Annotated in this window: 92 protein-coding genes (1 of these 92 cut by a window edge); 47 read left to right on the top strand and 45 right to left on the bottom strand. The window is 70.3% G+C overall.

What is annotated here, in order from left to right; translation table 11 throughout:
* The 4 genes from ACW5DW_RS00740 to ACW5DW_RS00725 all read left to right on the top strand — a co-directional run.
* Positions 1 to 792: the 3' portion of a c-type cytochrome gene (locus ACW5DW_RS00740; protein WP_457016644.1), read on the top strand. 114 nt of this gene lie to the left of the window's left edge; the window shows 792 of its 906 coding nt (coding positions 115-906); the start codon falls outside the window, past its left edge; its stop codon occupies positions 790 to 792.
* Positions 792 to 1,469 carry a thiol:disulfide interchange protein DsbA/DsbL gene (locus tag ACW5DW_RS00735; RefSeq protein WP_457016643.1) on the top strand — a complete coding sequence of 226 codons (678 nt, stop codon included), beginning with the start codon at positions 792 to 794 and terminating at the stop codon, positions 1,467 to 1,469. The genes ACW5DW_RS00740 and ACW5DW_RS00735 overlap by 1 nt, the downstream gene beginning before the upstream one ends.
* Before the next feature lie 61 nt (positions 1,470 to 1,530).
* Complete coding sequence (locus ACW5DW_RS00730) at positions 1,531 to 2,373, top strand: thiol:disulfide interchange protein DsbA/DsbL (protein ID WP_457016641.1); 843 nt, start codon at positions 1,531 to 1,533, stop codon at positions 2,371 to 2,373.
* Positions 2,374 to 2,407: 34 nt separating this feature from the next.
* On the top strand, positions 2,408 to 3,145 hold the full coding sequence (locus ACW5DW_RS00725; RefSeq protein ID WP_457018366.1) for an endonuclease/exonuclease/phosphatase family protein: 738 nt from the start codon (positions 2,408 to 2,410) through the stop codon (positions 3,143 to 3,145).
* A gap of 49 nt (positions 3,146 to 3,194) precedes the next feature.
* On the opposite strand, the gene ACW5DW_RS00720 is transcribed toward ACW5DW_RS00725, so the two are convergent.
* A complete protein-coding gene (locus ACW5DW_RS00720) occupies positions 3,195 to 6,113 on the bottom strand; it encodes a TonB-dependent receptor plug domain-containing protein (protein ID WP_457016639.1) in 2,919 nt (972 codons plus the stop codon).
* Between the two features lie 220 nt (positions 6,114 to 6,333).
* Here ACW5DW_RS00720 and plsB point away from each other — a divergent pair, with 220 nt between their 5' ends.
* The 6 genes from plsB (at position 6,334) to ACW5DW_RS00690 (ending at position 20,590) form a co-directional block, all read left to right on the top strand.
* Positions 6,334 to 8,973, top strand: coding sequence for a glycerol-3-phosphate 1-O-acyltransferase PlsB (plsB, locus tag ACW5DW_RS00715; protein ID WP_457016638.1), 2,640 nt, complete (start codon positions 6,334 to 6,336; stop codon positions 8,971 to 8,973).
* 608 nt (positions 8,974 to 9,581) lie between these two features.
* Positions 9,582 to 15,320: an Ig-like domain-containing protein gene (locus ACW5DW_RS00710; RefSeq protein ID WP_457016637.1), complete on the top strand. Its 5,739-nt coding sequence runs from the start codon at positions 9,582 to 9,584 to the stop codon at positions 15,318 to 15,320.
* A gap of 67 nt (positions 15,321 to 15,387) precedes the next feature.
* Complete coding sequence (locus ACW5DW_RS00705) at positions 15,388 to 16,761, top strand: TolC family outer membrane protein (RefSeq protein WP_457016635.1); 1,374 nt, start codon at positions 15,388 to 15,390, stop codon at positions 16,759 to 16,761.
* Positions 16,758 to 18,941: a type I secretion system permease/ATPase gene (locus ACW5DW_RS00700; protein WP_457016633.1), complete on the top strand. Its 2,184-nt coding sequence runs from the start codon at positions 16,758 to 16,760 to the stop codon at positions 18,939 to 18,941. Before ACW5DW_RS00705 ends, ACW5DW_RS00700 begins: the two co-directional genes overlap by 4 nt.
* On the top strand, positions 18,938 to 20,119 hold the full coding sequence (locus tag ACW5DW_RS00695) for an HlyD family efflux transporter periplasmic adaptor subunit (protein WP_457016631.1): 1,182 nt from the start codon (positions 18,938 to 18,940) through the stop codon (positions 20,117 to 20,119). Before ACW5DW_RS00700 ends, ACW5DW_RS00695 begins: the two co-directional genes overlap by 4 nt.
* Before the next feature lie 42 nt (positions 20,120 to 20,161).
* Complete coding sequence (locus ACW5DW_RS00690; protein WP_457016630.1) at positions 20,162 to 20,590, top strand: hypothetical protein; 429 nt, start codon at positions 20,162 to 20,164, stop codon at positions 20,588 to 20,590.
* A 78-nt stretch (positions 20,591 to 20,668) separates the two neighbouring features.
* On the opposite strand, the gene ACW5DW_RS00685 is transcribed toward ACW5DW_RS00690, so the two are convergent.
* Positions 20,669 to 20,875 (bottom strand): YdcH family protein, encoded by a 207-nt coding sequence (locus ACW5DW_RS00685; RefSeq protein WP_457016629.1) that lies wholly within the window; start codon positions 20,873 to 20,875, stop codon positions 20,669 to 20,671.
* A 165-nt stretch (positions 20,876 to 21,040) separates the two neighbouring features.
* Here ACW5DW_RS00685 and bamE point away from each other — a divergent pair, with 165 nt between their 5' ends.
* From bamE to ACW5DW_RS00660, 5 genes are all read left to right on the top strand, one after another.
* The gene (bamE, locus tag ACW5DW_RS00680; protein WP_457016628.1) at positions 21,041 to 21,625 is read left to right on the top strand and encodes an outer membrane protein assembly factor BamE domain-containing protein; all 585 of its coding nucleotides are present in this window, start codon (positions 21,041 to 21,043) and stop codon (positions 21,623 to 21,625) included.
* 438 nt (positions 21,626 to 22,063) lie between these two features.
* Positions 22,064 to 22,969: a tRNA 2-thiocytidine(32) synthetase TtcA gene (gene ttcA / locus ACW5DW_RS00675; RefSeq protein ID WP_457016626.1), complete on the top strand. Its 906-nt coding sequence runs from the start codon at positions 22,064 to 22,066 to the stop codon at positions 22,967 to 22,969.
* A 70-nt stretch (positions 22,970 to 23,039) separates the two neighbouring features.
* Positions 23,040 to 23,945: a recombination-associated protein RdgC gene (locus ACW5DW_RS00670; RefSeq protein WP_457016624.1), complete on the top strand. Its 906-nt coding sequence runs from the start codon at positions 23,040 to 23,042 to the stop codon at positions 23,943 to 23,945.
* 101 nt (positions 23,946 to 24,046) lie between these two features.
* Complete coding sequence (locus ACW5DW_RS00665; protein ID WP_457016623.1) at positions 24,047 to 24,829, top strand: M48 family metallopeptidase; 783 nt, start codon at positions 24,047 to 24,049, stop codon at positions 24,827 to 24,829.
* 64 nt (positions 24,830 to 24,893) lie between these two features.
* Entirely contained in the window at positions 24,894 to 25,418 is a 525-nt protein-coding gene (locus ACW5DW_RS00660; RefSeq protein WP_457016621.1) for a hypothetical protein, read from the top strand.
* 161 nt (positions 25,419 to 25,579) lie between these two features.
* Here the strand turns inward: ACW5DW_RS00660 and ACW5DW_RS00655 are convergent, their stop codons facing one another.
* Both ACW5DW_RS00655 and hemH read right to left on the bottom strand, forming a co-directional pair.
* Entirely contained in the window at positions 25,580 to 26,452 is an 873-nt protein-coding gene (locus ACW5DW_RS00655; protein WP_457016620.1) for an alpha/beta fold hydrolase, read from the bottom strand.
* The gene (gene hemH / locus ACW5DW_RS00650; RefSeq protein ID WP_457016619.1) at positions 26,452 to 27,450 is read right to left on the bottom strand and encodes a ferrochelatase; all 999 of its coding nucleotides are present in this window, start codon (positions 27,448 to 27,450) and stop codon (positions 26,452 to 26,454) included. The genes ACW5DW_RS00655 and hemH overlap by 1 nt, the downstream gene beginning before the upstream one ends.
* A gap of 150 nt (positions 27,451 to 27,600) precedes the next feature.
* On the opposite strand from hemH, the gene ACW5DW_RS00645 reads away from it, so the two are divergent.
* The 5 genes from ACW5DW_RS00645 to ACW5DW_RS00625 all read left to right on the top strand — a co-directional run bounded on the left by ACW5DW_RS00645 (position 27,601) and on the right by ACW5DW_RS00625 (position 30,836).
* The gene (locus ACW5DW_RS00645; RefSeq protein ID WP_457016617.1) at positions 27,601 to 28,494 is read left to right on the top strand and encodes a lipid-binding SYLF domain-containing protein; all 894 of its coding nucleotides are present in this window, start codon (positions 27,601 to 27,603) and stop codon (positions 28,492 to 28,494) included.
* An 87-nt stretch (positions 28,495 to 28,581) separates the two neighbouring features.
* Entirely contained in the window at positions 28,582 to 28,818 is a 237-nt protein-coding gene (gene tatA, locus ACW5DW_RS00640; RefSeq protein ID WP_457016615.1) for a Sec-independent protein translocase subunit TatA, read from the top strand.
* 23 nt (positions 28,819 to 28,841) lie between these two features.
* Complete coding sequence (gene tatB, locus ACW5DW_RS00635; protein WP_457016614.1) at positions 28,842 to 29,390, top strand: Sec-independent protein translocase protein TatB; 549 nt, start codon at positions 28,842 to 28,844, stop codon at positions 29,388 to 29,390.
* Positions 29,374 to 30,135 carry a twin-arginine translocase subunit TatC gene (tatC, locus tag ACW5DW_RS00630; RefSeq protein ID WP_457016612.1) on the top strand — a complete coding sequence of 254 codons (762 nt, stop codon included), beginning with the start codon at positions 29,374 to 29,376 and terminating at the stop codon, positions 30,133 to 30,135. Before tatB ends, tatC begins: the two co-directional genes overlap by 17 nt.
* Positions 30,132 to 30,836 carry an RDD family protein gene (locus tag ACW5DW_RS00625; RefSeq protein ID WP_457016610.1) on the top strand — a complete coding sequence of 235 codons (705 nt, stop codon included), beginning with the start codon at positions 30,132 to 30,134 and terminating at the stop codon, positions 30,834 to 30,836. The genes tatC and ACW5DW_RS00625 overlap by 4 nt, the downstream gene beginning before the upstream one ends.
* A 196-nt stretch (positions 30,837 to 31,032) precedes the next feature.
* On the opposite strand, the gene ACW5DW_RS00620 is transcribed toward ACW5DW_RS00625, so the two are convergent.
* Both ACW5DW_RS00620 and ACW5DW_RS00615 read right to left on the bottom strand, forming a co-directional pair.
* Positions 31,033 to 31,950 (bottom strand): hypothetical protein, encoded by a 918-nt coding sequence (locus ACW5DW_RS00620; protein WP_457016609.1) that lies wholly within the window; start codon positions 31,948 to 31,950, stop codon positions 31,033 to 31,035.
* Between the two features lie 135 nt (positions 31,951 to 32,085).
* Complete coding sequence (locus ACW5DW_RS00615; protein WP_457016608.1) at positions 32,086 to 33,888, bottom strand: GspE/PulE family protein; 1,803 nt, start codon at positions 33,886 to 33,888, stop codon at positions 32,086 to 32,088.
* Between the two features lie 89 nt (positions 33,889 to 33,977).
* Here ACW5DW_RS00615 and glyQ point away from each other — a divergent pair, with 89 nt between their 5' ends.
* From glyQ to ACW5DW_RS00595, 4 genes are all read left to right on the top strand, one after another.
* A complete protein-coding gene (gene glyQ / locus ACW5DW_RS00610; protein WP_457016606.1) occupies positions 33,978 to 34,877 on the top strand; it encodes a glycine--tRNA ligase subunit alpha in 900 nt (299 codons plus the stop codon).
* Between the two features lie 121 nt (positions 34,878 to 34,998).
* On the top strand, positions 34,999 to 37,239 hold the full coding sequence (glyS, locus tag ACW5DW_RS00605; RefSeq protein WP_457018365.1) for a glycine--tRNA ligase subunit beta: 2,241 nt from the start codon (positions 34,999 to 35,001) through the stop codon (positions 37,237 to 37,239).
* 120 nt (positions 37,240 to 37,359) lie between these two features.
* A complete protein-coding gene (locus ACW5DW_RS00600) occupies positions 37,360 to 39,174 on the top strand; it encodes an autotransporter assembly complex protein TamA (protein WP_457016604.1) in 1,815 nt (604 codons plus the stop codon).
* Between the two features lie 2 nt (positions 39,175 to 39,176).
* Positions 39,177 to 43,106: a translocation/assembly module TamB domain-containing protein gene (locus ACW5DW_RS00595; protein ID WP_457016602.1), complete on the top strand. Its 3,930-nt coding sequence runs from the start codon at positions 39,177 to 39,179 to the stop codon at positions 43,104 to 43,106.
* 219 nt (positions 43,107 to 43,325) lie between these two features.
* Here ACW5DW_RS00595 and ACW5DW_RS00590 read toward each other — a convergent pair whose 3' ends face one another.
* From ACW5DW_RS00590 to oleD, 10 genes are all read right to left on the bottom strand, one after another.
* Positions 43,326 to 43,895, bottom strand: coding sequence for a type 1 glutamine amidotransferase domain-containing protein (locus ACW5DW_RS00590; protein WP_457016600.1), 570 nt, complete (start codon positions 43,893 to 43,895; stop codon positions 43,326 to 43,328).
* 79 nt (positions 43,896 to 43,974) lie between these two features.
* Entirely contained in the window at positions 43,975 to 45,078 is a 1,104-nt protein-coding gene (locus ACW5DW_RS00585) for a toxic anion resistance protein (protein WP_457016599.1), read from the bottom strand.
* A gap of 4 nt (positions 45,079 to 45,082) precedes the next feature.
* A complete protein-coding gene (locus tag ACW5DW_RS00580; protein ID WP_457016598.1) occupies positions 45,083 to 45,835 on the bottom strand; it encodes a hypothetical protein in 753 nt (250 codons plus the stop codon).
* Positions 45,832 to 51,165 (bottom strand): DNA repair ATPase, encoded by a 5,334-nt coding sequence (locus ACW5DW_RS00575; RefSeq protein ID WP_457016597.1) that lies wholly within the window; start codon positions 51,163 to 51,165, stop codon positions 45,832 to 45,834. The genes ACW5DW_RS00580 and ACW5DW_RS00575 overlap by 4 nt, the downstream gene beginning before the upstream one ends.
* A 65-nt stretch (positions 51,166 to 51,230) precedes the next feature.
* On the bottom strand, positions 51,231 to 53,210 hold the full coding sequence (locus ACW5DW_RS00570) for a hypothetical protein (protein WP_457016596.1): 1,980 nt from the start codon (positions 53,208 to 53,210) through the stop codon (positions 51,231 to 51,233).
* Between the two features lie 30 nt (positions 53,211 to 53,240).
* The gene (locus ACW5DW_RS00565; protein WP_457016594.1) at positions 53,241 to 53,849 is read right to left on the bottom strand and encodes a hypothetical protein; all 609 of its coding nucleotides are present in this window, start codon (positions 53,847 to 53,849) and stop codon (positions 53,241 to 53,243) included.
* A 274-nt stretch (positions 53,850 to 54,123) separates the two neighbouring features.
* Complete coding sequence (gene ubiB, locus ACW5DW_RS00560; protein WP_457016593.1) at positions 54,124 to 55,794, bottom strand: ubiquinone biosynthesis regulatory protein kinase UbiB; 1,671 nt, start codon at positions 55,792 to 55,794, stop codon at positions 54,124 to 54,126.
* Entirely contained in the window at positions 55,791 to 56,432 is a 642-nt protein-coding gene (locus ACW5DW_RS00555; RefSeq protein WP_457016591.1) for a ubiquinone biosynthesis accessory factor UbiJ, read from the bottom strand. The genes ubiB and ACW5DW_RS00555 overlap by 4 nt, the downstream gene beginning before the upstream one ends.
* Positions 56,433 to 56,634: 202 nt before the next feature.
* Positions 56,635 to 56,793 (bottom strand): DUF1328 domain-containing protein, encoded by a 159-nt coding sequence (locus ACW5DW_RS00550; protein ID WP_149102795.1) that lies wholly within the window; start codon positions 56,791 to 56,793, stop codon positions 56,635 to 56,637.
* A gap of 119 nt (positions 56,794 to 56,912) precedes the next feature.
* On the bottom strand, positions 56,913 to 57,920 hold the full coding sequence (gene oleD, locus ACW5DW_RS00545; protein WP_457016589.1) for a 2-alkyl-3-oxoalkanoate reductase: 1,008 nt from the start codon (positions 57,918 to 57,920) through the stop codon (positions 56,913 to 56,915).
* Between the two features lie 182 nt (positions 57,921 to 58,102).
* Between oleD and ACW5DW_RS00540 the strand changes: the two genes are divergently transcribed.
* Positions 58,103 to 59,224 (top strand): serine hydrolase domain-containing protein, encoded by a 1,122-nt coding sequence (locus tag ACW5DW_RS00540; RefSeq protein ID WP_457016587.1) that lies wholly within the window; start codon positions 58,103 to 58,105, stop codon positions 59,222 to 59,224.
* On the opposite strand, the gene ACW5DW_RS00535 is transcribed toward ACW5DW_RS00540, so the two are convergent.
* Positions 59,208 to 60,779 carry a winged helix-turn-helix domain-containing protein gene (locus tag ACW5DW_RS00535; RefSeq protein WP_457016585.1) on the bottom strand — a complete coding sequence of 524 codons (1,572 nt, stop codon included), beginning with the start codon at positions 60,777 to 60,779 and terminating at the stop codon, positions 59,208 to 59,210. The two genes, ACW5DW_RS00540 and ACW5DW_RS00535, sit on opposite strands and share 17 nt — an antisense overlap.
* 3 nt (positions 60,780 to 60,782) lie before the next feature.
* Positions 60,783 to 62,555 (bottom strand): fatty acid CoA ligase family protein, encoded by a 1,773-nt coding sequence (locus ACW5DW_RS00530; protein ID WP_457016583.1) that lies wholly within the window; start codon positions 62,553 to 62,555, stop codon positions 60,783 to 60,785.
* A 106-nt stretch (positions 62,556 to 62,661) separates the two neighbouring features.
* Here ACW5DW_RS00530 and ACW5DW_RS00525 point away from each other — a divergent pair, with 106 nt between their 5' ends.
* The 3 genes from ACW5DW_RS00525 (at position 62,662) to ACW5DW_RS00515 (ending at position 64,474) form a co-directional block, all read left to right on the top strand.
* Positions 62,662 to 63,315, top strand: coding sequence for a TenA family protein (locus ACW5DW_RS00525; RefSeq protein ID WP_457016582.1), 654 nt, complete (start codon positions 62,662 to 62,664; stop codon positions 63,313 to 63,315).
* Positions 63,315 to 63,980, top strand: coding sequence for a thiaminase II (gene tenA, locus ACW5DW_RS00520; RefSeq protein ID WP_457016580.1), 666 nt, complete (start codon positions 63,315 to 63,317; stop codon positions 63,978 to 63,980). Before ACW5DW_RS00525 ends, tenA begins: the two co-directional genes overlap by 1 nt.
* A gap of 65 nt (positions 63,981 to 64,045) precedes the next feature.
* Positions 64,046 to 64,474, top strand: a complete 429-nt coding sequence (locus tag ACW5DW_RS00515) for a YkgJ family cysteine cluster protein (RefSeq protein ID WP_457016578.1) — start codon at positions 64,046 to 64,048, stop codon at positions 64,472 to 64,474.
* 19 nt (positions 64,475 to 64,493) lie between these two features.
* Here the strand turns inward: ACW5DW_RS00515 and ACW5DW_RS00510 are convergent, their stop codons facing one another.
* Positions 64,494 to 65,342, bottom strand: a complete 849-nt coding sequence (locus tag ACW5DW_RS00510; RefSeq protein ID WP_457018364.1) for an alpha/beta fold hydrolase — start codon at positions 65,340 to 65,342, stop codon at positions 64,494 to 64,496.
* Between the two features lie 178 nt (positions 65,343 to 65,520).
* On the opposite strand from ACW5DW_RS00510, the gene ACW5DW_RS00505 reads away from it, so the two are divergent.
* On the top strand, positions 65,521 to 66,114 hold the full coding sequence (locus ACW5DW_RS00505; RefSeq protein ID WP_457016576.1) for a biliverdin-producing heme oxygenase: 594 nt from the start codon (positions 65,521 to 65,523) through the stop codon (positions 66,112 to 66,114).
* Positions 66,111 to 67,847, top strand: coding sequence for a GAF domain-containing protein (locus ACW5DW_RS00500; RefSeq protein WP_457016574.1), 1,737 nt, complete (start codon positions 66,111 to 66,113; stop codon positions 67,845 to 67,847). The genes ACW5DW_RS00505 and ACW5DW_RS00500 overlap by 4 nt, the downstream gene beginning before the upstream one ends.
* Before the next feature lie 153 nt (positions 67,848 to 68,000).
* Here the strand turns inward: ACW5DW_RS00500 and ACW5DW_RS00495 are convergent, their stop codons facing one another.
* Positions 68,001 to 68,990 carry an NAD(P)-dependent oxidoreductase gene (locus tag ACW5DW_RS00495; protein WP_457016573.1) on the bottom strand — a complete coding sequence of 330 codons (990 nt, stop codon included), beginning with the start codon at positions 68,988 to 68,990 and terminating at the stop codon, positions 68,001 to 68,003.
* 91 nt (positions 68,991 to 69,081) lie between these two features.
* Between ACW5DW_RS00495 and ACW5DW_RS00490 the strand changes: the two genes are divergently transcribed.
* The 7 genes from ACW5DW_RS00490 to cobA all read left to right on the top strand — a co-directional run bounded on the left by ACW5DW_RS00490 (position 69,082) and on the right by cobA (position 79,081).
* Positions 69,082 to 69,657 carry an ANTAR domain-containing response regulator gene (locus tag ACW5DW_RS00490; protein ID WP_457016571.1) on the top strand — a complete coding sequence of 192 codons (576 nt, stop codon included), beginning with the start codon at positions 69,082 to 69,084 and terminating at the stop codon, positions 69,655 to 69,657.
* Positions 69,654 to 70,727, top strand: a complete 1,074-nt coding sequence (locus ACW5DW_RS00485; RefSeq protein ID WP_457016569.1) for a CmpA/NrtA family ABC transporter substrate-binding protein — start codon at positions 69,654 to 69,656, stop codon at positions 70,725 to 70,727. Before ACW5DW_RS00490 ends, ACW5DW_RS00485 begins: the two co-directional genes overlap by 4 nt.
* 730 nt (positions 70,728 to 71,457) lie before the next feature.
* Positions 71,458 to 72,627: an MFS transporter gene (locus tag ACW5DW_RS00480; protein ID WP_457018363.1), complete on the top strand. Its 1,170-nt coding sequence runs from the start codon at positions 71,458 to 71,460 to the stop codon at positions 72,625 to 72,627.
* Positions 72,628 to 72,644: 17 nt separating this feature from the next.
* The gene (nirB, locus tag ACW5DW_RS00475) at positions 72,645 to 75,116 is read left to right on the top strand and encodes a nitrite reductase large subunit NirB (RefSeq protein ID WP_457016568.1); all 2,472 of its coding nucleotides are present in this window, start codon (positions 72,645 to 72,647) and stop codon (positions 75,114 to 75,116) included.
* A complete protein-coding gene (gene nirD, locus ACW5DW_RS00470) occupies positions 75,113 to 75,490 on the top strand; it encodes a nitrite reductase small subunit NirD (RefSeq protein WP_457016567.1) in 378 nt (125 codons plus the stop codon). The genes nirB and nirD overlap by 4 nt, the downstream gene beginning before the upstream one ends.
* On the top strand, positions 75,490 to 78,258 hold the full coding sequence (locus tag ACW5DW_RS00465; RefSeq protein WP_457016565.1) for a nitrate reductase: 2,769 nt from the start codon (positions 75,490 to 75,492) through the stop codon (positions 78,256 to 78,258). The genes nirD and ACW5DW_RS00465 overlap by 1 nt, the downstream gene beginning before the upstream one ends.
* A 25-nt stretch (positions 78,259 to 78,283) precedes the next feature.
* Complete coding sequence (gene cobA / locus ACW5DW_RS00460; RefSeq protein ID WP_457016563.1) at positions 78,284 to 79,081, top strand: uroporphyrinogen-III C-methyltransferase; 798 nt, start codon at positions 78,284 to 78,286, stop codon at positions 79,079 to 79,081.
* A 51-nt stretch (positions 79,082 to 79,132) separates the two neighbouring features.
* Here cobA and ACW5DW_RS00455 read toward each other — a convergent pair whose 3' ends face one another.
* Positions 79,133 to 79,378 (bottom strand): hypothetical protein, encoded by a 246-nt coding sequence (locus ACW5DW_RS00455; RefSeq protein ID WP_457016561.1) that lies wholly within the window; start codon positions 79,376 to 79,378, stop codon positions 79,133 to 79,135.
* 290 nt (positions 79,379 to 79,668) lie between these two features.
* On the opposite strand from ACW5DW_RS00455, the gene ACW5DW_RS00450 reads away from it, so the two are divergent.
* Positions 79,669 to 80,400 (top strand): UPF0149 family protein, encoded by a 732-nt coding sequence (locus ACW5DW_RS00450; protein ID WP_457016560.1) that lies wholly within the window; start codon positions 79,669 to 79,671, stop codon positions 80,398 to 80,400.
* A 250-nt stretch (positions 80,401 to 80,650) separates the two neighbouring features.
* Here the strand turns inward: ACW5DW_RS00450 and ACW5DW_RS00445 are convergent, their stop codons facing one another.
* From ACW5DW_RS00445 to ACW5DW_RS00425, 5 genes are all read right to left on the bottom strand, one after another.
* Positions 80,651 to 80,878 (bottom strand): type IIL restriction-modification enzyme MmeI, encoded by a 228-nt coding sequence (locus ACW5DW_RS00445; RefSeq protein WP_457016558.1) that lies wholly within the window; start codon positions 80,876 to 80,878, stop codon positions 80,651 to 80,653.
* A 19-nt stretch (positions 80,879 to 80,897) separates the two neighbouring features.
* A complete protein-coding gene (locus tag ACW5DW_RS00440) occupies positions 80,898 to 81,977 on the bottom strand; it encodes a Fic family protein (RefSeq protein WP_457016556.1) in 1,080 nt (359 codons plus the stop codon).
* Between the two features lie 157 nt (positions 81,978 to 82,134).
* Positions 82,135 to 83,151 (bottom strand): 3-oxoacyl-ACP synthase III, encoded by a 1,017-nt coding sequence (locus ACW5DW_RS00435; RefSeq protein WP_457016554.1) that lies wholly within the window; start codon positions 83,149 to 83,151, stop codon positions 82,135 to 82,137.
* A gap of 210 nt (positions 83,152 to 83,361) precedes the next feature.
* Positions 83,362 to 83,670 carry a DUF4156 domain-containing protein gene (locus ACW5DW_RS00430; RefSeq protein WP_457016553.1) on the bottom strand — a complete coding sequence of 103 codons (309 nt, stop codon included), beginning with the start codon at positions 83,668 to 83,670 and terminating at the stop codon, positions 83,362 to 83,364.
* Between the two features lie 132 nt (positions 83,671 to 83,802).
* Positions 83,803 to 86,652 (bottom strand): M16 family metallopeptidase, encoded by a 2,850-nt coding sequence (locus tag ACW5DW_RS00425; protein WP_457016551.1) that lies wholly within the window; start codon positions 86,650 to 86,652, stop codon positions 83,803 to 83,805.
* 115 nt (positions 86,653 to 86,767) lie between these two features.
* Between ACW5DW_RS00425 and ACW5DW_RS00420 the strand changes: the two genes are divergently transcribed.
* From ACW5DW_RS00420 to ACW5DW_RS00410, 3 genes are all read left to right on the top strand, one after another.
* The gene (locus ACW5DW_RS00420) at positions 86,768 to 87,499 is read left to right on the top strand and encodes an SDR family oxidoreductase (protein ID WP_457016549.1); all 732 of its coding nucleotides are present in this window, start codon (positions 86,768 to 86,770) and stop codon (positions 87,497 to 87,499) included.
* 47 nt (positions 87,500 to 87,546) lie between these two features.
* Complete coding sequence (locus ACW5DW_RS00415) at positions 87,547 to 88,011, top strand: tRNA (cytidine(34)-2'-O)-methyltransferase (protein ID WP_457016548.1); 465 nt, start codon at positions 87,547 to 87,549, stop codon at positions 88,009 to 88,011.
* A gap of 193 nt (positions 88,012 to 88,204) precedes the next feature.
* Entirely contained in the window at positions 88,205 to 88,909 is a 705-nt protein-coding gene (locus ACW5DW_RS00410) for a helix-turn-helix domain-containing protein (protein ID WP_457018362.1), read from the top strand.
* A gap of 479 nt (positions 88,910 to 89,388) precedes the next feature.
* On the opposite strand, the gene ACW5DW_RS00405 is transcribed toward ACW5DW_RS00410, so the two are convergent.
* The 5 genes from ACW5DW_RS00405 to ACW5DW_RS00385 form a co-directional block, all read right to left on the bottom strand.
* The gene (locus ACW5DW_RS00405; RefSeq protein ID WP_457016546.1) at positions 89,389 to 90,426 is read right to left on the bottom strand and encodes an NAD(P)H-dependent glycerol-3-phosphate dehydrogenase; all 1,038 of its coding nucleotides are present in this window, start codon (positions 90,424 to 90,426) and stop codon (positions 89,389 to 89,391) included.
* 3 nt (positions 90,427 to 90,429) lie between these two features.
* On the bottom strand, positions 90,430 to 90,954 hold the full coding sequence (secB, locus tag ACW5DW_RS00400; RefSeq protein ID WP_457016544.1) for a protein-export chaperone SecB: 525 nt from the start codon (positions 90,952 to 90,954) through the stop codon (positions 90,430 to 90,432).
* A 59-nt stretch (positions 90,955 to 91,013) separates the two neighbouring features.
* Positions 91,014 to 91,451: a rhodanese-like domain-containing protein gene (locus ACW5DW_RS00395; RefSeq protein WP_457016542.1), complete on the bottom strand. Its 438-nt coding sequence runs from the start codon at positions 91,449 to 91,451 to the stop codon at positions 91,014 to 91,016.
* A 62-nt stretch (positions 91,452 to 91,513) separates the two neighbouring features.
* Positions 91,514 to 91,927 (bottom strand): hypothetical protein, encoded by a 414-nt coding sequence (locus ACW5DW_RS00390; RefSeq protein ID WP_457016541.1) that lies wholly within the window; start codon positions 91,925 to 91,927, stop codon positions 91,514 to 91,516.
* Between the two features lie 61 nt (positions 91,928 to 91,988).
* Entirely contained in the window at positions 91,989 to 92,456 is a 468-nt protein-coding gene (locus ACW5DW_RS00385; protein ID WP_457016540.1) for a YiiD C-terminal domain-containing protein, read from the bottom strand.
* Between the two features lie 67 nt (positions 92,457 to 92,523).
* Between ACW5DW_RS00385 and ACW5DW_RS00380 the strand changes: the two genes are divergently transcribed.
* The 3 genes from ACW5DW_RS00380 to ACW5DW_RS00370 all read left to right on the top strand — a co-directional run bounded on the left by ACW5DW_RS00380 (position 92,524) and on the right by ACW5DW_RS00370 (position 95,660).
* A complete protein-coding gene (locus ACW5DW_RS00380; protein ID WP_457016538.1) occupies positions 92,524 to 93,294 on the top strand; it encodes a uroporphyrinogen-III synthase in 771 nt (256 codons plus the stop codon).
* Positions 93,295 to 93,341: 47 nt separating this feature from the next.
* Entirely contained in the window at positions 93,342 to 94,319 is a 978-nt protein-coding gene (locus tag ACW5DW_RS00375) for a uroporphyrinogen-III C-methyltransferase (RefSeq protein WP_457016537.1), read from the top strand.
* A gap of 87 nt (positions 94,320 to 94,406) precedes the next feature.
* The gene (locus ACW5DW_RS00370; protein ID WP_457016535.1) at positions 94,407 to 95,660 is read left to right on the top strand and encodes a heme biosynthesis HemY N-terminal domain-containing protein; all 1,254 of its coding nucleotides are present in this window, start codon (positions 94,407 to 94,409) and stop codon (positions 95,658 to 95,660) included.
* A 153-nt stretch (positions 95,661 to 95,813) separates the two neighbouring features.
* On the opposite strand, the gene ACW5DW_RS00365 is transcribed toward ACW5DW_RS00370, so the two are convergent.
* Both ACW5DW_RS00365 and ACW5DW_RS00360 read right to left on the bottom strand, forming a co-directional pair.
* On the bottom strand, positions 95,814 to 97,703 hold the full coding sequence (locus ACW5DW_RS00365; RefSeq protein ID WP_457016533.1) for an ATP-binding cassette domain-containing protein: 1,890 nt from the start codon (positions 97,701 to 97,703) through the stop codon (positions 95,814 to 95,816).
* Positions 97,704 to 97,855: 152 nt separating this feature from the next.
* Complete coding sequence (locus ACW5DW_RS00360; protein ID WP_457016531.1) at positions 97,856 to 99,133, bottom strand: acetyl-CoA C-acetyltransferase; 1,278 nt, start codon at positions 99,131 to 99,133, stop codon at positions 97,856 to 97,858.
* Between the two features lie 81 nt (positions 99,134 to 99,214).
* Between ACW5DW_RS00360 and ACW5DW_RS00355 the strand changes: the two genes are divergently transcribed.
* Complete coding sequence (locus tag ACW5DW_RS00355; RefSeq protein WP_457016529.1) at positions 99,215 to 100,105, top strand: hypothetical protein; 891 nt, start codon at positions 99,215 to 99,217, stop codon at positions 100,103 to 100,105.
* Positions 100,106 to 100,258: 153 nt separating this feature from the next.
* Here ACW5DW_RS00355 and ACW5DW_RS00350 read toward each other — a convergent pair whose 3' ends face one another.
* From ACW5DW_RS00350 to ACW5DW_RS00315, 8 genes are all read right to left on the bottom strand, one after another.
* A complete protein-coding gene (locus ACW5DW_RS00350) occupies positions 100,259 to 100,912 on the bottom strand; it encodes a superoxide dismutase family protein (RefSeq protein WP_457016527.1) in 654 nt (217 codons plus the stop codon).
* A 44-nt stretch (positions 100,913 to 100,956) separates the two neighbouring features.
* Entirely contained in the window at positions 100,957 to 101,517 is a 561-nt protein-coding gene (locus ACW5DW_RS00345; RefSeq protein WP_457016525.1) for a superoxide dismutase family protein, read from the bottom strand.
* 61 nt (positions 101,518 to 101,578) lie between these two features.
* Entirely contained in the window at positions 101,579 to 102,988 is a 1,410-nt protein-coding gene (gene ntrC / locus ACW5DW_RS00340; protein WP_457016523.1) for a nitrogen regulation protein NR(I), read from the bottom strand.
* A gap of 9 nt (positions 102,989 to 102,997) precedes the next feature.
* Positions 102,998 to 104,074: a two-component system sensor histidine kinase NtrB gene (locus ACW5DW_RS00335; RefSeq protein ID WP_457016521.1), complete on the bottom strand. Its 1,077-nt coding sequence runs from the start codon at positions 104,072 to 104,074 to the stop codon at positions 102,998 to 103,000.
* 107 nt (positions 104,075 to 104,181) lie between these two features.
* Entirely contained in the window at positions 104,182 to 104,742 is a 561-nt protein-coding gene (locus ACW5DW_RS00330) for a Csu type fimbrial protein (RefSeq protein WP_457016519.1), read from the bottom strand.
* The gene (locus tag ACW5DW_RS00325) at positions 104,739 to 107,102 is read right to left on the bottom strand and encodes a fimbria/pilus outer membrane usher protein (RefSeq protein WP_457016517.1); all 2,364 of its coding nucleotides are present in this window, start codon (positions 107,100 to 107,102) and stop codon (positions 104,739 to 104,741) included. The genes ACW5DW_RS00330 and ACW5DW_RS00325 overlap by 4 nt, the downstream gene beginning before the upstream one ends.
* Complete coding sequence (locus ACW5DW_RS00320; RefSeq protein ID WP_457016515.1) at positions 107,099 to 107,860, bottom strand: fimbrial biogenesis chaperone; 762 nt, start codon at positions 107,858 to 107,860, stop codon at positions 107,099 to 107,101. The genes ACW5DW_RS00325 and ACW5DW_RS00320 overlap by 4 nt, the downstream gene beginning before the upstream one ends.
* 49 nt (positions 107,861 to 107,909) lie before the next feature.
* The gene (locus ACW5DW_RS00315; RefSeq protein WP_457016514.1) at positions 107,910 to 108,437 is read right to left on the bottom strand and encodes a Csu type fimbrial protein; all 528 of its coding nucleotides are present in this window, start codon (positions 108,435 to 108,437) and stop codon (positions 107,910 to 107,912) included.
* 122 nt (positions 108,438 to 108,559) lie between these two features.
* On the opposite strand from ACW5DW_RS00315, the gene ACW5DW_RS00310 reads away from it, so the two are divergent.
* Entirely contained in the window at positions 108,560 to 109,027 is a 468-nt protein-coding gene (locus tag ACW5DW_RS00310; RefSeq protein WP_457016512.1) for a hypothetical protein, read from the top strand.
* A gap of 172 nt (positions 109,028 to 109,199) precedes the next feature.
* Entirely contained in the window at positions 109,200 to 110,939 is a 1,740-nt protein-coding gene (locus tag ACW5DW_RS00305; RefSeq protein WP_457018361.1) for an EAL domain-containing protein, read from the top strand.
* Here the strand turns inward: ACW5DW_RS00305 and ACW5DW_RS00300 are convergent.
* The 4 genes from ACW5DW_RS00300 to flgA all read right to left on the bottom strand — a co-directional run bounded on the left by ACW5DW_RS00300 (position 110,933) and on the right by flgA (position 113,511).
* The gene (locus ACW5DW_RS00300; protein WP_457016510.1) at positions 110,933 to 112,180 is read right to left on the bottom strand and encodes an ATP-binding protein; all 1,248 of its coding nucleotides are present in this window, start codon (positions 112,178 to 112,180) and stop codon (positions 110,933 to 110,935) included. The genes ACW5DW_RS00305 and ACW5DW_RS00300 overlap by 7 nt on opposite strands.
* Positions 112,177 to 112,524, bottom strand: a complete 348-nt coding sequence (locus tag ACW5DW_RS00295) for a flagellar protein FlgN (RefSeq protein ID WP_457016508.1) — start codon at positions 112,522 to 112,524, stop codon at positions 112,177 to 112,179. The genes ACW5DW_RS00300 and ACW5DW_RS00295 overlap by 4 nt, the downstream gene beginning before the upstream one ends.
* A gap of 2 nt (positions 112,525 to 112,526) precedes the next feature.
* Entirely contained in the window at positions 112,527 to 112,829 is a 303-nt protein-coding gene (flgM, locus tag ACW5DW_RS00290) for a flagellar biosynthesis anti-sigma factor FlgM (RefSeq protein ID WP_457016506.1), read from the bottom strand.
* Between the two features lie 88 nt (positions 112,830 to 112,917).
* Positions 112,918 to 113,511: a flagellar basal body P-ring formation chaperone FlgA gene (gene flgA, locus ACW5DW_RS00285; RefSeq protein WP_457016504.1), complete on the bottom strand. Its 594-nt coding sequence runs from the start codon at positions 113,509 to 113,511 to the stop codon at positions 112,918 to 112,920.
* Positions 113,512 to 113,977 lie beyond the last annotated feature (466 nt).

The raw sequence follows: 113,977 nt of genomic DNA, 5'->3' as shown, positions 1-113,977 counted from the left end.
TCCTCGCTGGACGCCAGCGCCCTGGCGGCGCTCAAGCAGACCCACGCCGGCGATGCGGAAAACGGCGCCACGCTGGCCGGCACCTGCGCCGCCTGCCACGGCCTGGACGGCAACCCGCCCGAAGGCCTGCCCTATCCGCGCATCGCCGGCCAGAGCGAGCGCTACATCGCGCAGCAGCTGGCGCTGTTCAAGAGCGGTGAGCGCAACTCCGGCCTGGCCGTGGTGATGATCCCGTTCGCCACTCCGCTGAGCCCGCAGGACATGCGTGACCTGGGCGCGTTCTTCGCCGCCAGGTCGCCCGGCGCCGGCATCGCCGACGACTCCGTGGTCACCGGCGGCGCCTACGAGGGCATGAAGTTCTATGAGATCGGCCAGAAGCTGTACCGGTCCGGCGACGCCGCCCGCGGCATCCCGGCCTGCATGGCTTGCCATGGCCCGGCCGGCCTCGGCAATCCCGGTCCGGCCTATCCGGAGGTGGCTGGGCAGGAAGCAGGCTATGTGGACCGTCGCCTGCAGGAATACCGCGCCGGCGAGACCAGCCTGGGCGATCGCCACCTGTTCGACATCATGGCCGAGGTGGCCGCGCCGCTGACCGACCAGGAAATCCAGGCGCTGGCCAGCTACCTGCAGGGCCTGCACCAGCGTCCCGACGCCGCGACCCTGGCCGCGATCGAGGCCGCCGGCCCGGTTGCGCCGGCACCGGCGCCCGCACCCGCACCGGCGGCCGAGCCTGCCGCCGCGGATCCCACCGAGGCCGTCGAGCCCGCGGCCGACGCCGACGCGCAGGGCTGATGTCCGCCACCGGGACCGGCCACGCGCCGGTCCGCAGCCGCCCGATGCGCGCCCGCCTGCTTGCCCTGTGCCTGCTGTGGCTGCTGCCGCTGGCCGCGTTCGCGCAGGCCCCGCCGGAGGGGATGGGCGTGTACTGGATCCCGATCCAGGACGGACAGCGCTGGCGCGAGGAGCCGGGCACGATCGAAGTGGTCGAGGTGTTCGCCTACAGCTGCGGCCACTGCGACCAGTTCCAGCCGCTGCTGAGCGCCTGGAAACGCACGGCCGGCAAGGATGTGCGCCTGCACTACCTGCCGGCCATCTGGTCGCCGCAGGATGCCTACGCCCGCGGCCATTTCGCGCTGGAGGCACTGGGCCGCGTGGCCGAGCTGCATCCGCGCCTGTTCGACGCCATCCACCGGCAGGGCAGCCTGCCCGCGCGTGATGCCTCGCTGCAGGAAATGGTGTCGTTCCTGGCCGCCGAGGGGCTCGACCCGGCCGCGGTGCGCGCGGCCATGACGTCGCCGGCCGCTGACGCGAAGATGAATGCGGCACGGGAATTCATGGTCCGCGGCGGGATTCGTGCGACGCCGACCCTCATCATCAATGGCAAGTACCGCGTGCAGGGACCGACGCTGCAGGACACCCTGCGCATCACCGATGCCCTGATCGCGATGGAACGCGCAGTTCCGCGCTGACCCCGCCGGCCTCACGGCCGCCGCTGTACGCTTCGCCCCACCACGAGCCAGGAATCCGTCGATGAATTTCCGCGCCTTCACACGCCTTGCCCTGGCGCCTGCCGCCCTTGCGCTGCTGCTGGGCGCCTGCCAGCCGTCCGAGCCCGCCGCGGCCGCTGCGGCGCCGGCCGCGTCTGTCACTGCTGCGCCCGCGGAGATCGTCGGCGATGAACCCGCGCTCGACCCGTCCGCCGCCCCCACCGGCGAAGACGCCGCCGGCCAGGACCAGGCGCCCGTGCCGGTCGAAGGCGACAGCCCCGCACCGCCGCAGCCCGCCGCGACCCCGGCCGCAACCTTTGCCACCCAGGGCGAGCACTACGACCTGATCCCCGGCGGCCAGCCGTTCGAGCCGCTCGAGGGCAAGATCGAAGTGGTCGAGGTGTTCAACTACGTGTGCCCGGCCTGCGCCATGTTCCAGCCGCTGGTGAGCAACTGGAAGGCGCAGCTGCCGGCCGACGTGCGCTTCACCTACCTGCCCGCCCCGTTCGGCGGCAACTGGGATCCCTACGTGCGCGCCTTCTACGCGGCCGAAGCGATGGGCATCGGCGATGCGGCCCACGACGGCATCTTCCAGGCGATCCACGTCGAGCGCACGCTCAAGGGCGAGCGCGGCACCGATTCGGCCGAGGACCTGGCCCGCGCCTACGCGAAGTTCGGTGCCGATCCGGCGCAGTTCGCCAGCACCATGGCCAGCTTCACCGTGAACGCCAAGTTCGGCCGCGCCAAGCAGTACATCGCGCAGCAGGGCGCGAACTCCACGCCGACGATGATCGTCAACGGCCGCTACCGCATCAAGGGCCGCAACTTCGAGGAAATGCTGCAGAACACCGACCGCGTGATCTCGCAGGTGCGTGTCGGCGGCTGATGTCCATACACGCATGTCCACGCAACGGCTGAAGCTGCTCAGCGCCAACATCCAGGCAGGCTCCAGCACCCGGCGCTACAGCGACTACGCCACGCGCAGCTGGTCGCACGTGCTGCCGGTCGGCAAGCGCACCTCGCTGGATGCGATCGCGCGCCTGGCCGGCGAGCACGACATTGTCGGCCTGCAGGAAAGCGATCCGGGCAGCTGGCGCTCGGGCTTCACCAACCAGACCCACTACCTGGCCGAACAGGCCGGGTTCGACTACTGGACCCACCAGCCCAACCGGCGCGTGGGCAATGTCGCCTCCAGCGCCAACGGCCTGCTCAGCCGGCTCGAGCCGGTCGAGGTGGTGCACCATCCCCTGCCCGGCCGCATCGGCGGCCGCGGCGTGCTGCTGGGCCATTTCGGCAACGGCCCCAGCGGGCTCACCGTGGCGGTGGCGCACCTGTCGCTGGGGGCGCAGTCGCGCAGGATGCAGCTCGACTTCATTGCCGAACTGCTGCAGGACTTCCCCAACGCGGTGCTGATGGGCGACTTCAACTGCGTGGTCGACTGCCCTGAAATGGGCAATCTGTTCCGCGTCACCCGCCTGCAGCCGCCCGCGTGCGCGGTGCACACCTTCCCCAGCTGGAAACCGCAGCGCGCGATCGACCACATCCTGGTCACCGACACCCTGCGCTGCGAAGGCATGCGCGCGGTGCCTGCCGCGTTCTCCGACCACCTTGCGCTGTCGGTCAACCTGGAAGTGCCGGAAGAGGCCTTGCTGCGCTGAGGGGTGGATACCGGAGCCGGCCAGCCGGCCCCGGTGTGCGTCCGCTCCCTCAGAACCCGAAGCCCACCCGCGCGTACCAGAACTGCCCCGGCAGGTCGTAGGTCGAGGCGTCGTAGCCGTTGAGCGAGCAGCTCAGGCAGATCGGCGGATCCTTGCCGAACACGTTGTTGACCCCGAGCGTCAAGCGCAGGTCCTTCGCCCACGCATCGGTGCCCCAGGACAGCTGCGCGTCGTGGTAGGTGGTGGCGCCGAGATCGTTGCGGTCGCCCGCACTGTCGTCGCAGATGTCGAAGCCGCGCGCGCCGGCACAGGATTCACGCAGGCGGTCGATGTAGCGCGCCGTCCAGGCCGCCTGCCAGCCGCCGCTACGCCAGACCGCGGACAGGGTCGAGCTGCGGTTGGGGATCGCGCTGTTGTTGATCTGCACGCCCGGCGCACGCGGTTCGGCCTGCCCGGCCTCGTTGACCAGCTCGTAGCGGGTGACCCAGGTGGTCTTCCACGCGAACGCAAGCTGCCCCCAGGCCTGCTCGGGCAGGCGCCAGTCGGCGCTGAAGTCCCAGCCGTCGGTGCGGATCGTGCCGACGTTGCCCAGGATGTTGTCGAAGCGGACGATCTGGCCGCGCGCGTTGCGCTCGTAGAAGCCGCACGAGAGCGGATCGCGCGTGGCGATGCAGCGATTGAGGATGGTCTGCGCGTCCAGCGCCTGGATCGCGCCATCGATGGTGTGGCGATAGAAGGTCACGCCCAGGTCGAGACGGTCCGACCACGGCGCCGCCTCGGCGAACAACGGGCTCCACACCCCGCCCAGCATCAGGCTGCGGCTGGTTTCCGGCTCCAGCTGGTCGTTGCCCGAGGTCACCACCGAGATCTGCGGGTTGGACTGCTCGTAATCCGCAGGCACGCCTTCGGCCACGCATTCGGGCGTGGTTGCGGCCGGGCGGTTGCAAGGATCGACCAGGGTCGCATCGAAGCGGCTGAGCGTGCCGTAGAGCTCGCCGATCGACGGGGCGCGGAAGCCTTCGGCGAACGAACCACGCAACAGGAATTCGTCGGCCACCTGCCAGCGCAGCCCGACCTTGCCGGTGTTGGTACTGCCGAAGTTGGAGTAGTCCGACCAGCGTCCGGCCAGGCTCAGATCCAGGCTCTTGCCGAGCCAGCCGTCCTTCATCAGCGGCACCAGGAACTCGGCGTAGGCCTCGCGCACGTCGTACTCGCCACGGCTCGGGCCCGACGGCACGCCGTTGTACTCACCGGCCACGGTCAGCGGGTCGGGCTGGTATTCGCCTTCGTACTCGCGGTATTCCAGGCCTGCCGCGAACGACACGGGGCCGGCCCAGCCGTCGAACCACTCGCCGGTCACGTTGGCCGACGCCAGGCTGATGGTGTTGCTGCTGCGGTCGCGCACCACCGGCTGGATCCACGCCAGCATGGCCGGCGTGATCGTGCCGGGGCCGCCGAACACGTCGAGGTCAACGCAGCCGGTGATCGCCGCGCACGCGGCCTCGCCGCTGAGCGCCTCGTTGATGCGGCGGATGTTGTAGCTGCCGTAGTTGGACTGTTCCGCGGTACTTTCGCTGCGCATCAGGTTGACGTCCCAGTTCCAGGTGCGCGCGCCGACGTCGAACATGCCGTTGAGTCCGCCCGAGGCGTACCAGGTTTCCACCTCCTGCACAAAGCGGCGCGGCCCGCCCTCGACCGGACGGCGCCCGAGCAGGAACAGGTTGGGGCTGGCGCCCATCGTGGTCAGGTCGAAGCCGAACGGGTTGTAGGGATTGGTGGCCGAGATCACCAGCCGGGTTTCGGCCCAGTCGTTGTAGACGCCGGCATCGGTGCCAAGGAAGAACGGCTCGGGCGCGGCCTGGTTGGCCGACTCGCGCTCGTTGTAGAGCACCCGCACGTAGCCGCCGAAGGTCGGGCTGAAGTCGAACTGCACCTGGCCGAACACCGACTTGCGCTCGGACGGCGTGAGCAGCAGGTTGTAGGGCGCGAAGTTGAAGCGGTCGGCGGTGCCGAAGCAGTGGAAGTCATCGGCGCGCACCACGCCGGTCGGATTGCCGTCGGTGTCGCGGCAGGCCTGCTGGCCGGGCAGGTAGCCCGGCGCACTCGCACCGGTGTTGGGCGTGATGTCGTAGACGATGCCGCTGCCCGGCTCCTCGAACAGGAAGCGCCCGTGCGGCGTGGCCGAACTGCCGTTGGACAGGCCGGTGCCCGGCACCGGCACGCTGGCGGGGGTGTATTCAAGCGAAGAGATTTCCTTCTGCTTGAAGTACGAGGCGCCGACGAACCAGCGCGCGCGCTCGCTGCTGCCGCCCCAGCCCAGGTCAGCGCCCCAGGTGTCGCCGCCGGACAGGTCGAAGTAGTCGCCGTAGTGCAGCTGCACGCTGGCGCCCTCGACGTCCTTGCGGGTGATGATGTTGACCACGCCGGCGATGGCGTCCGATCCGTAGATCGACGAGGCACCGTCCTCGAGCACCTCGATGCGTTCGATGATCGACAGCGGGATGGTGTTGAGATCGACCGACGAGCCCACGCCCGAGGCCGAGGATTCGTTGACCCAGCGCATGCCGTCGACCAACACCAGCACGCGCTTGGCGCCGAGGTGGCGCAGGTCGACCGTGGCCGCGCCCGCACCCACGCCGCCGCCATCGGGCGGGAAGCCGAAATTGCCCGAGGAATTGAACTTGGTATTGAGCGCGGCGCCGCTGGCGGTGAGGTTCTGCACCACTTCGGCCACCGAGCTGAAACCGCTGCGGTCGATGTCCTCGCGGCTCAGCACCTGCACCGGCACCTGCGTTTCAAGCTCGGCGCGACGGATGCGCGAGCCGGTGACCTGGACGGTATCGAGGGTGCGCGCCCCCGCGTCGGGCTCGGGGGCCGGCGCCTGCTGTGCGAAGGCGGCCGGGGACAGGACGGACAGCAACAGACCACGGCGCACGGCAGCGCCCAGGCGATGGCGAAGGGGCAACATCGGTCTCTCCTTGGAGTGGTGATGCGGCGGAAATCCACACCCCGCGCGCCCCCTCGCGCGTTGACCCGTTTGTAAACAATCCGTAAAGACGCGCAAGCCTGTCGTGTCGCGTTGCCGCATCCGGTCACAGTTCGGGGCGGTCGGCGCGCGATCCGTTCAGCCTCCCTTGACATCGCTGACCGGTACGGTCGACCCGGGCACGCCGGCGGGCTTGGGCATAATGCGCAGGATGCCGACCCAACCGAACCTCTTCGAGCCCGGCCAGCCCTCCGGCGCGGGCGGCACGCCGCGCAGCGATGGACCGTCCCCGGATCCGGACCGCGGCCCGCTGCCGCCGCGCGTGGCCGCGATGCGCAACAGCCGGCCGTGGTGGGCGAAGCTGGCCGGCTGGGTGCTGCAGCCGTGGATCGGCCTGAAGATCGAACCGCAGGCGCCGTCGGACCTGCTCGACCCGCGCCTGGTCTGTTACGTGCTCGAAGACTATGGCCTGTCCAACGCGCTGATCCTGGACCGCGCCTGCCGCGAGACGGGCATGCCGGGGCCGCTGCGACCGCTGCCGGGCGATCCGCTCGGGCGCAAGCGCGCCTACGTGGCGCTGTCGCGGCGCAACGCCAGTTCCGCGCTGGCCCTGGCCACCGGCCAGGCGCCGCCCACCAAGACCCATTCCGAATCGCTGGCGCGGCTGCTCGAGGCGCACCGCGAGGATCCCGCGCTGGACGTGCAGCTGGTGCCGGTGTCGATCTTCGTCGGCCGCTCGCCGGACAAGGCCTCGGGCTGGTTCTCGGTGCTGTTTTCCGAGAACTGGGCGATCGTCGGCCGCTTCCGCCGGCTGCTGGCGATCCTGCTCAACGGCCGCGACACCCTGGTGCAGTTCGCCGCGCCGGTGAGCATCCGCGACCTGCTGGCCGAGGACCTGCCGCCCGAACGCAGCGTGCGCAAGCTCTCGCGCGTGCTGCGCACCCACTTCAACCGCCTGCGCGAGGCGGTGATCGGCCCGGACCTGTCGACCCGACGGCTGCTGGTCGACAAGGTGCTGGCCTCGCAGCCGGTCAAGGATGCGATCGCCGACCACGCCCGCCGCGACAGCAGTTCGCCGCAGGATGCGTGGAAGAAGGCGCACGCGATGGCCTACGAGATCGCGGCCGACTACTCGCACCCGGTGGTGCGCTCGGCCTCGTTCCTGCTGACCTCGGTGTGGAACCGGATCTACCGCGGCGTGCTGGTGCACCACCTCGACAGCCTCAAGGCGGTGGCGCCGGGCAACGAGGTCATCTACGTGCCCAGCCACCGCAGCCACATGGACTACCTGCTGCTGTCCTACCTGCTCTACACCAAGGGCATCGTGCCGCCGCACATCGTCGCCGGCATCAACCTCGACCTGCCGGTGATCGGGCCGATCCTGCGCCGCGGCGGCGCGTTCTTCATCCGCCGCTCGATCCGCGGCTCGGCGCTGTACTCCACGGTGCTGGCCGAGTACGTGGCGCAGCTGATCGCCGGCGGCTATTCGATCGAGTACTTCGTCGAGGGCGGCCGCTCGCGCACCGGCCGGCTGCTGCAACCCAAGGGCGGCATGATTTCGATGACCCTGCGCGCCTACCTGCGCCAGCCCGCGCGCCCGGTGCTGTTCCAGCCGGTGTACATCGGCTACGAGAAGCTGATGGAAGGCAACAGCTACCTCGATGAGCTGTCCGGCAAGCCCAAGGAAAAGGAATCGATCTGGGCGCTGCTGTGGAGCGTGCCCAAGGTGCTGCGCCAGAACTACGGCCAGGTGGTGGTGAACTTCGGCGAGCCGATCCCGCTGTCCGAACTGCTGGCCGAGCACGCCACCAACTGGGACGGCAAGCCGCTCGACGACGAGGACAAGCCAGACTGGCTGTCGCGCACCGTCGACGCCGCCGCGCAGCGCATCCAGGTCAACATCAACCGCGCCGCCGACGTGAACCCGATCAACCTGCTGGCGCTGGCGCTGCTGTCCACGCCCAAGCACACGATGGGCGAGGCCGACCTGCTGGCGCAGATCGCGCTGTCCAAGACGCTGCTGGCGGAGGTGCCGTACTCGGATCGGGTGACGGTGACGCCGCATTCGCCACGCGAGATCGTGGCGCACGGCGAGGAGATCGGCGTGCTGCGGCGGATCGCGCATCCGCTGGGCGACGTGTTCAGCGTGGGCGAGGACGATGCGGTACTGCTGAGCTACTTCCGCAACAACGTGCTGCACCTGTTCACCGCATCGGCCTGGATCGCCTGCTGCTTCCAGCACAACCGCCGGATGGCGCGCGACACCCTGCTGCGCATCGGCCGCGCGGTGTATCCGTTCCTGCAGGGCGAGCTGTTCCTGCCCTGGGACCAGGACGGCTTCGCCGACCGCATCGATCGCACGATCGACGTGTTCGTGCGCGAGGGCCTGCTCGAGCACGTGGGCGACGACGACGGCGGCATCCTGGCGCGCAACGCCGGCCAGTCCGACGAGGTGTTCCGCCTGCGCGCGCTCGGGCATCCGCTGCAGCAGGCGTTCGAGCGCTACTACATCGCCATTTCGGTGCTGGCCAAGAATGGCCCGGGCACGCTCGGCGCCGGCGAACTCGAGAGCCTGTGCCAGCTCGCCGCGCAGCGACTGAGCCTGCTGTACGCACCTGCGGCGCCGGAGTTCTTCGACAAGAGCCTGTTCCGCGGCTTCATCCAGAAGCTGCGCGAACTGGGCCTGGTCAAGCTCGACCAGAACAGTAAGCTGGTGTTCGAGCAGCGACTCGAAACCTGGGCCCGTGACGCGAAGATCATCCTCGGCCGCGAACTGCGGCACACGATCGAGAAGGTGAGTCCGGAGGCGATCAGGCCGGAGGCGCCTGCGGCGCAGGGTTGACGCTGCGTCCGGGAACGCCGGGCCCGCTCAGCGCTTCCCGATCGCCCACGCCGAGGCCGATCACCCCGCTGTCTGCAGGGCGCATCGCGCCGCTCTCATCGACACGCGACACTGCAACTGTTGCGCTGTCCTTGCAGTGGCTCCCAATGTGCTGTCGATTGTCGCCCGGCCTCGACTGTCACCCGACCGCATCGCCATCTTCGTTCCGCATTGTCATTTCGATCGCAGGCAGCGCCGACTCACCGACACTCCTCCTGCAGTCGACTTCGCGTCTTCGAAACGGTCGGGATGTGGTGCAACCTGCCGCGATCTGGCCGCACCCACGCCTCTGCTCACGCACTCTCACCGCGGGTGAGTTTGCCAACAACAACTGACCCTCCCCGTCAAGACATGACGCGGCACGCATCTTGCGATTTGTGACTTGCGCTGCATAATGCGCACGTAAGGGGATCATCCGACGACGCCGTTGGCGCCCGTCGTGTCCGGTCGGGCCGGACAGACCACCTCAACCTGTATCAATCGCCGATCGCCACGCAGCCGGGCCCGGATGGGCATGGCTGGATAAATGCGCCCGCATCGGCCTTTTCAACATCGTCAAGGAGCTATCCGTGTCGACCGACATCGTGCAGAAGATCGCAGGCAACATCGTTTCCGCAGGCTCTGGTGACATCACGCTCGACAAGGCCGGCATCGTCCGCCTCAAGCTCGGGCCGGAGCAAGTGGTGCGCTTCGAGCGCGCCGGCAACGACCTGCAGCTGGTGCTCAAGGACGGTCGCACGATCACGATCCGGAACTTCTTCCTCGTCGACGAGGACGGCGAGCGCCATGACCTGGTGCTGGAGGACGCCGAGGGCGTTGCCTGGTGGGGCCAGTACACCAGTCCCTGGAACGAGTTCCACTTCACCGAGATCCAGCTGGACGCCGGCGTCATCGCAGCGCCTCCCGTCGAGGGTGGCCTGCCAGCATGGGCCGCAGTCGCGCTCGGCGTGGTGGGGGGCGGTGCCCTTCTCCATCAGCTCGGTGATGGGGACGAGCGTCCCGAAGTGCCCCTGCCGCCGGCCAACCGTGCGCCCACCGCCGGCGACGACGCGCAGAGCATCGCCGAAGACAGCGTGCTCGAAGGTCGGGTAGCCGGCACCGACGCCGATGGCGATGCACTGACCTACGCTCGGGGCAGCGATCCGACCAACGGCACCGTCGTGGTGAACGCCGACGGCACCTACACCTACACGCCCAACCCCGACTTCAACGGCACCGACAGCTTCAGCGTCACCATCAGCGATGGCCGTGGCGGCACGACCACCAGCACGATCACCGTCACCGTGACGCCGGTCAACGATGCACCGACCGCGACCGGCGGGCCGCTGACCACCAACGAGGACACGCCAGCCACCGGCACCATCATCGGCAATGACGTCGATGGCGACGAGCTGACCTACACGGTGAGCACGCCGCCGGCCAACGGCAGCCTGGTGCTGGACCCGGAGACCGGCGCATACACCTACACGCCGAATGACGATTTCAACGGCGGGGACAGCTTTACCGTCACCGTCGACGACGGCAATGGCGGCAGCACCACGGTCAACGTGCCGGTGACCGTGGTGGCGGTGAACGATCCGCCGACCGCGAGCGGCGCGCCGCTGGTCACCGACGAGGACACGCCGGCCAGCGGCACCATCGTCGGCAACGATGTCGATGGCGACGAGTTGACCTACACGCTCACCACGCCGCCGGCCAACGGCGCCCTGGTGCTGGATCCGGACACCGGCGCATACACCTACACGCCGAATGACGATTTCAACGGCGGGGACAGCTTCACCGTCACCGTTGACGACGGCAATGGCGGCAGCACCATCGTCAACGTGCCGGTCACCGTGACCCCCGTGAATGACGCGCCGGTCGCCAGCAACGATGGCCCCGTCACGGTCACCGAGGACACCCCGGTCAGCGGCAACGTGCTGACCAATGACAACGACGTCGATGGCGACACCCTGACCGTTACCCAGTTCACCGTCGCCGGCGACACGACCGTTTACACCGCCGGCCAGACTGCGACCATCACCGGTGTCGGCACGCTGTTCATCAATGCCGACGGCAGCTACACCTTTACTCCGGCCCTGAACTACAACGGGCCAGTTCCGACCGCTACCTACACCATCACCGACGGTAGCTTGACCGACACTGCCGAACTCTCGTTCGCCAGCGTCAGCCCGGTCAACGACGCGCCGGTGGCGACCAACGATGGCCCCGTTGCGGTCACCGAGGACACTCCGGTCAGCGGCAACGTGCTGACCAATGACAACGACGTCGATGGCGACACCCTGACCGTTACCCAGTTCACCGTCGATGGCGACACGACCGTTTACACCGCCGGCCAGACTGCGACCATCACCGGTGTCGGCACGCTGTTCATCAATGCCGACGGCAGCTACACCTTCACTCCGGCCCCGAACTACAACGGACCGGTTCCGACCGCCACCTACACCATCACCGACGGCAGCCTGACCGACACTGCCGAACTCTCGTTCGCCAGCGTCAGCCCGATCAATGACGCGCCGGTCGCCAGCAACGACGGCCCCGTCACGGTCACCGAGGACACCCCGGTCAGCGGCAACGTGCTCACCAATGACAACGACGTCGATGGCGACACCCTGACCGTTGCACAGTTCACCGTCGCCGGCGACACGACCGTGTACACCGCCGGCCAGACCGCCACCATCACCGGTGTCGGCACGCTGTTCATCGATGCCGACGGCGGCTACACCTTCACTCCGGCCCCGAACTACAACGGGCCAGTTCCGACCGCTACCTACACCATCACCGACGGTAGCCTGACCGACACTGCCGAACTCTCGTTCGCCAGCGTCCGCCCGGTCAACGACGCGCCGGTGGCGACCAACGATGGCCCCGTTGCGGTCACCGAGGACACTCCGGTCAGCGGCAACGTGCTGACCAATGACAACGACGTCGATGGCGACACCCTGACCGTTACCCAGTTCACCGTCGATGGCGACACGACCGTTTACACCGCCGGCCAGACTGCGACCATCACCGGTGTCGGCACGCTGTTCATCAATGCCGACGGCAGCTACACCTTCACTCCGGCCCTGAACTACAACGGGCCGGTTCCGACGGCCACCTATACCGTCACCGATGGCAGCCTGACCGACACTGCCGAACTGTCGTTCAACGACGTCAGCGCGGTCAACGACGCGCCGGTGTTCGAGGATGAGGACAAAGATCCGGTGGACCCGGCTGGCTACAGCTTCGACTACAACGAGAACAGCACGACAGCGACGGTGCTGGGCGCGGTAGCGGCCAGCGATGTGGACGGCGACCCGATCACCTACACCATCATCTCGGGCGACCCCGATGGCTGGTTCGCGATCAACGCGACCACCGGTGAGATCACGCTGACAGCCGCAGGCGTGCTGTCGCTGGCCAACGACTTCGAGACAGCGGGCAACTCCCATTCCCTGGCGATCCGCGCCACCGACGGTCAGGGCGGAGCGACCGATGTCGTTGTCACGCTCAACGAGCAGGACGTCAATGACCCGCCGGTAGCGGTCGACGATGTCCTTTCGGTGCAGCAGAACACCACGCTCACCGTCGACGTGGCCACGCTGCTCGCCAACGACAGCGACCCGGACGCTGGCGCTGTGCTGACGATCACCGGCGTCGCCAACGGAACCGGCGGCACGGTCACGCTTGATGGCGACGATGTCGTGTTCGTCCCGACCCCCGGATACGCGGGCCCGGCGACGTTCACCTACACCCTGTCCGATGGCATGGGTAGCACCACGACCGGCACGGTCAACGTCACGGTGACGCCCGTGGCCGTGACCACCGTCAGCAGCCCGTGGGAGTACGAGGGCGTGGATCTGGTGTTCGACATCGGGCTGAACGTCACGCCCACCGGCGCGAACACCGTCGAGTTCACCCTGGGCGGCGGAACCGCCACGCCGGGCGTGGATACCGGCACCCCGGTCGAGGTGAGTTTCGACGGCGGAACCAGCTGGACTGCCGTGACTCCGGCGGGCGGCAGCTACAGCGTGCTGGTCCCGGTCGGCGCGCAGACGCTGCAGGTGCGGGTCCAGACGCTGGAAGACCTCGAGATCGAGCCCAACGAAACCATCAACCTCCAGGCCTGGATCGGCGACGGCACGCCCGTCACCGGCACCGGCACGATCATCGACACCACGCCGCTGCTGGTGGAGCCGCCCAGTGAAGGCGACAACAGCCTGGTCGGCGGCTCGGGCAACGACCTGCTGCTGGGCGACGACAGCAGCAGCGGCGGCCAGACCCCGACCGCACCGGGCGTGGATTACAACATCGTGCTGCTGGTGGACCTGTCGACGAGCATGACCTGGGAAGTGGACAGCGGTTCGACCGGCGCCAACTCGCGCCTGGCCCTGATGCGCGAGGCGCTGCTGGACTTCGTTCCCACCCTGGGCGACCACGACGGCATGATCAACATCGCGCTGATCGGCTTCGGCAACCTGGCCAGCACCAGCGTCCGTATCGATCTCGCGGACCTCCACTCCCCCGGCACCATGGATGCGCTGCTGGCCGCGATCAGTGGCCTGGCCATTCCGGCCGGAACGCAATACACGAACTATGAGGCGGGGTTCAATGCGGCGGTGGACTGGTTCAACGGCCCGCAGGCCAATCCGGGCTACGAGAACCTGACCTACTTCATCACCGACGGCGATCCGACGCGCTTCGTGCAGAACAACGGCAGTGAAGGCGGCTCCGGGTCGAACGCGACCCAGCAGGTGCTGCAGGAGTCGGTCGACGCCTTCCACGGGCCGGGTGGACTGGGCGACATCAGCCAGGTCCATGCCGTGGGTATCGGCCCCTCGGTGAACACCTCGTTCCTGCAGTTCTTCGACAATACCCCCAGCCTCGCGGACAGCTTCACCGCCGATATCGATCCGGCGACGCAGATGATCGCCGACTTCTCGAGTCAGACCGGCAACAGCGATCCTGCTGCCTGGGAAGGCCAGTCCGCCGAGGCGGCCACCGCGACCCTCGCCGGCGGCCGTCTGGTGCTGGTCGATGCCAACGCCGACAACGGCAGCGCGGCCGCCTACCACGGGCCCTCGTTCACCGTCGACGAGGACAATGCGTACCTGTCGTTCGACTACCGGCACTCGGGCTGGAGCGCTGGCGACGAGTTCAGCTGGCAATTGCAGCGTTTGGAGGGCGGCACCTGGACCACGGTAGGCTCGGGCACGAACGCCCAGACCAATACCGGCCAGAACACCGCCGTCAACATGAAGTCGCCGATCGTCGGCCAGGGCACGTACCGCTATGTGTTCGGAGTGGAGGACCGCTCGCCAGGCGGCGACTTCCAGGTGCAGATCGACAACATCCGGTACAACTATCCCGACGGCACCAACACCGTGACCAGCGGCGCCGGCCAGGCCGGCAACCCGCAGATCATCATGACCGCCGGGCAGCTGACCGATGCCCTGCGCGGCAACTTCGGCAACGACACCATCGACGGCGGCGCCGGCAACGACATCCTGTTCGGCGATGCCCTGTCGTGGCTCGCCCATGGTTCGGTACCCGCCGGTACGGGCCTGGAGACGCTGCGTACCCACCTGGAGGCGGAGCTGGGCGCGCCGGCGGAACAGCAGGACATCTACGATTACATCTGGCACAACCACGCGGCGTTCTCGCCGGGCGAAAGCCATGGCGGCAACGACATCCTCGATGGCGGCCTGGGCAATGACCTCCTCTTCGGCCAGGGCGGCAACGACGTCCTGCGCGGCGGGCAGGGTGACGACATCCTCTACGGCGGCGCCGGCGCCGACACCTTCGTCTGGAAGGTGGACGACATGGGCAACGACGTGATCCGCGACTTCAACATCGCCGACGGCGACAGGATCGATCTCGGCGGCTTGCCATCCAACTACGCCGTGGGCTACGCCAGCGAGGGCACAGGCACCCTGGTCACGATCACCGACCAGGACGGCGGCGCGTTCGCGACCATCACGGTGGAGAACGTCGACCCGGCCGACCTCCAGGCGCCTGGGGTGGTATTGACGCCCGTGGGTCCTGATGCGTCCAGCTTCGCCAGCGAGTCGCTGGGCCTGGATGCGCTCGATGCGATGCAGAAATCGGCCGAGGCCAGCACCGAAGCACCGGCGCTGCCGGCACTCGGCGACCTGCTGCCCGCCGGTGCGGGCGCGCAGTCGCTGGATGGCCTGTTCCCGGCCACCGACGCTGCGGTGCACTGGTCGCCGGTGGACAGCGGTGCGAATGGCCACGGCGGCGCCTACGTGGTGCCGCATGTGAACCCGCTGGACGAGCTGGAGCAGCCGGCCCTGAGCGCGGTATGACGCCATGCGACGCGGGCAGGGCCAGGTGCCCCGCCCGCGCCGTCCGAGCCCTTTCCGGAGTGAACTTGTGAGTGAGCCATGCAAGGCCCTGCTGGCGGGCGCCCTGTGGGTCGCGCTGGCGGGCATGGCATCCACCGCGCGCGGCACGCTGCAGGATGGATCCCCGCCCGACGCGCAGCACGTCACCGACCTGGCGCCAACCACCGCGACCCTGGACCTGGCGCGCGCCGTGGCCACGGCCGTGGCCTGGCACCCGAGCGTGCGCACCGCCGCCGGCTATGTGCTCGAGGCCGGGGATTACATCGACGTGGCGCGCGCAGGCTACCTGCCGCAGGTGCGTGCGGGCCTGACCTCCGAGCACGGCAACCGCAACGTGCCCGGCTACAACAGTCGCCAGGCGCACCGTTTCGTGGTGTCGGCTTCGCAGATGCTGTACGACTTCGGCAAGACCGGCAGTGCGGTCGACCGCGCGCGCGCTGATCGCACCGCCGCGCAGGCGCGGGTGCTGCTGGCGGTCGACGACTTGGCGCAGGACACCGCCCAGGCCTGGATCGAGGTGCGCCGCTACGAGCAACTGCAGCAGATCGCGCACGAGCAGACGCGTGGGGTCAAGGCCATCGCCGACCTGGTGCGCATGCGCCGCAGCAAGGGCGCCAGCCCGTTGTCGGACGAGATGCAGGCACAGGCGCGCGAGGAAGCTGCGCGCGCCTTCGAACTGCAAGCCGGCGCCCAGCTGGAGCGCTGGCGCGCGCAGCTGCGCCACCTCACCGGCCTCGGCGCGGTACCGGTCACCGGTGGCGACCTGCCACCGACGATGGCGCAGGCCTGCTTCGTGCGCGAGGGCGCGGCGGAACCGCCGGCGGTGCTGGTGGCGCGGGCCGAGGCGCGCGCGGCCCAGGCCGACGTGGCCAACGCGCGGGCGCAGACCCGGCCCACGCTCTCGCTCGACGGCAGCATCGGCCGCGGGCTGGATGCCGACTCGCGCATGGGCGACGCGCACGATGCCACGATCATGCTCAACGTTTCGGCGCCGCTCTACCAGGGCGGTGGCAACGTCGCGCGCCAGCGCGCGGCCGGCCACGTGCTGGGCGCGGCCGAAGCGGCGGTGGACAACGCGCGCCTGGCCAACAGCCAGCTGCTGCAGGACGCCCGCGCGCAGGCCATGGGCAACGCGCAGCGCAGCGGCGTGCTCGACGACCGAGTCGACAGCCTCGCACAGACCCGCACCCTGTACCGCCAGCAATACCTCGACCTCGGCACCCGTTCACTGCTGGACCTGCTCAACGCCGAGCAGGAATACCAGCAGTCGCGACTGGAGCAGGCCAACAACGGCCACGACCTGTCGCGGCTGGAAGTGGACTGCCTGTACGCCACCGCCAGGCTGCGCGAGGCGTTCGGCCTGGAAGGCCGGCAGGTCGCTGGCCTGGAGCTGCGTCCGTGAACGTCGCCGCCGCCCGGCTTGCGCGGCCGCAGGCGCAGGCGCAGGACGTCGCCGGCTGGGTCGACGCGATCATGCATGTCGCCGCCCACTACCGGATCGACTGCTCGCGCGAGGCCATCCACGTGGCCGCGCAATGGAACGCGCGCGGCGAGGGCGCGCTGCCGCTCGATCAACTGGTGCCGCGCCTCGCGCGCCAGGCCGGGCTGGCGATGCGCTGGGTGGCCGCCGATGCATCGAAGCTCACCTCCTGGCGCCTGCCGCTGGTGGTGCAGTTGCGCGACGGCCAGGTCGGCGTGGTCACCGCCGAGACCCGCGAAGGCCTGACCGTGAGCCTCGGCGGCGATGGCGGCCTCGATACCACGATCGCCGTCGCCGAGCTGCGCAGCTCGCTGCAGCGCATGGCCGTGCTGCGGCCGGCGCGCTCGGTGCCCGACCGGCGCGTGGACGAGTACATCAAGCCGTTCGAAGCCGGCTGGCTGCGCCAAGTGGTGCTGGCCGACCTGCGTCCGTACCGCCACGTCATGCTGGCCTCGCTGGTGGCCAATGCGATGGGCATGGCGGGCGTGCTGTTCTCGATGCAGGTCTACGACCGCGTGGTGCCGGCGCAGTCGATGCCGACGCTGTACGTGCTGTTCGGCGGAGTGATGCTGGCCACGCTGTTCGCCCACGTGATGCGCCAGGCGCGGATGCGGATCATCGACGTGGTCGGCAAGCGGGCCGACCTGCGCGTGTCCGACCGTGTGTTCGGCCATGCGCTGCGCGTGCGCAACTCGGCGCGCCCCAGGGCCACCGGCACCTTCATCTCGCAGCTGCGCGAGCTCGAGTCGGTGCGCGACATGCTCACCTCGACCACGGTCGCGGCGATCGCCGACCTGCCCTTCTTCCTGCTGTTCTGCGCGGTGTTCTGGTACATCGCCGGCGGCCTGGTATGGATCCCGCTGGCGGCGCTGGTGGCGATGGTGCTGCCCGGCCTGCTCGCGCAGAAGCGGCTGCGCGCGCTGGCCCAGGAGAACATGCGCGAGTCGTCGCTGCGCAGCGCGATGCTGGTCGAATCGGTGCAGGGCATCGAGGACATCAAGCAGCTGCAGGCCGAGTCGCGCTTCCAGAACCACTGGAACCACTACAACGCGGTCAACGCCGACAGCGGCATGCGCCTGCGCGACCTGACCGGCACGCTCAACAACTGGTCGCAGACGGTGCAGGCGGCGGTGTTCGCGCTGGTGGTGTTCTTCGGCGCGCCGCTGGTGATGGAGGGCGAGATGACCACCGGCGTGCTGGTGGCCGCATCGATCCTGTCCTCGCGCATGCTGGCGCCGCTGGGCAGCCTGACCCAGATCCTCAACCGCTGGCAGCAGGCGAAGGTGGCCAAGGAGGCGTTGGACCAGCTGCTGGCCTCGCCGGTGGACGACCCCGAGCACGAGAAACGCATCCACAGAGCGCTGCTGCACGGCGCGTACAGGCTCGAGGCGGCCACGTTCAGCCATGACGGCCAGGCCCCGGCGCTGCAGGTGCAGGCGCTGCAGATCCAGCCAGGCGAGCGCGTCGCGGTGCTGGGCCGCAATGGCGCGGGCAAGTCCACCCTGCTGCGCGCGCTGTCGGGAATGATGGAGCCGGTGCAGGGCAGCATCCTGCTCGACGAGGTGACCCTGGCGCACCTGGATCCGGCCGACGTGCGCCGCGACGTGGGGCTGCTGCCGCAGGAGGCGCGCCTGTTCCACGGCACGCTGCGCGAGAACCTGCTGCTGGGCGCGCCTGCCGCGACCGACGATGAGCTGGTGGCGGCCCTGCAGGCCGCTGGCGCATGGAGCTTCGTCCAGCAGCTCAAGGCCGGCCTGGACCACGGCGTGCTGGAAGGCGGGTTGGGACTGTCCGGCGGCCAGCGCCAGAGCCTGCTGCTGGCGCGGCTGCTGCTGCGCAACCCGCGCGTGCTGCTGCTCGACGAGCCGACCGCATCGCTGGACGAGCTCAACGAGCAGCACGTGATCCGCAGCCTCGCCGCACTGCCGGCCGACACCACCATGGTGATCGCCACACACCGGCGTCCGGTCCTGCAGCTGGTCTCGCGGGTGCTGGTGGTCGACGGCGGCAAGGTGCTGCTCGACGGCCCGCGTGACGAGGTGCTCGAGCGCCTGCGCAAGCGCGCGGGCGCGGCGAACCTCGTGCAGGAGGCGCAGGCATGAACCGGCAGCGGCACGATGACGTGTTCGACGGCGACGAAGTCCGCGCCAGCGGCTCCTCGCGCGTGGTCCTGTGGGTCGCCGTCTTCCTTGTCGTGTTCCTGGCCTGGGCCTGGTGGTTCAAGGTCGACGAGGTCTCCAGCGGCGGCGGCCAGGTGGTGCCGACCTCGCGCGAGCAGGTGATCCAGTCGCTCGAGGGCGGCATCGTCGCCGAACTGGCCGTGGCCGAGGGCGACATCGTCGCGAAGGGGCAGATGCTCGCCCAGCTCGATCCCACCCGCGGCGAATCCAGCGTCGGCGAAACCGCCGCCAGGTATCGCGCCGCCCTCGCGAGCGCGACCCGCCTGCAGGCCGAGGTCGATGGGCGCGACACGCTGGCGTTCCCGGAGGAGCTGTCGGCGCATGCCGACCTCACCGCCACCGAGACCGCACTGTTCCAGTCGCGACTGCGCAGCGTGTCCGAGTCGCTGGGCGGGCTGCGGCGCTCGCTGGAGCTGGTGCGGCGCGAACTGCAGATCACCCAGTCGCTGGTGGAAAGCGGCGCGGCCAGCGCCGTCGAGCTGCTGCGCCTGCAGCGCCAGCGCTCGGAGCTTGAACTGAAGGTCGCCGAGGTGCGTGCCGAATACATGGTGCGCAGCCGCGAGGAGCTGGCCAAGGCCAATGCCGAGGTCGAGTCGCTGTCCTCGGTGGTGCGCGGCCGCGCCGACTCGCTGACGCGGCTGACCCTGCGCTCGCCGGTGCGCGGCGTGGTCAAGGACATCGAGGTCACCACCATCGGTGGCGTGATCCCGCCCAACGGCGCGCTGATGACCATCGTGCCGCTGGACGACCAACTGCTGGTCGAAGCGCGCATCTCGCCGCGCGACATCGCCTTCATCCACCCCGGCCAGGACGCCCTGGTCAAGATCACCGCCTACGACTACGCGATCTACGGTGGCCTGCCGGGCAAGGTGGTCACGATCTCGCCGGACACCATTCGCGACGAGATCAAGCCTGAAATCCTGTACTACCGCGTCTTCGTCCGCACCGAGTCCGACGCGCTGCTCAACAAGGCCGGCACGCGGTTCCCGATCGTGCCGGGCATGGTCACCAGCGCCGACATCCGCACCGGCAGCAAGACGATCTGGCAGTACCTGATCAAACCGATGAACCGTGCCGGCGAGGCACTGCGCGAACGCTGATCCACATCCGCCCCACCCGACCGCAACCAGGAGGTCATGACGATGCACAAGACAATCGCGACGAGCACGATGGGCGCCATGCTGGCGCTGACCCTGGCGCTGTGCGCCGCCCATGCGTCCGATCCGCCGGATCTGGACTACAGCGACGTCAACATGACCCGCCCGGAGTTCGACGAACCGTTCCAGCGCGACGGCCGTCCGACGCCCGTCGCGCAGATCCTGCAGGTGGTGGCTGGCGCGACGCCCGACCAGGTGCGCGGACTCATCGGCGATCCGCTGCGTACCGGGCACGGCGTCCGCGGCCCGGAGTGGGACTACGACCTGAAGCTGGACCTGGCCGACGAGGATTTCATCGTCTGCCAGTACAAGGTGGTGTTCGACGCGCGCAACGCGGCGGTCGTCGAAACGCACTGGCGCCGCTACCAGTGCCGGGACGCCATCGCCGCCCTGTCCGCGCACGCCGGCCATTGAACGCGTTGGTCCGGCTGGCGGGGATCCCGTCCACCGCCGTGCCAGCGTTGACGCCCGGGTCCTGCAGCCGGCGAACGCCTACGCCGGCTCGTCCGGGATCAGCGCGTTCTCCAGCCACGCGATCTGGTCCTTGAGCAGCAGCTTGCGTTTTTTCAGGCGCTTGATCGTCAGTTCGTCGTTGCTGATCCCGGCCTGCAGCTCGGAAATCGCGGTGTCGAGGTCGCGATGCTGCAGCCGCAGGTCGGCCAGCTGACGTGTGATTTCGGCGGAATCGTTGTTGCGCATCCGTACGCCAGCTTACACGCCCGCGCGGTCGCGGTCCCTGTCCGGCGGCCGCGCACGCGGGCACAATGGTCCGGCGCGACGGGGGCAACGCGCACCGGAGCGAGCATTGGCCCGGGTCAATGGATCGCGGCCGGCCCTGCCGCCCGGGGAAAGGAGCACGACACGATGGACGCAAGCAACATGCGCGGGGGACTGCGCGCGCTCGGCATTGCCGCCGCGCTGGCGGCGGCAAGCAGCGCGGCCGCACAGGACAAGTACGACGGCTACCTGTGCTGCAACATGCGCAGCGACGGCAGCTGGATCAGCGACAGCAACTACGCCGAGGGCGGCAAGCGGGTGATCCCCGCCGGCACCCCGGTGAAGGTGACCGGCTACGGCCGCTACCGGGTCAAGGTGCAGATCGATGGGCAGAAGCAGGAGATCGGCAACGACTACAGCCGCGACCTCGACAACGCCGCCTTCGCCGCCCGCTACGTGGTGAGGGAGGATCCCAAGGCCGCCATCGCCGGCTGGCCGGCGAAGGTGCAGGAGGCGGTGCGCCAGTCGAAGGTCGCCCCGGGCATGACCCGCGAGCAGGTCATCGCCTCGATGGGCTACCCGATCAGCAGCGAGAACGCGGACTTGGACGCCAACCTGTGGCGCTACTGGCTCAGCAGCTTCGGCGAGTTCCAGCTGCACTTCGACGCGCGCGGGCGGGTGAGCGACATCACCACCGATCCCTCCACCCGCAACCTGGTGTGGACGCCCTGAGCGCTTGAGTGCCTGACCGGCCGGTCGCCAGGATCGGCCTGTCATTTCGTCCGCAGGGAGAAGCACTTTTCAACGGTGAAGCCGGTAAATCCCGCGACGCAGGGCAAGCGCTCCCAGCGCCCGGCAACCGGCTCTCGCAGCAGGACCGGATTTCTCCCTGCGGTCGAAATGACAAGGCATGGGGTCCGTCGGATAAAGGCATGGGGTCCGTCGGGTAGCGGGGATCCTCCGCGCAGCGGAAGATCACGGCACCTGCGATACCACGGATTCCTGCGTGCGCTCGACACACGACAAACAGGTGCCGCGCGCAGCGCCGGCCTGCCACATCCTGCGCAATCCCGCCAGATCCGGCGCCACGCGCCTGCGCGCATCCGCGCTACGCCGCGCTATCCGGCCGGCGGCGGGCCGATCCCGGCGCGGACCGGTAAAATCAGCGCAATGGATACCGTCGTCCCCCTGCCCATGCCCGTTTTGCGCAACGCCGACCGGCGCGGCGTGCACGAGGTCGACCGGCTGGCCAGGCGCCTGCGCCACCAGGTCGGCAAGGCGATCGCCGACTTCGGCATGATCGAGGACGGCGACAAGGTGATGGTGTGCTTGTCCGGCGGCAAGGACAGCTACACCATGCTCGACATCCTGCTGCAACTGCAGAAGAAGGCGCCGGTGTCGTTCTCGCTCACCGCGGTCAACCTCGACCAGAAACAGCCGGGCTTTCCGCAACATGTATTGCCCGACTACCTGCGTTCGCTGGGCGTGGACTTCCACATCATCGAGCAGGACACCTATTCGGTGGTCAGCCGGGTGATCCCGGAAGGCAAGACCATGTGCTCGCTGTGCTCGCGCCTGCGCCGCGGCGCGCTGTACGCGTACGCGGAGCAGCGCGGCTACACGAAGATCGCGCTCGGCCACCATCGCGACGACCTGGTCGCCACGTTCTTCCTCAACCTGTTCTTCCACGCCAGGCTGTCGGGCATGCCGCCCAAGCTGTTGTCGGACGACGGCAGGCACGTGGTGATCCGCCCGCTGGCCTATGTGCGCGAGGCCGACATCGAGGCCTACGCCGAGGCGAAGGCGTTCCCGATCATTCCCTGCAACCTGTGCGGCTCGCAGGAGAACCTGCAGCGCAAGCAGGTGCAGAAGATGATGGCGCAGTGGGAGCTCGAATCCCCCGGCCGCATCGAGACCATCTCGCGTGCGCTGGGCGATATCCGTCCCTCGCAGCTGGGCGATCCGAAGCTGTTCGACTTCCTCTCGCTGGGCCGACACGATGGCGCGCCGCAGGCCGGCGCAGACGCCTGGCTGGGCGACAAACCCACGGCGCACGTCGATCTTTCGCCGGGATGACGGCCAGGTTTTCTGACGATATTCCGATTCCCGATTCTGTTCCGACTCCATTCCCCACTTCCGGATCCCCATGTTCTTCCGAAACCTGACCCTGTTCCGCTTCCCCACCACGCTCGACTTCTCCAGCCTCGAAGAGCTGCTGGCCGGCCACCCGCTCAAGCCGGTCGGTCCGCTGGAGCTGTTTTCGCGCGGCTTCATCCCGCCCTTCGGCCGCAACGGCGAGGCGCTCTCGCACCGCGTCGGTGATGCGATCTGGCTGACCGTCGGCGGCGAGGACCGGCTGCTGCCCTCGTCCGTGGTCAACGACATGCTGGCCGACCGCCTCGCCGAGATGGAGCAGAAGCAGGGCCGCCGCCCCGGCAGCCGCATGCGCAAGCAGATGAAGGACGACCTGGTGCACGAGCTGCTGCCGCGCGCCTTCGTCCGTCCCTCGCGCACCGACGCGCTGATCGACCTGGAGCACGGCGTGTGCGCGATCGATACCTCCAGCCGCAAGAGCGGCGAGGCGGTGGTGTCGGAGATCCGCAACGCGATGGGCAGCTTCCCGGCGCTGCCGCTGAACGCGGAAGTCGCGCCGCGCAGCGTGCTGACCGGCTGGATCGCCGGCGATCCGCTGCCCGAAGGCCTGTCGCTGGGCGAGGAGTGCGAACTCAAGGATCCGGCCGAGCACGGCGCGATCGTCAAGTGCCAGCGCCAGGAGCTGCAGTGCGACGAGATCACCAAGCACCTGGATTCGGGCAAGCAGGTGACCAGGCTGGCGCTGAACCTCGACGACCACGTCTCCTTCGTGCTCGGCGAAGACCTGGTGGTGCGCAAGTTCAAGCTGCTCGACGGCGCGGTGGACCAGCTCGAATCGAACGAACGCGATGACATCCGCGCAGAACTCGACGCGCGCTTCGCGCTGATGAGCGCCGAGTTCTCGCGGCTGTTCACGGTGCTCGAGAAGGCGCTGAAGCTCTCCAAAGCAGACGCCTGACCATCCCTTCCATGAACGGCGCGCTTCGCGCGCCGCGGCCTTCGCCCACGACGTGAATCGCGACGTGGGCGCTGCGGCCCCCAGCAGCTAGCATTCCCCACATGCCTTCCCTGTTCCGACTGTCGCCGACGGCGCCGGATGCTTCCCGGCTGCAGCGCGACACGTTCGCCTTCGTGCTGTCCGACGGGCGCCGCATCGACGTACTGCGCGTGCGCGACCCGCGCGCCAAACGCCTGCGCCTGAGCGTTGGCGAGCGCGGCGCACGCCTGACCCTGCCACCGCGCACCAGCCTGGTCGCGGGCGAACGTTTCGTGCACGAGCACCGCGACTGGCTGACCGACCAACTCGCCTGCCACCCCGGCGACGTCGCCCCGCTGGTTGCCGGCGAACCGACCACCGTGCCGCTGCGCGGGCAACCGCTGCCGCTGCACTGGGCGCCCGGCCGCGTTGCGCGCGTGGTCGGCGACGACCAGGCGCTGACCCTGCAGCTGCCGCCGCAGGCCGGGCCTGCCGCGATCGCACGCGCACTGCGCGATTTCTACGAGGCGCAGGCGCGCGCCGACATTGGCCGCTGGCTGCCGGCCTACCTGCCGGGCCTGCCGCGGCCACCTTCACGGATCCGACTGCGGGTGCTGTCCTCGCAGTGGGGTTCGCTGGCGCCCGACGGCACGCTCACGCTCGACCTGGCCCTGGTGCTGGGCCGGCCTGCCGCCTTCGAGTACGTGCTGGTGCACGAGCTCTGCCACCTGGTCCACGCCGACCATTCGCGCGCGTTCTGGCGCGAGGTGGAGGCGCGCTGCCCGGACTGGCGCGCGTCGCGCGATTACTTCCGCGACGAGGGACGAAGGCTCAAGTCCGCCCTGCACGTGCTGCTGTCGGCCTGACCTGTTCCGGCGGCGGACGGCGTTAACCGGTTCATCAACCCATTCCACCCGTCCAGGGGATGCGATGAACGGTATTGCCAAGCGCGTATCACGGCTGTCCCTCGCCCTGGGCCTGGTGCTGGCCGCAGGCGCTTGCCAGAAGGTCGGCCAAAGCGCGGCAGATGTCGCCATCGAGCGTGCCACCGGTGTCCAGGTGGGCCGCGACGGCGACCAGGTCACGCTGCGCTCGCCCGATGGCGAAGTCGCGATCCGGGCCGGCGAATCGGTAGCGCTGCCCGAGAATTTCCCGGGCGACGTGTACCTGCCCGCGGACTACCAGGTGAACAGCGTGATGGACCTGCAGGGCGTCAGCATGGTCAGCTTCAGCGCGCCCGGCCAGGTGTCGACCCTCTTCGCCGCCGCGCGCGAATCGATGCAGGCGCAGGGCTGGACGCAGTCGATATCGGCCCAGCATTCGGCCGACACCGCCCTGCTCGCCTTCGAGAAGGGAGAGGACGAATCGCGCCGCAGCGCCACGCTCTCGTTCAACCGCAACAACGGCGATGAGCACGTCATCGTCGGCATGCAGCTGCAGGGCCAGCGTCAATAGTCCGACTCCCTCCCCCGCCTGCGGGGGAGGGCTGGGGTGGGGGCCACCGGTCACCACGCCTCCGTGCCGCGCGCTTCGCGCGCGCCCATCCCAACCTTCCCCCGCAGGCGGGGAAAGGAGCAGGTCCGGACCTTCCGTGAAGGATTGAGGTGGGGCCGCCCTCAGCCCTCACCTTCGCGCAGGAAATCCACGACCAGCGCAGCAACGGCTTCCGGCTGCTCCATGTGCAGGTGGTGCCCGCCAGGCAGCACGTGCAGATCGCCATCGGGCAGCAGCGCCGCGTGCCGGCTTCGCTGCGGCTCGGGCAGGTAGGCCTGCGGCGGGTCGGCGTGGATGACCCGGGTCGGGCACTCGATGCCGGCGATCAGCGCGCGCACCTGGCCCGCGGTCATGCGGACCATGGTCGGCAGGGTCAGGCGCGGATCACTGCTCCATTCCCAGCCGATGCCGCCGTCTTCGCGCGGCACCTCGCGCACGCCGCGCTCCACCAGCAGCCGCGCTGCCGCTGCCTCGATCGCGCCGGTACGGGCCAGGGTGCGCGCGCGCACCGGCGTCTCCAGTTCATCGAACACGCGCATGCGCTTTCCGGGCAGCGCGCGGCCTGCGCGGATCGCGTCGCGCATTCGCGGCACCGTGTTGTCCTCGGTGTCGGGTAGCGCGCCCAATGCCTCGATCGCGACCAGTCGCGTCACCCGCTGCGGGCAGCCCGCGGCCAGCATGCTGGCGATGCCCGCGCCCATCGAGTGTCCGAGCAGGGCGAAGCGGTCCCAGCCCAGGGCATCGGCGATGTCGAGCACGGCGTGCAGCGCACCGGCGAACGAGTAATCGGAGCCTGGCGGCAGGTGCGCACTGCGGCCGTGGCCCGGCAGGTCGACCGCGACCAGCTCGATGCCGGGCAGGTGCGCGGCCAGCGGCACGAAGCTGGCGGCGTTGTCGAGCCAGCCGTGCAGGGCCAGCACGCGCGGCTGCCCCGCTTCACCCTGGCGCAGGCCATGGATGCGGCCGAGCGGGATGTCGAGCGCGAACTCGCGCATCACGCGGCCGCATCCCATGCAGCGAGCTCGCGCTGAACCAGCGCAACCAACGCGTCCGCGTGGCTGGGCGCGTCGTTGAGGCAGGGGATGTAGCGCAGCGCCTGCCCGCCGGCGTCCTGGAACAGCTTCGCGTTCTCCAGCGCGATTTCCTCGAGGGTTTCCAGGCAGTCGGCGGCAAAGCCCGGGCAGACCACGTCGACCCGGCCGACGCCGGACCCGGCCAGCGCGCGCAGGGTGTCGTCGGTGGCCGGCCCCAGCCAGCGCTCGCGACCGAAGCGCGACTGGTAGGTCTGCACGTAGTCCGTCGGCGCCAGTTCGAGCACGCGCGCGATCTCCGCCACGCTGGCCTCGCACTGCGCGGCATAGGGATCGCCGCCGTCCACCAGCCGCTGCGGCAGCCCGTGGAACGAGAACAGCAGCCGGTCACCGCGGCCATGCGCATGCCAGTGGGCCCGGATCGAGTCGGCCACGGCCGCCACCCAGCCGGCATCGGTGGCGTAGCCCTTGACCGTGCGCGTCGCAGGCGCGCCGCCGGTGCGCTCCACCAGCGCGACCACGGTGCCGGTGGTGGTCGAGGAATACTGCGGATACAGCGGCAGCACCAGCACGCGGCGCACGCCGGCTGCGCGCAGCTCGCGCAGGCGCGGGCCAAGCGCGGGCCCACCGTAGCGCATTGCGTACAGCACCTCGACGCCGGGCAGGCGCGGCTGCAGCACGGCCGTCAGCCGGCGCGTGTGCACCGCCAGCGGCGATCCGCCGTCCATCCAGATCTCGGCGTACTTCTTGGCCACGCGCGCCGAGCGCAGCGGCAGGATCAGCCCGTGCAGCAACGGCCACCACAGCAGCTTGGGAATCTGCACCACGAACGGATCGCCGAGGAATTCGCCGAGGTAGCGTTTCACTGCATCCGCAGTGGGCGCTTCGGGCGTGCCGAGGTTGACCAGGATGACGGCGGTGTCTGGCGTCGCGCCGCCGGGCGCGGGGGCTGGGTTCGTCATGCGCATAGGATGGCAGGCCGCGCCGCCGTTGGCATCGACATGCTGTCGATCGCCGCGACAGGCCGGCTCAACTCATGCTCGATTCATGGCCTCGTCACTAGCCTGAGCCGTCGCCGCGACGCGCGGTGCAACCTGTATTCCGGAGTCGACATGCCCCGTTCCCGCACCGCCGCGCCGTTGCGCAAGACGCTGATCGCCTCGCTGCTGGCCCTCTCGCTCGCCACGGGCGCAGCCATCGCCGGCCCCGAGGAAGACGCGCGCGCCAGCAACGCGCTACGCGTGCTCAACGAGGTCCAGGCGATCCCGGAATCGGCGATCCCCGACAAGCTGCTGGATGAGGCGCGCGCGATCGTGGTGATCCCCGACACGCTCAAGGTCGGCCTGGTCATCGGCGGTCGCCGCGGCCACGGCCTGCTGTCGGTGAAGTCGCCCGACGGTACCTGGTCGAACCCGAGCTTCGTCAAGATCACCGGCGGCAGCATCGGCCTCCAGGCCGGCGTGCAGTCGTCCGACGTGGTGCTCGTGTTCCGCAACGACCGCAGCCTCGAGTCGATCGTCAACGGCAAGGTCACCCTGGGCGCGGATGTCGGCGTGGCCGCCGGGCCGGTCGGCCGCAACGCCAGCGCCGCCACCGATGGCCAGCTGAAGGCCGAGATCTGGTCGTGGTCGCGCGCGCGCGGGCTGTTTGCCGGGGTCGCGCTCGACGGTGCGGTGCTGCAGATCGACAACGATGCCAACCAGTTGGTCTACGGCGCCAATACCACGCCGCGGATGATCCTCGAGGGTCGCGCCGGACAGGCGCCCTCGAATGCGGTGGTCGCTTTCCGCGACCAGCTCGAGGAAGCCACCGCAGCGGCCCGCGCCACGCGCGGCACCGGCGGCCAGCCTGCACCCGTCGTGGCCACGACGGCGCCGCCCGCCAATCCGGCGGGCACCACCACCGTGCCGCTGTCCGAGCAGCTGGTGCTGGACCCGCAGCCGCAGCCCTTCGAGCCGGTGGACGACAACCCGGCCCTGGTCGAGCCACTGGCCGAGACGCCCTGAATCCGCAGGGGGCCCGACGCCGCTCACGGTCGTGCCTGGCGGCGTGGAGTATCCTGAGCGCTCCTCACCTGTTCCCGGAAGCATGCAATGGGTAGTTTCAGCATCTGGCATTGGCTGATCGTGCTGGTCGTGGTGCTGCTGGTGTTCGGCACCAAGCGCCTGCGCGGCGCCGGGCGCGACCTGGGCGAGGCGGTGAAGGGATTCAAGAAGGGCATTGCCGACGAGGACAAGCCCACCGGCGAGCTCGACCACCAGCCGCCGCAGCAGGAGCGCGATGGCACCGTGTCGGGCAAGTCCCGGCAGGACGACACGATCTCGCGCTGAGCCGCGGGTCCGCGGCCGCCACCATGTTCGACATCGGCTTTACCGAACTGCTGCTGATCGCAGTGGTTGCACTGGTCGTGCTCGGCCCCGAGCGCCTGCCCAAGGCGGCGCGATTCGCGGGGCTGTGGGTGCGCCGCGCGCGCGCGCAGTGGTATTCGGTGAAGTCCGAACTCGAGCGCGAACTGGCCGCGGATGAACTCAAGCGCAGCCTGCACGACGCCCGCCAGGCCGCGGCGGACCTGCACAGGACGATGCAGGAGACCGAGGCCGAAGTGCAGGCCAAGGTCAGCGCGGCCGAAGCCGAGGCGCGGCGCGAGATCGAGAGCCTGCGCCGACAGGTCGGCGCCGCGACGGACACCGCGGCCACGGCGCCGGGGATCCTGACCACCGACCCCGCCGCCTACACCGCGCCGCAGGACCACGACACCGGCCTGCAGGCGATCGCCGCGCCGGCAGCCGCTGAAGGCATTCCCGCCGACACCGCCGGGGACGGCACTGCGTCAGCGCACGACGCCAGCGCGCACCGCGGCGATGCCGACGACACGGACGGGGATGATGGCCGGCAGCGCTGAGAACGACAGCGGCGAGAGCAGCCTGATCGAGCATCTGGTCGAGCTGCGCACGCGCCTGCTGCGCGCGATGATCGGGCTGGGCATCGCCCTGGTCGCGCTGCTGCCGTTCGCCAACCGCCTGTACGGCTGGTTCGCGCAGCCGTTGCTGGACAAGCTGCCGCCCGGCGCGCACCTGATCGCGGTCGAGGTCGCCTCGCCGTTCCTGGCGCCGCTCAAGCTGGCGCTGTTCGCCGCAGTGCTGGTGACCATGCCGTGGCTGCTGTACCAGGCCTGGGCTTTCGTCGCACCGGGCCTGTACAAACGCGAGAAGCGGCTGGCGATGCCGCTGCTGGTGTCTGCGGTGGCGCTGTTCTACGCCGGCTGCGCGTTCGCGTTCTTCCTCGTGCTGCCGGCGGTGTTCGGCTTCCTCACCGCGGTCACCCCGGACGGGGTGGCGATGATGACCGACATCAACGCCTACCTGAACTTCGTGCTGGTGATCTTCCTGGCCTTTGGCATCAGCTTCGAGCTGCCCGTCGCGCTGGTGATCCTGGTTGCGCTGGGTTGGGTGACGCCCGACCAGCTGCGCGAATGGCGGGGCTATTCGGTCGTGGGCGTGTTCATCCTCGCCGCGGTCATCACCCCGCCCGACGTGGTCTCGCAACTGATGCTGGCAATCCCGATGTGCCTGCTGTACGAGGCCGGGATCATCGCCGCGCGCATGATCGTGCCGCGGCGCGAGCCCGGAGCCGCGGACGAGGCATGAGCAGCGCGCGGGCTGCGCCTGCCGGGCTGCTGTGTCGCTATGCGGCGTGGTCGCTGGACATGATGCTGGTCGCGCTCGTCGCCCTGTCCATCTGCGCCAGCCGCGTGCGCGACGGCGCCGCGCGCAGTGCCGACGCGTTCGACGCGCTGGTGCGCTCGCTGGCGGAGTCGATGCTGGACATGCTGGCCCTCGGCGGTTCGCCGCTGGAACTGTCCAGGCAGTGGCTGTCCGATCCGCGCCACGGCGCGATGGTGGGCGAGCTTTCGGACGCCGTCTCCGCCACCGTGCTGCAGCCGCTGTTGCTGGCGGCGCTGCTGGCGCTGGCCTGGTTCGCCGCGTGGGAAGCCTCTCCGCGGCAGGCAACGCCCGGCAAGACTGCGCTTGGCCTGCGCGTGTGCACTGCGCAAGGCGGCGGCCGGATCGGCATCGCGCGCGCGGCGGGTCGCCACCTTGCCGGCACCTTGTCCTGGCTGACGCTCAACATCGGCCACCTGCTGGCGCTGGCGCCGCCGCAACACCAGGCGCTGCACGACCGCATCGCGGGCACGCAGGTGGTGCATGCGCGCGCCGAGGCGACGCTGCCGAAGTGGGCGCAGGCCTGGCTGGCGCTGCAGATCGTCGCGGGCGTCATCGCGGCAGTCTGGCTGTTCGTGGCCACGCAGGGCGCAATGCAGCGCGCCCTGGACGCACTGCTCCTGTAGGAGCGGCTTCAGCCGCGACCACGACGGTGCGGTTGCGCCGCGAGCCGGGCCCACAGCGGCGCATCCTGGAAGATCACTGCCGCCTCGTCCCTGCGCCGCCGGGATCGCGGCTGAAGCCGCTGCTACGGAAGGCCAGGTCGCGGCGGAAGCCGCTCCTGCAGAAAGCCCACGGGCGGCGCGCAGCGCAGCGGGATCTTCAGAGTTCGACCTGGTTGTCCGGCAGTGGCGGCGGCGCCACCGGCTCGGCGCAGATGTCGCGCCACATGTGGTACATCACGCCGAACATGACCACGTACATCAGCAGGATCATGCCCAGATAGACCGGCGCGACCAGCAGTATCGCCAGCGCCGGATGCACCAGCCCGCCCACCAGCGCGAGCACGCCGCCGAGCAGGGTCACCACCAGGGTCAGCGCGAACAGCGCGATGATCGACAGCACCGCCAGCACCACGATCGGCAGCAGGTTCTTCAATGCGCCGGTGAGCCCGTCTGCGACGGCGCCCAGCACGCCGCGCCCGCCCAGCGCGACCTGGCCAAAGCCGATCGCGTAGGCGCCGCCGAGGAACAGGCCGAACAGCAGGCCCAGCGCCATCACCATGCCCAGGCCCGCAGGCGGGGCCGGGATGTCCTCCGGCTGGACCGGCTTGCCGCCGGATTCCATTGTCAGCTGCATCAGCTGCATGTACCACTCGGGCAGGCCCTGCCCGAAGCTGCCGATGATCGTGCCGAACACCAGCAGGTAGAGCGCGGTCATCAGCAGGCCGAAGCCGATCAGGCGCCCTGCGCCGTTGCCGCCGCGGAAGGCGTCGAATACGCCGGTGGCGATGGCGGGCCGGCCGTGCTCGGTGGCGTCGATCACGCGCAGCACGCCGCCGATCAGCAGCGGGAACACGATCAGCGAGGCCAAGGTGGTCAGCGCCGCCACGGTGAGCAGCGCATTGGGCTGCGCGCCCATCGCCGGCTGCAGCACCATCTGCAGGATGCTCGGCAGCACTGCCACCAACGCCACCAGCCCGATCGCGCCAATCACCGCCTTCGGGTTGCTGCGGCCCAGATTGACCGCCCGCGCCAGCCACGACCATCCGGTGGCCGGCCCCATTGCACGCGTCGACATGACTGTCCTGCTTCGCCTTCGATGTGGCTGCGCCACGGATGCCGACAATGCTACTGCATCGGCTGCGCGGCGCTGGATGCGCGCCGATGGGCGGGCAGGTGGAATCTTCCTTCCGCAAGCCGCGCGGTCCCGCCCCTACTCCGTTGGCGGCAGCACCGTCAGCACCTCTTCCACCGTCGTCAGCCCCTGCGCGACCTTCTCCGCCCCGGCCGTGCGCAAGGTGCGCAGGCCTTCGCCGATCGCGGCCCGGGTAAACGTGGCCAGCTCCATCTCCGGGCGGATCAGCGCCCGCAGCAGCGGCGTGACCGGCATCAGCTCGTAGATGCCCACGCGCCCGAGATAGCCGGTGTTGCGGCATTCCAGGCAGCCGACCGGGCCGTTGGCGGTGCCCGGCACCGGCGGCGGATGCGGCCCGGGCAGCAGCGCGTGCCAGGCTTCCGCGCTGAGCTTCCTCGGCGCCTTGCAGTGCGGGCACAGCGTGCGCACCAGGCGCTGGGCGAGGATGCCGTTGAGGGTCGAGGCGATCAGGTAATGCGGCAGGCCGAGGTCGAGCAGGCGGGTGATCGCCGAGGGCGCGTCGTTGGTGTGCAGGGTCGAGAGCACCAGGTGGCCGGTGAGCGAGGCCTGCACCGCCATCTGCGCGGTGTCGAGGTCGCGGATCTCGCCGATCATGATGATGTCCGGATCCTGCCGCAGCAGGGTGCGCACACCCTGGGCGAAGGTCAGGTCGATCTGGTGGTGCACCTGCATCTGGTTGAGTTCGACCGCGATCATCTCGATCGGGTCCTCGACCGTGCACACGTTGACGTCGCTGGTCGCCAGCCGCTTGAGCGTCGAATACAGCGTGGTGGTCTTGCCCGAACCGGTCGGGCCGGTGACCAGCACGATGCCGTGCGGGCGGCTGGTCAGGCCCTGCCAGGTGTCCGCTTCTTCCTGGTCGAAGCCGAGCTGCTCGATGCTCTTGAACGCGGTGTCCGGGTCGAAGATGCGCATCACGCACTTCTCGCCGAAGGCGGTGGGCATGGTCGACAGGCGCATCTCCACCTCGCGCCCGCCCGGCGAGCGGGTCTTGATGCGGCCGTCCTGCGGGCGCCGGCGCTCGGCCAGGTCCATGCGCCCGAGCACCTTGATCCGCGAGACCACCGCGACCATCACCGGCGGCGGCATCTCGAACACCTTGTGCAGCACGCCGTCGATGCGGAAGCGCACCCGGCCCACGTCGCGGCGCGGCTCGAGGTGGATGTCGGAGGCGCGCTGCTCGTAGGCGTACTGCAGCAGCCAGTCGACGATGTTGACGATGTGGTGGTCGTCGGCGTTGACGTCGCCGGCGCGGCCGAGCTCGACCAGTTGCTCGAAACTCGGCGCCTGGCTGCCCTTCTCGCCGCCGTCCTGGTGCGCGCCGCGCACCGAGCGCGTGACGCCGTAGAACTCCATCGTGTAGCGGTGCAGGTCGAGCGGGTTGGCCACCACAAGCTCGATTTCGCGCCGCAGCAGGCGCTGCACGTCGGGCAGCCAGTCCAGCGCCATCGGCTCGCTGGTGGCAATGCGGGCGCGGTCGGACGTGACTTCCACCGGCAGGATGCGGTGCCGGCGCGCGTAGGCATGCGAGACGAGTTCGGTGACCTCGGCCACGACGATCTTGGTGGGATCGATGCGCAGGTAGCGCCGACCGCTGGCGCTGGCCAGCCATTCGGTCAGCGCTTCCAGCCCCAGCTCGCTGCTCGCGCGCTGCGACGAGGGCAGCTTGAGGTTGGCCAGCAGCACCAGCGGATGCACCGCATCCAGCCCACGCACGTGGCGCGCGCTGGCACGCGCGTGCTCGGCGTCCTTCGGCGCGAGCAGGCCGTCGGCGACCAGGCCCGCGATCACCGGCTCCAGTGCCAGCCTGCCGGGCGGCAGGCGCGCGGGTGTCGGGGCGGGACGCGGGGCTTCGTTCAACGTGACTCCGGGTGCCGGGAAATCCGGGTGCTGCAGGGTCCGCCGCTATACTAGCGCGCCCCGCGAAAGCGCCGAATCGACGCGTGCCGATGACCGGACCCACGTTCCAGGAACTGATCACCCGCCTCAACGCCTACTGGGCCGCGCAGGGCTGCGTGCTGATCCAGCCGCTCGACCTCGAGGTCGGTGCCGGCACCTTCCATCCGGCCACCTTCCTGCGCGCGCTGGGTCCCGAGCCGTGGTACGCGGCCTATGTGCAGCCTTCGCGCCGCCCCACCGACGGCCGCTACGGCGAAAACCCCAATCGCCTGCAGCACTACTACCAGTACCAGGTGGTGATGAAGCCCAGCCCGGACAACATCGTCGAGCTGTACTTCGGCTCGCTGAAGGAACTGGGGATCGACCCGCTGCTGCACGACCTGCGCCTGGTCGAGGACAACTGGGAATCGCCAACGCTCGGCGCCTGGGGCCTGGGCTGGGAGGTGTGGTTGAACGGGATGGAAGTCACCCAGTTCACCTATTTCCAGCAGGCCGGCGGGATCGAATGCCGCCCGGTGCTGGGCGAGATCACCTACGGCCTCGAGCGGCTGTGCATGTACCTGCAGAACTGCGACAACGTCTACGACCTGGTCTGGACGCGCGGGCCGCAGGGCGTGGTGAGCTATGGCGACGTGTTCCTGCAGAACGAGCGCGAGCAGAGCGCCTACAACTTCGAGCATGCCGACGTGGCCGAACTGTTCCACCGCTTCGACGCCTGCGAGGCCGAAGCGCTGAAGCTGGTCGAGGTCGGACTGCCGCTGCCGGCCTACGACCAGGTCACCAAGGCCAGCCACAGCTTCAACCTGCTCGACGCGCGCCGCGCGATCAGCGTCACCGAGCGCCAGCGCTACATCCTGCGCGTGCGCAGGCTGTCGCAGGCGGTGGCGCAGGCGTACTTCGAGCAGCGCGAGAAGCTGGGGTTTCCCGGTTTGAAGAACGTAGCGGCATGACACCACTCCCTCCCCTTCAAGGGGAGGGCTGGGGAGGGGATGGTTTTGCGACGACGCGTCGACACCATCCCCACCTAAATCCTCCCCTTGAAGGGGAGGACTTCAAAACATGGGATTCCTGATGTCTGATCTACAGCCACTTCTCGTCGAACTGGGCACCGAGGAACTCCCGGTCAAGGCGCTGCCCGGCCTGGCGCAGGCGTTCTTCGACGGCGTGCTGGCGGCGCTGGACAAGCGCGGCATCGCGGTCGATCGCGGCAACGCAAAACCGCTGTACACGCCGCGCCGCTTGGCCGTGCTGCTGCCGGGCGTGGCGGTCGAGCAGCCGCAGCAGGCCTCCGAAGTGTTCGGCCCCTACCTCAACATCGCGCTCGACGCCGACGGCCAGCCGACGAAGGCGTTGCAGGGTTTCGCCGCCAAGGCCGGCGTGGACTGGTCCCAGCTCGAGCGCGCCAGCGACGCCAAGGGCGAGCGCTTCGTGCTGCGTTCGGTGAAGCCGGGCGCGAAGACCCACGAACTGCTGCCCGAGGTGTTGCACGAGGCCATCGCCGCCATGCCGATCCCCAAGCCGATGCGCTGGGGCGACCACGCCTACGCGTTCGCGCGGCCGGTGCACTGGCTGGTCTTGCTGCTGGGTGGCGACGTGGTCGAGGCCGAGGTGTTCGGCGTGCGCGCCGACCGCTTCAGCCGCGGCCACCGCTTCATGCACGAGCGGCCCGTATGGATCGCGACGCCCGGCGACTATGTCGACGCGCTGCGCGGCGCGAAGGTGCTGGTCGACGCCGAGGAGCGTCGCAGGAGCATCGTCGAGCAGGTTGAAGCGGCCGCGCAGGCCGTGGGCGGCGTGGCCCGCATCGAGGCCGGCAACCTGGCCGAGGTCGCGTGCCTGGTCGAGTGGCCGCGCGCGGTGTCGTGCACGTTCGAGGAGGAATACCTCGCGGTGCCGCAGGAGGCGCTGGTCGCGACGATGGAGGCCAACCAGAAGTTCTTCCCGGTGCTCGACGCGGAGGGCCGCCTGGGCCCGCACTTCATCGGCGTGGCCAACATCGATCCCGAAGACGATTCTGAGATCCGCAAGGGCTACGAGCGCGTGATCCGGCCGCGCTTTGCCGACGCGCGCTTCTTCTTCGTGGAGGACATGAAGCAGGGGCTGGCCTCGATGAACTCGGGCCTTGCGAGCGTCACCTACCAGGCAAAGCTGGGTTCGGTCGCCGACAAGGTGACGCGGGTGGCGGCGCTGGCCGAGGCGATCGCGCCGCAGGTGGGCGTGGACACGACGCTGGCCCGGCGCGCGGCGGAGCTGTCCAAGGCCGACCTGCAGTCGCGCCTGGTCAACGAGTTCCCGGAACTGCAGGGCATTGCCGGCCGTCACTACGCGATGCAGGACGCGGCGCTCGCCGACCTGCCACACGCCGACCGCGTGGCCGTCGCCGATGCCATCGATGAAGCCTGGCAGCCGCGTTTTGCCGCGGACGATATCGCGCCATCGAATCTGGGCCGGGTACTGGCGATCGCGGAGCGGCTGGACACGCTGGCGGGTGGATTTGCCGCGGGGCTCAAGCCCACTGGCAACAAGGATCCGTTTGCGCTGCGGCGTAATGCGCTGGGGCTGGCGAGGACAATTGTCGAGGGCGAGATTGAGATGAGTTTCGATGGACTCATCAGCTTAGCTTCGGAACCGTTCGAGAGAGTTCTGATTTCCTCTCGAAACGACGAGCTCATACTTCAGTTGGAGAAGGCCAGCCGGGCTAGTCTCGCCAACAAGCAGGCCGTGATCGACGAGATTGACGAAGACATTCGACAGCTGCACCTCAATGAGGAGAGCGGCAACCAGCTTGTCCAAAGCTTGGTAGCTGACCTTTGGAGCTTCACCTTCGATCGTCTGAAGGGCTACTACGCCGACAAGGGCGTGCCAGTGCACCACTTCAATGCGGTGGCCGAGCACAGGCCCGTCTCGCTGATCGACTTCGACCGCCGCATCGCGGCAATCGGCAGCTTCGCAACATTGCCCGAGGCCGAGGCGCTGGCCGCGGCCAACAAGCGCATCAACAACATCCTGCGCAAGGTGGAGGAAGCGATTCCCCCAGCAGAGAACAGGGCGCTGCTGCGCGAGCCGGCCGAAGTGGCGCTGGCCGATGCGGTCGAGGCCGCATATGCGGAGACCGATGCCGCGCTCGCGCAGGGCGATTACGTGGCCGTGCTCGGACGCCTCGCGCAGCTACGCCCGCAGGTGGACGCGTTCTTCGACGGGGTGATGGTGAACGTCGACGACGACGAGCTGCGCCGCAATCGCCTGGCCCTGCTCAAGCGGCTGTCGGCGCGGCTGGGCAGCGTGGCGGCGATCGAGCATCTGTCGGCCTGAGGCGGCCAGCCCGCAGAACGTCGCTGCGGCTTGCCCCCGCAGGGCGCATCGCCCCAGCCGCAAGCCTTCAGCCCCCGTCCCGTTAATCGTCCGTCGACATCCCTTCGGTATCCTCCCCCGATGCGACTCCCCCGCCGCGCTGCCGCCATTGCCGTGCTTTTGTTCCTGTCGCTCGGCACCGCCCAGGCGGTGACCGTGGGCGAGGTGAAGATCCTCGGTCTGGACGAGGAGATGGCCAACAACGTGCGCGTGTCGCTGTCGCTGGTCGACGCGGCCGGGCAGGAGGTCAGCGGGCGCCGCATGGGCTACCTGGTGCGCACGGCCGAGGACGAGACGCGCGAGGCGCTGGAGCCGTTCGGCTTCTACTCGCCGACCATCGAGGTCGAGCGCGGCCGCGCGAACGGCAGCGTGTCCGTGACGATCCGCGTCGACGCCGGCGAGCCGGTGCGCGTGCGCAATTCCGATATCGCGATCATCGGCGTAGGCGGCCAGGACCGCTACCTGCAGTCCGACATCGATGGCTTCATTCCTTCGCCAGGCGCGATCTTCAACCACCCCGACTACGAAGCCAGCAAGATCCGCATCAGCCGCCGGCTGACCGAACGCGGCTACTTCGACGCCGATTTCGCCTCGCGCCGGGTCGAGGTGACGCGCGCCGAGAATGCCGCCGACATCGAGCTGGTCTGGACCAGCGGCATCCGCTACGACATGGGTCCGACGGTGTTCGAGCAGACCCGGCGGATCATCGGCGACGAACTGCTCGAGAACCTGGTTTACTGGGACGAGGGCGACTACTACCACCAGGGCCGCATCGACCGCCTGCGCACCTCGCTGGCGCGGCTGGACTACTTCGGCGATATCGAGATCACGCCCGATCCCGAGCAGGCCGTCGATGGCCGCGTGCCGGTGACGGTCAGGCTCACGCCGGCCAAGCGCAACATCTACACCGCCGGCCTGAGCTACGGCACCGACAGCGGCGCCGGCGTGCGCCTGGGTGCGGAGCGCCGCTACGTCAACACCCGCGGGCACAAGGCGCTGGCGCAGCTGGACTATGCGCAGAAGCGCAAGACCCTGACCCTGCAGTACCGCATCCCCGCGTTCACCTGGCGCGACGGCTGGTACACCATCAGCGCGCAAGGCAACGACGAGCAGACCGACTACATCGACACGCGCCGGATCGAACTGGTGGGCAGCCGCAGCGGCCAGTACAGCCCGCAGGTGAACCTGGTGGCCTCGCTGCACGTGCTGCGCGAGCGCTGGGCTTATTCGACCGAGGACGACGACGATCCCACGACTCCGCTGGCGTACCGCTATGCCACCTTCTCCTATCCCTCGGTGCGCGCCGAATACGTCAACGTCGACGACCGCATCTTCCCGACCAGCGGCGTGGGTGGCTCGCTGACCCTGCGCAGCGGCGTCGAGGGTGCGGGTTCGGACGCGAGCTTCGCCCAGCTGCATGCGCGCGCCAGCACCTTCAAGGGCGTGGGCAGCAACGGGCGCCTGATCCTGCGCGCCGAGGCTGGCTACACCTGGACCAGCGCCCTGGTCGACATGCCGCCAAGCCTGCGCTTCTACGCCGGCGGCGATCGCAGCATCCGCGGCTACGAATGGCGCGAAGTGGGCCCGCGGCTGACCCGCTATGAAGAAGACGAGGACGGCGGGCTGCGCGAGATCGGCTACCTCGCCACCGGCGCGCGCAACGTGGTCACCGCCAGCGCGGAGTACGAGCACTATTTCTTCGGCAACTGGGGCGCGGCGGTGTTCGTCGACAGCGGCAGCGCCTTCGACAGCAGTTCGCCAGACTGGCATACCGGCGTGGGCATCGGCGCACGCTGGCGCTCGCCGGTGGGCCCGGTCAAGATCGATATCGCGCGCGGGCTGGACGATCCGGACTCGCCGTTCACGATCGGCCTGAGCATCGGCGCGGAATTCTGACGATGGCCTTTCGACGCCGCGCGCGGCTGCCCGCTGACCTCACCCCCGAAGAGCGCGAACAGCGCATCGCCGAACTGCGCGAGCGCAGGCGCCGGCGCCTGCGCGTGCTCGCGATCCGCAGCGCGCTGGTCACGATGGGCCTGGTGCTGGCGGCCGGCGTACTGCTGTACTGGCTGCTGTCGACCTTTGGCGGCCGCGATTTCCTGCTGGCGCGCATCGTCGCCGCGCTGCCGGCGGGCAGCGAGCTGACCTGGGGCAGCGCCGAAGGCCCGGCCTCCGGCCCGCTGACCCTGCACGACGTGCGCTATGTGCAGCGCGGCTGCCCCGACGTCGATGGCGAACCCATGCCCTACGGCCAGTGCCCGCGGCCAACGGTGCTGACCTTCACCGCACAGCGCATCGTGCTGGATCCGGCGATCACGCCGCTGATCGGCCGGCGCCTGCGCCTGGATGCGATGGACGTGGAGGGCGCCGCGCTCGACTTGCCCGAACCGGCCGACACGCCCTTCGAGCTGCCGACCTGGCCGGAGGTGCTGCCCCGCATCGACCTGCCGCTGTCGCTGCAGGCCGACACCATCCGCGTCGACGGACTGCGCGTGACCCGCGCAGGCCAGGCGCTGGTGAACGTCGCGACCATCCGCGGCGGACTCGACGCGCGCCAGGGCGAGCTGCGCATCGCCGCCCTGGTCGCCGACAGCGACCGCGGCCGCTTCACCGCGCACGGCGTTTACGCGCCTGGCGACCACTACCGCGCCGACCTCACCGCCAGCGCCCTGCTGCCCGCCGCGTTCCCACGTCCGCGCCCGCGCATCGGCCTGGTGGCCCGCGGCGATCTCGACCACATGGACGTCGCCCTCGTTGGTCACGCGCCGGATCCGGTGCGCGTGGCGCTGACGCTGCGCGGCGACAACTGGAGCCTGCGCGCGGACTCGGACGCGCTCGATCCTGCCCTGCTTGCCGGCGGCGAGGCCGGCGAGCCGCTGTCGTTCTCGCTGACCGCCGACGGCCGCGGCGGCGCGGCCGACGTGCAGGGCCAGTTGCGCCGCGGCACGCTGCAGGCGGTGCTGCAGCCTTCGAAGCTCAGGCTCGAGGACAAGGTGCTGGAACTGCAGCCACTGGTGCTGGACGTGTTCGACGGGCGCATCACCGCGCGCGGCCGCGGCGATTTCAGCGAGCCGCGCGCGGCGGACTTCCGCTTCGCGGTCAACGCGCGCGGGCTGCGGTTCGGTGGCGACCCGCAGGCGGTCGATGCGCAGCCGGCCGATCCCGCGCCGGTGATCGGGATCGACGCCGACTTCGGCATCGCCGGCAGCAGTCGCGCCTGGGCGGTGATCGGCAATGCCACGGTCGAGCGCGAGGCGCTGCGTGCGCAGCTCGAGATCGATGGCCGTGGCGATCTGGAGACGCTGCGCCTGCAGGCACTGCGCGCCACCATGCCCGGTGGGCGGCTGGATGCCACCGGCGAGGTCGGTTGGTCGCCCGCGCTGCACTGGGAGCTGGAGGCGACGCTGGCCGGCTTCGACCCGGGCTATTTCGCGCCGGCATGGAATGGCGCAGTCGACGGCCAGCTGTCGAGCCGCGGCAGCACCCGCGACGACGGCGGGCTCGATCTGGACGTCCAGGCCAGCGAGCTGAGCGGCAGCCTGCGCGGGCGCCGCATCGACGGCACGGCCTCGTTCGCGATGCGCGGCCCGGCCACGGGACAGACGCGCAGCGACTACGAGGGCGCGGCCGACCTGCGCATCGGCGGCAGCCGCATCGATGCAAGCGGCTCGCTCACCGACCGCCTGCTGCTCGACGCGCGGCTGGCGCCGCTGGACCTGGCCGACCTGCTGCCCGACGCCGCCGGCAGCCTGCGCGGCACGCTGCAGGCGCAGGGCACCCGCACCGCGCCGGACGTGGAGGCCAATCTGCAAGGCACGGGCCTGCGCTGGGGCGACTACGCCGCCTCGTCGCTGCGCGTGCAGGGGCGGCTGCCGTGGTCGCGCGGCAGGGGACAGCTCGTGGTCGAGGGCAGCGGGCTCAACGCCGGCGTTGCGCTCGACCATGTGCGCATCGACGCGCGCGGCCCAGTCGAGAACCTGCAGCTCGATGCGCAGGCGCGCAGCGAGGCGCTGGGATCGCTGGCCCTGCAGGGCAGCGCGCGCCGTGGCGGCCAGGGCTGGAGCGGCGAACTGGCCGCCCTGCGCCTGGTGCCCACGCGCGGCGCGGCTTGGCGGCTGCAGGCGCCGGCGCGCTGGGCGCAGCGCGGTAGCAGTTGGACCCTGTCGCGATCCTGCCTGGATGCCGCGGGCGGCGGCGCACTGTGCGCGCAAGCCGACTGGCCGCGCACCGGGCTGTCGGTGGCGGGCACCCAGCTGCCGCTGGCACTGGTGTCGCCCTGGCTGCCCGAACGCGACGGCGGGCGGCCGTGGACGCTGCGTGGCGAGGTCGATTTCGATGGACAGCTGCGGCCGGCCGGAAGCGCCTGGGCGGGACAGCTGGACCTGCGCTCGGCCCAGGGCGGCCTGCGCAACAGCGAGCGCTCGCGCAACGACCTGCTCGGCTATCGCGACCTGCACCTGCAGGCCGACTTCAGCCCCGCCCGGATCGAGGCGACGCTGACCACCACCTTCAATGACGACGGCCACATCCGTGCGCGGATCGCCACCGGCTGGGACGCGGCCTCGCCGCTCTCGGGCGAGATCAGCGCCGACACCGACGAGCTGACCTGGCTGGAGCTGTTCTCGCCCGACATCGTCGAGCCCACCGGCCGGCTGACCGCGAACCTGCAGTTGGGCGGACGCCGTTCACAGCCCGCGCTGGGCGGGCAGGCACGGCTGAGCGGCTTCAGCACGGAACTGCCGGCGCTGGGCATCCTGCTCGAGTCGGGCGAAGTGACGCTGCAGGCGCAGGAGGACGGCAGCGCACGCATCAGCGGCAGCGTGGCCTCCAGCGGCGGCACGCTTGATATCGACGGCAGCCTGAACTGGCGCGACAGCAGCGCCCCGCTGCTGCTGCGCCTGACCGGCGAGGACGTCGTGGTCTCCAATACCCGCGACCTGCGCATCGTCGCCAATCCCGATATCGAAGTGCGCTACACGGCCGGCCAGCCGCTGTCGGTGTCGGGCACGGTGACCGTGCCCAGCGCGCTGATCGACCTGGAGCGCCTCGACGGTGGCGTGTCGGCCTCGCCGGACGTGGTGGTGCTCGATCCGGTCGACCCCGAGGCCGGCCAGTCCACGCCGCTGCTGCTCGACCTGACCCTGGCGATGGGCGAGGACGTGCTGCTGCGCGGCTTCGGCCTCGAGGGCACTCTCGGTGGCAGCATGCGCGTGCGCGCAGCGCCCGGCCGCGAGATGACCGGCAGCGGCACGCTCGAGATCGGCGGCAGCTACAGCGCTTACGGACAGGAGCTGCAGATCACGCGCGGACGGTTGACCTTCATCGGACCTGTCTCCGATCCGCTGCTGGATATCCGCGCCGAACGCCGGATCGAGGCGCACAACGTCACCGCGGGGATCAGCGTCACCGGCCGCGCCTCCGCGCCCCAGGCGGAGATCTGGACCGACCCGGCCAGCGACAACTCGCAGGCTCTGTCCTACCTGGCGCTGGGGCGGCCGCTGTCCAACCTCTCCCGGGCCGAAGGGCGCCAGCTCGACGCCGCCTCGGCCGCGCTCACCGCCGGCGGCAGCATGCTCGCCGCACAGCTCGGCGCGCGCCTGGGCCTGGACGATGCCGGCGTGTCCGAATCACGCGCGCTGGGCGGCAGCGTGCTGGGCATCGGCAAGCAGCTCTCGCCGCGGCTGTACGTCGGCTTCGGCGTGTCGCTACTGGGCACCGGCCAGGTGCTGACGCTGAAGTACCTGCTGCGGCGGGGTTTCGACATCGAGATCGAATCGAGCACGATGGAAAACCGCGGCTCGATCAACTACCGGCTCGAGGCCGATTGAGGGGCCTGCCCTGGCGCCTGGCGGAGGTTGATCCATCCGCGGATCCTTTCACCTTGTCATCTCGAGCGCAGTCGAGAGATCCCGGATCCGACGCCTCGGGCGCCAGATCTCTCGCTGCGCTCGAGATGACAATGTCATTGACTGCGGGCGCGCCTTGAAGACGTGCGTCTGCGCGGATCCGAAAGCGCCGATCCGGAGAACGGCGCCCGCGTCACGCACTCAGGCTACGGAGCGCTTCTGCCCCGCGTGCCGGCCCTCGCCGATCTCCTCGACCAGCTTGGCGCAGAAGGCCGGCAGGTCGTCGGGCGTGCGGCTGGTGATCAGCCCCTGGTCGACCACGACCTCCTCGTCGACCCATTTGGCGCCGGCGTTTTCCAGGTCCCGGCGGATGTTGGGCACCGAGGTCACGGTGCGGCCCTCGAGTACTTCGGCATTCACCAGCACCCAGGGGCCATGGCAGATGGCCGCGACCGGCTTGCCGGCCTCGAAGAATGCGCGGGTGAAAGCCAGCGCCTGCTCGTCGACGCGCAGCGCATCGGGGTTGAACAGGCCGCCGGGGATCACGAGCGCGTCGTAGCGCCCGGCATCGGCCTGCGCCAGCTCGACATCGACCGGCACCTGCTCGCCCTTGTCGAAATGCTTGAAACCCTGCACCTGCCCACCCTTGGGCGAGACGATGTCGACCTCGGCCTTGTGTTCCTTCAGCGCGCGCAGCGGCTCGAGCAGTTCAGACTGCTCGAAGCCGTCGGTGGCGAGGATGGCGACGCGCTTTCCGGTGAGATGGCTCATGGGGAGACTCCTGTGGGGAAGGAACCTCACGCTAGCGGCCGGAGCGCTTACGCACCGCGAAGGAAACGTCCGGGTGGCGTCAATGCCCCTGCACAGGTGCAGCGAGGCGCTGCTGTACGTCCTCGCGCAGCTGGGCCAGTTCGGTTTCGGCCTGGCGGCGCTGCTGCATGCCTTCGCGGTGGATCTCGCGCACTTCCTCCACCGTCTGGATCAGCTGCTCGTGCACGTGGCGCAGGGTGGCCACGTCGATCACCGCGCGCTGGTTGGCCTTGGCGGTCTCCACCGAGGTCTGGCGCATCAGCTCGGCGTTCCTGCGCATGATCTCGTTGGTGGCATCGTCGATCGCGTTGGACAGCTCGACCGCGTTCTTCTGCTCGCTCAGCGAAAGCTGGATCGCGAACTGGCGCTTCCACGAGGGGATGGTGATGTTGCGCACCGCGTTGAACTTCTCGATCAGCTGGATCGCGTTGGCCTGGATGATGCGGATCATCGGCAGCGACTGGTCGGCCGCGTGCTGCATCACCGCCAGGTCGCCGACGCGCTTGTCGAGCAGGCGCATCGCGTTCTCGATCTCGGAGCGGCGGGTGCGCGAATCCGGATCCTCCAGGCCGGCCAGCGCCTGCTGCTCGCCCGCCAGCTCGGCCAGGCGCTGCCTGCCCGCAGCCACGTGCAGGCCGAGCGCGCGGCGCTCGTCGAGCACGATGTCGTACATGCGGTCGAACTCGCCCACGCGCTGGCCCTGCGTGCCCTGCTGGCGCGCCACGTCCTGCAGCAGCTGTTCGATCTGCTGGTTGGTGTCGCTGAACTTCTGCACCAGCTCGCCCTTCGACGCGCGCATGCGGTCGATCAGGCCACCGATCACCGGCAGCTTCGAGCGGCCGGCAAAACGGTCGAGGTTGAGCGAGCGCGCAATCCGCACGACCTCGCCGAGCTTGTCGCCTGCGGCGTCGAGGTCGCGGTTGCGCACCTGGTCGAGCAGCTGGCTGGAGAACGCCGCGGTCTTGCCGGCGGCATCGCGGCCGAACACATGCAGGTTGCCCGGGGTGATGTCCTGCAGCGCGCGGCCGACCTCGGCGATCGCGCCGCGGTCGGCTTCGACCAGCCCCAGCGACCTGAGCGCCTGGTCGTCGAGCACGTCGGAAGCGGGAACGAGGGCGCTGCCGCCGGTGGTGTCCTGGGTCATGCGTCTACTCCGGTGCCTGCGGTGCGTGTCTGGGATCGAGTGTACCGGCCATCGCGGCGACTTCCGCCTCGATGGTCGCGTGGGCGCGCGCGGCGTCTGCGGCGCGCGCGCCGCCGGCCTGCGCCGCTTCGCCCAGGGCGTGCTGGCGCCAGACCGGCAGCAGCACGTCGCGGATGCGCTGGTAGCGAGCCAGCAGGTCGAGCGACTGGTCGCGCAGCAGGGCCAGTTGGGCGACGCCGGTGGTCCACGACGCGCGCACGGTGTCGAGCTGGGCCAGGCGCTGCAGCAGGCGCTCGCGCGGCGAGGCGACGATGCCCGGCACGGCGCCGGCATCAGGGTGTGCGTCGAGCCAGGCGCGGGCCTGCCCGGTGCGCGCATCGATGGCTTCGATCGAGCGGGCGACCTCGTCCATCAGCGCCTGCTGCACGGCGCTGCGGGCGCGCAGGTCGTCGGCGTCGGTGTCGGCCCGCGCCAGCAGCACACCCAGTCGTTCGCGCAGTTGCAGCGCCTCGGCTTCGGCCTGCACGTCGCGCCCCAGCAGGCGCCCCAGCAGGCCGGTGCCGTGCCGCGCCGCGCGCGGGCTGCCGGCCTGCAGCGCGCGCCTCAGATCGTCGAGCCGGGATACGAGCGCGGCCGCGGGCGCGTGGTCCAGTGCGTCGGCCAGGCGCGACTCCAGCGCCACGTCCAGCGCGTCCGCACCGTAGCCGACCACGGCCAGCACATCGTCCAGGTCGACCGGCGCCGGGCCCGCGCTCACGGCTTGCCCGGCTTCTCGTCGGCGCGGAAACGCAGCTGTCGCAGCAGCTCGTCCAGCTCGATTTCCTGTGCGGTGGGCGCGCGCGAACGGCGCCCGCCCGCCTGCCCCTGCGCCGCAGGCGCTTCGGCCAGTTTGGTGCGCAGCAGGTCGAGGATCTGCACCAGCGCCGAGTTGAGCTGCGCCTGCCGCTCCTGGCCCTGCGCGAGGTGCGAGAGCACCGGATCGAAGGCACCGCGCATCGCCTCGGGCAGCGACTGCAGCCACTGCGCCGCGCCATCGCCATCGTCGCGTCGCGTGGCCACACTCTCCTGCAGCGAGGCCAGCAGGCGCTCCCAGGGCACGTCCGCCGCGCCCTGCACCGGCGCGGCTTCCGTGCGCAGCGCGGCCAGGCCTTCGGCGATGTCGGCCAGCTGCGCGACCACGCGCGCGCCGGTGTCGGCGTCCTCGCCGCCCATCGCCTTGTTGCGCAGGAAATCGCGCTTGATCTGCGCCCAGCGCGCCGCCTGCGTCTCGTCCATCGTGGCGCGCAGCTCGGCCAGCTTGAGCAGGTTCTCCTCGGCGCCGGTGGTCAGCAGCTGCGCCTCGCCCAGATAGTGGTCGGCGATCAGCTGCTGCAGCTCGGCGACGTTCATCACCGGCGAGATCTTCTCGGCCAGCTTGTTCATGTTGCGATAGCTGCCCTGCAGCCGGAACGACGGCTCGGTGCGGTAGCGGTCGGCTTGCGCGGCGCTGGCGATGTACTGCTGGTTGACGCGGTACACCACGTCGCGCACCTGCATCATTTTCTGCAGGGTGGCGACGATCTCGTTGACCTCGGTGCCGCTGTAGGCATGGCTGAGCGCATTGGTCGAGACGTCCCTGCCCGCGGCCCTGTCGGCGAGCAGGTAGAGGTCGGCCATCTCGCGCGTGGCCAGCGGGGCGAGCACCGGGCTGGAGGTCAGGCTGTTCTCGATGTAGCTGAGCTTGAACGCATCCTCCATGCCGCCGAGCACGTCGCCCAGGTTGTAGATGTCGGCGCGGTTGGCGAGCATGTCCGGGATCCGGAACACCTCGCCCGACTCGGTGTACGGATTGCCGGCCATGACCACGCAGAACTTCTTGCCGCGCATGTCGTAGGTCTTCGTGCGGCCCTTCCACACGCCCTCGATGCGGCGCGTGCCGTCGCACAGCGAGATGAACTTCTGCAGGAACTCCGGATGGGTGTGCTGGATGTCGTCGACATACAGCATGGTGTTGTTGCCCATCTCCAGCGCGAGGTTGAGCTTGTCCAGCTCCTGGCGCGAGGTGGCGTCGGGCGCCTGCGCCGGGTCGAGCGAGCGCACCTCATGGCCCAGCGCGGGGCCGTTGATCTTCATGAAGACCAGGCCCAGGCGGCTGGCGACGTACTCCATCAGCGTCGTCTTGCCGTAGCCGGGCGGCGAAATCATCATCAGCAGGCCCATCAGGTCGCTGCGCTTGTCCTCGCCCACCGCGCCCATCTGCTTGGCGAGGTTGTCGCCGATCACCGCCAGGTAGACCTCGTTGATCAGGCGGTTGCGCACGAACGAGCTCAGCGGCCGCGCCCGGAACTCCGACAGCCGCAGCGCCTCGCGCTCGCGCGCGGCGATGCGCTGGCGCAGCGCCTGGTAGCGCTCGAAGCCGGGCACGAAGCGTTCACGATGGCTGCGGAAACGGGCCAGGAAATCATCGACCGGGATCGTGAGCTGGCCGCCCTCGATGCGCGGATGCTCGCCGAGCAGGCCGTCCACCTGCGCCACCAGGGTGGCCTCGACGCTGCGGTGGCGCAGCTCGCGCGCGACCAGGCGCAGCGCAACCGCCTCGGGCACGTAGCCAGCCAGCGCGGCATGGCGCGGGTCGCGCACCATCGCCTGCAGCCATTGCGCGAGCAGCGACCACTGCGCGGCCGGCGACGTGCACTGCCGCAGCGAGCGCTCGAAGCTGTCGACCATGCTGACCAACTGCAGCTGCGCGTCAAGCGCGTCGAGCAGCTCGCGCGCGTAGTGGCTGAAGCCGAAGGTCGGCTCGCCCTCGCGCAGTTCGGCGAACAGGTAGTCGGCGGCCGGCTGCGCGCCGCTGGCGTCGAACGGCAGCCGCCCCTCGGCGACGAACTCCGACAGCGCGCCCGCCATCTCGGCGCGGAGCGCATCGATGCCATCGCGCGTGGCGAACAGCCGCCGCACCGCTTCCGCGCCGATCGCACGTTCCGGCCACGGCTGCACGTCCTCGCGAAGCTGGTGTTGCGCCCAGAACATCAGCGCCAGCGCGCGCGCGGCCGGCGCATGCACCAGCGCGCCAGCGCCCTGGTACAGCGGCACCAGCGCCTGCAGCAGGCGCGCGGCGTCGTGGTCGTGGATGCCCTTCTCGTAGCCCTCGCGGTAGCGCGGCGCGGCAAAATCGCGCACCAGCCGCTCCAGCGCGGCCGGATCGGCCAGCGCGTGCTCCAGCGCAGCCAGGTCCAGGCCCTCGCGGCCGTGCACGGCGGCATCGAGGATCAGCCCGGCCAGGTACTCGCCGCGATACAGCTCGGGGGATTCGGAGTCCAGCGAGACCTGCCACCAGTCGCGCAGCGCCTCGAGCTCCGGATCGTGGATGGCTTCGTAGTAGTCGGTACCGGTCAAGTGCACGGCCAGGCCGTCGCCGCGCGGCAGGATGGTCAGGTCCAGTGGCTGGGTGTTGACGCTGAAGCGGTGGCGCGGGCCGAGGCGGATGACTTGGCCGCCGTCCTCGAACAGGTCGCTGCGGTCGCGCAGGCTGCGCACCGCCTGGTCGCGCACGCCCTTCAGGCGCGCCTCGATGTCGTCGGCCTTGACGCTGTCTCGATGCTCGCGCAGGCGCCCGGCCAGCTCGCGCAGCTTGAGGATCAGCGGATCGCCGGCGAAGAAGGCGTTGAGTTCGTCGAGCGTGCCGAGGCGCTCGGTGCGCCGCACCAGGCCGTCGAGGATGCGTGCGGCGGCGTCGAACACCGACTGCGCCTTGCGCTGGCGCTCGTCGAGCAGCGCCTGGCGGTGCGCATCGAAGGTGTCGAGCAGCTCCTCGCGCTTGGCCAGGATGTCGCCGAGGAACTGCTCGTGCTCGCCGAACTGGCTCTCCAGCTCCTCCAGCTGCACCATCAGCCGCGACAGCTGCTCGTCGGCGCGCTCGGGATCGGTGGCCAGGCCCAGCGCGCTGGCGATCGACTGGCCGAACAGCGCGAACTGCGCGCCGAACTGGGCGACAGCCTCGGCCGAGCCGAGGCTGCGCCGCTTCTGGTCGGCGCGCGCGCGGGCCTGGTTCAGGCGCGCATACAGCGCCGAGATCGCCTCGACCACGCGCGTGCGCTGCGTCGCGTCGTCGACCTTCAGGCTGGCCATCAGCTCCGACAGCATGTCCAGCTCGGCCGACATCGCCTGCATGGCGGAAAGCTGCTCGGCCAGTACGCGCGCCGTGTCGGCCTGCTGCGCGACCGCGTCCAGCTGCTGCAGGCGCTCGTGCAGCGGCGCCAGCGCCTTGTCGCCGCCGAGGAACTCGCCGGTGGCCGCGCCGACCTGCTCCTGCGCCAGTTGCAGCGCCTGGCCCATCGCGTCGATCGCGGCGGTGTCGATGTAGCGGTAGTCGCGGATGGTGAGCAGGTGCCCGCGCTGGCGCGAGATCTCGCCCAGTGCATCGACGAACTCGTCGATCACGGTCCAGTTGTCCGGCTGCAGCTTCGCCAGCAGCGCGCGGTGCGCCGCAGTGGCGCTGGCCATGGCCGCATCGGACTGGCGACGGATGTCCTCGACCTTCTCGTACTCGTCGAGCACCGACTCGCCGGTGGCGCTGATCTCGTGCAGCAGCGAGGCCACGCCGCCGCAGTTGCCATCGTCGAGCCAGTGGTGCGCGTCGAACATGCGCCGGGTACCGTGCACCAGCAGCTGGTAGCGCTGCGCCGAGACCTGCGCGCTGTCGATGCCGCGGCCCAGCTCGAGCAGATCGGAGATGCCGCGCACCAGGGCGGCGTTGCCGATCCGGCCCATGAAGCCGGTGCCGGTCGGCGTGCGCGCGGCGAACTCGTCGCTGGTGAACGGCGTCTGCCAGACCTGCATCGGATGGATGCGGGTGGGCGCGTCGCCCTCGGCATGGAACAGCACCATGCGCCCGTCCTGCAGGAAGGCGTAGCCGTGGCCGAACAGCGGGTTCTGCAGCTCGCGGCGGATGGTGTTGTAGACGAACAGCGCCGAGCGCCCGGCCTCGCGCTCGTAGAACACGTACAGCACGTCCTCGCCGTTGGGCGAGCGCAGCGTGCGCTTGTACTGCATGCCCTGCATGGCGGCGTCGAAGGCCTTGTGCTCGCCGTTTTGCAGGTAATAGCCGCCGGGAAAGATGATGCCGTGGTCTTCTGGCAGCTGCACGCAGGCCTGGACGATGGCGTCGTTGCGCACCACCGCGCCGGTGATCGTGTTGTAGATCAGCCCGCGCCACTGCTGCTCGCGGTAGGGCAGGACCTTCAGCAGCACCAGCGACCCGACCATGGCGTAGTCGATGGTGGCATCGTCCAGCGACTGGGTGGCGTCCTCCACCGGTTCGCTGTACACGCCCTCGCCGGTCCCGGTGTTGTTCTCGACCTTGATGGTCAGGTCACCGCCGGTGGTCTCGACGAACAGCGTGTCGAGGATGTTCAGGTGCGGGTGGCGGCCGGCGACCATCAGGTCGCGGGTGGCGCGGGCCCACTCGAAGTCGAACGGCGGCGGCAGCGCGATGTCGCGTTCGCCGCGCGAGTCGATCCACTTCAACGTGCCGTCGCTGCCGATCGCCCAGCGGAACACGCGCACATCGCTGCTGCGCTCGCCGATCTGGAAGGCGGCCAGCAGCTTGCCGTCGCGCTTGATCAGCTGCAGCAGGCGTGCGTGGCGGTAGTAGGCGTAGAGCTCGGTGAAGTCGTGGACGAAGCCCGGCTGCGCCAGGAAACTGTCCTTCGGATCCACCGGGGTGACGTCATAGCCGTCCGGCCCCTCGAACAGGCGGTACAGGCCGAACACGTCCTCGGCCCGGGTCTGGGTCTTCAGCCCGAGAAAGACGTTGTAGCCGAACAGCAGCAGGTCGTCGCCAACCTGGACGATGTCGCGGCCGACGCAGTTGTGCTCGGTGCGCACGCGGAAGCGGCCGGCGACTTCGAGCCGGCTGTCGCCGAACTCCTGCAGCCGGCGCGCGTTGAGGCCTTCGGCCATGCCGCGCAGGCGCACGCCCTGCTCGACCAGGCGACGCCGCAGCACCTCGTAGGCGCCGCCCCGGGCGACGGCCTGGTCGACCGCGCTCGTGGCTGACGCCGCGCCGTCTTCAGTCGTGCCTGTGTTGTCCTGCTTCGGATCGGTCATCGCCGGTCGTCATCCTGCCTGTGTCTTCAGCTCCTTCCCCCGCGAGCGGGGGAGGGAGCGGAGCATCAGTTCGCGGTGGTGTCCGCATCCGCCTTCGGCAGCGTGCGATTCAGGCCGATGCCGAGGTACTTCTGCATCAGCTCCTGCACCACCGGGCTCTTGTCGGCCAGGCCTTCGATCGACTTGCCCAGCGAAATCGCCCGCACCAGGCTGTCGAACATGCCGCCGTCGCCGCCGACCAGGTCGATGTCGGCGTTGCGCAGCGCGGTAGCGATGACTTCCGCGTTCTCCTTGGACACTTCCTTGCCCGCCTCGATCGAGGCCAGCGCCTGCTTGAGGCTGGTGTCGAGCGCCATGCGGTACTCCTCGTGCGCGCGCGCGTTCTCGCTGAGCGAATCGAGTGCCAGGAACTTGCGGGTCAGGCCCTCGGCCTCGGCGGCCAGCTTCCTGCCGACGACCTCGGCTTCGGCCGAGCCGATCGATTCGACCGCCGCCGCCCTGGCGCGGCCCATCTGCTCCTCGCCCTGCGCCTGCGCGCCCAGCTTCTCGGCCAGCACCTTGGCCTCGGCCGCGCCCTGCTTGAAGTTGGCATCCGCCATCGCATCGACCACGCGCGCCTCGGCGATGCCGACCTTCTCGATCGCCACCGCGCCGGCCTCCCGCACCTGCGCCTCGGCCAGCCCCGGCGCCGCGCGCTCGGCGCGCACGCCCTCGGCGATCACCTTCTTGGCCTCGGCCTGGCGATTGGCCGCCTCGAGCTCGGCCTGCGCCAGCGTGGTGATCTCGACCGCCCTGTGGCGGGCGGCGGCTTCGCCGGCCTCGGCCTTCTTCACCGACTCCAGCAGCGCCTGCTGCGCGCGCGCCTCGGCTTCGAGAATCGCGATCTGCTTGAGGCGGTCGGCCTCGGAGACCTCGCGCACCTCCTTGATGCGCTCCTCCTCCTGGGCCACGGTCTTGTCGATGGCGATGCGCTCGCGGGTGATGTTGGCCACGTCCATCCGGCCCTGCTCGACCACCTTGTCGCGCTCCACGCCCTGCAGCTGCACCTCGCGGTCGGTGGTCACCTGCTCGAGCTGGCGCGCACGCACCACGCGCTCGGCCTCGATGGCCACGGCGCGCTGGCGGTTCTGCTCGGCCACTTCCACCTCGCGCATCCGGTTCTGGTCGCGGATGTCAATCAGCTGCTGCGCCTCGATGCGCGCGGCCTCGGCCAACTGCCGCTGCTCTTCCTGCACGCGCTGGGTCTCGGCGGTCTCGCGCGCCTGGATGGTCTCGATCTCGCGCTTCTGCCGCGCCTCGGCCTCGGCCTGCTGGCGCTCCAGCGACAGCGTGGCCTCGCGGGTCTCGACGTTCTTCTTGGTGATCGCCAGGTGTTCGTTCTGCGACAGCTCGTTGGTGATCACGTTCTGCGAGGCGGTCAGCTCGGTGATCTTGCGGATGCCCTCGGCGTCGAGGATGTTGCTCGGGTCGAGCACGTGCTTGGGCGTCTGCTCGAGGTAGTCGATCGCCACGTCCTCGAGCACGTAGCCGTTGAGGTCGTTGCCAATGACCTTGATGATCTCGTCGCGAAACTCCTGGCGCTTCTCGAACAGCTCGGTGAACTCGAACTTCTTGCCCACCGTCTTGAGCGCCTCGGAGAACTTGGCGTTGAACAGCTCGTCCACCGCGTGCTTGTCGGAGGCGCGGTCGGCGCCCAGCGCCTTGGCCACGCGCAGCACGTCGGCCTGGGTCTCGTTGACGCGCAGGTAGAAGGCCACCGCGATGTCGGCGCGCATGTTGTCGCGGCAGATCAGGCCCTCCTTGCCGCGGCGGTCGATCTGCAGGGTGATCAGGCTGATCTTCATCAGCTCGGCGCGGTACAGCACCGGGATGATCAGGGCGCCAGTGAAGTGCACCTTCGGCTGCGCGCTCATGTCGTTGACGATCAGCGCGGTGCCCTGGTCGACCTTCTTGTAGAAGGACTTGAAGATGATCGCCAGCACGACGAGCAGGACGGCGATGCCGACAGCGCCGACGAGGAAGGGGCCAAGCAGTGCGAGTTCCATGAAGCGGCTCCTGGGGAACGTTCGGGTATGTCAGAGGGTGTGGTAGTCGCGCTCGGCCATCACCCGCCAGGTGTTGGCCTGCGCATCGTGGTCGAGCAGCACGACGCGATCGCCGCGCGCAATGGTCACCGCGCCGTCGTGGCGCACCTGCAGGATCAGGCCGGCGCCGCCGTCATCGAGTTCGGCCATGCCGTGGCCTGCGTCGACGCCCGGCGTGCGCACGATCGCGACCCGCCCCAGCAGCGACGCCGCCGGCACCGGCCGCATGCGCAGCACGACGCGGCGCAGCGGGCGCAGCAGCATCGCCGTCAGCAGGATCGCCGGCACCGGCGCGAGCAGCAGCAGCACCGTGCCCAGGCCGTAGCGCAGCAGCGCCGGCAGCGGCGAGAGGAAGAACAGGTGGGCGAAGTAGGTGATGATCCAGGCCAGGAACACCAGCACGCTCAGCACCAGCAGCGTGGGCAGGCCGTCAAGGCCGAGGCGCGAGACCATGCCGCCGCCGTCTCCGCCATCCAGGTCCAGCGCGTCGATGCCGAGCATGCCCAGCGCCGCGACCAGCCAGAACAGCAGCAGCCCACCCAGCACGACGCTGTAGGCGAGCGTGGGATAACCCAGGCTGGTTGTCAGGAATAGCGTCACGTCCCCTCCGAATCCCTCTCGTACCTGCGCGCTGCGTGCAGCGTGGCGTCCGTTCGCCCGCATCGCTGGCCGCAAGCGACGCGGGCCGGCGTGCATGATGCCAGCTTCCGGCGTCGTTCCGAACCCAGACGGGGGTGTGAGGCGGATGTGACCGCATCCGTCCCGGTCGCTGGCGCCAGACACCTGATTCCCGCCTGGCCAGCGGCCTTCGGCTGTTGAAGAGCGCTGCACGGAAGGGACGAGGACGCGGCTTTCAGCGGCCCCGGGAGGGCGCCTAACCGCGCCGCGGCAGCGCGGCGAGGATCGACCAGATTCCGCCGACGCCAGCAACCCAGGCCGACAGCGGGACGCCGACGAACGATGGGCCGCCGGCTTCAAGTGCGTACAGCACCGCCGCGACCACGAGCAGGCCGACGCCGAGGATCGCGGCGACCATGCGCCGCTGCAGCGCCTTGAGCGTCTGCGTGATCTCGACGATGTCCTGCGAGCGCATCCGCAGCTCGTGCCGGCCCTCGACCTGCTGCTGCAGCCAGGCGTGCAGCAGGCGCGGCATTTCCGGCGCCTTGGTGATGAGTTCGGGCAGCCGCTTGCGGAACTCGGACGCCAGCTTCTGCGGGCTGTAGCGTTCGACCAGGATGCGTTCGAGCACCGGCCGCGCCACCGCCCAGATGTCGATCTTCGGGTCGAGCAGGCGGCCGATGCCCTCGATGGTGAGCAGGGTCTTCTGCAGCAGGATCAGCTGCGGCTGCAGGGTCAGTTCGTAGCGCTGCGCGGTGCGGAACAGCTTGCCCAGCACCTCGCCCAGCGAGATCTCCGACAGCGGCCGGGTGAAGTACGGCTCGCACACCGAGCGCACCGCGGCTTCAAGCTCGTCGATGCGGATGTGCGAGGGCATCCAGCCGGCCTGCATGTGCAGCTCGGCGATGCGCCGGTAGTCCTTGTTGAAGATCGCCATGAAGTTCTCGGCGAGGTAGTACTGGTCCTCGCTGGAGAGCTGGCCCATGATCCCGAAATCGAGCGCGATGAAGCGCGGGTTGGCCTTGCGGTCCGGGTCGACCCAGATGTTGCCGGCGTGGGCGTCGGCATGGAAGAAGTTGTCGCGGAAGACCTGTGTGTAGAACACCCGCACGCCCTTGGCGGCGAGCGCGCGGCGGTCGATGCCGGCCGCATCCAGCGCCTTGATGTCGTCGCTGTTGATGCCGCGCACGCGCTCGAGCGTGAGCACCTCGACGGTGGTGTGGCTCCAGATCGGCTCGGGCACGTACAGGTCGGGCGATTGCAGCCAGAGTCGGCGCAGCACCGAGGCGTTGGCGCCCTCGCGCTGCAGGTCGATCTCGGCGGCCAGCGTGTTCTCGACCTCGGCGACCACTTCGCGCGGACGGATCTTGTCGGCGTTGGGGTGGGTGCGGGCGACCAGTCCGGCCAGGCTGTGCAGCAGGCCGATATCGCTGGCGATCTGCTTCGCGATCTGCGGGCGCAGCACCTTGACCACCACCTCGCGCCCCGGCGCGTCGCCGACCGGATGCAGGTGCGCCGCATGCACCTGCGCGATCGAGGCCGAGGCCAGCGGCACGATGTCGAAGCTGGCGAACAGTTCGCCGATCGGCGCGCCGAGCGCGCCCTCGACGATCGTGCGCGCCACTTCGCCGTCGAATGGTGCGACCTGGTCCTGCAGCAGCGCCAGGTCGTCGACGATGTCCGGCGGCAGCAGGTCGCGGCGGGTGGAGAGGATCTGCCCGAACTTGACGAAGATCGGCCCCAGCTCCTGCAGCGCCAGGCGCAGGCGGGTGCCGCGCGACTGCGCCGCGATGGCGGCCGATGCGCGCGGCACGAACGGCCGCATCAGCTTGAGCCAGCGCTCGGCCGCGGTGTCGTCGAGCAGGGAATCGAGCCGGTAGCGCAGCAGCACGCGGCCGATGCGCGCGGCGCGCAGCACGCTGCTCAAGGCGCGCCCCCAGCCGACAGGCGCGAGACCCGCGCGGCGATGCGGTCGACGTCGTCGCGCAGGCCGTCGACGTCGTCGAGGAAGGCTTCGAGTTCGGCGCGCGGGACCACGTCGCGCGACTCCTCGGTGACGTATTCGGCGGCGCTGCGCGCGAACTGGCCGCCCACGCTGCGCGCCTGTGCCAGGGCACCGGCAATGGCATTGGCGACCTGCACGCCGATGATCTCGCCGAACACGCTGACGAAGGGCTGCTGCCAGTCCGGGTCGAAGCGTTCGGCCAGGCGCTGCAGGCTGCGCGCCAGCTCCGCATCGCCAGAGACGCGGACGCGGCCCACGGCGGGCGCGTCGTCGCGGCGCAGGAACGGCAGCTGGCCGAGGAGGCCGCCAAGCGTGGTGCGCACGGCGAGGTCGGGTTCGGCGGTGGCATCGACCGGACCGACCGCGATGCGCTCGCCGTCGACGCGCAGCTGCAGGGCGAGCGGCGGAGCGGCGAGCGTCAGCTCGACCACGCGGCCGTCCAGGCGCGCCAGCGCGGCGCGGGTGTCCGCGTCCAGCGCGATCGCACGGTTGAGCGCGGCCTCCAGCGCGCGACCGGCGATGGGCTTGAGCGCGTCGAATGGAGAGGGGGGGCTGGCCATGCGCGGCATTGTAGCGGTGGGCTGCGTGGCGGCGCGTCGAAGCTGGTTGGTCGCCTGGTGGGCAGCTTCGGCCGGAGCCGCGGCGCAGTGGGAACACGCCCGGGAATGCCCCGCAACCTCCGCCAACAGCTCACCCGATCAGGAAACAACCATGAAAAAGGCCCGCCTCGCGGCGGGCCTTCTCGAGAACGTTGGAGTCAGGTCAGACCCGCTTTCCACGCAGCAGCGAAACGATGGCCAGGATCACGAACACGACAAACAGGATCCAGGCGATGTTGGTGGCGGCACCGGCGACTCCGCTGAAGCCGAGTACGGCGGCGATAAGGGCGATGACGAAGAAAATGACGGCGTACCTGAGCATGAAAGCGTCTCCGTGAAGTGGGCCCATGCGGGCCGTGGAATGAATGCACGTCTACGCTACGGCAGGCCCGGTCGCGGATCGGTGAGAGCCGGGTGAGGCTGCTGTGAAGCACTTGGCCGTTACCCTGCGGGTGCGTCGCCCCGCCATGCTGCCTGCAGGCGGCGCAGGCCTTCGGCGATCGGCACGCGCGGCACGTAGCCGAAGTCGCGCCGCGCCGGCTCCATCGAATACCAGTGCGTGGTGCTGAGCTGCTCGGCCAGGAAGCGCGTCATCGGCGGCTCGCCCTTGAGCCGCAGCATCGACCACAGCGTCTCGCAGGCCGCGCCGATCGCGTAGGCCACGCCGAAGGGGATCGAGCCTTCCACCTGCGGTGCGCCGGCGGCGGCGAGCAGCGCATTGACGATCTCGCGCGTGGGCATCGGTTCGCCGTTGCTGATGAAGTAGGCCTTGCCAGCGCAGGCGGCGCCTGGCGCGAGGTGCTCGAACGCATCGAAGTGCGCCTGCGCGGCATTGTCGATATAGGTCGTGTCGATCCGGTTGTGGCCGCCGCCGACGAAGCGCAGGCGGCCGGCCTTGGCGCGCTCCACCAGCCGCGGCAGGATCTGCTGGTCGCCCGGGCCCCAGATCAGGCGCGGGCGCAGGGCGACGGTGGCGAGGTCGGCATCGTTGGCTGCCAGCACCGCCTTCTCGGCGATGGTCTTGGTGGTCGCGTAGGGCGCCTTGAATCCCTCGCCGTAGGGCACGCTGTCGGCGGTCCCGCCCTCGACCGGATGGGTCTTGCGGTGGGTGACGCTGGGGGTGGAGGTGTAGACCAGGCGGCCGATGCCGTGCGTCCGGCAGGCATCGAGCACGTTCTGCGTGCCGGTGACATTGGCCGAGTAGTAGCTGTCATGGCTGCCCCAGGCGCCGGCCTTGGCGGCGTTGTGAAAGATCGCCTCGGCGCCGCCCGCCGCGGCCAGCATCGCCTCGCGATCGGCGAGGTCGCCGCGGATCTGGCGCACGCCCAGCGTATCGAGCTGCGGATAGTGGCCGCGGTTGAAGCTCGACACCTCGTGTCCGCGCTCGACCAGGCCGCGGCACAGGGCCTGGCCCAGGAAGCCACCACCGCCGGTGACCAGGATTCTCATGCGCCCATCCGGTTCCAGAAGGACGCACACGATAGCGACTGGGCCAGACGATTGCGATTTCCAGCCGGATCCAATCGGCGCCAAGTGCTTGTGCCGCAAGAACTTCATAAATCTTCATCGTCGCGTCAGGCACTTCAGACGGCCTTCGGATGGACTGGCGACCCTGATGAAGAGGCGCTTCGATGAGATACCGACCCACGACATTTTTCTCCCTGGTGGCCGCAGGCCTACTCATGCTGTCGCCCACCTCGCGGGCTGGCGCGCCGGTCCAGCTGGACGACGGCTGGCCAGTGGCGGACGCCCTGGCGCGCGGCTGGGACGGCGAACGGCTCGACGCCATGGTGGCCGCCATCGCGGACGACACCATTCCCGGCACCACCAGCGTGCTGATCGCCCACGACGGCGCGCTGGTGTACGAGCGCTATTTCAATGACGCGGACCGGCAGACCCTGCACAACACCCGCTCGGCGACCAAGAGCGTCACCGCGATGCTGGTCGGGGCCGCGATCGAGCGGCGACTGATCACGGGCGTCGACGCATCGGTCTACGGCTTCTTCGCCGAGCGCGCCTGGGCGCATCCCGATCCTGCCAAGGCCGCGTTCACCGTCGAAGACCTGTTGACGATGAGTGCGCAGTGGGAATGCGACGACAACAACGAGTTTTCTTCGGGCCACGAGGAACGGATGTACCTCAGCGCAGACTGGGTCCAGTTTGCGCTGGATCTGCCAATGCGCGGCTACGCAGCCTGGATGACACGCCCGGAAGACAGCCCGCATGGCCGATCCTTCGCATACTGCACCGCCAATCCCTTCGTGCTGGGAGCGATCATCGAGCGCGCAAGCCACCAGCCCTTGTCTGCATTCGCCGCCGAAGCGCTCGAACGTCCGCTGGGCATCGAAGCGTCGCAATGGCAACGCTCCGCGGAGGGAACGGGCATGGGAGGTGGCGGTGTCGGCTACCGCAGCCGTGATCTCGCCAAGCTTGGCCAACTGCTGGTCGATGGCGGTCGATGGCGCGGCCACCAGGTCTTGCCTGCCGACTGGATCCGAGACATGACTACCGTGCACGCGTCCACGTCGTTCGACGCCGACTACGGATACCTGCTGTGGCGCTTCGCCTTCGACGCGGCGGACGGCCGGCAGCGATACGCCTGGGCAATGGCGGGCAACGGCGGCAACTACGTGTTCGCGGTGCCCGATGAGCGGCTTGTCGTGGTCGTGACCCGCACCCGATTCAACCAGCAGGGCATGCACCAGGAAACGCAAGGACTGATGCGCGACTACGTGCTCAAGGCGTTGCCGTGACCATGGCCAAGGATCCTGCGGCGCGCGCAGCGTCTCGCTCGCGGTCGACGCTGGCCGTGATCCCGGCCAGCGCGCCCTCGAACGCGGGGGCGTTGCGCAAGCCAGCGAACAGCGGCGAGGCGCGCAGGTAGCCTGCATCGGCATAACCGGCGGCGATGGCGGCATGCAGCGCCGCGAAGGCGGAATCGCGATCGCCGGCGAGCTCGAACAGCAGGCAGGCATCGATGCCATCCCAGGCGTCGCTTCCCTGGGCCAGCCCGGCAATCAGGGCTTGCGCGCGCTCCAGCAGCCGGGCAGGCGGCGGGATGGGCTCGGCGCCCATGGCCCAGGCCATCGTGGCGGGCCAGCTGCCTTGCGGGCTCAGCGCGCTGGCGCGCCGGACCGCGCGCTTCGCCTCGTCGCCGTCGCCACGCGACAATGCGAGCTCCGCAGCGAGCAGGTGCAGTCCCGCGTGCTCGGTGCCGCGGGCCATGGCTTGGTCGAGCGCGGCCTGGGCCTCGCCAGCGCGGCCATGGTTGAACAGGAAGGTCGGCCAGGCGAGATTGGAGAACACGTTGTCGGGGTACAGCTGGAAGCTGTGCCGGTAACGCATTTCGGCCTCGGCGGCGTAACCGAGCAGCGAGAGGTTCGAGGCCACCTGCAGTGCAAGGAACCGCACTTTCTCCGGCTCACGTACTGCCAGGTTCGCCGAGAGCGCATCGGCGAGCCGGCCTCGGCGTTCGTAGAGGTAAGCAGCCGACGCCCGGCTGGCATCGGCTGCCGGATCCAGCGCCACCGCGCGCTCGTAGCCGGCGAGCGCGGCGGCCACATCGCCACGGCAATCGAATGCGTACGCGAGCGCAGCGTGCGCGTTGGCGTTCGCCGGCGCGCGCGCGATCACGCGCCGGGCGAGCGTCTCCGCCATGACGGTGTCGTCCGGACTGCCGTTGTAGAGGCAGGCCCGCGCAGCGTATGCCCGGCTCAGACCGAGCAGCGCAGCGCTGTCGTCGGGCGCTTCCTGCAGGCGCTGCCGGAACAAGGCGATCGCACGCTCGTTGTTGTCGCGCTGGCCGATGCCGGCGTAATAGGCGGCACGCTGCAGCAGCGGCGATGGCGCCGGCGACGGCGAGCGCGGCCACAGCCACCAGGCCAGCGCTGCCAGCATGGCCAGCACGACGAGAGCCGCCGGAAGCAGTGCACGATAGCGGCGGCCGCCTGGTGCAAGCGGGACGGGTGGATCGATCGGCTGCGGCGCACTGCAGAGCTGGTAGCCCTGTCCGCGCACGGAACGCACATAGCGCGCCTTCCGGCCATCGTCGCCCAGCGCATGGCGCAGCAACTTCACTCGCTGGGTCACGGTCTCCTCGCCGACATGCGCCGGCGCCCAGACCCCGTCGATCAGTTCGTCGAAGCCGACCACGCGAGTGCCCTGCTGCAACAGGTAGTGCAACAGCCGGAAGCTCAAACCCGACACGCCCGCTTGTTCAACGCCATCGCGCACGACTTGCTGGCGCGTGATATCGATGAGCAGGTCGTCGAGACGGTAGTGCTGCGGAGGTTGCCTTGCGTCGGGCATCGTCTAGCCCGCCTGCATCGCCGCCCAAGCGGCCAGCGTCTCTCGACCGATCTTCGCGTTGTGGCGGATATCGAGCGGGAAGCGCGGGTGGAACAGCACGGTGTCGATGCGCACGGTGTGCGGATGGCGTGCGCCGATGGCACGCAGCTCCTGCGCGATGCGTGCGTGCTGCGCGGCGCCGACGCCTGCATTGACTTCCACGCACAGCACCGGCTGCTGCGCGCCCTGCGCGCCAACGCCGACCAGTGCGGTGCGACGCACGTCGGGATGGACGTTGAACACCGGCTCGACCTGTTCGCTGTAGAGCGGCCCGCCCACGGTTTCGACCCGGTGCGACTTGCGGCCGCAGAACCAGAGCCGGCCTTCGTCGTCGAACCAGCCGAGGTCGCCCATGCGGTGGACGATGCGCGCCTTCGGCTGGCCCCCACCCCAGCCCTCCCCCGCAGGCGGGGGAGGGAGCCGCTCCTCGCGTGGGGAAGCATTGGCGCCCAGCGTGTCCGAAAGCCCTCCCCCGCCTACGGGACAGGGTTGGGTGGGGGCCACCGGAGCCGCGGCAACCACCTTCTCGCCGATCTTGGCCAGCCGCGTCTGCGCATCGCGGTTGAAGTAGCTGTCGGTCACGCTTGGTCCGGCCACGGTGATTTCGCCCACCTCGCCCGGCGCGACCAGCAGGTCGTCCGACCATTCCTCGATCGCCGCGTCGCTGATCCGGATGATGCGGACCTCGTTTGGCGCCACCGGCCAGCCGACGCAGGTACCTGCCCCCTGTTCGGTGCGCTCGCGCAGCTGCAGCAGCTCGCGGCCTTCGATCACCGCCACCGGCAGGCATTCGGTGGCGCCATACGGCGTCCACAAGCGCGCATCGTCCGGCAGCAGCTGCAGCATCCTCGCCACCACCTCCGGCGGCACCGGCGCGCCGGCCGAGGTCACGCGCCTGACGTTCGGCAGCGGCGCGCCGTGGTCGGCCAGCACCCGCATCAGCGCGGGCGAGCCGAACAGCTGGTCGACGCCGAAGCGCGCGATTGCCGCATGCAGTTTCACCGGATCGGCATCGGCGGGGCGGGTGGGGTCCATGTCGGGAATGATCGAGGTCAGCCCCAGCGCGGGATCGAACAGCGCGAACGGCGGGAAGGTCGGGAAATCGACGCCGCCGGCGGCAATGCCGAACGCGTCGCGCAGCATCGCGATCTGCGCGACGAAATGCCGATGCCGGTACACCACGCCCTTGGGCACGCCGGTCGAACCGCTGGTGAACAGGATCGCGGCGACGTCATCCGGCGCGGTGTCGCTCAGCTGCGGGCCGGCGCCGGCACCGTCGCGTTCGACCTGCGCAAGCGTGGCGTCGGCCAGCAGCGCGCGGCGCCCGGTGGTGACGCGCACGCGCGCCGACTTCGCCCAGCCCAGCAGCACGCGCGCGAACTGCGCCAGCGGGATGCCGATGAAGGCGTCGGGCGCGGCTTCGTCCAGGCACTGGCGCAGCGCGCGCCGGTCGATGCCCGGATCCACCAGCACCGGCACCGCGCCGGCCTTGAACAGCGCGAACATCAGCAGGAAGAACTCCGGCGTCGGCCGCACCATCAGCACCGTGCGCGTGCCGCGCACGATGCCGCGCTGCGCCAGCCCGGCGGCGATGGCGTCGCTGCGCGCATCCAGCTCGCCGTAGCTGAGCGAAACGGCGTAGTCGCCGCGCGCGCCGGGGCAGTGCATGGCGACACGGTCCGGCGCTTCGGCGGCCAGCCGCGTCAGGGCCGCGGCGATGTTGCAGGGGGCGGTCATGGCCGGATTATCGCCGAGCGCGCGCCGCGCGCATGGACGGAAGCCGCCCGCTCGCCGACAATCCCGCCGGCCGCGCACCGCGCCGCGCTTCATCGGGGGACGCTCCATGGTCGGACGAGATTTCAGCGAACGCCTGCGCGCCGGCACCGAGCCGGCCTGGAGCCGCGCGGTACAGCACCGCTTCGTCCGCGAGCTGTGCAGCGGGCGCATCGACGATGCCGCGATGGCACGCTACCTGGTGCAGGACCATCGCTTCATCGACGCCTTCGTGACCCTGCTGGGCGCAGCCATCGCCGAAGCCGACAGTTTCGAGGCGCGGCTGCGTTTGGGCCGCTTCGCGGGCATGGTCTGCAGCGAGGAGAACGACTACTTCCTGCGCGCGTTCGAGGCGCTGGGCGTGGACGCGGACACCCGCGTGTCGGTGCCCGACGCCGCCCCCACCGCCGGATTCAAGGCGCTGATGCGCGAGGCCGCGGCAACGCGCTCCTACGCCGCCGCACTGGCCGTGCTCAACGTCGCCGAGGGCCTGTACCTGGACTGGGCCACGCGCGCGCCGCAGCCACTGCCGGACAACTTCGTCCACGCCGAGTGGATCATCCTGCACGACAACCCGTTCTTCCACAGCTTCGTCGCCTTCCTGCGCGAGGAGTTCGACCGGGTGGGGCCGGCGGAAGAGGCGCTGGCGCAGGATTTCTTCCGCCGCGCGGTGGACCTGGAGCTGGCGTTCTTCGACGCCGTCTACGACACGGAGGGCGGCTGATGTCGCTGCTGGATCGGCTCAAGGCGGCGGCCGCCGACGATTGGAACGCCTACATCGACCACGCCTTCGTGCGCGGCCTCGGCGACGGCAGCCTGCCGGCCGAGGCGTTCCGCCGCTACCTGGTGCAGGACTACCTGTTCCTGATCCAGTTCGCGCGCGCGCATGCGCTGGCCGCATGCAAGGCGCGCACCCTGGCCGACATGCGTGCGGCCAAGGACGGACTGGCGGCGATCGTGGACGTCGAGATGCAGCTGCACCTGCGCCTGTGCGAACGCTGGGGTTTGTCCGCGGCCGACGTCGAGGCCACGCCGGAGCACGCGGCGACGGTGGCCTATACCCGCTGGGTGCTGGACATCGGCATGTCCGGCGACCTGCTCGACCTGCAGGTGGCGCTGACGCCCTGCACCCTGGGCTATGCGGAGATCGGCCGGCGCCTGGCACCGCAGGGCATCGGCGCGCTCGACGCGGCGCACCCCTATCGCGAGTGGATCGGCGAATACGCCGGCGAGGCTTTCCAGGCGGTCGCGGTCGATGCGCGGGCCTGGCTGGATGACCTGGACCGGCGCTACGGCAGCCAGGCGCGGTTCCCGGAACTGGTGGCGATCTTCGCCAAGGCCGCGCGGCTGGAAGCGGGCTTCTGGCAGATGGGCCTGGACGCCGCCTGACGGCTGCTTCTTGCGCGGCACGGCGGCGGGCTGGAAGATTCCGCTTCCCACTCGTCGGCGCCGCCATGCCCCACCCCTGCCTGACCTGCGGCGCCTGCTGTACGCAGTACCGGGTCGCGTTCCACTGGATGGAGTCCGACGAGAGCGCCGAGGGCGGGGTGCCCGCCGCCATGACCGAACGCCTGGACGCGCACCGGCTGTGCATGCGCGGCACCTACAGCGCGCCGGTACGCTGCGTGGCGCTCGATGCGCGGATTGGCGAATACTCGCGCTGCACCATCCACCCGCGACGGCCGTCCGTATGCCGCGAAGTGGACGCCTCATGGGAGTACGGAGCGCCCAGCGCGCAGTGCGACAAGGCGCGGCTGGTGCACGGCATGCCGCCGCTCACTGCCGCCGACTGGCGCTGGCGCGACGGGGCCGACAACGACGATCGTCCCGACCACAACGGCAACAGCCCGCCCACGCCGCGGATGCCGCCGGTGGCGGCCTGAGCAGGCCGAGCGCCTGCCGTCAGGACGCCAGCGGGTGCGCGTCGAGGAAGCGGCGGATTGCCGGCACCAGCAGCTCGTGTTTGTCCTCGAGCACGTAGTGGCCGGCGTCGTCGAAGGCCATCACCTCGGCCTGCGGCAGCTCGGCGCGGAAGCGCGTGAGGAAATGCTGGTCGAACACGAAGTCCTTCAGTCCCCAGCCGATGAAGGCCGGCCGGTCGGCATATTGGTGCAGGCGCCGGCCCGCGGCTTCCAGCAGCGGCCAGGCGCGGTCCTTCGGCGACAGCGGGATGTCCTGCATGAAACGCACGGTGGCGATGCGGTTTTTCCAGGAGTCGTAGGGCGCGACATAGGCGCGACGCACCTCGGCCGGCATGCGGCGCTCCACGCCCAGCCACGAGGCGCCGCCGGAGAAGGCGTTGAAGCCGCGGATCACCAGTTCACCGAGCTGGTAGTCGCGGCCCAGCGCGATCTGCCAGGGCATGGGCTTGTCGGCCGGCATCGGGAACGCGGCGGTGTTGAGCACCACCAGCCGCTGCACCTGCGCCATGTGCGACAGCGCCCAGCCGAACCCGATCATCCCGCCCCAGTCGTGCACCGCCAGCGTCACCGGGCCATCGATGCCCAGGTGCGCCAGCAGCGCTTCCAGGTCGTCGACGCGCGACTGCAGTGTGTAGTCGTAGCGCGGCAGCGCTTCGGCCGCGTCGTCGGGCTTGTCCGACAGGCCCATGCCGACGTGGTCGGGCACGATGCAGCGGTAGCGTCCACGCAGGCCGTTGACCAGGTGCCGCCAGTAATAGCTCCACGACGGATTTCCGTGGACCATGACCACGACCTCGCCATCGCGCGGGCCCTCGTCGATGTAGTGCATGCGGATGCCCGGACGCACTTCGAGGTGGTGGCTGGCAAAGTCGTAGTCGGGGAAGCGCACGGGCACGGCAACGGAAGGCGGGAGGGCATTGTAAGCGGCAGGTTGCCGACGCCGCTGCCATCACATGGCTGAACATCGCCATCCGGGCCGGCGGCGGGGCTCCAGTTATGCTGGCCGCATGATCCCTGCCCTCCCGATCACCACTGCGCCGCGCGTCGGCGCGGTGCATGCCCGACTGCGCGCGGCCACAGCACACCTGCACGCGGAGGTGGACGGCATGTTCGCTAAGGGACTCGATTCGGTCCCCGGATATCGCCGCTACGTGCTGGGCATGCACCGTTTCGCCGCCGACTACGAGATCGCGGTCGAGGCCGCGCCGCGCCACTCTGCGTGGCTGGCCGGCGACCTGGGCAGCCTCTCGCTGCTGCCGCTGTCGGCGCAAGGCGTGCAGCGCCCGGCAACCGGCGCGGCGGAGCGGCTGGGCTGGTGCTACGTGATGGCAGGCAGCAGCATGGGCGCGCGCAGCCTGCTGCGCGACGCACAGCGGCTGGGCTACGACGGCGCGCAGGGCGCCACCTTCCTTGCGCAGCATGCCGCCTCCGATGAATGGAGCAGCCTGCGTGAGCGCCTGCAGGCCATCGACGCCAGCGACGAAGCGCGCATGGCCCAGGCCGAGGCCGGCGCGCGCGCGGCCTTCGCCCTGGTGCGCACCTGTTTCGAACGCAGCTTCGACCGAATTCCCGCCACCGCCGCAAAGGAACCGCGCCGATGACCCACGAACTGGAACGTGCGCTGCAGACCTGCGCGAGCGAGCCGATCCACCTGTCCGGTGCGATCCAGCCGCACGGGTATCTCATCAGCTGTCGCCTGCCGGACTGGTCGATCCATCATGTCTCGGCCAACCTCGAAGCGCTCTCCTGCGTGGCGCCGGAGGCGATGCTGCGCCGCTCGCTGCGCGAGTTCATCACCGACGACGTGATCCAGACGATCGCCGAGACGGTGGGTTTCGCCGACCCGGGCGGCCCGTCGCAGCGCGCGGCCGTGGCCAACATCGGCCCGCTGGCCGCGCTGTGCGAAGTGAGCGCGCATGCCGCCGACGGCCTGGTGCACATCGAGATCGAGCCGCAGCAGCGTGGCGGGGGCGACCGCTCACCCACGGTGGTGGCGCAGGCGATGATCGCGCGCGTGGCCCAGGGCGATCAGGACGAGGGCTTCCATCAGCGCGCGGCCGAACAGGTGCGCCTGCTCACCGGCTACGACCGGGTGATGATCTATCGCTTCCGCCACGACGATTCGGGCGAGGTGGTGGCCGAGTCGCGCGACGCGGCGATGCCGTCCTACATGGGGCTGCGCTATCCGGCGTCCGACATCCCGGCGCAGGCCCGGCGCCTGTACCTGCACAACCGCATCCGCGTCATCCCCGATGCGCGCTATGCGCCGGTGCCGGTGCTGCCCGACCGCACTGCAGGCGGCCAGCCGCTGGACCTCAGCCAGATGTCGCTGCGCAGCGTCTCGCCGGTGCACCTGGAGTACCTGGCCAACATGGGCGTGGCCGCATCGATGTCGATCTCGATCGTCGCCGGCGGACGCCTGTGGGGACTGATCGCCTGCCACCACCGACAGGTGCGCCACGTGCCGCCGGGCGTGCGCGCGGCCGCCGACCTGTTCGGACTGTTCGTATCGATGCGCGTGGCTGCGCGCGAGCAGCAGGAAGCCACGCGGATGGAGGACGAGGCGCGCATCGTCCGCGACGCCCTCGCCCTGCGCCTGGCGGAGTCCGGCAACGGGCGGGCCTGCCTGCCCGGCGAACTCGAACTGCTGCGCCGCACCGTGCCGGCCGATGGCGTGGCGCTGCTGCAGGCAGGGCAATGGCAGACCGCCGGACGCGCGCCACCTGCTGCATGCATTGCCGCGCTCAGCGGCTGGCTGGCGCATGCGGCGCATGCCGGGGCGCCCGTCACCACGGCGCGTGCAGCCGAGTGGAGCGCGGAGTCCGACGCGACCGACGGCATCGCCGGCGTGCTGGCGCTGCCGCTGGACCCCGCGAGCGACGAATGGCTGCTGTTCTTCCGCTGCGAGGAAGTCGAGGAGGTGCGCTGGGCCGGGCGTCCGGACCAACCGTTCGAGATCGACGCCAACGGCACGCGGATCGGTCCGCGCGCCAGCTTCGCCACCTGGCACGAGACCGTGCGCGGCGCCAGCGAACCCTGGAGCGACGCCGACCTGCGCATGGCCGCGCGCCTGCAGATGGCGTTGCGCGACCACTACCAGGGGCCGGGCGTGCATGCGGCGGAAGCGGACGCGCTGCGCGGCCGCCGCGGCCGCCTGGAGGTGCAGGAACATCGCACGCGCCTGCGCCAGGTGTCCGAGCTGCTGGAGAGCCTGGTCCACGTCAGCCCGACCGAGACGGCTGCGCTGGCCAAACGGATCTCGCAGCTGGAGGAAGACCTGCAGTTGCTGGTCCTGGCGTCGGGCAACGACCGCGACGCGCTGGCGAAGCGCTGAGGCAAGGCTGGAAAGCGCGGTTTGTCATTCCGAACGCAGTGAGAAGCGCTTTGTAACGGCGAAGCCGGTCAATCTCAGAAAATCAATAGCCTAGATTTCTCGCTTCGCTCGAAATGACAGTTTCGGCGTCGCCCTAGCGTCTCGCCACGCCCGTCAGTCGGCGCGCGGCGCGATGCCCGGATGCAGTTCGCATGGCCAGGGGTCGCGACCGAGCCCGGCGGCAATCGCATCGAACGGGGCGCAGCGAAAGCCGTCCCCCGGTCGCAGCCAGACCGCGTGGCGCCCGGCCCGCGCATGGGCCCGCACCTGCGCCGCGCATGCGGATGGATCGGCCGGCGCCGGCTCGCGCGACGCATCCTTGCGCGCCAGCGCCTGCACCGCGTCGCTCACCTCGCCATCGACCACCAGCACGTCGGCGAGGTTCATCGCGCGCAGCGCGGCCAGGGTGAGCTGCCCGGGATCGCCCGGGCCGGTGCCGACCAGGCTGATGCGTCCACCATCCGCGTCGGGCGCTCCCGCTTCGAGCATGCGCACGAAGGCCTGCTCGGCCTCCGCATCGCGTCCGCCGCGCAGCAGCGCCGGCACCGCCCCATCGATCACCGCATCGAACCAGCGCCGGCGGCGCGCCAGGTCGGGCAGGCGCTCGCGGATCGCGGCGCGGTGGCGGGCGAACAGCAGCGCGAGCGCACCGAACGAGGGATCGAGTTCGACCTCAAGCCGTTCGCGCAGCCGCCGCGCCAGCATCGGCGCTGCGCCGCCGGAGGAGATTGCCAGCTGCAGCGGCGCGCGGTCGATCACCGCAGGCACCTGGAAGCTCGACAGCGCCGCATCGTCGACCACGTTGACGAACATGCCGCGCGCGTCCGCCAGCGCCGCGATCCCCGCATTGAGCGAGGCATCGTCGGTGGCCACCACCAGCAGCCAGGCGCGCGCCAGCCAGGCCTCGTCGAACGCGCCGTCCAGCCGCTCCAGCCGCCCTTCCCGCAGCCATCCGGCCAGCGCCGGATGCAGTGCGTGGGCGTGCACCCGCACCCGCGCGCCAGCGTGCAGCAGGGCCTCGATCTTGCGCAGCGCGACCTCGCCGCCGCCCACCACCAGCACCTCGCGACCGGCCAGGTCGGCAAACATCGGGTAGAGCGGCATCGCGACTCCCTTGGCAATCGGCGCCTGTTGCGCTTATGTTGCAAGGCAACATAACGCCGAACGTCCCTCCCCGCCAGCCGCCGAGCCGCGCATGCCGCGCATCCTGCTGATCAACGACACCGCCAAGCCCATCGGCGACCTGCGCGCGGCGCTGGTCGCGGCCGGGCACGAGGTGCTCGACGGGATCGAGGGGCCGACCGCGCTGCTGCGCGCGGTGGAAACGCACCGGCCGGACGTGGTGATCCTGGACGTCGACTCGCCCTCGCGCGACACGCTGGAGCAGCTGGCGATGCTGCACCGGCACGCGCCGCGGCCGGTGGTGATGTTCTCGGCCAACGACGACGAGCAGTTGATCCGCGCTGCGGTCGGCGCCGGCGTGGCGGCATACGTGGTCGATGGCCTGGCGCCATCGCGGCTGCGACCGATCATCCAGCTGGCGCTGGCGCGCTTCGAGCAGGACGCGAAGCTGCGCCAGCAGCTCGAAGGGGTGCAGCAACAGCTGCATGACCGCAAGGCGATCGACCAGGCCAAGGGCCTGCTGATGGAGAAGCGCGGCATGAGCGAACGCGAGGCCTACGCCGCGCTTCGGCAGCAGGCGATGCGCCAGAACCTGAAGCTGGCCGAGCTGGCGCGGCGGATCCTGTCGATGGCGGACCTGCTGGGATGACGCGCACCGGCGCCGGATTGCGCAGCCTGCGCGTGGGTTACGTGCCGCTGGTGGACTGCGCGCCGCTGGTCGCCGCGGTCCGGCTCGGCCTCGACCGCCGCCACGGCCTGCGCCTGGAGCTGCTGCGCCAGGGCTCCTGGGCCGCCGTGCGCGACAAGCTGCTGTCCGGCGAACTGGATGCATCACATGCGCTGGCCGGCATGGTCTACGGCATCGAAACCGGCATCGGCGGCCCGCGCGGGCCGATGGCGGTGCTGATGGTGCTCAACCACAACGGCCAGTCGATCGTGCTCGCCCCCGCGATCGCGCAGCGCCTGCAGGCGGGCATGCCGCTGCGCCAGGCGCTGGGCGTGCCGGCGCACAGGCCCACGCTGGCGCAGACCTTCCCCACCGGCACCCACGCGATGTGGCTGTACTACTGGCTCGCCGCGCAGGGGGTGGACCCGCTGTACGACGTGCGCGCGGTGACCCTGCCGCCACCGGAGATGCCCGCGGCGCTCGCGCGCGGCGAGATCGAGGGCTACTGCGCGGGCGAACCCTGGGCGTCGCGGGCCGAAGCACTGGGCGCAGGCGCGCGCGTGCTGCGCAGCGACCAGCTCTGGCCGGGCCATCCGGAAAAGGTGCTCGCCTGCCGCCGCAGCTTTGCCGCCCTGGAGCCGGAGGCCGCCACCGCACTGACCGCGGCCGTGCTGGATGCCTGCCGCTGGCTCGACGAAGACCCAGACCACCGCAACCAGGCCGCGCACTGGCTGGCCGACGGCGCCATCGACTTGCCCGCGGCCTGCCTGGCCGACTGCCTGCGGCCAGGCGGCGCCGCGCCCGGCGGCAGCCGGCTGCGCTTCCACGGCGACGGCGAGGTCAACTTCCCCTGGCTCTCGGACGGGCGCTGGTTCCTGCACCAGTTTCGCCGCTGGGGCTGGCTGCCGGCGGACGCCACCGGCGACGACGCGCTGCTGGCCGAGGTCCACCGCCTCGACAGCTATCGGCTCGCCGCGCTGCAGGTCGGCGTGCCGCTGCCCCGGGGCGAGTCGCGGACCAGCGTCCTGTTTGACGGCATGCGCTGGGAGTAGGGTTCCCGCCCGTCCGCCTCCCCATTGTCATTTCGACTGCAGTCCATTGTCATTTCGACTGCGGCCTCCCGTTGTCATTTCGACCGCAGGGAGAAATCTTGCTGACGCGGCCGGTGACGGAGATTTCTCCCTGCGGTCGAAATGACAACCTTTGCGGTCTGTCGAAATGACAACCTTCGAGGTCCGTCGCAAAGACCGGTTTGCAGGAGCGTGGGGGGCCCGCCTGCGCAGGACGGCACCGGTTGGCGTACCACGCGCCCCGCCGCTGCACCATCTTCGTGCGAGACATGCACCGATTCGGGGAATTCCGCCCGTCTGACGCCGACACGAAAGACACCAGCCACCGATCTTTCCTTCTTGCGCCCGCGCATGCGAACCCACTGACGACTTCGGCCGACGCTTCAAAGCTTTGATTGCACAGGCTTTCCTGCGCGTCCTCGCCGCGCTGACCGAAGTCCGCCCAGCGCAACCATCCAGCCCCGGCGCTGCTGGCACGCATGTTGCGATGCAGTAAATGCCGGACGCAAAGCCGCGTCCGCAAACCAGACCACGACCCGGGGCCAACGGCGGCCCGGGGTCGTCGACAACGGCGTCTTTCCGGCCACCACCGGAAGACGCCGTTTTTTGTTTCCGCCTTCGCCGTCCACGCGGGCACCGCCCGCTGCGACGGCCTCCTCCCACGGAGCGCGCGATGAACCGATCGTTCTGGCAGGCCGGCCACACGCCCACCCTGCTGTCGGCCTTCCTCTACTTCGACCTCAGCTTCATGGTCTGGTACCTGCTGGGCCCGATGCAGGTGCAGATCGCCGAAGCCCTGCTGCTCGACACCCAGCAGCGCGCGCTGATGGTCGCGGTGCCGATCCTGTGCGGCGCGGTGCTGCGCCTGTTCCTGGGCCTGCTGGCCGACCGCCTCGGCGCCAAACGCACCGGGCTTCTCGCCCAGGTACTCGTGATCGCATCGCTGCTGGTGGCGTGGCGACTGGGCGTGCACAGCTTCGGCCAGGTGCTGCTGCTGGGCCTGATGCTGGGCGTGGCCGGCGCCTCGTTCGCGGTCGCGCTGCCGCTGGCCTCGCGCTGGTATCCGGCCGAGCACCAGGGCACGGCGATGGGCATCGCCGGCGCCGGCAATTCGGGCACCGTGCTGGCCGCACTGTTCGCGCCGCTGCTGGCGGCCATGTTCGGCTTCCAGCACGTGTTTGGCCTGGCATGCATCCCGCTGGTGGCGGTGCTGGTCGTGTTCGCGCTGTGCGCGAAGGACGCGCCGGTGCCGGTGGCGCGCAAGAGCCTGCGCGACTACGCGAGCGTGCTGGTCGGCAACCGCGACTCGTGGTGGTTCATGTGCTTCTACGCGATCACCTTCGGCGGCTTTGCCGGTTTCGCCAGCGCGCTGCCGGGCTACTTCCACGACGAGTTCGGCTTCGCGCCGAAGATCGCCGGCTGGGCGACCGCGGCCTGCGTGCTGGCCGGCTCGGTGATGCGGCCGATCGGCGGCGTGATCGCCGATCGCATCGGCGGCACGCGCACGCTGCTGGCGGTGTACCTGTCGGTGGCGCTGCTGGTCTCGGGCGCCGCGCTGGGTCTCGGCGGCCCGGCCGGGGTGGTCGCGCTGTTCGTGCTGGTGCTGCTGTGCCTGGGCGCCGGCAACGGCGCGGTGTTCCAGCTGGTGCCGCAGCGCTTCGGGCGCGAGATCGGAATGATGACCGGGCTGATCGGCATGGCCGGCGGCGTCGGCGGCTTCGTGCTGGCCGCGGGCCTGGGCGTGGTCAAGCAGCACAGCGGCAGCTACGCGCCCGGCCTGTGGCTGTTCGTGGCCGTGGCGCTGGCCGCGTGGGGCCTGCTGTGGAGCGTGAAACAGCAGTGGCGCCAGCAGTGGCTCGCGCTCGGCGCGGCGCGAATCTGATTGAGAGGAAGCCAACAATGAAGCGACCCCGCCTGGTAGTGGTCGGCAATGGCATGGCCGGCATCCGCACGCTCGAGGAGCTGCTCAAGCTCGTGCCCGGCATGTACGAGACCACCGTGTTCGGCGCCGAGCCGCACCCCAACTACAACCGCATCCTGCTTTCGCCGGTGCTGGCCGGTGAGCAGGACTTCGACGACATCGTGCTCAATCCGCTGTCGTGGTATGCGGACAACGCCATTACCCTGCACCTGGGCAAGGAGGTCACGCGCATCGACCGCGTGCATCGGCGCGTGATCGCCGCCGACGGCACGCAGGCCGAATACGACCGCCTGCTGCTGGCCACCGGCTCGCTGCCCTTCATCCTGCCGGTGCCGGGCAAGGACCTGCGCGGCGTGATCGGCTACCGCGACATCCACGACACGCAGGCGATGATCGATGCGGCCAAGGTCAAGCGCCATGCGGTGGTGATCGGCGGCGGCCTGCTCGGGCTGGAAGCGGCCAACGGGCTGATGCAGCGCGGCATGGACGTGACCGTGGTGCACCTGGCCGGCTGGCTGCTCGAGCGCCAGCTCGATCCGGTGGCCGGCGCGCTGCTGGAAAAATCACTGGCCGCACGCGGGCTGAAGTTCCGGCTCAACACCTCCACCAGCGAACTGCTCGGCAATGCGGCTGGAGAAGTCGCCGCGGTGCGCTTCTCCGACGGCAGCGAAATCCCCGCCGACCTGGTGGTGATGGCCGCCGGCATCCGCCCCAACACCGCGCTTGCGCAGTCCGCCGGCATCCACTGCAACCGCGGCATCGTGGTCAACGATTCGCTGCAGACCTTCGACCCGCGCGTGTACGCGGTGGGCGAATGCGCCGCGCATCGCGGCATCGCCTACGGCCTGGTCGCGCCGCTGTTCGAGCAGGCCAAGGTCTGCGCCAACCACCTGGCCAGCTTCGGCATCGGCATCTACAAGGGATCGTCGGTGTCGACCAAGCTCAAGGTCACCGGCATCGACCTGTTTTCGGCCGGCGAGTTCATGGGCGGCGACGGCAGCGAGGAGATCGTGCTGTCCGACCCGGCCGGCGGGCTCTACAGGAAGCTGGTGATCAAGGACGACAAGCTGATCGGCGCCTGCCTGTACGGCGATACCGGCGACGGCGCGTGGTACTTCCGCCAGATCAAGGACGGCAGCGCGATCGGCGATCGCCGCGACACGCTCGCCTTCGGCGAAACCGCGCTCGGCGATTCCGGCACCGGCGGGCAGGACCGCGCCGCATCGATGGCCGACACCGACGAGGTCTGCGGCTGCAATGGCGTGTGCAAGGGCACGATCGTCAAGGCGGTTCGCGAGCAGGGCCTGTTCACCGTCGACGACGTGAAGAAGCACACCAAGGCGGCGAGCTCCTGCGGCTCGTGCACCGGCCTGGTCGAGCAGATCCTGATGAACTGCCTGGGCTCGAACTTCCAGGAAACGCCCAAGACCAAGGCGGTGTGCGCCTGCACAGACCGCAACCACGGCGAGGTGCGCCAGGCGGTCCGCGAGCACCACCTGGTCAGCCACGCCCAGGCCTACGCCTTCATGGAATGGCGCACGCCCAACGGCTGCGCGACCTGCAGGCCCGCGATCAACTACTACATGCTTTCGACCTGGCCGCGCGAGGCGATCGACGATCCGCAAAGCCGCTTCATCAACGAGCGCGCGCACGCCAACATCCAGAAGGACGGCACCTTCTCGGTGATCCCACAGATGAAGGGCGGCGTGACCAATGCGTCCGAACTGCGCCGCATCGCAGACGTCGCCGACAAGTACGCGGTGCCCATGGTCAAGGTGACCGGCGGCCAGCGCATCGACCTGCTGGGCGTGCGCAAGGAAGACCTCGTCGACGTGTGGCGCGACCTCGGCATGAAATCGGGCCATGCCTACGGCAAGTCGATCCGCACGGTGAAGACCTGCGTGGGCAGCGAGTTCTGCCGCTTCGGCACCCAGAACAGTACGCAGATGGGCATCGACCTGGAAACGATGCTGGCCAACATGTGGAGCCCGCACAAGGTCAAGCTGGCGGTGTCCGGCTGCCCGCGCAATTGCGCCGAGAGCGGCATCAAGGACGTGGGCATCATCGCGGTGGATTCGGGATGGGAGCTGCACGTCGGCGGCAACGGCGGGATCAGGACCGAGGTCGCGCGTTTCCTGTGCAAGGTGCGCAGCGCTGATGAAGTGAAGGAATACACCGGCGCCTTCCTGCAGCTGTACCGCGAGGAGGCCTACTACCTCGACCGCACCGTGCACTACATCGAGCGCGTGGGCCTGGAGTACGTCAAGCGCAAGGTGGTGGAGGACGCCGACAGCCGCCGCGCGCTGTACGAGCGGCTGCTGTTCGCACTCGAAGGCCTGCCCGATCCCTGGGCCGCGCGCATCGCCGGCGCGCAGCCACGCGAGTACGCGCCGCTGAAGCTGGATGCGTCGGCGTCGGCGCGTCCCATCGCCGTGGTCCTGGAGGAATGAGCATGCGCGAAGCCGAGACCTGGGTGCGCGTATGCGCGATTGACGAGATCCCGCTGCTGGGCGCGCGCGTGCTTGAACGCGACGGCGCCGACGCCATCGCCCTGTTCCGTCCCGCCACCGATCGCGTGTTCGCACTGACCGACCGCTGCCCGCACAAGGGTGGTCCGCTGTCGCAGGGCATCGTCTCCGGCGACAGCGTGACCTGCCCGCTGCACGGCTGGAACATCGCGCTCGACAGCGGCCAGGCCTGCGCGCCCGACGTGGGCTGCGCGCGGCGCCATGCCGTGCAGCTGCGCAACGGCGAGGTGTGGCTGTCGCTGCCGCATGCGTCCGACACGCTGCCCGAGGCAGCCGCCGCGGGCGCCATCGCCTGATGGAAGGGGCTCGCGCCGCGCAGCCGCCACAGGGCAGCACGCGCTCGACCTGCTGCTACTGCGGCGTGGGCTGCGGCGTGCTGATCCACAGCACGCGCGATGCCGGCGGCCAGGCCCGCATCACCGGCGTGGAAGGCGACCCGGACCATCCGGCCAACTTCGGCCGCCTGTGCAGCAAGGGCAATGCCCTGGCCGAAAGCGCGCGCAGCCTGCACGGGCGCGTGCTGCAGCCGGAGCTGCGCGCACGGCGCGGCGATGCGCGACGCGCGGTCGACTGGGGACTGGCGCTGGACACCGTCGCCGATCGCCTGGCCGGCATCGTCGAGCGCCATGGCCCGGACTCAATCGCGTTCTATCTCTCCGGCCAGCTGCTCACCGAGGACTACTACGTCTTCAACAAGCTGGCCAAGGGCCTGCTGGGCACCAGCAACATCGACACCAACTCGCGGCTGTGCATGTCCAGCGCGGTGAGCGGCTACAAACTCGCCCTCGGCGCCGATGGCCCGCCCACCTGCTACGACGACCTCGAACACGCCAGAACCGTGCTGTTCGCCGGCAGCAATGCCGCGTACGCGCATCCGGTGTTGTTCCGCCGGCTGGAAGACGCGAAGGCGCGCGACGCGAACGTGCGCTGGATCGTGGTCGACCCGCGCCGCACCGACACCGCGGCCATGGCCGACCTGCACCTGCAGATCCAGCCCGGCACCGACGTGGCGCTGTTCAACGGCATGCTCCACCACCTGGTGTGGGAAGGTCTGCTGGACCAGCACTTCATCGAAGAACACACCAGCGGCTTCGACGAACTCAAGACCCTGCTGCGCGAGTACACCCCGCGCATGTCGGCCGGGATCTGCGGCATCGCCGCCGCCGACCTGGTCACCGCCGCCGAATGGTTCGGCCGCAGCCCCGCCGCGCTGTCGCTGTACTGCATGGGCCTGAACCAGTCCGCGCATGGCACCGACAAGAACCTGGCGCTGATCCACCTGCATCTCGCCACCGGCCAGATCGGCCGGCCAGGCGCCGGGCCGTTCTCGCTCACCGGCCAGCCCAACGCGATGGGCGGTCGCGAAGTGGGCGGCATGGCGACGATGCTGGCCGCGCACCGCGAACTCGACAACGCCGCGCACCGCGCCGAGGTCGAAGCGCTGTGGAAGCTCGCCCCGGGCACGCTGCCGGCAAAACCCGGCCTGGCCGCGGTGGAGCTGTTCGACGCGCTGCACAGCGGCAAGGTCAAGGCGGTGTGGATCGCCTGCACCAATCCCGCGCACTCGATGCCCGACGTCGGCCGCGTGCGCGAGGCGCTGCAGCGCGCCGAGTACGTGATCGTGCAGGAGGCGTTTGCCGGCACCGACACCGTGCCGTTCGCCGACGTGCTGCTGCCGGCCAGCACCTGGGGTGAAAAGGACGGCACCGTGACCAACTCCGAGCGCCGCATCTCGCGCGTGCGTGCGGCAGTGGATGCGCCGGCGCAGGCGAAGCCGGACTGGTGGATCGCGCGCGAGGTCGCACGCAGGCTGGAGGCGCGACTGGCGGCGCCGGGTGCGACGCCACTGTTCGAGGCCGATGCGCCATCGGCGCTGTTCGACGAACACCGCGCGCTCACCGTCGGCCGCGACCTCGACATCGGCGGGCTCGACTACGACGTGCTGGAACGCGACGGCCCGCAGCAGTGGCCGTTCCCCGCCGGCAGTCGCTCCGGCCAGCCGCGTCGCTACGAGGACGGCGTGTTTGCCACGGCCGATGGGCGCGCGCGCTTCCACCCCACGCCGTATCGCCCCGTTGCCGAGCCGACCTCGGCGCGTTTCCCCCTGCGCCTGCTCACCGGGCGCCTGCGCGACCAGTGGCACGGCATGTCGCGCAGCGGCCGCGTGCCGGCGCTGTTCGCGCACAGTCCCGAGCCGGGCCTGCGCATGCATCCGGACGACGCGGCGCGACGCGGACTCAAGGCCGGCGAACTGGTGCGCGTGGCCAGCAAGCGCGGCGAACTGGTGCTGCCGCTGGAGCTGTCGGACGAAGTCGCATCGGGCGCGGTGTTCGCGGCCATGCACTGGAGCGGCCAGCACCTGTCCAGCGCCGGCATCAACGAGGTCAGCCTGCCCGCGGTGGACGCGCGCTCGCGGCAGCCCGAACTCAAGCACGCCGCGGTTCGCGTGGAAAAGGCCGACTTCGGCTGGCGCCTGCTGGCCGCACGTCGTGGCGATGCGCTGGCGATGCAGGCGGCGGTGCAGCCGCTGCTGCACGACTGCGGCTACGCCGGCCTGTCGCTGCACCGCGACGTCGATCCCCGTGCGCCCGAAGGCAGCGCCTGGCTGGTGCTGCGTGCCGCGTCGGCCGAGGCCATGCCGCTGCAGTGGCTGGCGGCGCTGGAAGCGGCGCTGTCGCTCGCCGCGGGCGCCGACACGCTGGAGTACCGCGACGCCCGCCGCGGCCTGCTCAGGCGCGTGGCCTGGCGCGCCGACGCAGGCGACAGCTTCATCGAAGGCTTGCTCTGGGCCGACGCGCAGCCAGGCGGTGATGCGCTGCTGGGCATCGCACTGGCCGGCGAGCCCTGGCGCGGACCACGGCTGTCGGCGTTCACGGCCCTGGCCGAGGTGGCGCGCGATCCGGTGGTCTGCGTCTGCCGCCATGTCACCGAATCCGCGATCCGCGCAGAGGTCGACCGCGGCGCCGACGTCGGGGCGCTCAAGCAAAGACTCGGCTGCGGCACCGTCTGCGGCTCCTGTCTTCCACAGCTCGTCCGGCTGGCGCGCCAGCCGCAAAGCGCATGACCTGCATCCACCGGAGCCCGACCCCATGCACGCATCCAGCACGCCGCAACCGCCCCGCCGCATCCCGGCCGAAGTCGTGCTGCTGTCCGCGGGCCCCGGCGACCTGGAACTGCTCACGCTCAAGGCCGCGCGCGCGCTGGCGCAGGCCGAGGTGCTGCTGCTCGACGAACTGGTCAATCCCGGCATCGTCGACCTCGCGCCGCTGGCGCGGGTGGTGCGCGTCGGCAAGCGCGGCGGCTGTCGCTCCACGCCGCAGGAGTTCATCTGCCGGCTGATGCGGCGCTGCGCGCTGCAGGGCCAGCGCGTGGTGCGGGTCAAGGGGGGTGAGGCGCTGCTGTTCGGCCGCGCCGGCGAGGAGATCGCCTTCCTGCGCCGCGCCGGCGTGCCGGTGACGATCATCAACGGCGTCAGCGCGGCGTTCGCGGCAGCGTCCTCGCTCGGCGTGTCGCTCACCCATCGCGACCACTGCCACGGCATCAGCTTCGTCACCGCGCACACCGCCGACCACGGCGAACCGGACTGGGCCGCACTCTGCGCCACCGGCACCACGCTTGCGATCTACATGGGCATGCGCCGCATCGAATCGCTCGCGCAGTCGCTGCTGCAGCACCTGCCCGCGCACACGCCCGTCGCCGTGGTGCAGGCCGCAAGCCAGCCGGGCGAATGCCGCCTGCTCACCACGCTGCAAGCGCTTGCGCTGGATGCCGCCGGTCTCGTTGCGGGCGCACCCGGCGTGATCCTCGTCGGCCCGGCACTGGGCGAGGCGGCGCATGCCACGCTCCCTGCCGCAGCCCCCCTGCAGCGTGCGTCATCGCTCGCGTAGACGGCCGATCGCGTGCGCGGGACGCGATGGTGGCAAGGGGTGTCGCGACGGTCAGACCGCCAGGTGCTCCCCACGGATCTGCGCAATGCGCGCCTGCACGTCCGCATCCACTCCGTCGGCTTCGGCCCGGTCGATCACGTTGGCCAGCACCCGCTTTTCCTCGTCGTCGAGCTGGTGGTCGGCAAGCGCCTTCGCCAGCAGCGAATCCAGCTCGGCCAGGTCGAGTTTGCCGTCATTGGTGAAGATCGGCACCGCAGCGAGGGCGAGTTGGAGGTGGGTGGGTAGACGTTCGGGCATTCGTGCGCTCCTTACTGTTGTGCCGGTCGCGAAGGCGGACGATAGCACGCGTTTTCGGGGTCCCCGATTGCCCGACGCATCGCCGAGGAGTCTCCCGCCGCGACCTGCGTGGCGCCAGATAGACCTGCGCAACCATCTCCACTGGACGCGCCGCCGCGCCCTGCAACTGGCTCCTGCCGCCGAACTGACGGTGGACGGCGGCTGGGTGCTGTAGCGGGTCACCGTAGCTGAAGGGGCCAAGGCCGGCGGCAAGGACTACCATGCACGCCTTCCCGCCGGATGCCGCCGCCATGTCCACGCCCCCGCCCTACCTCGACGACGCCCAGATCGAACGCCTGGCCGAGCTGCTGGAGCAGCGCGCGGTGCCGTTCAAGGGCTTCAACTTGGAAGCGCTGGACGGCTTTCTGTCGGCGCTGGTGGTGTCGCCTTCGATCGTGCTGCCAAGCGAATGGCAGCCGCTGGTGTGGGGCGGCAAGCCGCCGCGCTGGGACAGCGTCGAAGAGGCCACCGACGTGCAGCAACTGCTGATGGGCCACTGGAACATGTGCGCCGCCCGCGCGCAGCACGGCGAAGAAGACGTGCCCGATCACCTCGCGCCGCTGATGTGGCTGCCCGAGGATCCCGAGCTGACCGGCGAGGAGGCGCTGCACGAAGACGAGCTCGACGTCGGCAGCGACTGGGCCCTGGGCTTCTTCGACGGCGTGGCGCTGCGTGAAGCCGAGTGGGACACCTGGCTGGACGAGAACGACTGGATGGAGGAGCTGTTCGACCTGCTCGATCGCCTCGCCACCGGCGAAGTGCTCAACCCGGAAGATCCCACCGCCGAGACCACGCCGCTCGGCTACAGCGATCGCCTGGCGATCGTCGTCTCGCTGCCCGGGATGCTGGCCGACCTCAACCACCACCGCGTCGACGCCCTGACCCCGCGCGAGCCGATCCGCAACGACCCCTCCCCAGGCCGCAACGACCCCTGCCCCTGCGGCAGCGGCAAGAAGCACAAGAAGTGCTGCGGGGCGCATTGAGCGCCCGCAGCGACCCGATGATCAGGGCTGGCGCGCCAGCTCGCGGACAACCGCACGCCCTTGAACTGTAGGAGCAGCTTCAGCCGCGAACGCCCCTTCCAGCCTCGGCGCACGCCGGCCAGGCCCGCGCGCATCCATCGCGGCTGAAGCCGCTCCTACAACCGCGGGATTCCGGCGCCGACAGGACGTGGCGCGCATCCGGCAGGCCCGACGTCCGTCTTCCGTCCGACAGCGCCCACTCCGCCCGCAATCAGGAGAGGATCACGCCCGGCCAGAACAGGTCGCTGCGGCCGCTGGCCGTGCCCGTGAAGCGTTTCGCCTTCTGCTCGTAGACGGCCACGCTGCGGCGCTTCTTGCCGAAGACGTGGAAGAAGTCGTTCCACAAGCTCTGCGCCTCAGCGCGCTCGGAGGTCTCGCCCTCCCACTCGCGCGCGAAGGCGCGTGCGCGGTCGCGGATTTCGTTGAGGCTCAGCGGCATCTGGCGATTCCCCGGTTGCTCACGGCTGCTTCGCCGCGTCGCCGCGACGCAACAGGTCGAAGAGGGGCCGATTCACGTAATAGTTGTTGCGACCCACCTTGATCTTGTCGAGCAGGCCGTCCGCCGCCAGCGTGTCCAGGTAGCGGGTAGCGGTGAGCCGCGACACGCCCAGCTCGCGCTGCGCGAACTCCACCCGCGTATAGGGGTGGTTGAACAGGTTGTTGATCAGGTCCTGGCTGTAGAACCTGTAGTTGTCGCGGATGCGCTGCTTGGTGTCCTGCAGCAACTGTTTGATGGCCTGCACGGTGGCGATGGTTTCGACTGCGGTATTGGCCACGGCGTCGAGCATGTACAGCACCCAGTCCTCCCAGGCATCGTCGTCGCGCACGGCTTGCAGCAGCCGGTAGTAGTCGGGCTTGGTGCGCACGATGTGGCGGCTGAGATAGAGCACTGGGATGTCGAGCAGACCTTCCTTGACCAGGTACAGCACGTTGACGATTCGCCCGGTGCGGCCGTTGCCGTCGTAGAAGGGATGGATGCTTTCGAACTGGTGGTGGATCAGCGCCATCTTCACCAGCGGGTCGGCCGCGAACGGGGGATCGTCGTGGATGAAACGTTCCAGGTCCGCCATCAGCTGCCGGACCTCGTTCGCGTCCTGCGGCGGTTCGTAGATCAGATTGCCCGCCCCGTCGCGCAGGGCCGTACCCGGCAGCCTGCGGAAGCCGGCGCGGTTGCATTCAAGCTGCTGCTGGATGCCGAGGATGGTGTTGAGGGTCAGCAGGCCATTCGCGCGGACCTGCTGGTAGCCGGCACGCAGGGCCTGCCGATAACGCAGCACTTCCTTGACGGCGGTGCCCGCGGCATCGACGGCGTCTTCCGCCCGGTACAGGTCGTCCTGGGTGGTGACGATGTTCTCGATGGCCGAGCTGTCCCTGGCTTCCTGCAAGGTCAGCGTGCTGATCAGGATGTCCTGGTTGGGGATGCTGGCGGCGGCGCCCTTGAGTTCGGCCAGGGCACGACTCGCCACGGCGAGTCGCTTGAGGATCGCGACTGTTTCGAACCGCTCCGGGACGAGGGCGTGCAGCGGGGGCAATGGCATTGCACGCTCGACATATATAGAAAATCGAATTTCTTATACACGTTCAGGGCGGCATGTTCAATCGGCCCGGATTCTGATGCATGTTCCCGTGGACGCCCCCCAAAAAACGACAAGGGCCGGACAGGCCGGCCCTTGCTTCACCCGCTGGTGGCGGGGTTCACCAGACCACTTCAGCCATCGAGCAGTTCAGACCCGAGCCAATGCCGAGCAGGGCCACGCGGTCGCCCTTCTTCAGGCGGCCCATCTCGCGCAGCTTGCTGAGCACGATCGGCACCGAGGCCGGGCCGATGTTGCCGTACTCTTCAAAGATGGTCAGCACCTTCTTCGGGTCGATGCCGATGGCCTTGGTGAAGGCGGCGGTGTGGACCTTGCTGACCTGGTGGATGACGAACTGGTCGAGTTCCTCGGCCACCCAGCCCAGCGCCAGCTTGGCGGCGATGAATGTCTTCTGCGACAGCTTGATGCCTTCGATCAGCAGGGTGCGGGTGTCGGTGACCATGCCGTCGAGGTTGCCGCGGCAGAGCTTGTTCCACTCGGTGGCCGCGCGGGTGACGCCACCGCGGTAGCGCGGTGCGCCGGGGACAAGCTCGGCGCGGGCCATGACCATGGCGGCGGCGCCGGAGCCCAGGGTGAGCGTGGCCAGTTCGTTGCGGAACTGCTCCTCGGTGGCGTCGACGCTGGACAGGCGCTCGAGGGTCTTTTCGTAGGCCAGGTCGGCGGTTTCGCCGTCGACGATCAGGGCGTAGTCGATCTCGCCGCGCTCGATCATGCGGCTGGCGATGTCCATGCCGTTGATGAAGGCCAGGCAGGCGTTGGCGACGTCGAAGTTCTGGCAGGTGTCGGGCAGGCCGAGGTTGCCGCTCACGATGCTCGCCGTCGACGGCTCCAGGTAGTCGCGGCTGACCGAGGTGTTGACCAGCAGGCCGACCTTGTTCGGGTCGATGCCTGCATCGGCCAGCGCCTTGACCCCGGCCAGGGTCGCCACTTCGGACGCCTGCACGCCCTCTTCCCAGAGGTAGCGCGAGTGGATGCCGGCAACGTCGCCGAGCACGTCGATCTTGATCCCGAGGCGGTCGAGGGTCGGCCTCAACCGCTCATTGATCGCCGCGGATGACAGGCGACGGGGCGCATCGATATGGGCGAGACCGGCGATGGCGACGTGTTGGAAAAGCATGGGCGGGCGCCGGTAACGGATACGGAGCCGTATAGAGTAGCCCCTTCGGTCCCCCGGCGCATGGCGCTGGCTGAACGGGCAGGGGAATCGTGGCGACCGGTGGCCCCCACCCCAGCCCTCCCCCGCAGGCGGAGGAGGGAGCAAAGCGGGCCTGGAGCCCTCCCCGCAGGCGGGGGAGGGAGCAAAGCGGGGCCTGGGCGGCCCCGCCCCTCAGCGGCCGCAGCGCCAGGCCGCGAAGCGCTGGCTGCCGCCGGTGGGACCGGCGATGGGATGGATGGTATCGGCCCCGAGCCCGGGAGCCTCGTTGCGGGCCAGGGTCTCAAGCTCGTCGCGGACCTTGAGCGCATTGCGCTCGATGAAGGCGATCGAGTGCTTGACCGAAACCTCGACCTCGCCCCGCTTCTCGCAGCCGCCCGGCACCCCGCTGACCACTTTCACCGCGCTGGCACCCGGCGCCATGTGCACCCAGGTGCAGGCGGACAGGGCCACGGCCAGCGGAACGATCAGCAACATGCGCATCGGGGGGATCCTCTCGGTGTCGGTGGAACGCGATGCCCGCCATTGTGGCGGGCGTCACGGGTTCAGCGGTCGCGGCGGCAACGACAGGTAGCGCCGCGGTTCATGCTTGCGGGCCGCCGACGTGGCCTGCGATCACTCGCCGACGGGCTTGCCGTCGACGTCGATCACCTGCACCGGCCCCAGCTCCAGCGCGCGCACCGCGGCTTCGGTCTGGGCCAGGTCGCCGACCACCACCCAGGTCAGCGCACCGGGGCGGATGGTCTTCGCGGCCTCGGCCAGCTGCGCCGCGGTGGCGGACTCGACCTCGGCCTTGCGCCGCAGCACGTGGTCGTCGGGGCGGCCGTAGCGGACGATGCCGCCGATCGCGGACATCACCGACCACGCGGTTTCGTAGGCACCGGGCAGGCTCAGGGTCTGGATCGCCTTGACCCGCTCGACCTCGGCCTGGCTCGGCGGGCGCTCGCCGCTGGCGAACTCGGCGAGCTCGCGCTGGATCTCGGCGATCGACTCGCCGGTGCGGTCGATCTGCACCGGCGCCGACACCATCCAGCGGCGCTGGCCGAGCGCACCGCCCAGCGCGCTGCTGGCGCCGTAGGACCAGTGCTTGTCCTCGCGCAGGTTCATGTTCAGGCGCGCGGTGAAGTCGCCGCCGATCACGCCGTTGGCGAGCTCAAGCGTGGTCGCGTCGGGGTCGCGGCTGCCCGGGACGATCTGGGCGGCGAAGATGTTGGCCTGCACCGCGCCGGGCTGGTCGATCAGGAACACGCGCGGCGCGGTCGGCAGCGCGACCTGCGGCACTTGAACCTGCGCAGGCGCGCCCGCGCCGCCCTTCCAGCCGCCGAAGTGGCGCTCGAGCTGCGGCACCACCTCGGCCAGCGTGGTATCGCCGACCACGATCAGGGTCGCGTTCTCCGGCTGCACCCAGCGGCGGTGGAAGTCGAGCAGGTCGTCGCGACCCAGCGCCGCGATCGAATCCTCGGTGCCGCTGCCGGGCGCGCCGTAGGGATGGCCCGCGCCGTACAGCAGCGCCGGCAGCACCCGCATCGCCATGCCGGCCGGCTGCGCCTTCTGCTGGCGGATGCCGGCGATCCAGCTCGCCTGGATGCGGTCGATCTCCGCCTGGTCGTAGTTCGGGCGCTGCACCATGTCGGCGAACAGGGCCAGCGACGGGTCGAGGTTTTCCTTCAGCGCCGACAGCCAGGCGTTGCCGCCGTCCTGCGAGGCGCCGGCACCGAGGCTGGCGCCGAGGGCTTCGGCGCGGTTGGCGAAGTCCAGCGAGCCGATGCCCGCCGCGCCCTCGTCGAGCAGGTCCATTGCGAAGTCGGCCACGCCTTCCCGGCCGGCCGGATCGCTGCTGTAGCCGCCGTGGAATTCATAGCTGAACTGCACCACCGGAATGTCGTGGCGCTCGGCCAGCACCACCTGCGTGCCGTTGCCCAGCGACGCGCGCTGCAGCGTCGGGAACTTCAGCTCCGGGAAGCTCGTTGTCTGCGGCACGCCGAGGCTGCGGTCCACCGCAGCAGGCGTGGTGCGGTACTTCGGATCGGGCGCGGGCGGGTCGAACGGCGCGGGCACCGCCGCCGGCGCCTCGACCAGTGCGGTCCGCTCGCCGGGCTCGACCACGATGGTGTGGCTGCCCTGCCCGAGCCACTTCGCGCCGACCGCGCGGACATCGGCGGCGGTGGTGGACGCGAAGTTCGCCAGCTGGGTGCGGAAGCAGCCCGGGTCGCCTTCGAACACGGTGCATTCGGCCAGCACGTCGGCCTTGCCGCCGAAGCCGCCGATGCGCTCGACGCCGCGGATGAAGCCGGCGCGGATCATGCTGCGCGCGCGCTCGAGTTCCTCGTCGGTGGGGCCGTCGACGACCAGCCTGGCGATCTCCTCGTCGATGATGGCCTCCACCCGCGCCGGGGCCACGCCTTCCTTGACCGTGGCCACGATGTAGAAATTGGAGCCCAGCTGCGAGCCGCCGGCCATGGCGCTGATGTTGTCGACCAGCTTCTCGCCGTGCAGCAGGCGCGTGTCCAGGCGCGAGGACTTGGCGCCGCCCAGCACGTAGCCCAGCACCTGCAGCTGGTCGAGCTCGACGCTGCCGGTCTCGGGGATGTTCCAGGCGCGGTAGATGCGCGGCTGCGGCACCTTGTCGTGCATCACCTCGCGGGTGGACTGCGCGCGGCGCGCCACGTCCACCGCCGGCTGCGACATGCTCGGCCCAGCCGGGATGTGGCCGAAGTATTTCGCCACCTTGTCCTTCGCCGTGGCCATGTCGATGTCGCCGGCCAGCACCAGCACCGCGTTGTTGGGGCCGTACCAGGCGTGGAACCACTGCTTCACGTCCTCCAGCGAGGCCGCGTTGAGGTCGTTCATCGAGCCGATCACGCTGTGGCCGTAGGGATGGCCCTTGGCGTACAGCGCGCTGGTCAGCTTCTCCCAGACCTGGCCGTAGGGCTGGTTCTCGCGCTGGCGCTTCTCGTTCTGGACCACGCCGCGCTGTTCGTCCAGCGCAGCCTGGTCGATCGCGCCCAGCAGGTGGCCCATGCGATCGGATTCCATCCACAGCGCCATGTCGAGCGCGGTGGTGGGCACGTTCTGGAAGTAGTTGGTGCGGTCGGTGTTGGTGGTGCCGTTCTGGCTGGTTGCGCCGACCGCGCGGAACGGATCGAAGAACTCGCCCGGATGGTTCTCGCTGGACTGGAACATCAGGTGCTCGAACAGGTGGGCAAAGCCGCTGCGCCCGGCCGGCTCGTCCTTGCTGCCGACGTGGTACCAGATGTTGACCGCGACGATCGGCGCCTTGCGGTCGGTGTGCACCACCACGCGCAGGCCGTTGGGCAGGACGAAGCTCTCGTGGGCGATATCGACGACCGGGGCATCGGCCGCAGCGGCGGCGGGCAGCGCAACCAGGCCGGCCCCAAGCGCGAGGCCGAGGGCAGTGGTCAGCAGGGCGCGGCGCACGGGGCGGGATGGGGCGGTCGACGACATGCTTGTTCCTTGCAACAAATGACCTGCCATCTTAGCCCTCCGCCTTCCGGCGCCTCCCGGGCCGGAAGTCCCGCCGATGACGCCGCCTGCACCGGGCGCGGTGCAGTCTTGGGTGATGTCCGTCCGCCACATCCTGGTCACCGGCGCCAATCGCGGCCTCGGCCTCGAGTTCGTCCGCCAGCTGCTGACAGGCGGTGACCACGTGATCGCCGCCTGCCGCCAGCCCGGCAAGGCCACCGCGCTCAACACCCTGGCCGGCGAACATCCCGGCCGCCTGCACGTGCTGCCGCTGGACGTCGCCTCGCCAAAATCGCAAGCCGAACTTGCACGCGAACTGCCGCTGGTGCTCGGCGACGACGGACGCCTCGACCTGCTGCTCAACAACGCCGGTGTGCTGCACTCGGGCGAACGCTTCGGCCACCTGAGCCTGCCCAACTTCGAGGACAGCTTCCGCATCAACGCGGCCGGCCCGCTGCTGCTGACACAGGCGCTGGCGCCTTTGCTGGCCGACGCCTGCCCCGAGCAGGGCCGAGGGGGCGCGCGCGTGGTCAACCTGTCCTCGGAGCTGGGCTCGATCGACGCCACCAGGCGCTTCGGCACGCCCAGCTACAACCTCAGCAAGACCGCGCAGAACATGGCAACGGCGCTGCTGGCACAGGCGCTGGAAAGCCGCGGCATCGTGGTGGTGGCAATCAGCCCGGGCTGGGTGCGCACCGACATGGGCGGCGAAGGCGCTGAACTCGACCCTGCCGAAGCCGTGGCCGGCATCCTGCGCGTGGTCGGCGGCCTGGAGCCCGGCGACAGCGGGCAGTTCCTGGACTGGCGCGGCCGCGTCGTACCCTGGTGACCAGCCCGCCCGAGCGACAATGACGCCCCGCGTCCATCGGCCCCGCCGTGTTCGATCTGCTGCTGTACCAGCCCGAGATTCCGCCCAACACCGGCAACGTGATCCGGCTGTGCGCCAATACCGGCGCGCGCCTGCACCTGATCCGGCCGCTCGGCTTCGACATGGATGATCGCAACCTGCGCCGCGCCGGCCTGGATTACCACGAGTACGCGACGCTGCGGGTGCACGATTCGCTCGATGCCGCGCTCGCCGCGATTGCGCCACTGCGTCTGTTCGCACTGAGCACGCGCAACAGCGTGCGCTACGACCAGCCGCGCTACGCCGCCGGCGATGCCTTCGTGTTCGGTCCTGAAACGCGCGGGCTGCCCGATGAGGTGCTGGCGCGGATCCCCGACGGACAGCGCCTGCGCCTGCCGATGCGCCCGCACAACCGCAGCCTCAACCTCTCCAACGCGGTGGCGGTGGTGGCGTTCGAGGCGTGGCGGCAGCTGGAGTTCGATGGCTGCGCATAGGTTGAGCGACCGGGATCACTGATCCGTGTCGATGCGGTGATCCGCACAGCCATTGCGATCCAGAGCCCCTGGCTCATGGCCGGCAACCAATCAGCCTAATCGGCATCAGTGCTCCCAGGCGGAAACATGCATAATTTGGCGGCATCGCGCGAGCGCTGCGCGCGCCCCGCCTCACGCCGACCCGGAGACCCCCATCGACGTCACGCTGCAAGCCGGGCAACTGCAGAGCCTGTTCGACCCGCTGCCGGACGTGGTGTTCTTCGTCAAGGACACCGAATGCCGCTATGCGCACGTGAACCAGACGCTGATCCAGCGGCTGGGCCTGCGCCGGCGCGAGGACATCATCGGCAAGAGCGTGCTGGAGCTGTATCCGGCCAGCCTGTCGGCCGCCTACATCATGCAGGACCGGCGCGTGCTCGCCGGCGAGGTGATCGAGAACCTGCTGGAGCTGCAGCTCTATCCCAACCGCACGCGCGGCTGGTGCCTGACCCTGAAACAGCCGATCTGGAAGGATGGCCGCATCGTCGGCCTGACCGGCATCTCCCGCGACCTGGGCCAGCCCGACAGCCAGCATTCCTCGTTCAGTCGCCTGCAGCGGGCGGTGAACCACATGCAGGCCCACTTCAACGACCCGCTGCGGGTGGGAATGCTGGCCGACATCGCCGGGGTTTCGGTGTCACAGCTGGAGCGCCTGTTCAAGCGCGTGTTCCAGATCACCCCGCAGCAGATGCTGACCAAGCTGCGCATCGAGGCGGCGATGCGCATGCTGCACAGCGACGCCAGCATTGCCGAGATCGGCCAGATCTGCGGCTTTTCCGACCAGAGCGCCTTCGCGCGGCAGTTCAAGTCCACGGTTGGCATGCCGCCACGGGACTACCGGGCGATGGTGCGGCGCTGATCGTCTGCGCGCGGGCCGGATCGAAGCGTAAGCTTTCCTGAACCCTGCGGTTCAATATTCAGCCGGCGTTGCGTCCCGGCACACAGAATTGCCCTGCTGCCCCGGTGGAACCGTTTTCCCCGACGGTTGGACTCCCTCCCCCTCCCACCGGGGCGGCACTTTTTCTCGACGCATCGAACCGAACAAGATGAGATGTCGCCGCGCGGCGTTCGCGCCCCCATCCAGCAAGTAGCGACGTCGCCCTCTCTCCCGGCGTCGCAGCTATGACCCGGCCGGAAACGGCCGGGTTTTTTTGTGCGCGATTGCCGGCCAGCGGCGCGGCGATGGCCGTCGCCATTCCGCTCTGCCGGAGCGCCGTCAAAATGGATGACCAGCCATTCGGCTGTTGAGAAGCGCCTCCGGCTTGACCAGCCTGCGGCTGTTGAAAGGCACTTCGTCGGGGTGACGTCGGGTCATCCCGCCGTCGCACGCGAGTCGGATCAGCGCTCGGGCTGTTCGAACAGCGACCCGGAATATTCGGGCTTGCGCTCGCGGGCCATCAGGCGCGCAAGGCCTTCGGCCGGGGTGATGTCGCCGTGCAGCACGTCGCGGACGTTGCTGGAAATCGGCAGCTCCAGGCCGTAGCGGTCGGCCAGGCGCATCACTTCATCGGCGGTCTGCACCGATTCGACCACCTGGCCGATCTCGCGCACCGCCTCGGCCACGCTCTTGCCGCGGCCCAGGGCCAGGCCAAGGCGGCGGTTGCGCGACAGGTCGCCGGTGCAGGTCAACACCAGGTCGCCCAGCCCGGCCAGGCCCATCAACGTTTCCGGGCGGCCGCCGATCGCGGCATTGAGCCGCAGCATCTCGTTGAGGCCGCGGGTGATCAGGCCGGTGCGGGCGTTGAGGCCCAGCTCCATGCCGTCGGCCACCCCGGTGGCCACGGCCAGGACGTTCTTCATCGCGCCGCCGAGTTCGGCGCCGCGCATGTCGCTGCCGGTATAGGCGCGGAAGCCCGGGCCATGCAGCACGTCGGCCACCTGCTGCACGAAGCCCGCGTCCTCGCCCTGCACGGTCACCGCAGTGGGCAGCCCGAGCGTGACTTCCTTCGCGAACGAAGGTCCGGTGACCACCGCCAGCGGCACGTCCTCGCCCAGCACGTCGGCCGCGACCTCGTGCAGGAAGCGGCCCGAGCCGGGCTCGAAACCCTTGGCCGCCCACGCCACGCCGGCATGCGCCGGGCGCAGCGGCGCCAGCGCGTGCAGGGTTTCGGTGAAAGCGTGCGAAGGCACCACCACCAGCACCAGGTCGGCCTCGCGCACCGCGGCGGCGAGGTCGGTGGTGGCGCGCAGCGGTTCGGGCAGGGGGATGCCGGGCAGGTAACGGGGGTTTTCGTGGCGCTGGTCGATCGACTCGGCGATCGCCGCGTCACGGCCCCACAGGATCGTGGGGTGGCCGTGGCGCGCGATCAGCGAGGCGAGCGCGGTGCCCCACGAGCCCGCGCCAAGCACCGCGACGCGGACGGTCGGGCTCGCCATCGATCAGGCGTTGCCGGCAGTCTCGCTGCTGGCCAGGTCGCCGCCGGGCTGCTGGGCCTGGCGCTGGCGCAGGCTTTCGGCATACAGCGCGTCGAAGTTGATCGGCTGCAGCAGGAACGGGGCGAAGCCGCCTGCCTGGATGAGTTCGCCGATGATCTGGCGCGCATACGGATACAGCACGTTCGGGCACTGGGTGCCGAGCAGCGCGTCGAGCACGTTCGGCTCGAAGCCGGCCAGGCCGAACACGCCAGCCTGCTGCACTTCGACCATGTACACCGAATTGCCTTCGCCTTCGCCGGCGGTGCAGGTCAGGGTCACGCCCAGCACCACTTCGTACGCGTTCTCGCCCAGGCGCTGCACGCGCTGGTTGAGATTCATGTTGATCTGCGGCTGGTTCTGCTCGTTGAACACGAGTGGCGCCTTCGGCGACTCGAACGAGACGTCCTTGACGTAGATCTTCTCGACGCTGAACTGCGGGCCCGTGGCCTGCGCGGGTTCGGTGCCGCCGTTGAGGGCTTGCTCGGACATCCTGATGCTGCTCCGGTTATCTGGGTCGGAAAAGAGGGCGATTATCGCACTTCAGGCGCTCAGCCGCGGCCCTTGGCCAGCGGCAGGTCGGCATGCTGCCAGCCGCCGATGCCGCCATCGAGCACGAACACGCGCTCGAATCCGGCCTTCTTGAGCCGCTTCGCGGCCTCGCCTGCGCTCTGCCCGGTCTTGCACACCAGCACCACCGGCAGCGCTTTGGCCGCGGCCAGGCGCTTGTTTTCCGGGTCGAACTGGCTCATCTGCACGTTCTTGGAGCCGGGGATGTGGCCCTTGTCGAAATCGGCGATCGGGCGCAGGTCGACGACCAGGGCGTTGTCGCGGTTGACCAGGGCGGTCACCTCGGCCGGACGCACCACCTTGAAGTTGCGCAGCAGCCGCGCGATCTCGGTCACGATGATCGCGCCGGTCAGGCCGGCGAAGGCCAGTGCGAGCATCTGGTTGCGGCCAGCGAAGGCCATCAGTTCCTGGAAGTCCACGTCGGATCGGCTGTACGGGAGGGGACGGGATTGTCGCATAGGGGCGCCGGCACGGCGCCCGGCTATTCGCCCGCCCAGAAGTCCGGCAGCCCGCCGGTGATCCACCAGGTCTTCTGCGCCGGGTCGTAGCGCCACTGCTCGGTGTAGCGCAGGGTGCGCTCGGCCATGGTGTGGCGGTTGATCACGCCGATCTCGATCTCGCGCATCGCCTCGGACTCGCCGGGGCGCGAGGCCAGGTCGCGGTAGTGCGAGACCTGCACCTGCCGGTAGCGTTCGAACTCCAGGTCGCCGATCGGATTGGCCTCGCGCCAGGCCGGATCGACCATGCCCCACGCGCCCTCGAAATCACCCCAGCGGATCGCGGCCGACCACGCGTACTGCGCGCCCTGCAGGGCCGACATCTCCTTGCCGGAGCTGGCGCAGCCGGCCAGCAGCAGCACCGCGCAAACCATCCACAGCTGCCGCCATCCACGCATCGCCCTGCTCCCGGTTTTTTGCGCCCATGCTAGCAGCCGCGGCGTACGCCGGGCCGCGCGCTCAGCTACGCCTGAGGATTGCGGCGTAGCGCGAAGATGCCTGCGTGGCGATGCCGCCGTCGGGCAGCAGCACCTGCGCTTGCAGGTTTGCACGGGCGCGGCCGCGACTGCGCAAGGTGGACAGGAAGATGTCCCAGCCCGCGTCGCCGTCCAGCCAGGCTTCGGCCTGCAGGTCCGCGCGCAGCGGCGCCAGGTAGCGCAGCTGCGTGTCGGCGACGTAGACCTCGGCGTCCAGTCCAGCCTGTTCGACCGTGAGCGCGGTCAGGCCCCACGCCGCCAGCGTCATCAGCGAGGCCAGGCTGCCGCCGAACGCCGAACCCTTGTCGTTGACGTTGGCCGCGAGCGGTGCGTGCAGTCGCAGTCGCCCGTCGGAATATCCAGCCACGCGCGGCTGCAGCGCGCGCGCCGGCGGCATCGCCAGCAGCTGCGACTCCAGCCCACGCAGGGCCGCGTCGGGAAAATCGGTCATGCGTGGAAGCTTCCGGAAACGTGAGGGGTGCTTGCGGCGTGCGTGGCCAGGGACCAAGCTTGCTGGCATGTCGCAGGACACCACCGCACCGAAGCAGCGCGCATGCTACGTGATCTCGCTGCGGCCGGTCGGTGGCCATGCGCCAATGCGCCGCGCCGCCGCCGCGCATGGCGCGCGCGTGCTGGCGCTGTCGCCCTGGCGGATCGAGATGCGCGATGACGCCGCCACCCGCGCGGCGCTGGCCACGGCGCTGCGCGCGGACGTGGTGCTGTTCACCAGTCCGGCTGCCGCGCGCGCCGCGGCGGCGCTGCAGCCCCTGCGCGCCAGCCCGGCGCAGGCCTGGCTGGCGGTGGGCGCGGGCACGGCGGCGGCCTTGGGTCGCGCCGGCGTCGAGCGGGTAACCGCGCCGACGCGGATGGACAGTGAAGGACTGCTGTCGCTGCCGGCGCTCGCGCAAGTGCAAGGCCGCAGCGTCGGCATGGTCACCGCGCCCGGCGGGCGCGGACTGATCGCGCCGACGCTCGCTGCACGCGGTGCGCGGGTCCTGCGTGCCGAGGTGTATGCACGCGTCCCGGTCACGCTTGCGCCGCAGGCGCTGGCGAGGCTGCGGGCGCTGCCCGGGCCGCTGTGCCTGGCGTTGAGCAGCGGCGAGGCCCTGCAGCGGATCCTCGAAGCCCTGCCTGACGACCTGCTGCCGCGGCTGCGCGGCGCGCGCGTGCTGGCCGCCAGCGAACGGCTTGCGCAGATGGCGCGCGCGGCCGGTTTCGGCGATGTACGCGTGGCCGCCGATGCGCGCCCGGCGTCGCTGCTGGCCGCGTCCGCCGCCGACCGCGCCTGACGTTCAAGCTCCGATAGCATGCGCAGCCCCCTACGTCCGCACCGTCGATGAGCAACACCGCCACCTCCCCCTCCACGCCCCGGCCGCGCCGTGGCGCCGTCGTCGCATGGCTGCTGCCCGGCCTGGCCGTCCTGCTCGTCCTGGGTGCATGGGCGGCATACCGGTGGAACATCGCCCAGGTCGCGCGCGCCCAGGCTGCAGAGTCCGACCGACAGCACATCGACGCACTGGGCCAGCGCATGGACGCCCTGCGGCTCGACCAGCGCGCGCAGACCGCGCGCCTGCAGCAGGCCGAAGCGACCAACCGCCTGCTGCGCGAGGAACTGATCGGCCTGGGCCAGCGCGCCGCCCTGCTCGAGGACAGCGTGCGCAGGCAGGCCGATTCCGCACTGCACCCCGGCCAAGCCCTGCGCCTGGACGAAGTGGAGCTGCTGCTCGCCCAGGGCCAGCAGCGGCTGCTGCTGTCGGGCGACCTCGACAGCGCGCGCCGCGCCTACGCGCTGGCCGCGCAGCTGCTGGAAGACGTCGACGGCCACGACTGGCTCGACCTGCGCCAGGCGCTGGCGCAGGAGCGCGACGCGCTCGACGCGCTGGGACAGGATCCCAAAACACTCGCCGCCAGCCGCCTGGACGCCTTCGCCGCCGCCCTGCCGGCGCTGCCGATCCAGCCGACGTCGCCCGAGGCCACGCAGGCGTGGTGGACACGCGCGTTTTCGAAGCTGGTGGAGGTGCGTCCGAGCGCGGACACGGTGGCGGCGGAGCCCGCCGACCGCGCCGCCGGCCTGGCCGCGCTGCAGCTGGAGTTCGGGCTCGCCCGGGCCGCCATCGAGCGCCGCGACCGCAATGGCTATCGCCTGGCCCTGGCCCGCGCCGACGGCTGGCTCCTGCGACTGTGGCCGGATTCGGCCGAGCGTCGCCGCCAGCGCGCGATGCTGCAGGCGCTGGGCGAAAACACGCTGGCGCTGGAGTTGCCCGCGCTGGGCAGCACACTGGCGCAGTTGCGCCGGCAGCGCGGCGCCGGCTGAGCGGCACGTTCAGCGCGTCGACGCCACGGCAACACCCCAGGCGCGAGTCTGGCGCCTGACCCGGAACGACTGGAAAGGAAATCTGCCATGAACCTGTTCCGTACCCTGCTGCTGTGGCTCGTGCTGGCCTTGGCCGGCGCCCTGCTTGCGCAACTGCTGCTGGCCCAGGACCCGGGCCAGGTCCTCGTGCGCTGGCGCGGCTATGACTACACCACCACCGTCCTGGTAGGGGCGGCGCTGCTGTTTGCCGCCGCCTTCGCGCTATGGCTGCTGTGGACGCTGCTGGCGCTGCCGTTCCGCGCCTGGGGCCGGCATCGCGACACCCGCGCCCGCGCGCGCATCGGCGAAGGCCTGGAGGCGCTGCAGCACGGACACTGGTCGCGCGCGGAAAAGCTGCTGGCCCAGGCCGCCAACGACGAGCACGTGGAATCGGCCGCACGCATTGGCGCGGCCGAGGCCGCCGTGGGCCGCGGCGACCACGCAGCCGCACGCGAGCACCTGGCCGGCTTCGGTGACCGTCATCCGGCGCTGCGCGCGATCACCACGGCCGAGCTGGCCCTGCGCGAACAGCGGCCGACCGACGCCCTGGTCGCGCTCGACGCACCGGCCGCGCAGCCGCTCCCGCCGCGCGGCCTGGCCCTGCGTGCCGAAGCCCTGGCCGCCAACGGCCAGGCCGCGGAAGCCTGGGGCCTGCTCGGGGCGCTGCGACAGCAGCAAGCCTGGCCGCAGGCGCTGCTGGACGAGCGCGAATCGCGCTGGGCCGAGGCTTCGCTGCTCGAGGCTGCCGACACCAATGCGCTGGCCGAACGCTGGGATGCGCTGCCCAAGACGCTGAAGACGGACCCCGCGGTCGTCGACGCCTATGCCAGCCGCGCCGCCGCCTTCGGCTGGGAGGACGCGGCGAACAAGAGCATCGAGCACGCGCTGGACACCCGCTGGGACGAGGGCCTGGCCACCCGCTACGGGCTGCTGCCGGTCGGGCGCATGGACCATCGCCAGGCGCAGGTCGAGCGCTGGCTCAAGGCGCACCCGGGCAGCCCGTCACTGCTGCTGACCCAGTCACGCTTTGCACAGGCCAGCGGTGACTGGCCGCGGGCCGAAGCCTCGCTGCACAGCGCGCTGGCACAGGGCGGCGGCAGTGACGCCTGGGAAGCCCTGGGCGAGGGCTACGCCCGCAGCGGCGACGACGGCCGCGCCTGGCAGTGCTACGCCAACGCGCTGGCGGCAAACCGGGGCCAGGTGGTCATCCCCGTGTCCCCGCGCGAGCAGCACCAGCAGGTCGCCGACCAGGCGGTGTTCGAGGACCGCGACGAGCATGGTGTGCCGCGATTGCGCGAGTAGATAGCTGGCATGCACAGCTGATCCGTCGGCCACCCGTGTAGGAGCGGCTTCAGCCGCGATCGTCGCCCCAAGGGACATCGCAGTTGCCCGTGTTCGCGGCTGAAGCCGCTCCTACAGGGACTGGTCGGGCTTGATGCCACGGTGGCCGGCAGCTCAGCCCGCCTCCAGCTTCTCCCAGCGTGCATAGGCGACATCCAGTTCTTGCTGGAGTTCGGCCAGCGACTGGTTGGCGGCAGTGATCGCGTCGGCGTCCTGGCGGAAGAAGGCGGGATCGTTCATCGCTGCGCCGCGGCGGGCAATCTCGGTTTCCAGCTGTTCGATGCGCGCAGGCAGTTGCTCCAGTTCGCGCGTGTCGCGGAAGCTGCGCTTTGCCTTCGGCGGCTCCGCCGGCCCTGCAGCAGCCGTCGCGGCCTGCGCCGCTTCCCTGGCAGCTTCGGCCCTTGCTGCGGCGGCCGCGGCGGCTGCAGGCGACGGGCGCTGCCGCAGCCAGTCCGAATACCCGCCTACGTATTCACCCAGGCGGCCATCGCCTTCGAGCACGAGCGTGCTGGTCACCACGTTGTCGAGGAAGTCGCGGTCGTGGCTGACCAGCAGCAGGGTGCCGGGGTAGTCGGCCAGCAGTTCCTCGAGCAGCTCCAGCGTCTCCACGTCCAGGTCGTTGGTCGGTTCGTCCATCACCAGCAGGTTGGACGGCTGCGCGAACAGCTTGGCCAGCAGCAGGCGGTTGCGCTCGCCGCCCGAGAGCCGGGTGATCGGCGCGCGCGCGCGTTCGGGCGAGAACAGGAAGTCCTGCAGGTAGCCGACCACGTGCTTGCGACTGCCGTTGACCTCGATGAAGTCCTGGCCTTCGGCGACGTTCTCCAACGCATTGCGCGTGTCGTCCAGCTTGCTGCGGTGCTGGTCGAAGTACGCGATTTGCAGGCCGGTACCCAGCTTGACCTCACCGCGCTCGGGCACCAGTTCGCCCAGCAGGATCTTCAGCAGCGTGGACTTGCCCGAACCGTTGGGGCCGATGACGCCGATGCGGTCGCCGCGCAGGACGGTGGCGGACACATCGTCCAGCAGCACGCGCCCGTCGTAGCCCTGGGTCACGTGTCTGGCCTCGATGACCCGCTTGCCCGAGTTGCGCATGCCGGCCACTTCCATCTTCACGTTGCCCGCCAGCTCGCGCCGCTGCGCGCGCTCGCTGCGCATCGCCTTGAGCGCGGTCACGCGGCCCTCGTTGCGGGTGCGGCGCGCCTTGATCCCCTGCCGGATCCAGATCTCTTCCTGCGCCAGCAGCTTGTCGAAGCGTGCGTTTTCCTGGGCCTCGGCGTGCAGGCGCTCTTCGCGCCGGCGCAGGTAGTTTTCATAGTCGCCCGGCCAGCTGCTGAGGCGGCCGCGGTCGATTTCGACGATGCGGGTGGCCAGCGCGCGCAGGAAGCTGCGGTCGTGGGTGACGAACACGATGCTGCCGGCGAACTGCTTGAGGAAGCCTTCGAGCCAGGCGATGGCCTCGATGTCGAGGTGGTTGGTGGGTTCGTCCAGCAGCAGGATGTCGGGGTTGCGCACCAGCGCCTGCCCCAGCAGCACGCGCCGCTTCATGCCGCCCGAGAGCGCGGCGAAGTCGGCATCCTCGGGCAGCTCCAGCCGGTCGAGCACCTGCTGCACGCGGCGGTCGAGATCCCAGCCGTGCTGCGCCTCGATTTCCGCCTGGGCCTCGCCCATGGCCTCCATGTCGCCCTCGTGCAGCGCATGGTGGTAGCGCGCGAGCACGCGGCCGAGGTCGCCCAGGCCCTCCGCGACCACGTCGAACACCGTGCCCTGCGTGTCCAGCGGCACTTCCTGCGCCATGCGCGCGACGACCACGCCGCGCTGGACGCGGATCTCGCCGTCGTCGGCCCGCAGCTCGCCGGCCATCAGCCGCATCAGGGTGGACTTGCCGGCGCCATTGCGGCCGACGATGCATACGCGCTCGCCGGTTTCGATGGACAGGTCGACATCTTGAAGCAGCAGCGGGCCGCCGACGCTGAAGTCGACGCCCTGGAATTGGAGGAGGGACATGGGGTAATTCTACCGGGCGGGTCTGCAGGGCGGGGATGCGACCGGCGCCAAGGGTCAAGGTTTCGGTCGCCGCGCGCACCTGCGGCCCGGGATTTTACCGGCTTCGCCGTTGCGGGGAGCTTCTCCCGGCGCAGGCCAAGGTTGCGGCCGGATCAGCGCTCGAGGATCGCCACCACGCCCATGCCGCCGGCGGTGCAGATCGAGACCAGGGCGCGGCCGCCGCCGCGCTCCTTGAGCTGCTTGGCGGCGGTGGCGACGATGCGCGCGCCGGTGGCGGCGAAGGGATGGCCGGCGGCGAGCGAGGAACCCACCGGATTGATCCTGGCCGGGTCGATGCGACCCAGCGGCGCATCCAGGCCGAGGCGGCTGCGGCAGTAGTCCTCGCTCTCCCAGGCGCGCAGGGTGCACAGCACCTGCGCGGCGAAGGCTTCGTGGATCTCGTAGAAATCGAAGTCCTGCAGGGCCAGGCCGTTGCGCGCCAGCATTTCGGCCACGGCGATGGTCGGCGCCATCAGCAGGCCTTCGCCGTGCACGAAGTCCACCGCCGACACGTGCACGTCGCGGATGTGGCACAGCACCTCGTGCCCGTGCGCGGCGGCCCACTGGTCGCTGGCCAGCAGGCAGGCGGAGGCGCCGTCGGTGAGCGGGGTGGAGTTGGCGGCGGTGAGCGTGCCGCGGCCGCTGCTGCGGTCGAAGGCGGGCTTGAGCGTGGCGAGCTTCTCGAGCGAGGTGTCGGGACGCAGGATGTTGTCGCGCGAGACGCCGCGGAAACTGACCACCAGGTCGTCGAAGAAGCCGCGGTCGTAGGCGGCGGCCAGCTTGTGGTGCGAGGACACGGCCAGCTCGTCCTGCGAATCGCGCGAGATATTCCACTCCTTGGCCATGTCCTCGCAGTGCTCGCCCATCGACTTGCCGGTGCGCGGCTCGGCCACGCCGGGGAAATCGGGCTTGAGTTCGCGCAGGCGAAAGCCGGAGAACGCGGCCAGCTTGTCCTTCGTCGTCTTCGCCGCATTCGCCGCCAGCAGGCGCCGGCGCAGTGACTTGCCGTAGACGATCGGCACGTCCGAGGTGGTGTCCGAGCCGCCGCCGATGCCCGACTCGATCTGCCCGGTCGCGATCTTCATGGCGATCAGGTTGAGCGTGTCCAGCGAGGTGCCGCAGGCGCGCTGCAGGGTGATGCCGGGCGTGAGCGCGGACAGGCCGGAGGACAGAGCGGCCTCGCGGCCGAGGTTCCAGTCCGAGGCGTGCTTGATCACCGCGCCCATCGCCACTTCGCCCAGCTGCTGGCCGTGCAGGCCGAACTTCTCCACCAGCGCGCCAAGGGTGCGCACCGACATGCCCAGGTTGCCCACGTCCGAGTAGGCGGTGTTCTGGCGGCAGAACGGGATGCGGACGCCGCCCAGCACGGCGACGGGACGACCTTGCAGCATCGGGAGGGACCTCTTCGGTGCGGGCCCGTCGGCGGCGACAGGCATAATCGGCGAGTCTAACGTACCGTTGCGAATGGCCCGATGAACGAGCATCACATTGCCGCGCACTTGCCCGAGAACACCGTCGCCGGCCTGATGGCGCTGGAGCTGGCGCCGGGCAGCGTCGTCGAACACGGCGCACTGGCGCAGGAGGAGGCGGCGCGACTGGCCTCACTGCTGGGGCGCGACCTTGCTGCGCTGTTCCCCGACGCACGCGGTCTCGACCTGTGCCTGGCAGCGGCGCACTTCGACCCAGCCGAAGCGCTGCGCCCCGGCTGGCCACTGCACCGGCGACTGGCGGAACTGCATGCGCGCGCGCCGGGACGCGGTGGTGGCCCGCGCATCATCGCCTTCGGCACGGATGCGGACGGCGCTGTGCCGCAGCCGCTGGTGGCGGACCCGGCGCTGCGCGGCGGCAGCCTGCGGGTGTTGCCGTTCCTGCTGCACGGGGATGCCGCCATCGCGCGGGAAGTCGGCGAGGCGTTCGAGGCGCAGCTGCTGGAGACGGGCATGGCCCAGGCCGATACCGCCCTGCTGCTGCAGGACGCGTTCGGCGCACGCGTCGAGCATGCGCGCTGCCTGACCCTGCACGACCTGGCGGCCATGGTCGCGCTGCAGTACGAGCACCTCGGCCTGGCGCCGCTGTGGCCGCTGATCGAGACCGCGCTGCTGTCGCCGCAGCACGAGGCGCTGCTGGATTCAGCGCCCGAGCCGCTGCTGCGCTACGTGGACGGCGAGGTGCGGATGGCGCTGTTCGCGCCGGCGGCGTGGCGCGAGCGCTATCGCCCCGACAGCGACGACGTGGAGCCGCTGCGGCGGATGTTCGGTCACTTCGAGACACGCCAGCGCCAGATGGCCGCGGTGCTGGGCGCGCACGGGATCGACGTGGTGTTCGTGGAAGCGGACGCGGCGGTGGACGCGCGCGCGCTGTAGCGGGGAAGCGGCGCCTCGCGGACAGGCCCCCACCCCAGCCCTCCCCCGCAGGCGGGGGAGGGAGCTCAACGACGCAGCTGTAGCGACATTGCCTGAACTCCCTCCCCCGCTGGCGGGGGAGGGTCGGGGTGGGGGCCGCCGAAGGCGCGGCGACTACTGCGCCGCGATCACACCGCAGGCAAGGCGGCCGCCGGCATTGCCGGTGGGCTGGGTCGTGTAGTCGTCGGGATCAGCGTGCACGATCACGCCCTTGCCGAGGATGTCGGTGCCGGTCGCATCGCCGAGGCTCACGCCGCGGAGCAGGGTATCCACGGTGGCAACGCCCTGGTCGTTGGCGCTGATGTTGTCGCTGTCGCCGCCATGGTGTTCGCCCTGCCCGACGCGGCCATGCGCGGTCGAAGCCGGGTTGAAGTGGCCGCCGGCGCTGCTGGCGTCGGGGGCGCTGCAGTCGCCGTTCTCGTGCACGTGGAAGCCGTGTTCGCTGCCGCCCCGCAGGCCGGTGACCTGGCCGGTCACCCGGATGCCGCCGTCGACCGCGGCGAAGGTCAGCGTGCCTGCGGTTGCGTTGCCTTCGGTCGCCTGCAGTTGCGCCGTCGCCGATACGGTCCCCGGCGCGGCTGCCATTCCCTCCGGCATCGTGCCCGGATCAAGGCCGGCTCCCGGCGCCGTGGGCATCGCGGTGGCGTCGGGCGATGCCGTCGTCGCATCCGGCGCGGGCGTGGCTGCGGGGTCTTCCACAGGCGCCTTCGGCTGGCAGGCGGCGAGCATCAGGGCGGCGGGCAACAGCAGGAGCCGGACGTTGCGCATGGCGGGATCTCCTAGAAAGCGGGGGATCGAGCCTAGCCCGGTCGTCATTTGCTGGCGGTGATGACCCCGCAGGCCACGCGCGCGCTGATCGCGCCGGGGGTCGCGCCCAGCACCAGCAGCGAGCGGCCGACGATGTCGTTGTCGGCGCCGCCGCCGAGCACCGCGCCGCGCAGCAGCAGGTCGACCGTCGCCACGCCATCAGGCCCGGCCACGATGCGGCCCGGGGCCTCGCCGACCGCGCCATCCTGGCGTGCGCCGGCCAGCGGATCGTAGTAGCGCCCGGCGCTGCGCGCGTCGACCGCGCTGCAGTCGCCGCGCTCGTGCACCTGCAGGCCGTGCGCGCCGTTGCGCACCAGTCCGCCGACCTGTCCGCGCACGCGCACGCCATCGGCGGCCTGCACCATCACCATGCGGCCGCTGACCAGGGTGCCCGAGGCGGAGGCGAGGTTGGCGATGGCGCTGGCCATGGTGCCGGCCTCGGCGATCTGGCGCGGCGGCGGCGGCGGTGTCCCGCGCGGGGATGGGGGCGCGGAGGCGCAGGCGGCCAGCAGCACGGCGGCGGCCAGCGGAAGCAGGGCGCGCCGGGAATTCGGGGATCGGGACATGGCGGGGGACATGTTCGGGGAGCTCGAGGGACGGATCGGGACTGCCGGCGCTGCGGCTGGTTCAACTGCGGCGCGGGCGGCGGCTGGTGCCGAGTTTGCGGGTGACGGTGTTGCGGCCGAGTCCAAGCCGGGTCGCGGCCTCGGTGCGGCGGCCGCCGGTGTGCTCCAGCGCGGCCTCGAGCAGGGCCCGGTCGAAGCGTTCGCGGGCCAGCGCATGCAGGTCGCTGGTGCCGGCGGCCAATTGTTCGCGCGCCCAGTTGCGCAGCGCGGCGTCCCAGTCGGTTCCGGCGCCGCGCTGGCCAGCCTGCTGCATGTCGTCCAGGTCGGCCGTGGTGATGGTGTCGGCCGGCGCCAGTGCCGCCAGCCGCCAGCACAGGTTCTCCAGTTCGCGCACGTTGCCCGGCCAGTCGTGCGCGAGCAGGCGCTCGACGGCCGCCTTCGACAGGCGCTTGGGCGTGGCGTCGAACTTCTCCGCGGCCCCGTGCAGGAAGCGCTCGGCCAGCGCCGGCACGTCGCCGCGGCGCTCGCGCAGGGGCGGCAGGCGCAGGCGCACCACGTCCAGGCGGTGCAGCAGGTCGGCGCGGAAGCGGCCTTCGAGCACCAGCGTCTCCAGGTCCTGGTGGGTGGCCGCGACCACGCGCACGTCCACCCGGATCAGCTCGCGCCCGCCAACGCGGAAGAACTCGCCTTCGGCCAGCACGCGCAGCAGCCGCGTCTGCAGCGAGGCCGGCATGTCGCCGATCTCGTCGAGGAACAGGGTGCCGCCGTGGGCCTGTTCGAAGCGGCCGATGTGGCGGCGCGCGGCGCCGGTGAAGGCGCCAGCCTCGTGGCCGAACAGTTCGCTTTCCAGCAGTTCGGCCGGGATCGCTGCGGTGTTGAGCGCCACGAACGACTGCCGCGCGCGCGGCGATTCGCGGTGCAGCGCGCGCGCCACCAGCTCCTTGCCGGTGCCGGTCTCGCCGGTGACCAGCACCGTCAGCGGCGCCTGTGCCAGGCGGCCGATGGCGCGGAACAGCTGGCGCATCGCCGGCGAATCGCCGACCAGTACGTCGCCGGCCGGCTCGACCTCGGGCGCGGCCTGCGTCTCCTGTTCGGCGCGCTGGCCCAGCACGCGCGCCGCCAGGTCCACCGCCTCGTCCAGGTCGAAGGGCTTGGACAGGAACTCGTAGGCGCCGCCGCGGAATGCACCGGCGGTGCTGGCCACGTCGGTATAGGCCGACATCACCACCACCGGCAGCGCCGGATGCGCCTGCTTGATCTTCTCCAGCAGCACCAGGCCATCGTCGCCGGGCATGCGCACGTCGGTGAACAGCAGCTGCGGCGGCGGCCGCGTGCCCAGCGCCGACAGCGCCGCATCGGCCGAGTCGAAGCCCGCCACCTGGTAGCCGGCATCGCTGAGCGCGGTGGCCAGCACGAACCGCACCGAGCGGTCGTCGTCGACCACCCACACCGAATCGCCGTCAGCGGACATCGCCAGACCTCATTGCACGGCCACGTCGTCGGTGGCGGGTTGCGGTTCGCCGCGGGTGTCTTCCGACAGCGGCAGCAGCAGGGTGAACACGGTATGGCCCGGGCGCGACCGGTAGCCCAGCGAGCCGCCGTGCTCGCGCGCCACCTGCTGCGCCATCGCCAGCCCCAGGCCGCTGCCGTCGGCGCGGCCCGACACCAGCGGCAGGAAGATCTGCTCGGCCAGCGTCTCGGGCACGCCGCGGCCGTCGTCGCCGATTTCCATGCGCAGCGCCAGCGCATGCACCTGCTCGCCGATGCGCGCCCCGAACTCGACCCGCGTGCGCAGGTTGACATTGGCCGCGCCGGCCTGGATCGCATTGCGCACCAGGTTCCACACCGCCTGGGTGAGGCGATCGGGATCGCCGCGCAGCGGCGGCAGGCTGGGGTCGTAGTCGCGCACCAGACGCACCGCCCAGCCGGCCTCCTGCTCGGCCAGGCGCACCACCTGTTCGAGCACGCCATGGATGTTGAGCGGCTGGTGCGGGCGCGGCGGCGCCGGCGACAGCAGCTGGTCGACTAGGTGGGTCAGGCGCTGCACTTCCGAGGCGATCAGGTCGACCAACTCGCGCGACTCGGCATCGCCGGCACGGCGCCCGAGCAACTGTGCAGCGCCACGCAGGCCGGCGAGCGGATTGCGCAGCTCGTGCGCCAGGCCCTTGAGCGCGGCCGACAGCGCCAGCGGCAGTGCCTGCGCCGGATCCTCGCCCGGGAACTCGTCCACCGGATGCGCCTCGAGCAGGATCGCGCCATCGGCCTCGCGGGTCAGCCACACGTCGGCAAAGCGCGGCTCCCCGCCCAGGAAAGCCAGCGCAACCCGCCGCAGCCGCCGCGGCCCCTCGGCCTCGTCCAGCGCCTGCAGCGCATTGCGCAGGCTATCGCCCTCGGCTTCCAGCGCGACCAGCGGCTGGTCGGGCAGGCGCTTCTGGCTCACCCCCAGCCAGCGCGCGAAGGCCTGGTTGCAGGCGCTGACCCGCCCGTGCCGATCGGCCCGCAGCACCGGCGTGACCAGGGCGTCGAGCGCGGGATCGAAGGTGGGGGGCGGGGGCATTGCACCAATATAGGGCAGTTGTGGACCACCGGCCTGCGGGAATGCCTGCGGGTTCTGCCTGCTCCCGCAGGCGCGGAACAGAGCTGGCGAGGTCGCGCGCCCTGCGCTCAAAACACCACGGTCACCGTGATCGTGTCGCTGTGCAAACCGAGGTTGGGATCCTGGCCGGCGGGTATGCGGCCGAAGATGGTGAAGCTGCGGGGGTTGGGCTGGCCGCTGAACAGGCCGCCGACGGCGCCGCCGGCGGTGCTGGTGCCGCCGCTGCCGTTGCCCCAGACGGTGTTGCGGGCAGCGGTGGTGTAGAGGTTGTACTGCAGCACTGAGCTGGGCGGCTGGCGCAGGGTGCGGGCGGCGTAGGTGCCGGAGCTGCCCTGGCTGAGGGCGATGGAGACGTTCACGCCGCCCAGCAGTTCGCCGAAGTCGGTCGCGCTGCACTGCAGGCGCACGGTGCCGGTGCTGTCGACCGGGGCGCTGTTGGTGATCGGGTCGTAGACGCCGAAGTTGATCGGGGTGGTGGTGATCGTGCAGTCGCCGGCCTGCACCGAGAGGCTGGTGCAGGCGAGCAGGCCGGCCAGCGCGGCCACGTGGCGTGCACGGCTGCAGCGAGCGATTGGCGCGCAAGGCGGCGGTGGTGCGATGACGGCAAACGCGCGTCGGATCCGGCTCATGGTTCCCCCTGTGTCGTCACCGCGCATTCGATCTCGCCCAGTTCGTGGATGCCGGACTGCAGCGGTTCGGGGATGTCGATGGCGCAGTGGGCGCGGCGGCCGTCGCTGTCGACGATGGCCTGGTGGCGGCCGGCAGGCAGCTGTTCGAAGTAGAAGCGCCCGTCCGCACCGAGCGGGCTGGTCTGGCTGGCGTCGCCGTGCTGCAGGCGCAGATTGCCGAACACAGCCGGTCGCGCGCCGTCGCCGTCGCGCAGCCGCAGGCGACCGGAGAAGGCGCGCAGCGGGTGCGCGTCCAGGGTCGCCACGCTGCCGGTGTTGCGGAATACCGCCAGCTGCGCCGCGCCGCGCACGATCTCGTGGTCGAGCGGCACCTGCGAGGGGTCGAGCGCGATCTGGTTGGCGTAGTAGGGCACCAGGTCGCGCACCAGCAGGTCGCCGCGCGCATCGGTGCGGCCGACCTCGAGGTTTTCGCGCAGGATCGGCACGCCGGCCACGCCGGGCACGCGCACCAGGGCGAAGCCGCTGTCCAGCGGCGGGGTGGCATAGGCACGCCCGCCGATGCCCACCAAGGCGCCGTTGAGCAGCACACGCGCGCCGCTGCGGCCGCCGAAGCGGTCGGCCTGCACGGCGTAGCGGCCGTGCCGACCCTCGTATTCCAGCTGGCCAAAGCCGCTGGTGCCGAAGTCGTCGTGCTGCACGCTGGCGTCGTAGCCCCAGCCGATGCCCACCGGGCGCGAGCGGCGTGCGTCGAAGCCGTAGCCGCGGCTGTCGCCGTCGGTGCCGTCGTCGCCCGGACTGCGCCGGTCGCGCACGCTGAAGGCGAGGCTGTCGCGGTCGAGCGCGACATTGAGGCTCAGCAGTGCCGAGGTGTCCTCGAACAGGCCGTCGCTGCGCTGCACGCTCAGCAGCAGCTGCGCGGCCGGCGACAGCCGCCAGGTGGACGAGAGGCTGGCGGTGCGTTCGGCGGGCAGGCCTTCGCGCCGCTGGCGGCCATAGCCCAGCTGCATCGACAGGCGCGTGGTCGGCGACCACGACAGGTTGGCGTAGGCGTCCTCGCGCAGGCGCGCGCCGAACAGCTCGAAGGTCGTGCCGAGCATGCGGTAGCCGCTGCTGAAACGGCGGCTGCCCAGCGACAGGCCCGCGCGCGGACCGCCGTAGCTGTAGCTGATCGAAGCCGCGTGGCCGCTGCCGGCGTCGTCGTCGCGGCTGCGCGCCAGGGCGAAACCGAACTCGCCCAGGTTGGTGCGCAGCGCCGCATCGGCGCCGGCGTTGGCGAAGTCGTCGTCGCCCTCGCTGCGCACGCCCAGGGTGATGCGGTCGCTGACGCCGCGCCGGTACCAGGCCTGCCAGGCGGTGTCGTCGCCGTAGTCGCCGTCCAGGCTGCCGCCGCGCACCCGGCCCAGGCGCAGGGCGTAGTCGGACAGGCCCGGCGCGAGCAGCGCGCTGCCGCCGTAGTAGCTCGCGACGGCGAGGTCGCGGCGGTTGCCGAACGGGTCGCGCAGCACCACCCGCACGTCGCTGCGTCCGGGCGGCACGCCCAGGTTCTGCAGGTTGAACGGGCCGGCGCCAACCTCGCGGCGGCCGATGAGCGCGCCGTTGGCGTACACCTCGACCACGCCCGGAGTTTCGATCACGCCCTGGTAGAACGGCTGCGGGAAGGTCACCAGGTAGGGATCCTGGTCGAAGGCACGCTCCATGCCGACGCCGCCGAGCAGGGCGCCGCCGCCAAGCGGGTCGCGCGCCACCGCCACCTGGTCGCCGACGGTCCAGCGCCGCAGATGGTTTGGCTGATCTATCTCGAGCCGGGTCAGGCCGCGGCGCCAGCCGCTGTCCGGGTCCCAGTAGCCGGTGCTGCGCAGGGCGGCGGGACCGCGGCCCGCGGCCGCGTCCAGGAACAGGGTTTCCAGGCCCACCTCGCCGTCGCTGCGGCCGTCGCCAACGGCGGCGGCGTAATTGACGAAGGCGGTCCACGGCCGGGTCGCCGGATCGGCGCGCCCACGCGTACGCAGGTCGATGGTCTGCGCCGGCATGTCCGAGGCGCGCTGCACCAGGTCCACGCGCAGGTTGGCGCGGTCGAGCACCACCTCGATCCCCTGCCCCAGCTGCGCGGGATCGACGTAGGCGCGGCCGTCGATCTGCTGCGCGGTCAGCGCGGTCGGGTCCAGGCCGGCGGCCAGCAGCGCCTCGCGGTCGACCAGCACGGCCTCGCCGCGCACCACCACCGCCGCGATGCCGCTGCAGCGCGCGTTGAGGCACAGGTCCAGCAGCATCACCTCGTCAGGCGCCTGCGCCGCGGCCGCGGACGCCAGCAGCAGCGCCAGCGCGGCGGAGATCGGCCGCAACGGGAGGCCGCGCTTCAACCGCCGCATCGCCGGGGACTGGCCGGCAGCGGCGCAACGAGGGTTGCAGCGGATTCGGGAAGTTCGAGTTCCACCCGCGCCGCCTGCGTGCAGGCGGCCGCCGACACGGACTGCGCGGGCAGCGGCAGCTGCGCCCCGGCCAGCACGTAGCCGATCGTGAGCGGCGACTCGGCCAGGATGCGGCCGCTGGCATCGAGCAGGCGCAGGCGTGCGTCCTGTGGCGGCAGGTACTGGCTGCCGGTGTTGGCCAGGGTCAGCTGCAGGCCCTCGCTGCCGAACGACGCGGCCGAGAGCCCCGCTTCCGGCGCTGGCGACGCGGCCTGGATGAATACCGGCACGCTGACCCGGGTCAGCACCTCGATCGCCACGCCATCGACGCTGCCGCGCGGCAGCTGCTGCAGTTCGACCCGGTAGGCGCGCTCGCTGCTGGCCTCGGGCTTCAGCGTGCCCACGCGCAGGCGCGCCTGTTCGCCCGGCTGCACGGTGAACACCAGCGGATGCACCACCAGGTCGTCGCTGGGCTGCAGCTCCCAGCTGCCGTCGGCGGCCATGGTCCAGCGCTTGACCGAAGCCTCGAAACTCAGCGGCAGCGGGTCGGCATTGCCCAGCACCAGGGTCTCGATCGCGCGCGCGCGATCGAGGTGGACCCGGGTCGGGTTGAGGCTGAACTCGGCGGCGGCGGCGCTGCCGGCGAGCGCGGCGAACACCGCGCAGGCACAGGCGACCGCGCGCGGGGCGCGATGGAGAAAGAAGCTCAATGTCGACTCCCCAGCGGTGCGGGGCTGCCGTCGGCAGCCCCGCGGGCACTCAGAACGTGACCGAGACCTGCACCGTGTCGGTGTAGCTGCCGATCGCCGCGTCCTGGCCGGCCGGGATGCGGCCGTACGTGACCAGCGAGGCCGGGGTCAGCGAAGAGGTGAAGGTCGGGATCGCCTGCGTGTTGGCAGCGGCGCAGCCCCAGGGCGTGTTCCGGGCGCCGTCCTGATAGATGTCGTAGCGGAGGCGTTCGGTGGCGGCGCCGGCCATCTGACGCAGCGGGCTGGCGCAGGTCGAGCCGGTAGCCGCGTTCAGGCCCTGGTTGAGGGCAGCCACCGCGGTGGAGGTGCCGCGCGTGCAGCGCACGTTGACCGCGCCGTTGGCATCGCGCGCCACGGTGGCGTTGACGTCGGCCGGGTCATAGGCGCCGAACGCGATGTTGGTGGCGGTGACCGTGCAGCTGGACGCAACGGTGGCGGTGACCTGGAAGTTTGCGGTCTGCGGCGACGGGCCGGCGAAAGCGCTGCCGGCGAAGGCGGTGCCGCACAGGGCGAGGAAGAGGCGGGTGTTCTTGGACATGGTCGTGTGGTCTCGGGCAAGGGAAAGGATGCGGAGTGCCGTGCAGTCGGGCGTTGCCCATCACTTGACCTGCGTTCACGGCCGGGCAACAGCCGCGGGGGCAGCGTGCCGTTAGTCCAGGCATGCGCACCTGTCAGACCCTGGCGTTCCTCCTCCTCGTTGGCGGAATCGCCGGCATCGCCCTCGCCCGCGACGGCTCGTTCGCCGTCGGCGTACAGGTGGTCGACCGCCGGCCCGCATCGGCCCTGCTCGATGCAATCCCCGTGCCGCCGCAGGCGCGGGTGTTCGACAGCAACGGCCATGTGCGCAGCTATGTCTGGCCGGGCACGCCCGCAGCCGCAGCGGCCTTTTTCGAGGTGGAACTGCCGCAGCGCGGATACCGGGCGCTGGCGCGCAGTGGCCAGGGGCAGGCGATGCAACAGGTCTGGGGCGACGGGCGCGGGCGCGTGGTGCTGCAGCTGGAGCAGGCCCTGGGCAGCACGGACCTGACCCGGATCCGGATCAGCGTCGGCGTGGCGCGGGCCACCGGCTTGCCAGCCGCGATGCCGGGTGAAGCGCCCGGGCCGATCACCAGCGCCGGCGCTCCCTGACGACCGCAGCCGCGGATCGGCCGTCGCGGCGTCCGCGCGGGCGACGCGTCCGTACGCCAGGGGCACATCGCAGCCACCGCAGGCCGCATGACCCATGGCCCTGCCGCGCACCACCGCGCCGGCGCGGCATGCCCGCGATGAAGCGGTCGCGTCGACGGGATACCCTTCGGGCATGAATCTCGGCTACCACGAACCCAGCGGCGTCCCGGTCGATCCGGTGACCTCGCTGTACCGGCTTGGCGCAGGCGGGCCCAGCCTGACCGCGTCGCTGGCCGGGGCGCGCGCCAGCAAGCGCAGCCTGGCCATGCTGCACGTCGACATCGACATGCTGCAGCTGGTCAACGCCAACATGGGCGAGGCGGTCGGCGACCAGGTGCTGGCCGCGGTCGCGCAGCGGCTGCGCAAGGCGATGCCGCACGGGGCATCGCTGTGGCGGCTGTCGAGCGACGAGTTCATCGCCTGCATCGCCTACCGCGACGGCGAGCCCAGCGGCGAGGCACTGGCCGAGCTGTTCCGCGACGCGCTGGAAGCGCCGCTGTCGATCCCGCCGTATACGCTGCCGGTAACCGTGTCGATCGGCATCGCGGTGTTCCCCGAGCACGGCGCCGACGCCGCCGCGCTGCTGGCCAGCGCCGAGCGCGCGCTGCTGGAGATCAAGCGCGGCGGCCACAACAACGTCGGGTTGTACTCCGGTGCGTCGGGCAAGGTCGCCTCGGAGGGCGCATTCGCCGGGCGCTTCGTCGAGGCGCTCGGCAACGACGAGATGCGGCTGTACTACCAGCCGCAGGTCGCGGCGCAGGACGGCGGGCTGGTTGGCTTCAGCGCGCTGCTGCGCTGGGATTCGGCCCACCATGGCCTGCTGCGCCCGAACCGCTTCCTGGCCCGGGTGGAACGCGCCGGCCTGTCCAACCGGCTCGGGCTGTGGGTGGTCGATGCGGCGATGCGGCAGCTGGTGACGTGGCGCGAACGCGGCCTGGACTACCTGATGCTGTCGGTGCACCTGGACAGCATGCTGCTGTCGCAGCCCGACTGCCTGGACGTCATCGGCGAACGCCTGCACCGGCACCAGCTGCGCGCGGCCTCGTTCGAGTTCGAAGTGCCCGAAAGCGCGCTTGCGCTGGACGCACACCGCATCCACGACACCCTCGGCGGGCTGCGCGCGCTGGGCGCGACGCTGGCGGTGCAGGATTTCGGCATGGGCGGGCTGAGCTTCGCGGCGCTGGCGCAGTACCCGCTGGACCGGCTCAAGATCGGCCGCAGCTTCATCCGCAACGTCGACAGCGATCCGCGCAGCGCCGCGATCGTGCGCGGCATCATCGCCATGGCCCACCGGCTGGGCATGAAGCTCACCGCCAAGGGCGTGGAGACCGAGGCCGAACTGGGCTTCCTGCGCCGCAACCACTGCGACTTCTTCATCGGCCACCTGTTCAGCCCGCCGCTGCCGGCGGAGCTGCTCGACCCGCTGGTGCAGCGCCGCTTCCTGCTGCCCTCCGCGTTCGCCGCCACCCATCCCGAGCGCACCCTGCTGCTGCTCGACGACGAGGAGAACATGCTGCGCTCGCTGGTGCGCCTGTTCCGCCGCGACGGCTACAAGGTGCTCACCGCCAACACCGTGCGCGAGGCGTTCGACCTGCTGGCCAGCAACACCGTGCAGGTGATCGTGTCCGACCAGCGCATGCCCGACATGAGCGGCACCGAGTTCCTGGCCAAGGTGCGCGACCTGTATCCGGACACGGTGCGGATGGTGCTGTCGGGCTACACCGACCTGGCCACCATCACCGAGGCGATCAACCGCGGCGCGATCTACCGCTTCCTGACCAAGCCCTGGAACGACGACGAGCTGCGCGGCCACATCGAGGCCGCGTTCCGCTCGCACGAGCGCAACGCAGACGGCAGCTACCCCGGCTACTGATCCTGCGCGTCGCTGGCGGCCGGCTGCGTGACCGGCAGCACCACGCGGAAGGTGCTGCCCACGCCGATTTCGCTGGCCACCTCGATGCGGCCGTGGTGCTTGGACACGATGCTGTAGGCGATCGCCAGCCCCAGGCCGGTGCCGCGGCCGATCGGCTTGCTGGTGAAGAACGGATCGAAGATGCGCGGCAGCGCCTCGGCCGGGATCCCGCAGCCGCTGTCGGCAATGCTGACCCAGGCCTCGCCGTCCTCTGCGCCGGTGGTGAGTACGATGGTGCCGCGGTTGTCGATCGACTGGCCGGCGTTGATCAGCAGGCTCATCAGTACCTGGTTGATCTCCGACAGGTGGCATTCCACCAGCGGCAGATCGCCGTAGTGCTTCTCCACCCGCACCTTGTACTTGAGGTCGTTCCAGACGATGTTGAGGGTGGATTCCAGGCCCTTGTGCAGGTCCGAGGGCCGCATCGGATCGCCGCGGCCGACGTAGGAGAACTCCTTCAGGTCCTGCACGATCTTGGTCACGCGCTCGATGCCCTCGCGCGACTCCGCCAGCAGCTTGGGCAGGTCGCCGAGGATGAAGTCGATGTCCAGGCGCTCGCGCTGGGCGCGCACGTCCTGCTGCGCTGCGGCCGGGTCGGGCGCCTGCAGCGCCTCGTCGTGGCATTCGATCAGCGCGAACAGCGCGCCGATGTATTCCTGCAGCGTGCCCAGGTTGGAGTGCACGTAGCCGATCGGGTTGTTGATCTCGTGCGCGACGCCGGCGGCGAGCAGGCCGATCGAGGCCATCTTCTCCGACTGCAGCAGCTGTTCCTGGGTGCCGGCGAGGCGGCGATGCGCGGCCTGCAGCTCGTCGTGGCGACGCTGCAGCTCGGCCTGTCCGGCATTGCGCTGGGACACGTCCTCGAGGGTGACCAGGTGGCGATCGACGCCGTCACGCTGGCCGCCGCGCACCACGATCTCGAGCACCATGCCCGAGGGCGCGGTGACTTCGCCCGCCCAGCGGCCGCTGCTGCGCGCATGCTCCCAGGCGCTCGCCGGCAGCAGCGCCAAAAGATCGTCGGGGCCCTGGCCCGGCAGGGCGCGCTCGGCCAGCGCATGGGCCGAGGCATTGGCAAGCAGCGGGCGGCGATCACCGTCGAGCAGGATCACCGCGTTCTCGGAGGTGCGGAACGCCCAGTCGAGGTCGCCGCAGGCCTGCGCGATGCCGGGGTCGTCCTGCCTGTCGCTGCCGTGTCCGCTCATCCCACTCCGAGACAGCGCGCCTGGGGACGGGCGCCCGGCTGTCCACGCGAATCGTACACGCCGGTGGATTCGACGCGGCCGATATGGCGCAGCGCCCAGCCCACCTCGCGCCGGCGCCGCGACAGCAGCACGCCGTTGGCCTGGTTCTGCTGGCGCAGCGCTTCGAGGCGTTCGGCGGCGATCACGCCCGGTTGCGCCGACTCGGCGCGCCGCAGCGCGTCGAGCTTGGCGGCAGTGGAGCTGAGCAATGCGTCGACGTCGTTCTCCAGCAGCGCCCGGCGCTCGGCGTCGAGGGCGCGTTCGAGCGCTTCGAGCGGATGGTCGGCAACGGCGACGGCGTGCATCGTCAGCCGCCCAGTTGCCGATCGAGGTCGAGCATGCGCGAGGCCACCGCCTGCGCGTCGACCTGGTAACTGCCGTCGGCAATCGCGGCACGCAGCGCGTTGACGCGCGCCACGTCGATGCCGGCCGGGCCGGTGCCGAGCTCGCGCTCCAGCGCCTGCAGGCCTTCGGCCTCGCCGGTGAGGCGGACGCTTTCGGTGGCGGCAACGGGGCCGCGCTCGGCGCCGGCACGCACCGTCGGCACTGGCCGACTGGCCGTTTCGGCGGGCCGTGCGATTGGCCCGGTGCCTTCGATCTTGTGGGTCATGGCTCGCTCCTGGGGGTTCCCTGTCGGGCACTGTAACGGCGCCCGTCGCGGGAACTTGAACCCGAGCTTGAATCGGCCTCCAGGCAGGTCATGGCAGCAGTTCGACCAACCCCTCGGCGACCAGGCGCCCGCGCAGGACGCGGCGCGAGGAGACGTTCTCCACCCCGATGCGGCCACCGGTCTGGGCCGGCCCCAGCGCGCGCCCAGGCATCCGCACCTCGACCCCGCCGGTGCGCGAGACCAGCACCACCGGGTCGCCGCGGCGCAGCGGGGCGCCCAGCGACAGGTCGTTTTCGGTCGGCACCACGCCGGGCGCGAGGGCGCGGCTGGGCACGCGGCCCACCAGCGCCACAGGGTCCTGGAAAGTCTCCCCGCCCGCGGCGCCGACATCCCGGCGCTGCACCACCAACTGCTCGGCGGTGATCGGCACCCCGCTGGCGGCGGGCGTGCGCAGCACCACCACCTCGGCCTCGCGGCGCACGCGCACCGGTACATACAGTTTCCAGCCCGGACTGTCGTCGCAGCGCACCTGGGCGGTGGTCGGACCGGTGGCCACCGCCTGCAGCGGCTGCGTGCAGCGCCGCAGCCGCAGCGAGTGCGCCAGCACCGCTTCAGCCGACTGGGCATCGCCGGCGCCGACGGCGGCCACGGCGGCCTCGGCAATTGATTCCAGTGGCTGCATCGATATCGCCATGGCAGGGCCGGCCACCCAAACCATGGCCAGCCAGAGCCCGAGCACGGCGCGATGGCACGATCGCCGAGCGTGACGCGGCGCCTTGGGTTCGACAACGGGCACGGATTGCTCCTGTGTGACGGGACCTTCGTGGTCTGTGCTGCAAGTGCTGTGCCCGAGTGATGTCCGGCACGGGGTTCGGACGGACGCCGGGCCCCGTCGGCCGGTAGTCGCTTTTCCCTCGGTCAGGGCATCCTGCCCTGACTCGGGCGCGCGCCATCCATGGCGCGCTTGTCGCGACCACCGGCCGCCGAGACCCAGCTCAGCGATCCTTTGTTTTCCCCCTTCGGACAGACGGACCCCTTGCACAGCGCGGCCTTGCAGGTCGCCGGGACCTCTTTCGCCGCCTGCCCGAAGGCGAAGACCGAAAGCATCGAGCCGCAGGGACGCGGGGGGAGATGGTGCAAGCGGCACA

This window comes from Luteimonas sp. A482 (genome assembly GCF_054072655.1).
Note: the sequence above shows the minus strand (reverse complement) of the source record. Positions and strands in the feature narration are given on the sequence as shown.

What these genes read in the sequence shown, in the direction of transcription:
- ACW5DW_RS00735 (WP_457016643.1), top strand. Translation starts at nt 792, where the DNA reads ATGTCCGCCACCGGGACCGGCCACGCGCCGGTCCGCAGCCGCCCGATG.
- ACW5DW_RS00730 (WP_457016641.1), top strand. Translation starts at nt 1,531, where the DNA reads ATGAATTTCCGCGCCTTCACACGCCTTGCCCTGGCGCCTGCCGCCCTT.
- ACW5DW_RS00720 (WP_457016639.1), bottom strand. Translation starts at nt 6,113, where the DNA reads ATGTTGCCCCTTCGCCATCGCCTGGGCGCTGCCGTGCGCCGTGGTCTG.
- plsB (WP_457016638.1), top strand. Translation starts at nt 6,334, where the DNA reads ATGCGCAGGATGCCGACCCAACCGAACCTCTTCGAGCCCGGCCAGCCC.
- ACW5DW_RS00695 (WP_457016631.1), top strand. Translation starts at nt 18,938, where the DNA reads ATGAACCGGCAGCGGCACGATGACGTGTTCGACGGCGACGAAGTCCGC.
- ACW5DW_RS00690 (WP_457016630.1), top strand. Translation starts at nt 20,162, where the DNA reads ATGCACAAGACAATCGCGACGAGCACGATGGGCGCCATGCTGGCGCTG.
- ACW5DW_RS00685 (WP_457016629.1), bottom strand. Translation starts at nt 20,875, where the DNA reads ATGCGCAACAACGATTCCGCCGAAATCACACGTCAGCTGGCCGACCTG.
- bamE (WP_457016628.1), top strand. Translation starts at nt 21,041, where the DNA reads ATGGACGCAAGCAACATGCGCGGGGGACTGCGCGCGCTCGGCATTGCC.
- ttcA (WP_457016626.1), top strand. Translation starts at nt 22,064, where the DNA reads ATGGATACCGTCGTCCCCCTGCCCATGCCCGTTTTGCGCAACGCCGAC.
- ACW5DW_RS00670 (WP_457016624.1), top strand. Translation starts at nt 23,040, where the DNA reads ATGTTCTTCCGAAACCTGACCCTGTTCCGCTTCCCCACCACGCTCGAC.
- ACW5DW_RS00665 (WP_457016623.1), top strand. Translation starts at nt 24,047, where the DNA reads ATGCCTTCCCTGTTCCGACTGTCGCCGACGGCGCCGGATGCTTCCCGG.
- ACW5DW_RS00660 (WP_457016621.1), top strand. Translation starts at nt 24,894, where the DNA reads ATGAACGGTATTGCCAAGCGCGTATCACGGCTGTCCCTCGCCCTGGGC.
- ACW5DW_RS00655 (WP_457016620.1), bottom strand. Translation starts at nt 26,452, where the DNA reads ATGCGCGAGTTCGCGCTCGACATCCCGCTCGGCCGCATCCATGGCCTG.
- hemH (WP_457016619.1), bottom strand. Translation starts at nt 27,450, where the DNA reads ATGACGAACCCAGCCCCCGCGCCCGGCGGCGCGACGCCAGACACCGCC.
- ACW5DW_RS00645 (WP_457016617.1), top strand. Translation starts at nt 27,601, where the DNA reads ATGCCCCGTTCCCGCACCGCCGCGCCGTTGCGCAAGACGCTGATCGCC.
- tatA (WP_457016615.1), top strand. Translation starts at nt 28,582, where the DNA reads ATGGGTAGTTTCAGCATCTGGCATTGGCTGATCGTGCTGGTCGTGGTG.
- tatB (WP_457016614.1), top strand. Translation starts at nt 28,842, where the DNA reads ATGTTCGACATCGGCTTTACCGAACTGCTGCTGATCGCAGTGGTTGCA.
- tatC (WP_457016612.1), top strand. Translation starts at nt 29,374, where the DNA reads ATGGCCGGCAGCGCTGAGAACGACAGCGGCGAGAGCAGCCTGATCGAG.
- ACW5DW_RS00625 (WP_457016610.1), top strand. Translation starts at nt 30,132, where the DNA reads ATGAGCAGCGCGCGGGCTGCGCCTGCCGGGCTGCTGTGTCGCTATGCG.
- ACW5DW_RS00620 (WP_457016609.1), bottom strand. Translation starts at nt 31,950, where the DNA reads ATGTCGACGCGTGCAATGGGGCCGGCCACCGGATGGTCGTGGCTGGCG.
- glyQ (WP_457016606.1), top strand. Translation starts at nt 33,978, where the DNA reads ATGACCGGACCCACGTTCCAGGAACTGATCACCCGCCTCAACGCCTAC.
- glyS (WP_457018365.1), top strand. Translation starts at nt 34,999, where the DNA reads ATGTCTGATCTACAGCCACTTCTCGTCGAACTGGGCACCGAGGAACTC.
- ACW5DW_RS00600 (WP_457016604.1), top strand. Translation starts at nt 37,360, where the DNA reads ATGCGACTCCCCCGCCGCGCTGCCGCCATTGCCGTGCTTTTGTTCCTG.
- ACW5DW_RS00595 (WP_457016602.1), top strand. Translation starts at nt 39,177, where the DNA reads ATGGCCTTTCGACGCCGCGCGCGGCTGCCCGCTGACCTCACCCCCGAA.
- ACW5DW_RS00590 (WP_457016600.1), bottom strand. Translation starts at nt 43,895, where the DNA reads ATGAGCCATCTCACCGGAAAGCGCGTCGCCATCCTCGCCACCGACGGC.
- ACW5DW_RS00585 (WP_457016599.1), bottom strand. Translation starts at nt 45,078, where the DNA reads ATGACCCAGGACACCACCGGCGGCAGCGCCCTCGTTCCCGCTTCCGAC.
- ACW5DW_RS00575 (WP_457016597.1), bottom strand. Translation starts at nt 51,165, where the DNA reads ATGACCGATCCGAAGCAGGACAACACAGGCACGACTGAAGACGGCGCG.
- ACW5DW_RS00570 (WP_457016596.1), bottom strand. Translation starts at nt 53,210, where the DNA reads ATGGAACTCGCACTGCTTGGCCCCTTCCTCGTCGGCGCTGTCGGCATC.
- ACW5DW_RS00555 (WP_457016591.1), bottom strand. Translation starts at nt 56,432, where the DNA reads ATGGCCAGCCCCCCCTCTCCATTCGACGCGCTCAAGCCCATCGCCGGT.
- ACW5DW_RS00550 (WP_149102795.1), bottom strand. Translation starts at nt 56,793, where the DNA reads ATGCTCAGGTACGCCGTCATTTTCTTCGTCATCGCCCTTATCGCCGCC.
- oleD (WP_457016589.1), bottom strand. Translation starts at nt 57,920, where the DNA reads ATGAGAATCCTGGTCACCGGCGGTGGTGGCTTCCTGGGCCAGGCCCTG.
- ACW5DW_RS00540 (WP_457016587.1), top strand. Translation starts at nt 58,103, where the DNA reads ATGAGATACCGACCCACGACATTTTTCTCCCTGGTGGCCGCAGGCCTA.
- ACW5DW_RS00535 (WP_457016585.1), bottom strand. Translation starts at nt 60,779, where the DNA reads ATGCCCGACGCAAGGCAACCTCCGCAGCACTACCGTCTCGACGACCTG.
- ACW5DW_RS00530 (WP_457016583.1), bottom strand. Translation starts at nt 62,555, where the DNA reads ATGACCGCCCCCTGCAACATCGCCGCGGCCCTGACGCGGCTGGCCGCC.
- ACW5DW_RS00525 (WP_457016582.1), top strand. Translation starts at nt 62,662, where the DNA reads ATGGTCGGACGAGATTTCAGCGAACGCCTGCGCGCCGGCACCGAGCCG.
- tenA (WP_457016580.1), top strand. Translation starts at nt 63,315, where the DNA reads ATGTCGCTGCTGGATCGGCTCAAGGCGGCGGCCGCCGACGATTGGAAC.
- ACW5DW_RS00515 (WP_457016578.1), top strand. Translation starts at nt 64,046, where the DNA reads ATGCCCCACCCCTGCCTGACCTGCGGCGCCTGCTGTACGCAGTACCGG.
- ACW5DW_RS00510 (WP_457018364.1), bottom strand. Translation starts at nt 65,342, where the DNA reads ATGCACTACATCGACGAGGGCCCGCGCGATGGCGAGGTCGTGGTCATG.
- ACW5DW_RS00505 (WP_457016576.1), top strand. Translation starts at nt 65,521, where the DNA reads ATGATCCCTGCCCTCCCGATCACCACTGCGCCGCGCGTCGGCGCGGTG.
- ACW5DW_RS00500 (WP_457016574.1), top strand. Translation starts at nt 66,111, where the DNA reads ATGACCCACGAACTGGAACGTGCGCTGCAGACCTGCGCGAGCGAGCCG.
- ACW5DW_RS00495 (WP_457016573.1), bottom strand. Translation starts at nt 68,990, where the DNA reads ATGCCGCTCTACCCGATGTTTGCCGACCTGGCCGGTCGCGAGGTGCTG.
- ACW5DW_RS00490 (WP_457016571.1), top strand. Translation starts at nt 69,082, where the DNA reads ATGCCGCGCATCCTGCTGATCAACGACACCGCCAAGCCCATCGGCGAC.
- ACW5DW_RS00485 (WP_457016569.1), top strand. Translation starts at nt 69,654, where the DNA reads ATGACGCGCACCGGCGCCGGATTGCGCAGCCTGCGCGTGGGTTACGTG.
- nirB (WP_457016568.1), top strand. Translation starts at nt 72,645, where the DNA reads ATGAAGCGACCCCGCCTGGTAGTGGTCGGCAATGGCATGGCCGGCATC.
- nirD (WP_457016567.1), top strand. Translation starts at nt 75,113, where the DNA reads ATGAGCATGCGCGAAGCCGAGACCTGGGTGCGCGTATGCGCGATTGAC.
- ACW5DW_RS00465 (WP_457016565.1), top strand. Translation starts at nt 75,490, where the DNA reads ATGGAAGGGGCTCGCGCCGCGCAGCCGCCACAGGGCAGCACGCGCTCG.
- cobA (WP_457016563.1), top strand. Translation starts at nt 78,284, where the DNA reads ATGCACGCATCCAGCACGCCGCAACCGCCCCGCCGCATCCCGGCCGAA.
- ACW5DW_RS00455 (WP_457016561.1), bottom strand. Translation starts at nt 79,378, where the DNA reads ATGCCCGAACGTCTACCCACCCACCTCCAACTCGCCCTCGCTGCGGTG.
- ACW5DW_RS00450 (WP_457016560.1), top strand. Translation starts at nt 79,669, where the DNA reads ATGTCCACGCCCCCGCCCTACCTCGACGACGCCCAGATCGAACGCCTG.
- ACW5DW_RS00445 (WP_457016558.1), bottom strand. Translation starts at nt 80,878, where the DNA reads ATGCCGCTGAGCCTCAACGAAATCCGCGACCGCGCACGCGCCTTCGCG.
- ACW5DW_RS00440 (WP_457016556.1), bottom strand. Translation starts at nt 81,977, where the DNA reads ATGCCATTGCCCCCGCTGCACGCCCTCGTCCCGGAGCGGTTCGAAACA.
- ACW5DW_RS00435 (WP_457016554.1), bottom strand. Translation starts at nt 83,151, where the DNA reads ATGCTTTTCCAACACGTCGCCATCGCCGGTCTCGCCCATATCGATGCG.
- ACW5DW_RS00430 (WP_457016553.1), bottom strand. Translation starts at nt 83,670, where the DNA reads ATGCGCATGTTGCTGATCGTTCCGCTGGCCGTGGCCCTGTCCGCCTGC.
- ACW5DW_RS00425 (WP_457016551.1), bottom strand. Translation starts at nt 86,652, where the DNA reads ATGTCGTCGACCGCCCCATCCCGCCCCGTGCGCCGCGCCCTGCTGACC.
- ACW5DW_RS00420 (WP_457016549.1), top strand. Translation starts at nt 86,768, where the DNA reads ATGTCCGTCCGCCACATCCTGGTCACCGGCGCCAATCGCGGCCTCGGC.
- ACW5DW_RS00405 (WP_457016546.1), bottom strand. Translation starts at nt 90,426, where the DNA reads ATGGCGAGCCCGACCGTCCGCGTCGCGGTGCTTGGCGCGGGCTCGTGG.
- secB (WP_457016544.1), bottom strand. Translation starts at nt 90,954, where the DNA reads ATGTCCGAGCAAGCCCTCAACGGCGGCACCGAACCCGCGCAGGCCACG.
- ACW5DW_RS00390 (WP_457016541.1), bottom strand. Translation starts at nt 91,927, where the DNA reads ATGCGTGGATGGCGGCAGCTGTGGATGGTTTGCGCGGTGCTGCTGCTG.
- ACW5DW_RS00385 (WP_457016540.1), bottom strand. Translation starts at nt 92,456, where the DNA reads ATGACCGATTTTCCCGACGCGGCCCTGCGTGGGCTGGAGTCGCAGCTG.
- ACW5DW_RS00380 (WP_457016538.1), top strand. Translation starts at nt 92,524, where the DNA reads ATGTCGCAGGACACCACCGCACCGAAGCAGCGCGCATGCTACGTGATC.
- ACW5DW_RS00375 (WP_457016537.1), top strand. Translation starts at nt 93,342, where the DNA reads ATGAGCAACACCGCCACCTCCCCCTCCACGCCCCGGCCGCGCCGTGGC.
- ACW5DW_RS00370 (WP_457016535.1), top strand. Translation starts at nt 94,407, where the DNA reads ATGAACCTGTTCCGTACCCTGCTGCTGTGGCTCGTGCTGGCCTTGGCC.
- ACW5DW_RS00365 (WP_457016533.1), bottom strand. Translation starts at nt 97,703, where the DNA reads ATGTCCCTCCTCCAATTCCAGGGCGTCGACTTCAGCGTCGGCGGCCCG.
- ACW5DW_RS00360 (WP_457016531.1), bottom strand. Translation starts at nt 99,133, where the DNA reads ATGCTGCAAGGTCGTCCCGTCGCCGTGCTGGGCGGCGTCCGCATCCCG.
- ACW5DW_RS00355 (WP_457016529.1), top strand. Translation starts at nt 99,215, where the DNA reads ATGAACGAGCATCACATTGCCGCGCACTTGCCCGAGAACACCGTCGCC.
- ACW5DW_RS00350 (WP_457016527.1), bottom strand. Translation starts at nt 100,912, where the DNA reads ATGCGCAACGTCCGGCTCCTGCTGTTGCCCGCCGCCCTGATGCTCGCC.
- ACW5DW_RS00345 (WP_457016525.1), bottom strand. Translation starts at nt 101,517, where the DNA reads ATGTCCCGATCCCCGAATTCCCGGCGCGCCCTGCTTCCGCTGGCCGCC.
- ntrC (WP_457016523.1), bottom strand. Translation starts at nt 102,988, where the DNA reads ATGTCCGCTGACGGCGATTCGGTGTGGGTGGTCGACGACGACCGCTCG.
- ACW5DW_RS00335 (WP_457016521.1), bottom strand. Translation starts at nt 104,074, where the DNA reads ATGCCCCCGCCCCCCACCTTCGATCCCGCGCTCGACGCCCTGGTCACG.
- ACW5DW_RS00330 (WP_457016519.1), bottom strand. Translation starts at nt 104,742, where the DNA reads ATGAGCCGGATCCGACGCGCGTTTGCCGTCATCGCACCACCGCCGCCT.
- ACW5DW_RS00315 (WP_457016514.1), bottom strand. Translation starts at nt 108,437, where the DNA reads ATGTCCAAGAACACCCGCCTCTTCCTCGCCCTGTGCGGCACCGCCTTC.
- ACW5DW_RS00310 (WP_457016512.1), top strand. Translation starts at nt 108,560, where the DNA reads ATGCGCACCTGTCAGACCCTGGCGTTCCTCCTCCTCGTTGGCGGAATC.
- ACW5DW_RS00305 (WP_457018361.1), top strand. Translation starts at nt 109,200, where the DNA reads ATGAATCTCGGCTACCACGAACCCAGCGGCGTCCCGGTCGATCCGGTG.
- ACW5DW_RS00300 (WP_457016510.1), bottom strand. Translation starts at nt 112,180, where the DNA reads ATGAGCGGACACGGCAGCGACAGGCAGGACGACCCCGGCATCGCGCAG.
- ACW5DW_RS00295 (WP_457016508.1), bottom strand. Translation starts at nt 112,524, where the DNA reads ATGCACGCCGTCGCCGTTGCCGACCATCCGCTCGAAGCGCTCGAACGC.
- flgM (WP_457016506.1), bottom strand. Translation starts at nt 112,829, where the DNA reads ATGACCCACAAGATCGAAGGCACCGGGCCAATCGCACGGCCCGCCGAA.
- flgA (WP_457016504.1), bottom strand. Translation starts at nt 113,511, where the DNA reads ATGCAGCCACTGGAATCAATTGCCGAGGCCGCCGTGGCCGCCGTCGGC.